We start from the raw sequence: 108757 nt of genomic DNA on the forward strand, positions 1-108757 counted from the left end.
ATAGCAAGAGTGAACCACCTGATCCCTTCCCGAACTCAGAAGTGAAACCTCTTAGCGCTGATGGTAGTGTGGGGTTACCCATGTGAGAGTAAGTCATCGCCAGCTCATTATTCGAAACACCCCCTGACTAGTGCAGGGGGTGTTTTTTTATGTGTGGAGAAAAGGGGAAAAGAAGATAAGCAGAAGCATAAAACAGGGAGATGATAAAAATATTGATAGATTGTGGCTTGAATTATTTAAACATGGATGATTATTAGACAATAAACGCATTTAAAAATCATCAATTGAAGGAATTCTCAGCTTAAAAATGTCGGAAAACCTGAATGTAAGTCAGCTAAAACAACAGTTTAAATGCCTAATTATCGACTTAAGTGATGGCTGATGACTTATGATTTAGAAATCTACGACTTAGATCGTAGAACTGCGATTTTTTTCTATAAAATTTGAGTTTTATTCTGACAATTTTCATATCAAATAATCTATCGTCTGATTGTGGTTTAGCTTCTAATAACACATTGATAATTAATCATTATTAAAACTAGACCCGCAGTCCATCGATTTTTTTATGTATAAATATTTCAAAAATATCTAAGTTTTTATGACATTTTATTCCCAAACAACATGGATATATCTGAAAGGTATGGGTCTATACCTTTGTAATTTTGGACAATTTACAGTCAAAAACGGCATTGTAGCGAAAAATAAAACTCACAATTGGAGGTGAGGTTCAATGTCTACAAGCACAATGAATGTGAATAGCGTTGTCGATAACGCTAAGTTCACAAAATCGCATTTTAGCATCATGATGTGGTGTCTAATTCTTATTTTATTTGATGGTTACGACTTAGCGATCAATGGTGTTGCGCTGCCTTTATTGATGAAAGATTGGGGATTAACAGCTGTTCAGGCAGGTATGCTAGCGAGTACAGCACTTGCAGGGATGATGTTTGGTGCCATGATGTTTGGTACTTTGGCTGATAGGATTGGCCGTAAAAAAGTTATCATGATTTGTGTATTTTTATTCAGTACATTCACATTTTTAGGCGGTTTTGCATCAAATCCAACGGAATTTGGCGCGTTACGTTTTATTGCTGGACTTGGCATTGGTGGGGTATTACCGAACCTTGTGGCATTGACATCTGAATATGCACCTAAGCATCTACGCAGTACTTTAGTGACCACTATGTTCAGTGGTTATGCAATGGGTGGCATCATGGCGGCTCTCTTTGGTTCATGGTTTACTGCGGATTATGGCTGGCAAATCATGTTCTTCATTGCGGGTATTCCACTGTTACTGTTGCCATTTGCTTGGAAATTTTTACCTGAATCGCTCACATTTTTGGTGAAGGTGAATCGTCATGATGAAGCACGTCGTATGATTCAAACCATTGCACCTGAACAAACCGTGACTGCAAATACTCAACTGGAACTGACTGAAGTTGCGGTTCCGGGTGGAACATCTGTTAAAGCGTTGTATAAGCAAGGTCGTGGCGTAAGTACGATGTTGTTTTGGCTGTGTTTCTTTATGTGTCTATTAACGCTTTATGCATTAGGCAGTTGGTTACCAAAACTAATGATGGCCGCAGGTTATTCATTAGGTAGCAGTTTGACCTTCCTATTGGCGATGAATATTGGTGCCGTAATTGGTACGATTGGCGGCGGTATTTTAGCGGACAAATTCCACTTAAAACCGGTGATCATTACATTATGTCTTGCAGGTGCTGTGGCACTATCTTTACTCGGCTTTAATTCACCACAGCCTGTGATCTATCTTTTGGTTGCTGTCGCAGGTGCATCGGCAATTGGTTCGCAAATCTTGCTGTATAGCTATGTTGCACAGTACTATCCGTTGTCTGTACGTTCGACAGGTATTGGATGGGCATCTGCAGTCGGTCGTACAGGTGCGATTGTTGGCCCTATTCTGATAGGCTATTTATTATCACAAGAATTGCCACATCAAATTAATTTTATGGCTGTGGGAATTCCAGTAGTCATCGCAGCGATTGCAGTGTTCTTTATTCGCAAAGCGCAAACGGATGAAGAGGTTGCCGCTTTAGAAAATGTGAATAAGACTTCAGTGAAAACACAGCGTTCGTATAGCTAAAACATAGATTTAAAAAGCCCGTCATTTGATGGGCTTTTTTTATGTTGTACTCATAATTCTTATCATTGAATTTAGGTTGAATGATTTATTAAAAAATTGATAAATAATGAGATTTAATATTTTAAATAGCTTTTCTAATTTAATTTCATCGTTATATAGAGACTCGATCATACGGTTTTCAGTGCAAGCAGAGATCTGAAAATAGGGGATGAAGTTCAGGGCGTATAAGTAATCAAGTTTGAGGCTTGTGGTTCATTTTGTTACTTAAATATAGTGAACTCTGTGCTCAGTCAGCGCATGATAGAGGGCATAGATTTATTCACATTTATCAATAATGTCTCAAGATCATGGAAATATCGTCATGTCCAAAGCCGTACAAGATATAAAAGACTATCCGCTCTATGTTGCAGGTAAAGCATTGACTACCGATCAGTGGTTAGAAGTGGATCAAAAATATACCCAAGACGTATATGCACGCGTTGCACTCGCAGATGCTGCAACCATTGAAAAAGCCATTGATTCAGCGGTTAAATCTAGCGCTGCAATGGCGGCATTGGAACCTTTTCAAAAACAAAAAATCTTACTGCACTGTGTTAAACGTTTTAATGAAATGCGTGCAGAATTGACTGAAATTTTAATTGCGGAAGGTGGAAAACCGTGTAAAGCCGCAGCTGCTGAAGTTGAACGTTTAATTAATACCTTTCAAATTGCTGCCGATGCTGTCACACAGATGGATGATGGTCGCATGATCCCATTGGCGGTTACTGCAGCGGCATCTGGCTATCAAGGCATGGTCAAACATGTGCCGATAGGCCCTGTATCCTTGATCAGCCCGTTTAATTTTCCGATCAATCTGACTGCGCATAAAATTGCACCTGCCATTGCCGCAGGCTGTCCATTTGTTTTGAAGCCTGCAAGTTTGACGCCTATTTCAGCTTTAAAAATTGCGGAAGTTTTGGCAGAAACGGATTTACCTAAAGGTGCTTTTTCAGTTTTACCTTGTCCACGTGAACATGCAGATGTCTTGGTAACAGATGACCGATTTAAACTGCTCAGCTTTACCGGTTCCGATGTTGTCGGCTGGGATATGAAAGCGCGTGCGGGGCGTAAAAAAGTGACTTTGGAACTCGGTGGCAACGCTGCTGTATTGGTTGAGCCTGATACTGAAATTTCAGCGGCATTTATTGAACGCTTAGTCGGTGGGGCGTATAACCATGCAGGGCAGGTGTGTATTAGTGTTCAACGCATCTTGGTGCATGCCGATATCTATGCCGATGTGAAGAAAAAACTCGTGGCGAGAATGAAGCAGCTTAAAGCGGATGATCCACAGTTGGAAAGCACCATGGTCGGTCCAATGATTAAGGAAGCAGAAGCAACACGCGTGCATAAATGGGTCGATAAAGCAGTCAAAAAAGGAGCTAAAGCTTTGGTTCGTGGTGAACATCAGGGGGCTTTGCTCGATCCAATTTTATTAGAAAATGTCGATAAATCGCTAGAAGTGTATAAAGATGAAATCTTTGGCCCTGTAGCGATTTTAGAGAAATACAAAAACTTTGAAAAAGGTATCGCCAAAATTAATAGCAGCCGTTTTGGTTTACAGGCGGGCATCTATACGCAAAATTTGAATAAAATGTTGTATGCGTGGAATCACTTAGAGGTCGGTGGAGTGATTATTAATGACATTCCATCTTTCCGTGTTGATAACATGCCATATGGTGGCGTAAAAGATTCTGGCTTAGGTCGTGAAGGGATTCAGTCTGCCATTCGAGATATGCAAGAAGAACGCGTATTGGCGATAAAACTGTAGCAGTTTAAACTTGGGCTTGGTTCAGTATGGATCTGTTCGAAGCCCAGTTTTTGAATCATTTCAAAAAATCTAAAGTGAATAAGAAAAATGAAACGAATTTTATTATTGGTCAGTTTGATGACCGTGAATATGGCTGTCTTTGCCTTTAACGCCACTCAAATGGTGACGGATGCACGCAGTCAAATTGGGAAAACCTTATATTATGATCCTGCGTATACTGCACTGCGTTATCCAATGGGAGATGTCCCTTTAATCAAGGGTGTTTGTACCGACGTGGTAATTCGTGCATTACGACAGCAAGGGATTGATTTACAAAAAGCCATTCATGAAGATATGAAAGCCAATTTTAAGCAGTATCCACAAAAATGGGGCTTAAAAAGTACTGATAAAAATATTGATCATCGGCGTGTTCCCAATATTCAAACTTGGATGCAACGTCAGGGCTTTGTTGTCAAAGATAAGCAGTATTTGGCAGGAGATATTGTCACTTGGGACTTAGGACGTGGTTTAGTGCATATCGGCGTGGTTTCAGATCGTAAAATGAAAGGTAGCGGGGTTCCGCTGATCATCCATAATATAGGAGAGGGCACACAGGAAGAAGATCTTTTGCATGCCTATCAAATTACCGGACATTATCGAGTGAAATAACTTTAAAAATTTAATTGGAAATAAAATATTCCTAAAAGTTATATTATTAATAACTTAAATTGTATGAAAAATAAGCTGATTAAATGAACATTTAAGCCTAAACACATTATAAAAATGGAATATTTGCCGTAGAAATTACAGAAAAACTTAAAAAAAGTGAGTATTGTTAATTCATACAAAGGGAAAGTTATTTGTGGTGTTTTTAACCAAAATGCGCATGTGATTTTTCTGTTTGCAATTTGGTATAGACGCTCACAAGGTATCTCACCAGATCAAACACCCAGAATTTTATTTTTATGGTTCTTTTTTTGCTCGCGATATAACCATAACAAGCAGCAGTTAAAGATGCCTGAGGTTTAGGTGTTCTATGTCAGATAATCGTGAAATCTGGTCGGCACGATCAGGATTTATCATTGCCGCTATTGGTTCCGCTGTAGGTTTGGGAAACATTTGGCGTTTCCCTTACGTGGCGTATGAAAATGGTGGCGGTGCATTTTTAATTCCCTATTTAATTGCAATTTTTGCAGCGGGTTTGCCTTTATTGTTCTTAGATTATGCAGTGGGGCATAAATTCCGAAAAGCACCGCCAACTGCATATAAAAAACTTATGAACAGTGAGGCATTAGGCTGGTGGCAAGTGATGGTGACACTCATCATCGGGATCTACTATGCCAGCGTATTGTCATGGGCCGGTAGTTACATGTATTACGCCATTGGACAACAATGGGGCTCAGATACGGAAAGCTTTTTCTTTAAAACCTATCTACAAAATGGTGATGGCTTAACATTTGGTTTTGTTCCGACTTTATTTGTTGGTTTAGTCATTGTTTGGGCTGTGGTGATGTTCATTCTCTATGGCGGTGTACGTCGTGGTGTAGAACTTGCCAATAAAATTTTTATGCCGTTATTGATCGTGTTATTTAGCATTTTAGTCATTCAAGCATTGCGTCTACCGGGTGCGGCAGAAGGCTTAAATGCATTCTTTACGCCAAACTGGGAAGCGATGACCGACTATAAAGTATGGTTAGCAGCCTTTGGTCATATCTTCTTCTCGTTATCGATTGGTTTCGGGATCATGTTGACCTATGCGTCTTACTTAAAAGCAAAAACCAACTTAACCGGTTCAGGTGTAGTCGTTGCATTAGCCAACTCATCATTTGAAATCTTAGCGGGTATTGGCGTCTTTGCAGCACTTGGTTTCATGGCACAAAGTTCAGGTGTACCTGTAAAAGAAGTAGTATCTGGTGGTATTGGTTTAGCCTTTATTGCCTTCCCGAAAATCATTTCGAGTATGGGGGCAGGCGGTGATTTGTTTGGCTTCTTGTTCTTTGCTTCGTTGGTGGTTGCAGGGATTACCTCTATGGTGAGTATCTTGCAAGTGCCAATTGCAGCGTTTCAAGACAAATTGGGTTGGTCAAAAAATAAAGCTGTAACGATTGTTGCGGGCGGTTCAGCAATCGTATCTACACTTTTATTCTCTACACAAAGTGCCATTACTTTTGTTGATATCATTGACTACTTTGCCAATAACATTGGGATCGTGGGTGGTGGTTTACTCTCTATTATTTTGGTGTCGTGGTTCCATCGTCCATTGATGAAACAATTACAAGAGCATGCAAATCAATACTCAAGTATCAAGTTGGGTCAAGGTTGGAATTTCTTATTGACCGTGATCACCCCAATTTCATTATTGGTTGCACTTGTATTGACGATTAAGGCTGTCGCAACTGAAGGTTATGGCGGTTATCCTGCAACGACACTTTGGTTGGTGGGTGGTTCGGTATTGGCCTTCTTTGTATTGGGTTCTGTTCTATTAAGCTTGTGTAAAGACAAAGGTCCAGAGGAGAATTAATATGAATACATCTGCAATGATCATGATGATTTTATCAATTGTTTTGCTATGGGGTGGTTTACTTTTAGCGACGATTCATTTGGTGAAAAATCCTGACGAAGCTGAAGATTAAATTTAGAATGACGAAAAAAATGCCCGATGAAATCATCGGGCATTTTTTATGATTGTTTACATCTAAAAAGGTGTTTATTGATTTAGGCCGTTTTTACTATACGGCAATAATAGAAACCATCACCATAACCGACTTTTGGGAAAAGTTGACGGCCATGGATCTGTTCCATACCCCAGTCTGCCTCAATTTTGACTTCTTGAGCATCTGCATGATTAGCAAAAAACTCAACTATTTGCTGTTCATTTTCAGCTTTTAAAATCGAGCAAGTGATGTAAAGCAAGGTGCCGCCGACTTTAAGCTGCTTCCACATGTTTTCCAAAATTTGCTTTTGTAACACTACCGTTTTCGCAATGTCGCCCGATTGACGTAGTAAACGAATGTCAGGATGACGACGCATTACACCCACAGCGGTACATGGCGCATCGAGCACGATGCAATCAGCAAGTTCAGGAGCAGTATAGGTGACGGCATCGGCAGTTTGGATTTCGACATGTTTACCATCGAGATCCAAACGATCAAGGTTTTCAACCACACGTTTCAGACGTTTCTCATCTTGGTCGAGTGCGATGAGTTTCTTTGGTTGGAAGGTCTCTAAAATGTGTGCTGTTTTACCACCCGGCGCAGCACAAGCATCAATCACAAATTTACCGTCAAGATTTGGCAATAGTGTTGCGCAAAGCTGAGCATGTTCATCTTGTACCGAAAAACCACCTGCTTCAAAGCCCGGCAGGCTTGGAATGTGTAGGCTTTCGTCCATCACAATGCCGACATCAGACAGTTCACAGCGATGCGCATCGATACCTTCATCTTCCAAAATATCGAGGTATTCGTCACGGCTGACCTGACGTGTATTGACACGCAAAGTCAGTGGCGCAATTTGTTTAAGCTCATAACTGAGTTCATCAAATTGTTCACCCCAGTCTTTTTTCAGACGTTTGGTTAACCAACTTGGTAAATTGGTCGCTTGTTCAAGTACATCGTAGAACTGTTCTGTTTCACGTGTTGCGCGGCGCAAAATCGCGTTGATTAAGCCACTTAGACTGCCCATACCCAATTGTTTTGCAGCTTCCACCGTTTCAGAAATTGCAGCGTGAGCCGCGACACGGGTACACAACAATTGATACAAACCAAGGTATAAACAGGTTTCAACCACTTGGTTATCTACAGGTTTAGACAGTAATGGTAAAGTCAGTTGTTTCAATGCGTACCATTGACGTAAACAACCAAGCACCAATTCATGGAATAACGCACGGTCTTTATCTGACACGATATTCATTTGCTGCGCGAGTACCGATTGCAGCGATTGACCATTTTGGACAGCCAATAACGTCTTCACTACCTGAGCACGTAAATTAAGGTCTCGGGTCGAGGCGTTGGGAGATTGCTTCATTATAAAATTTGTCCAATAGTCAATTTTTGGGTTTGTAAAATTTGTACAGGGTTGAGTGGTTTAGCACCTGGCCATTGTAAAGAGGTCAAAATAATCACGCTGCCATTGGCACAGGCAACGTGTATGCCTTTTTTGTCGATGGCAATGATTTCACCTGCTTGAGCGTTCGGTGCAGACACAGCAGAAAGTTCAGAATGCCAAACACGTAAGTTGTTTTGTTCATCCAACTGAATAAATGCTACCGGCCACGGATTAAAGGCGCGAATGTTACGATCAATTTGTACAGCATCGATGGACCAATCAATTTTTGCTTCAGCTTTTGATAGCTTATGTGCATAAACTGTTAATGCTTCGTCTTGAACTTCACGGCTGTCTAAATATTGCTGCAATGTTTGTTCAGTGTCTAAAACGGCAGTAATTGCAGTTGCACCTTGCTCTGCAAGTTTGTCATGCAAAGTTGCAGAGGTATCCGTTGCTTCAATCGGGCAGATGGTTTTATACATCATGTCGCCAGTATCTAGTCCGGCTGCCATTTTCATAATGGTGACACCTGTTTCAATATCACCTGTTGCGATGGCACGTTGAATCGGTGCTGCACCACGCCAACGTGGCAGCAATGAACCATGAATATTCAGACAGCCATATTTCGGGGTATCTAGCACCACTTGCGGCAAGATCAAACCATAGGCTGCAACCACCATAACATCGGCATTTAAGGCCTTTAATTCCGCTTGTGCGGCTAAACCTTCTTCAGTCGATGATTTGAAATGAAGGGGTTGGTAAACAGGAATATGGTGCTCTAAAGCCAATTGCTTTACGGCAGAAGCTGTGAGTTTTTGTCCACGTCCAGCTTTGCGGTCAGGTTGAGTGTATACCGCAACAATTTCATGTTGTGTGTTGAGCAAAGCAGCTAGTGCTGTTGCGGCAAATTCTGGCGTACCGGCAAAGATGATTTTCAAAATGAATGAACCGAATCTGTGTTGAATATGTGGATTATAGCAAATGATTAATGCGTAATTTAGAACATTAGAAATTGATTTTTGCAACTTTGAAGCTGTCCAAGCTCAATGATTTCATAACCCAAAATCGCAAATTTGCAATTTTTAAATAAATTATATTTATATAAAATTTAAAAATTATTCATGAAAGTTTTGTATTGTGCAGCCTTTGATGGCGGTATAGTAGATTTCAGTTAAAAGATTTTTGTCGTCAAATCACTCGGTTTTATTTATAGACCCATCTGCCCAAATCTCAGCTTAAAAAGCCATCTTTAAAAACAATGGCTTGGTGTATGATAGGTTTAAAATTCGACTGATTTTACATCATTGTCAGTATGATTTAGCCAGAGTGAATCTGCAGGGTTCATTTCAAGCTCAAACTTTGTTGGAAATATAAAATGCCTGACTATCGTTCAAAAACATCGACACACGGAAGAAATATGGCGGGTGCGCGCGGCTTATGGCGTGCAACTGGTATGAAAGATGAAGACTTCGGTAAACCAATTATTGCTGTCGTGAACTCATTTACCCAATTTGTACCGGGTCACGTTCATCTTAAAGACCTTGGTCAACTTGTGGCGCGTCAAATTGAGCAAGCAGGCGGTGTTGCTAAAGAATTTAACACCATCGCAGTCGATGACGGTATTGCGATGGGCCATGACGGCATGCTGTATTCATTGCCTTCACGTGACTTGATTGCAGACTCAGTAGAATACATGGTGAGCGCGCACTGTGCTGACGCAATGGTCTGTATTTCAAACTGTGACAAAATCACCCCAGGGATGTTGATGGCGGCAATGCGCTTGAACATTCCAGTGGTATTTGTTTCTGGCGGCCCAATGGAAGCGGGTAAAGTCAAAATCCGCGGCAATGACAAAGCGATCGACTTGATTGATGCCATGATTGTGGCTGCAGATGACAACTATACTGATGAAGAAGTAGCAGAATACGAACGCTCTGCATGCCCAACTTGTGGTTCATGCTCAGGTATGTTCACCGCAAACTCAATGAACTGCTTAACAGAAGCATTGGGCCTGTCTTTACCGGGTAACGGTTCTACACTGGCAACACATGCAAACCGTAAAAAATTATTCGAACGCGCAGGCTCTTTAATTGTTGAATTGGCTAAACGTCATTATGAACAAGATGATTACAGCGTATTGCCACGTGAAATGGTGACCAAAGCCTCGTATGAAAATGCCATGACTTTAGACATCGCGATGGGTGGTTCAACCAATACCGTTCTACACTTGTTGGCGGCTGCCAATGAAGCGGGTGTTGATTTCACGATGGATGACATTGACCGTTTATCTCGCAAAGTGCCTGTTCTATGTAAAGTTGCACCTGCGAAAAACGACGTACATATGGAAGATGTACACCGTGCTGGCGGTATCATGTCCATTCTCGGTGAATTAGACCGTGCAGGCTTATTGGACACATCTGTAGGTACTGTTCACGAAGCAAGCTTAAAAGATGCTTTAGATAAATGGGACATTATCCGTACTGAAAATGAAGACGTTTACCAATTCTTCCGTTCAGCGCCGGGCGGTGTACCAACGCAAACTGCATTCTCACAAGATCGATATTACCAACGACTAGATGGTGACCGTGAAAATGGCGTGATCCGTAATGCTGAACATGCGTTCTCGAAAGACGGTGGCTTAGCTGTGCTTTACGGCAACATTGCGCTCGATGGTTGTATCGTAAAAACTGCGGGTGTAGATGATTCAATCTTGAAATTCAACGGTACTGCACGTGTGTTTGAAAGCCAAGATTCAGCAGTAGAGGCGATCTTGGGCAATGAAATCAAAGCCGGTGATGTGGTTGTGATTCGCTATGAAGGCCCACGTGGTGGTCCGGGTATGCAAGAAATGTTGTACCCAACCAGCTACTTAAAATCGAAAGGTCTAGGCAAAGAATGTGCATTATTGACTGACGGTCGTTTCTCGGGCGGTTCGTCAGGCCTGTCTATTGGTCACGTTTCACCTGAAGCAGCAGAAGGTGGTGCAATTGGTTTAGTGGAAGATGGCGATTTAATCGAAATTGATATTCCAAACCGTACCATCAACCTTGCTGTTGATGAAGCAACCATGGCCGCTCGCCGTGCAGCGCAAGAAGCCAAAGGTTGGCATCCAGTTGAAGAGCGTCCACGCAAAATTTCGAAAGCATTGAAAGCGTATGCAATGCATACCACGAGTGCGGCGAAAGGCGCAGTACGTGAAATCTAAACTTTAGATGTTTAATTAAAAAGCACTCCACATGGGGTGCTTTTTTAATTTACATCTACATAACTTGCATTGGATACGAGGAAATGTCATCCGCAACTGTCTGAGGTAAACGGTAATTTAAAAGTGAATGTTTCTGCGATCATTTTTTTAGTTGCAAACAGTTGCCGAGTTTTGCGGATGACAAATGGTTTTGGTTACTTTTGCCGAAACAAAAGTAACATACGAGCTCCGAAAATTAGCTTTTATAGAGGTAAGACTCCGCTGTAATCAGCTTTTAAATGAAATAATGGGACAATAATTCTAAGTTATAGATTTCTTAATCTGATTAAAAATAATGTTTCTTGAAGCAAATAAATAAAATTTAATAATTAGTGGATGTCATTAAAATTCTAAAAAGACAGCCTCGAATAGTAGCTATAATTTATATGGCTTTGTGTAGGCAATCCCTTACTTTTGAAAGATCAAAAGTAACAAAAATCTTTTGTTCTCCTGATATGGCATCCCTGCCATACAGGAAAACAGCGACATCCATGTCGTTTTGTCATGTGATTGAATGGTATTGCATGCGCTAAAAATCTTTTTTGTTGAGATGTAATTTCTTTTACATGCCGAGCGCTTTCTATACAATAAATTTAAAAGAACCCGCCAAAGCTGAAGCCAAAATCAGCCATCGCCAAGGAACAACAATGAGTAAAAATAATATCCGCGAACATTCTGCTCCTGTTTATGAAGGCATAGAGAATGCGCCTGCACGTTCCATGATGCGTGCCACGGGCTTCCAAGATGCAGACTTTAAACGCCCATTTATTGGTATTGCTTCGACTTGGGCCAATGTCACGCCGTGTAATATGCATATTGATGGCTTGGCGCGTGAAGCTGAAAGTGGGGTGAATGCTGCAGGCGGGAAAGGCATTATTTTCAATACCATCACCATTTCTGACGGCATTTCCAACGGTACAGAAGGCATGAAGTATTCATTGCTATCGCGGGAAATCATTGCCGATTCCATTGAAGCTGTGGTGGGCTGTCAGGCCTATGATGGCGTAATTGCCATAGGCGGCTGCGACAAGAACATGCCGGGCTGCATTATGGGTTTGGCGCGCTTAAACCGTCCGGGCCTATTTATTTATGGCGGCACCATTAAACCTGGAGTAGGGCATACCGACATGATCTCGGTATTTGAAGCAGTTGGTCAGCACGCCAAAGGCGAAATCAATGAAATTCAGGTGAAGCAGATTGAAGAAGTCGCGCTGCCGGGGCCAGGTTCGTGCGGCGGCATGTATACGGCCAATTCAATGGCCTCAGCGATTGAAGCACTGGGCATGAGTCTGCCGGGATCTTCAGCACAGGAAGCGGTCTCCGCGGATAAAATTGCCGACTGCCAGCGTGCAGGTGAAGCCGTAATGAACCTGCTGCGTCTCGATATTAAGCCGCGCGACATTATGACCAAAGCTGCTTTTGAAAACTCGATTAAAGTGCTAATTGCCTTAGGTGGGTCAACCAATGGTGTGCTGCATTTGATTGCCATGGCGCATACCGCAGGTGTGGAACTCTCTTTGGATGATTTTGTACGTATTGGCAAAGATATTCCTGTGGTGGCCGATGTGCGCCCATCGGGTAAATATTTAATGTCGGAACTGATTGCCATTGGCGGTATTCAGCCGCTGATGAAGCGCATGCTGGATGCAGGTATGCTCGATGGTTCTTGCCTGACGGTCACTGGCAAAACTTTGGCGGAAAACTTAGCCAAGGTAGAGGATTATCCTGAAGGTCAGCAAATTATTCTGCCGTTTGATGCACCGATCAAAAAGGATTCGCACTTAGTAGTGCTCAAAGGCAATTTATCACCGACAGGTGCTGTGGCTAAAATTACCGGTAAAGAAGGGCTATATTTTGAAGGGCCTGCGCGGGTATTTGAGGGAGAGCAGGGCGCCATGCGCGGTATTTTAGATGGCGAAGTACAAGAAGGTGAAGTGGTGGTGATCCGCGGTGTTGGGCCGAAAGGCGGGCCGGGTATGCCGGAAATGTTAAAACCGACTTCAGCGATTATTGGTAAAGGTCTAGGCCAATCTGTTGCACTGTTGACTGATGGGCGTTTCTCGGGCGGCAGCCATGGTTTTGTGATTGGGCATGTGACACCAGAAGCCTATGAAGGAGGCCCAATTGGCTTGGTTAAAAACGGCGATAAAATATCAATTAACGCTGAAACCCGTGAAATGACTTGGCATGTGGCTGAGGATGAAATTGCTGCACGTCGTGCGGCCTGGGTCAAACCGAAACCGAATTATACCCATGGCGCTTTGGCTAAATTTGCCAAGTTGACCTCTGGTGCGGAAAAAGGTGCGGTGACTGACCTAAATCTAGACGTCTAATCCATTGTTAAACATTGAACATTCAGCCCTGACTTGATATAAGTTTTGCACAAGGCTTATATCTCATTTAAAACAGCTTCATAATAGAAGTTGAATTTTAAGCATGTGCTGGCAGGTTCGGCACAATTCATCATTTTGAGGCAAAAAACGCATGTCACTGTTACGCCGTTGGTTCGATCCAATCCGATCGAGTTGGTTTTATCAGAAACCGACCCGACAAGCGGTGTTACCCACGGAACAAGGTCTGAGTGTTTATCTTCGACTGGATGATGTCTATAGCTATTTGGCTGCGCAGCAACTGCCTCAATTAGAAGAAATTCTCAGTGATGAAATTAAACCACTGAAAGTGATTATTTGTCGTCAGAGTGCAGAACCTCCCAATCAAATGTCATCGATAGAATGGCAACAATATTGTCTGAATGATGCCCAAATTTTAGCGCGGCAGCATCGTTTTAGTTTTCATGAAACACCTGAACAGCCTACCGATGAAGCCTTAGAACAAGCCGAAATTATTCTAAAAAATACCCCATTACGCGGCCAAGACTTTCTCTATTTACTTGAAGATGTATTCCACATGCTCTGGCAAAAACAGTATGGCAAGCTGAGAACACTGTACGCGATGGCCAGCCGTCATCATAAAGCGCAAGATTTTCCAGAACGGATTTTTTCTGACTTAGCAATTTTGACGGGGTATTTTGAGTTTGGTGAACGTAAGTACCATGCTGTAGATGATTTACTGCGTTTAACGCGCCGTTTAAAACAACAAAAACTCCTGACAGATAACCCGATCTTTATGATCAATCATATTGAATGGCGTGAGCACCTGATCAGTGATGCAGAAGAGTTGAATGAAATTCAGGGACTCGATCCTGAGCTTGATCTCTACATCGCGATGGAAGATCCGATTTCATGGTTACTGTTGGCTTATATTCGTGAGGAATTGGCGGACTATTATAATATTCAGCTGAATGTGTATCCATTGTCGTATCACGGTCGTGATCTGTTTGACTGGAGTTTGGCAACACGTCTGTCTAAACGGACCGAAGTTAAGTTCACGCCATTTTGCCGGCCTACAGAAGCTGCGACATTAGCTATGTCACAGCTTTACTACAGTGCGCCCGAAGAGCAGCGTATTGAGGTGATGTATCGCATTTTGGAGGCCGTATGGACCAAAGGGCGTGATTTATCCTTTAAAGCACATTTTCAGGCTTTACAGTATGAGTTAGAGATTTCTGAACTGACTACTGACGATATTGCTGAAAAATTAAAAGAAAATGATATGCACTGTGAGATGAAGTCACAGCCGGATTTTCCCGTCTTGGAATTACGTATTGCAGGTCAAAGCTATGTATTTAATAGCTTATACCGCGTATGGATGATTGAAAGTATTTTCAGTAATGTGTTAGAAGAGAAGTATAAAAGTGAAAACACCGCTGAAAGTGAAGCCAGAGAAGATGAAGAAAGAAAAAGTTGAGTCATTAGAGCAAGCCCGCGCACAGATTGATGTGATTGATCAGGGGATTATTGAGCTCATTGCAGCACGTCAGTTTTATGTCGATCAAGCGGTGCGTTTTAAGCGTTCAGTACAGGATGTTCAATCACCAGAACGTGTCGAAGCGGTGATTAGTAAAATTCGTCTACAAGCCACAGAGCACGGTGTAAATGCAGATATTGTGGAACGTTTATACCGCGATATGATTCAGCATTTTATTCAACGTGAGTTGAAAGAGATTCGACCATAGTTAGGGCGGATTTGAATTGAATTTCGTATAAGAGATTTTATGTTAAATCAGGGCATTTCAATTGCGCTTCTAAAGAAATATAATTTGCTTTAGGTATGGCTTTTATTTGGCTGATGTTAAGATTCATGCCGTTAAAATCAAGTCATTTCATGAGAATTGTGTACATGCAAGCTGTCAAACCAACTTCTTCAACAAAGAAAGTACAAAGTATTGAACCTAATATTGCTGATATGGTTAATGGTTGGTTAAGAAGTTATAAATTAGACTATAAACTTGAACAAGAATCTTTAAATGATGAAATAGATAAAGCTCTTAATGATTATTACACTAAAAATGGTGGAACAGGGGCAAACCGTCCAGATGCTAAATTATTACTAAGAGATAGCGAAACAAATGACTATCCTATTCTTATTGAATATAAAGGATATAAAAATAAATTAGTTAAACTCAATTCTGATGGGCAAGTTGAGAACAGAACTGTAAAAAATGAGCCTCATTTTGCTAATATTAATGGATATGCGGTAAATGGTGCCGTTCATTATGCTAATGCATTACTACATCACACAAATTATAGCGATATTATTTCTATTGGTGTAACTGGCTATAAAGATGTCCGTGGACAAATCCAATATGAAATTGGGGTTTATTTTGTTTCTAAATCAAATTTAGGTATTGGACAAAAAGTAGGAGATTACACTGATCTATCTTTTCTTAAAAAAGAAAATTTTGATGACTTTATAAAACGTGTTAAAGAATTAGAACTAACTCAAGAAGAGTTGGACAAACTTAAAGAACAGCGTGAAAAAGAAATTGATGTTAGCTTATCTAAGCTTAACAATGATATTTATCAGAATGAGAAAGGTTTAGGTGAGAATGATCGTGTCTATTTAGTGGCAGCTTCTATTATTGCAACGATAGGCGTGCCTGATAAAGTTAAGCCATTGGATGTAACTGATTTAAAATCTAGTACAGAGAAAGATAATAAAGATGGAGATATTGTTCTTAGGAAGATTAAAGCTTTCTTAAGCGAAAAAGGTTTGCCTGACGATAAAAAGAATCTAATTATCCGAACATTAGAAAATACGCTCACAACAGAAAATATTAACCGTGTAGAAAATGGCGAGACTCAACTTAAAAGAGTTTTTAAAAAGATCGTTGATGACTTAGGCATTTATTACAAGATAGGTTTATCTACAGACTTCACAGGTAAACTCTTTAATGAAATGTACGGTTGGCTTGGTTTCTCACAAGATAAATTGAATGATGTTGTTTTAACACCATCTTATGTAGCAACTTTATTAACAAAATTAGCACGAGTAGATAGAAATTCTTATGTTTGGGACTTCGCTACAGGATCTGCTGGCCTTTTAGTTGCTGCAATGAATGAGATGTTAGCTGATGCAAAAGCAAATATTGAATCACCTGATGAATTAAGAAAAAAAGAAGTCCAAATTAAAGCTGAACAACTTTTAGGCCTAGAGTTATTATCTAGTGTTTATATGCTTGCTATCTTAAATATGATTTTAATGGGGGATGGCAGTTCTAATATCTTAAATACAGACTCTTTAAAAGACTTTGATGGAAAATATGGTTTTGGTCGAACAGGAGAAGATTTCCCTGCAACGGCATTTATCTTAAATCCACCATACTCAGCTGAAGGGAATGGGATGAATTTTGTGGAAAAAGCCTTAAATATGATGAATAAAGGCTATGCAGCAATCATTATTCAAAATTCTGCTGGATCAGGGAAAGCTGCTGATATAAATAAAAGAATACTAAAAAAGCATACATTAATAGCAAGTATAAAAATGCCAGTAGACATATTTATTGGTAAATCGAGTGTGCAAACTTATATTTATGTTTTTAAAGTGAATGAATCTCATCATCCTGATGAAGTCGTAAAGTTTATAGACTTTAGCAATGATGGATATACAAGAACAAGCCGTAAAAAGGCTGTTACGAATTTGAGAGATACAGATCAAGCCAAAGAGCGTTATGAAGAGTTAGTTAATTTGGTTCGTTTCGGCCGTAGTAAACTTAAAATTTTTACTTCTCAAGAATATTATGAAGGTACGATTGATCCTCAAAGTGGTAAGGACTGGAATCAAAATGCCCCTATAGATAGCAAGCCAACTTTAAAAGACTTTCAAAAGACTGTAGCAGATTATCTCGCTTGGGAAATTTCAACTATCCTTAAATCTGATTTAAGTGATGAGGATTTATTGGGAAAGTAAATTCCCCACTTGCTACGCAACTTGAGAGTATTGAGTGGGGGGAATATAAACTAGGTGATTTATTTGATATTTACCCAACCAAATATTATAGAAAATCTAATGAGGACATCTTAGATCCAGATGGTAAGATTCCTTTAGTTTCAAATTCATCTATCAATAATGGTGTTATGGGTTTTTCTAAGTTAGATGCATTAAATAAAGGAAATGCAATAACTTGTTCCGATACAACATTAGGTGCTGAAACTATGTTCTATCAAGAGAAGGATTTTATTGGATATTCGCATATACAATATTTTTCTCCAAAAATTAAGAATTTCAACAGAGAAATAGCTAGCGCTATAATCACGACGTCTAATATTTCTACATCAAAATTTTATAATTATGGAAATAAATATAATCGTAATGCTATGAATAATACGGTTATAAAATTACCTTCTGAAAATGGTGAAATATCATTTAATTTTATTAACGAATTCGTTAAAAAAATTGAGTGTGATCATGTTGAAAGGGTGAAAAATTATCTATGTGAAAATAATCCTAACTATATGTATCTAAATGATCTTGAAAAAGAGGCATTAGAAAACATACAAAGTGTGAGTTGGGGATTATTTGAAATAGAAGAGATATTAGATTGGCAACAAGGTATTTCGGAACTAAATCCATTAGACTTAGATAAGTTAAGTGTATCGAGCAGTAAAAAATATCCATTTTATGGTCAAGCAACTACAAATAATGGAGTTATTGAATATCGTCAATTAAAGAATGAGGTACTGAATAATAAAGAAGGTAGACCAACTATTTTGATACATTCGAATAATCAAAATACAGTCTATTTAGAGACTCCTTTTTATTTAAAAGATGGTCATGGAGCTACCAGTGTTTTACAGTCAGAAAACCTAAATAAACCCATAGCTAATTTTTTAATTGCTTGTATTGTCAAAGTTATTCACAAAAAATTTCATTATAATGCAAAAGCTACAAAAATTGAGCTTAAACGTACTGAAATTAGTTTACCTGTTAAAGATGGTAGCCCTGACTATGTATTTATGCAGAACTATATTTCTGCAATTCAGAAGCTTACAGTCAAAAAAGTAGTTTCTCATTTAGATGGAAAAATAAAATAATTATCTTATTTTATAACTCCTCTAATCATAGTGCATGAATTGGTTTTTAAATATGTAGAAATCAATTCATTTTTAAATTTTTCTAAAATTAACATAGTACACGTTATACGAAATTCTTGAAATTTTACTATAAGTATCAATATCTTATTGAAAACCGTTCCAGTAAACAGCATATTGGAACGGTTTTTATATTACTATTCAACCAATACGCTTATAACTTATTCAAAATCAGAAGAGTTTGTTTAGCCCATCTACGCTATCTGCTTTAGACGCTATAACCTAGCCTCAACATTTTATTGAGGCTCTATACCAAAAACACTGATTTTTCAAAGTGTCTGAATTGCATAGCATAGAGCCAATTCTTTTGCGAGTTTCGCCATGATTTGGTTCGTCATCACAGTTTTTGCAATCGCAGGTCTAATTAAAGGCACAATTGGGTTAGGCCTGCCTGCGGTATCGATGGGCTTACTCACCATGGTGATCAGTCCATTTCAGGCAGCGACGTTATTGATCATTCCATCTATGGTCACCAACTTTTGGCAATTATTTGCCGAAGGGCAGGTGCTGCGCCTCATTCAACGCTTTTGGCCCTTGTTACTTGGGATTATCGTCGGTTCAATTTGGAGTATTTTCCCAACTTTAGGGCATGGCGAGTTTAAAAGTGAAGCTTTACTGGGGGGCATGTTGGCACTATACGGACTGTATGGGCTTTGTGCCAAAAGCTTGCCGAACTTTGCACCACATGAAAAATGGCTATCTCCAATGATCGGTTATCTCGGTGGAGCGCTGACTGTAGCCACAGGTGTGGTAGTGATCCCTGTGGTGCCATATTTGCAAGGTTTGCAACTGAAACGCGATGACCTCGTACAGTCACTCGGTTTGGCCTTTACCACGTCAACTATTTGTTTGGCGGTGTTCTTACAGCAAAATCCTGTGGAAGATCTCCCGATTGATTATGCCATGTCAGCCATGGCACTGGTTCCTGCGCTCATTGGCATGTGGGCAGGGAAAAAAATCCGTTACCGCATTCCAGAACAAAAATTCCGTAAGGTGTTTTTTATCGGGTTGATTGCCCTCGGTGGCTATATGATGCTGCACCAGTTTGGCGTGATTTGAAGCCTAGACTTAGCCATCTAAAGTAGATTTTTGTGACAGTAGAAACTGACTGAAATGCTGATAATTTAAGGGTAAATCATCAAAATTACGTGCGGTGAGCAGCAATTTTCGATTGGCCCAGTCACCGCTGAGCTCAACTTGGGCAAAGGCATACAAACTGATTAATCGTTGGGCCGCACGTTTTGGCATGATGGCAACGCCCACACCATTCGCTATCACTTGCGCGATCGCGGCAAAATTCGGCAAACGCAGCCGATACTGAATTTCACAGCCGAATAATTTGGCTTGTGCCTCAATCGATTGTTGCAAGGAATGATATTGCATCAAACCGACAAAGGGATAATTTAAAATCTCTGCGGGTTTGACGCTAGATATCGAGGCCAATTCATGAGTTATAGGACAAATCAGCACCAACGGATCATCTGCAAACTCAAGTGTTTGTAACTTTTCGGATTTAAAGAAACCCGAAATTAGACCTAGTTGTGCATTGCCTTGTTCAATCGCTGCAATGATGTCTTTAGACTCGGCTTCATGCAGCTCAATTTGTGTATTGGGATTTTCCAGCAAATAGCGTGGCAGCAAAACCGGCAAATATTCACTTTGTGCAGATGAATTACACCATAAGGTCATATTGGAACTCAGCCCATGGGCAAAGGACAGCATTGCGTGTTCTAATTGTTGCCCCTCATGCAAGATGCGCTGCGCATGTTCAACCAAGGTTTGACCGGCAAGGGTTAGTTTGACCCCTTTGGCATGGCGAGTGAACAGGGTCGTGCGGTAATGCTGTTCGAGTTTTTTAATTCGTTCACTGGCTGCTTGTAGCGAGATGGCAGAACGAGCAGCGCCTTTGGTCAGACTACCGCTGTCAACAATGTGCAGTACCAATTGAAGGTCGAACAAATCCAGTCGCATACGGTGTATTCCTTGGCTAATGCCTTATCTTACCGAAAGAGTAGCTATAAAAAAAAGCGACCTTTCGGCCGCTTTTCAAATGAATGTTGTATTCTTTTTTAAATGTCTTGGGGCTTATTCTGATTTGTCGCCCAAGCTAAAGAACCAGTTCAAAATCAACGCTGCAAATGTAGCAGTACCAATACCACCTAAGTTGAAGTTACCAAATTGAAGTGCAAAGTCACCTGTACCTAAAATAATCGTGACTGCTGCCACCATCAGGTTTTTATTTTTTGAGAAATCGACTTTGTTTTCAATCCAGATTTTCGCACCTGCAATGGTAATTAGACCAAATACAACAATCGATGCACCTGTCAAAATGGCTTGCGGAATAGTATGAATAATCGCACCAAACTTTGGAGAAAGACCAAGGAAGATGGCGAATACACCCGCAAATACAAATACGATGGTCGAGTAAACACGTGTTACCGCCATCACACCAATATTTTCGCCATAGGTTGTCATACCCGGACCGCCGACACCGCCTGAAAGTGTGGTTGCAACACCATCTGCAACGAAGGCTTTACCAATGTGCGGATCGAGATTTTCACCTGTCATCGCACCTACAGCTTTGATGTGACCAAGGTTTTCTGCAACCAAAATCAACGCAATCGGTGCAATGATGAGCATGGCATTGAAGTCAAACACGGGTGAATGGAAGTGCGGAACACCAAACCAAGCCGCTTCTTGTACGGGAACGAAATTGATTGGTGTGCCATGACCCATGACATTGGAAATGATGTAATACACCAAGTAAGCGAGTAGAAGGCCAACTAAGAGTAATAGACGTTGTAATAAACCTTTGGTGAACACAGCAATTGAACCCATACATAGTACGGTTACTAAAGCCATCCACATATTAAAGTTATTACCGGCAACCCCTTTAATGGTCACTGGGGCAAGGTTGAGACCAATGATCATCACCACTGCACCTGTAACGACAGGTGGCATGAGTTTTTCAATCCAACGGGTACCCGTTGCCATCACGATAAAACCAAAAATGGCATATAAAATACCGCAGGCCATAATCCCGCCAGCAGCCATCGCGATATTGGCATTTGGCGCGCCAGTACCTGACGCTGCATAACCTGTTGCGGCAATGACCACACCAATAAAGGCAAAGCTTGAGCCCAGATAACTTGGTACACGACCACCAGTCATAAAGAAGAACAAGATGGTACAGATGCCCGACATTAAAATTGCAAGATTGGCATCAAAACCCATCAAGAATGGTGCAAGAACCGTTGCACCAAACATTGCAAAGGCATGCTGTATCCCCAATACAACACTTTGCACAGGCGGAAGATACTCATTGGTACCGACAGGACGTGCATCAATATTGCCTTCGTATGGGCGCCATTTGGGAAACCAATTGGACATAAAATGAGCACTCAAAAGATAAATTGTGCACATCATACTCTTGTTTTTTAGAAGATTTAATTACTTTTAAAAATATTTTGTTCAAATTAATTACCTGACTTTACATGTATTTTTACCAAGTGGTAAAAGTTTTTTATATGTAAAATTAATGTTAAATCATGTAATTAATCATTGTTGGTTTTTTATCTTAGTTCATAAATTTTTCTTATTTTATATATTCCTAAACAATTTAAAGCTAAAGTGATTGCTTAAAAAAAAAGCACATCCATGGATGTGCTTCGTTTGGGGTTGGAAGTTTTAGCCAGTGTTACGCAAACCTGCCGCAATACCCGCGATGCTAACCATCAACGCATGGTCGACTGGGGTATTTTCAGCTTGACGCTCGGCAAGGTATGCACGGCGGCGTTTCATCAGTTCGGCTTGTAGTAAATGTAGCGGCAATAAATAAGGCTTACGCACCTTCATGGATTGGTCAAGCACATCGTTACTGCTAAGTAATTTCGATTCACCTTTGAGTGCTAATAGCGTTTGTACCGCATCACGTAAACGCTGACGTAACTCTTCGCCCAACTGTTTGAGGTCTGCGTTATCTGTCAGATGAGACTCATAATATAGTGCCACATGGCCATCAGCCTTAGACAAGACCATTTCCAACATATCAATTAACGTTTGGAAATAAGGCCACTGTTGTAGCATTTCTTCTAAGGTTGCTTTTTGACCCTGATCAATCACCTGATTAATCGCAGCACCTGTACCGAGCCAAGCAGGTAGCATTAAACGAATTTGAGTCCATGCGAATACCCACGGAATCGCACGCAATGACTCAATTCCACCGCTGACTTTACGTTTGGCTGGGCGTGATCCGAGCGGTAACATTTGTAGTTCCAGTTCTGGCGTTACAGTCCGTAGGTATTTTACAAAATGCGGATTTTCACGCACGGTTTGACGATACACCTGTACCGACAGATCCGTCATGCTGTGCATGAGCTTGCGCCATTCCTGTTTCGGTTCAGGCGGTGGTAATAAGGTCGCTTCTAAGGTCGCTGCGGTGTAAATTTCCAGGTTTTGTAAGGCAATGCCTTCTAATCCAAACTTGAAGCGAATCATTTCCCCTTGTTCTGTGACACGAATCGCTCCTGAAATCGAACCCGGTGGCTGTGAAAACAGCGCTTGCTGTGTCGGCGCTCCACCACGGCTGATTGAACCGCCACGGCCATGGAATAATGTCAGTTGTACATCATGTTTTTTCGCAACCGCGGTTAATTCTTCCTGCGCACGATACTGTGCCCAGTTTGCCGACATAAAGCCCGCATCTTTGGCAGAGTCTGAATAGCCAATCATCACCTCATGTTTACCCTGAATATGCTGCTTATACCAATGCATATTGAATAGGGTATTCATGGTACGGGCGGCACCATCCAAATCTTTTAAAGTTTCAAACAGTGGCACAACGCGTAGCGCTTGTTTGATGCCCGCTTCTTTTTGCAGTAACAATACGGCCAAGACATCACTCGGATGCTCTGCCATGGAAATAATATAAGCCCCTAAACTTTCAGGTGGTTGCTCTGCCAAAGTCCGCATGGTTGCAAAGATTTCTTGTACATCTGGATGTTCAATCAGGCTTTGTTTTGGCTCATTTAAAAACTTCGGTAGCAATGGACGTTTGCTTTGCAGTTCCTGAATCAAGAAATTTTGACGGGCTTGCTCCGTCCATGTTTCAAAATTGCCTAAACCTAAATATTCAGTAATGGCAGAAATCGCTTGGCGATGACGAGTCGACTCCTGACGAATATCGAGTTTGAGTAATTCGATACCAAAGCAATTCACTCGATGAATAAAGTCGAGTAACTGACCATTGGCAATTTCAGGTAAACCGCTGTCAATCAGTGAACGGTAGCAAACCAATAGTGGATCGAGCAGCTCATGGCGGCTTTTAATGACTTGGCTATCGTCAGCATCTTCACCACGGAGTTTTAGTGCCAACCAGTGACGAGTGGCTTTGAGGCGTTCCCGCGCATCACGTAGATATTCACGATACGGTTCAGGGTGGAAATGGCCCAAAGCATCACTGAGTTCTTTACTGCATTCTTGAATCGAAAGTTCCCAACGTAGGTCTTCGATATCGCGTAAATACAGGTCGGCAGCTTTCCAACGTGAAAGCCAAAGCACTTCTTGAGTAATGTTATGGGTGACGTTTGGGTTGCCATCACGGTCACCGCCCATCCATGATGCAAAGCGCACAGGGGCAACATTTAAAGGCAAGGTCTTGCCACAATGATCTTGAACCATGCCATCCAATTCACGCATGAATTTGGGTACAGCATTCCACAAGGTCTGTTCAATGGTCGTGAAGCCCCATTTAGCTTCGTCGACAGGCGTCGGGCGATGTTGACGAATTTCGTCGGTTTGCCATGCCGAGCAAATCAGTTGTTTTAAATCATCCAGTACGGCTTTGCGTTCGCGTGGCGTAAGTTTTTGTTGATCCATTTTAAACAGGCAATCATTAATCCCATCATATTTTTGGATCAAGGTACGGCGGCTGACTTCAGTTGGATGTGCAGTCAGGACCAGTTCAATTTTTAATTCACAAATTTGTTGGAACAGTTGTTCCGCACTGATGTTATTGCTTTTAAATTTTTCAAATAAATGATCGAGTGGATTCGGTGATGGTGCTTGCTCATCAAACTCACTTTGGCGACGGCTGCGCACCACATTGTATTGTTCGGCAATATTGGCAAAGTTGAGAAAGTGTGTAAATGCACGGGTCAGTGGCAGAATTTCTTCATCTTTTAAATTTAAAAATAATTGTTCTAACTGTTTTTCGGCTTCAACTTGTCCATCGCGCGCGCCTTTAGACAAAGCACGAATTTGCTCTACCTGATTAAACAAATCTTGTCCTGCATGCTGCTTTAGGGTTTCACCCAATAAATTGCCCAGTAAGCGCACGTCTTCACGTAATGGAGCATCAATTTGTTGAATCATTTGTTATTTCTCCGTGTATTCCTGTCTCGACTATACCCCGAAAGTGCTGTGGCAAAAGGGGGTACAGACAAAAGTCGGATGACTTTTCTAGGTAAATGAGCAATAGCTATGCCATTTGTTTCAGTTTAGCGTTGAAATATTTCAGAAAATGCTTAGCTCTGTGTGCCGAGTTGATATTTCAGCATAAAGATGTCGATGGCAGAGTGAATAATGGCCTGTCGCTCTGCTGTTTCAGGTACTGGGCGCATGCCCAATAAGACTTCTTGATGGCGTAGTCCCATCAGTAGCGACACAATCAGTTCAGTTTGTCGGGCAGGGTGATCCTGCTGAATGAAATTTAAAGCTGCTGCGTCTTGAAAGAAATTTTCCCAGACTTGGCGCATTTTCAAATGTGAGGCACGGAAAAACTGTTCCACCAAGGGACTGTGTTCGGCAGCCAACTCCAAAAGTAATAAGTCCAGTTTAATGGCTTCTGGCAAATTCATGATGTTCAGCCCCAACTCACAAATTTCAACGAAAGCCTGCATAAAATGACTTTCGCTGTGCAGATGTCGCGGGCGGGTATTCAAAATATATTCACAGGTGTCTTCAATCGCACTGGTAAATAAGGTGGCTTTGTCCTGAAAATGGTTATAGACCGTCAGTTTGGTGACCCCTGCATGTTGCGCAATCTGATTCATGCTGCAACCGTGATAGCCCATTTCTAAAAATAATTGTTTTGCAGACTCTAAAATCCGTTGTCGTTTTTCTAAGTCTTTTGGGCGGCCGACATTCATTTGCTGAAAAAATTCCAAAAAAGGCGAAAAGGTCATTGATTTAGGATAATTAATCTAATTAATGTACCGCATGGTTTATTAATTAAAAAATAACCAAATTAATTGAATAATATTCTGCCCTAAAAAAGACTTTTTATTAAGAGCGAACTTCATGAGTACGATTAAGATCACAGTTGTCAGCATGATTATCGTTTGCAGTGTGACCTTATGGGGATGCAGCAAGGATAAAGCCCAAACGGAACAGGAAGTGCCATTTGTGATGGTGACTCAGCCAGGCGCCACACATTTTGAACAAAAAAGTTATGCGGGTGATGTACAAGCACGCCAGCAAACAGCTTTAGCGTTTCGGGTTGGCGGTCAAATCACTGAGCGCTATGTCGATGTTGGAGACCAAGTCCGAGTCGGGCAAGTCTTGGCAAAATTAGACGTCAAAGATGCACAGTTGCAACTGAATGCAGCACAAGCGCAGCTTGAAAGTGCGCGTTCCGCTGCACAAATTGCTGAAGATGAACTAAAACGCTTTAAGCAATTATTGCCAGTCAATGCTGTGAGTCGTTCGCAGTACGATGCGGTGGAAAACCAATATAAAGCAGCACAGTCGAATTTAAAGCAAGCGCAATCCAATTATGATGTGAGTCGTAATCAGACCGGTTATAACCAATTAATTGCCAATAAAAATGGGGTCATTACTGAGCGTAATATTGAGATTGGTCAAGTGATTGCAGCAGGACAACCGGCATTTCAATTGGCGATAGCAGGTGAACGTGACGTGGTCATTGGTGTGCCTGAACAAGCGGTTACTGAAATTAAAACAGGGCAGGATGCATGGGTTACCTTGTGGTCGAAACCACAGGAAAAATTTGCAGGCTATGTACGTGAAATTAGTCCTGCTGCCGATCAGTCTCGTACTTATAGTGTCAAAGTGGCATTACGTGAAGGCAATAGCGCCATTCAACTGGGGCAAAGTGCACGGGTATTTTTAACCAAAGCACAGCAGAATGTTTTGCATGTGCCGTTATCGAGTGTGTCTGCGAGTGGTCAGCAGGCGTATGTGATGGTGGTCAATGCAGATAATACGGTACGTAAAGTTCCAGTAAGTTTAGGCGAATATGGACGTGATAGCGTGCCCGTACTCAGTGGTTTGCAAGCAGGGGATTTTGTGGTGGTTGGCGGCGTGCATTTGCTCCGCGAAAAACAAAAAATACAACCTGTTGATCGTGAAAATCGTGCAGTACACATTCAGACAGGAGTTAATTAATGAATTTTAACTTGTCTGAGTGGGCACTGAAAAATAAAGGATTAATCCTTTATTTTATGATTCTGCTGGGCATCGTTGGGATATTTTCTTATTCCAAATTGTCGCAGAGTGAAGACCCGCCATTTACCTTTAAAGTCATGGTGATTCAGACCTATTGGCCTGGTGCAACAGCCAAAGAAGTATCAATGCAGGTCACCGATCGAATTGAAAAAGAACTGATGACCACGGGGCAGTATGAACGCATCATGGCGTATTCACGTCCGGGTGAATCCATGGTGACCTTTGTGGCCAAGGACAGTTTACGTTCGCAGCAAGTCCCCGATGTTTGGTACACCGTGCGTAAAAAGGTCAATGATATTCGCCATCAATTGCCATCTGGGGTGCAAGGTCCTTTCTTTAATGATGAGTTTGGTGACACCTTTGGTAATATCTATGTGCTGACCGGCAAAGACTTTGACTATGCCATCATGAAGGAATATGCCGACCGTTTACAGCTCCAGTTACAACGGGTCAAAGACGTTGCGAAAGTGGATTTAATTGGTCTACAAGATCAAAAAGTTTGGATTGAAATTTCCAACACCAAAGCCACACAAATGGGCATACCCGTGACGGCGATTCAACAAGCCTTGCAGCAGCAAAACACAGTTGCCAGTGCCGGCTTTTTTGAAACCAATTCAGACCGGATTCAAGTGCGTGTCAGCGGCAATTTACAAAACATTGATGAACTGCGTCAGATGCCCTTATTGGTGAATGGTCGAACGATTCAATTGGGTGATGTGGCTGATGTACATCGTGGCTTTAGTGATCCACCACAGCCGCGTATGCGTTTTATGGGCGAAAATGGTTTAGGCATTGCCGTGTCGATGCGTAAAGGTGGCGACATTCTGGCTTTGGGTAAAAACCTAGAAACAGAATTTGCCCGCTTGCAAAAAACTTTGCCCTTGGGTATGGAACTGAAAAAAGTTTCTGATCAGCCTGTAGCCGTGAAGCGCAGCGTCAATGAGTTTATGAAAGTCCTCGCTGAGGCGGTGATTATCGTCCTATTGGTGAGCTTCTTCTCCTTGGGTTTCCGTACGGGATTGGTTGTGGCATTTTCCATTCCATTGGTCTTGGCCATGACTTTTGCTGGCATGCAGATGTTTGATGTTGGGTTGCACAAGATTTCTTTGGGGGCGTTAATTCTCGCACTCGGTTTATTGGTGGATGATGCGATTATTGCCGTCGAAATGATGGCGATCAAAATGGAGCAGGGCTATAGCCGGTTACAAGCCGCCGGACATGCATGGCGGACCACTGCATTTCCAATGCTGACAGGCACACTGATTACTGCGGCTGGCTTTTTGCCGATTGCCACAGCCGCATCGAGCACAGGCGAATATACCCGCTCGATTTTCCAAGTGGTCACCATTGCATTGGTGGTGTCATGGTTTGCAGCAGTACTGTTTGTTCCCTATCTAGGGGATAAATTACTACCCGATTTCAACAAAGACTTAGTACAAAAATCCCCGTGGTATCAGCGCCTGTGGGCACGTTTACGTAAGCAGCCCGAACCTCAGCCGATGGTACATCATGCCGGCGAACATCATGATCCTTATCAGTCTCCGTTTTATCAACGTTTCCGTGGTTGGGTCGACACTTGTGTGACCTATCGCAAGACGGTGATTGCCGCGACGGTTGGCATTTTTGTGTTATCGATTTTAATGTTTAAAACCGTACCACAGCAGTTCTTCCCACCGTCAAACCGTGCTGAAATTTTAGTGGATTTAAAGCTTGAGGAAGGCGCCTCACTGAAGGCCACAGAAGCGGCCGTAAAAAAAGTCGAAGCGTTCTTGTCGAAAAAACAAGGCATTGATAATTTTGTGGCTTATGTGGGGACAGGTTCACCGCGGTTTTATTTACCTCTAGATCAGCAATTACCCCAAGCCAGTTTTGCCCAGTTTGTGGTATTGGCTTCATCTTTAGATGATCGCAATGAAATTCGTCAGTCATTAGCAGAAGAAATTCGTAAGCTTTTACCTGAAGTGCGTACTCGCGTTTCACTTTTAGAAAATGGCCCACCCGTGGGTTATCCATTGCAGTTTCGCGTGTCGGGTGAAGATCTGAGCTTGGTGCGTGAGTGGGCACAACGGGTGTCTGCAAAAGTCAGTGAAAACCCGAACACCACCAATGTGCATTTGGATTGGGGTGAGCCAAGCAAAGTCATTAAATTGGACATCGACCAAGATCGCGCACGTCAAATGGGGGTTTCCAGCTTAGATCTGTCGAATTTCCTGAATAGTTCAATCAGTGGCGCGGTGATTAATCAGTATCGTGAGAAACGAGAGCTGATTGAAATTCGGATGCGTGGTGATCAAGCCGAGCGATTGGATGTCGGTTCTCTCAGCAGTTTGGCTGTACCGACCAGCAATGGTGGTTCAGTGCCATTGGCGCAGATTGCGAAAATTGAGTATAGCTTTGAAGAAGGTTTGATTTGGCATCGTAACCGTTTACCGACCATTACTGTGCGCGCGGATATTCGCAGTAAATTGCAACCTGCAACGGTGGTGGGTGAGTTAAAAGATTCATTTGATCAGTTACGTGCAGAGATGCCGAATGGTTATCTACTCGAAGTAGGCGGCACTGTGGAAGAGTCAGCACGAGGCCAAACTTCTGTAAATGCAGGCATGCCATTATTTCTCGCAGTTGTCATGACTTTGTTGATGATTCAACTACGTAGCATGTCACGGGCGATGATCGTATTTTTAACTGCACCTTTGGGCATTATTGGCGTGGTGTTATTCCTGTTATTGTTCAATAAACCCTTTGGTTTTGTGGCAATGCTCGGCACGATTGCACTGTCAGGAATGATTATGCGCAATTCACTGATTTTGATTGATCAGATTGAACAAGATATTCAGTCCGGGGAGTCGGCTTGGGATGCGATTATCAATGCGACGGTACGTCGTTGCCGTCCCATTGTGTTGACTGCATTGGCCGCTGTATTGGCGATGATTCCACTTTCTCGCAGTATTTTCTTCGGTCCAATGGCCGTGGCGATTATGGGTGGATTGATCGTGGCGACCCTGCTGACCTTGTTCTTTTTACCTGCGCTATATGCACAGTGGTTTAAAGTGAAAAAAACTCAGCAGAATCCTTAAAAGTGTCATAATATTGGGTGCGAAATATTGAATTTTTCTCTATAGTAGCACCTGATCTACAAAGACATTTTTAAAAAGTAAAACTACCACAAGTGCAGCGCGGCATATTGTGGTGTACGGGGTTGAATCACAGATGACAGCAGAGAGTTTAGCTAAGTATCGCCGTTATATTGCGATTTCTTATGTCTTCATGTTTTTCGCTTTATTTACCCTGATTAGTGGTGTATTTGCCTACGGTTTTGCACGCAAAGTGACTCAAATCGATTCTACAGAAGTTTGGCTACAAGCCCAAGCGCTTTGGGTCATGCGCACCGTCGTGATTTATTCCATGATGGCCATTTTTGCCGCACTGTGGTTTATTCCTTTATTTTTCTATTATTGGGACACCTATCTTTGGGTGACTGCATGCACGGTAATTGGTGTGATCTTTTCTTCGATTGCCTTTTTGTATCTATTAAATGCATGGATCCAAGGTCTATCCAAATTCGTTAAAAATAAGGCTGTTTTCTAAGTCGATTTATTTTTTTCCTGCCTACCCCTTGAAAAAATGGTTTGATTCCCCAATTTCAGACCACAGTTAAGTATTAAATTAAATTCCGTGAGGAGCATCGCCAGACATGGCTAAACGTGATTATTATGAGGTTTTAGGTGTATCTAAAACCGCAAGTGATGATGAAATTAAAAAAGCCTACCGTAAGTTGGCGATGAAGTATCACCCTGACCGTAATCCAGATAACCCAGAAGCTGAAGAAAAATTCAAAGAAGCTGCAGAAGCATATGAAGTTTTATCGGACAGCGAAAAACGTAGTATGTATGACCGTATGGGACATCAAGCTTTTGAAGGCGGCATGGGCGGCGGCGGTGGCTTCGGTGGCGGTTTTAGCGCAGAAGATATCTTTAGTCAGTTTGGTGACATATTCGGTGGCGCATTTGGCGGTGGTGGCCGTGGTGGTCAGCAACGTGCACGCCGTGGTTCAGACTTACGCTATGTTATGGAGCTTACCCTTGAGGAAGCTGTGAAGGGCGTGAAAAAAACCATTACCTTTACTGCGCCAGCGCCATGTGATGCCTGTGATGGTAAAGGATCTAAAAATCCAAACGACGTTGAAACCTGTAAAACTTGTCATGGTGCAGGTCAAGTGCGTATGCAACAGGGCTTCTTCTCTGTGCAGCAAACCTGTAGCACCTGTCGTGGTCAAGGTAAAATTATTAAGAACCCATGTAATAAATGTCATGGTTCAGGGGTTTCTGACCGTCAGCAAACTTTAGAAGTGACCATTCCTGCAGGTGTGGATAATGGCGACCGCGTACGTTTAAGTGGCAAAGGCGAGGCGATCCGTGATGGCCAAGCAGGCGACTTATATGTAGAAGTGGTGGTACGTGAACACGAAATCTTCCAACGTGATGGCGCTGACCTGTATATGGATGTGCCTGTAAGCATTGCAGATGCTGCATTGGGTAAAGAAATTCAAATTCCGACTCTCGATGGCCGTGTGAGCTTGAAAGTGCCTGAAGGAACTCAAACTGGCAAATTGTTCCGCTTACGTGGTAAAGGTGTGAAACCTGTACGTACCAGCATGACTGGTGACTTACTCTGCCGTATCGTGGTGGAAACGCCAGTGAATTTAACGGCTCGTCAACGTGAATTGTTAAAAGAGTTACAAGACACGATGGATGGCGATGACAATAAATCATCTCCGAAGAAAAAATCATTCTTCGACCGTTTATTTGATTAATTGATATGATTTGCTTGAGTTCGCTGTGATTTGAACTTAGCTATAAAAAAGCCTGCAAAATTGCAGGCTTTTTTAATGAGCGTTTTAAGGTTTCGGCTGTGCTATAGGTAGTAATAAACTCTCATAGCTCATGTCGAGCCTATAGATATTTTTAAGACGCTGTAGCTGATGACGTGCTTCAGCCTCACGACCATTAAAGGCCAATAAACGTGCATATTTAATGATGTGGTATTTCGCTGGATAGCTGCGAACCAATTTTTCAGTATCCTGAATGGTTTGTTCAGAAACGATGGAGTACGGATTTAAACGAATAATCGCCACCCGATGTCTAAATTCCGTCAGCAAATAGATCGGCTCATGATTAGTGATTTTCTCCGGTGTTTTTTCATATTTTGATGCCTGGCCCAGCTGAATCGCTGCATTAGCATAATCACGATAAATCACCGTAATCAGCACTGCACCAATCACGAAAACAATGCGGATAAACCACGGAGACAGACTCAAAGTAGCCGTCTGTGGCTTCGCTGCTTGAAGAATCCCGATAATAAAACCCGCAGGCAGTAAGAAATATGCGTAGTTTTGCGGAAACTCCAACATGGCATGAATAACGAAGACACCGACCATCAATAGGCCAATGACAGATAATGCAGACTTAGCTAATTTCTGTAATTGGATGCCCCAATAGGCGAAATAGGCCAAGAACGGCACACCAATAATGGCGCCATTCCACAATAAGAAATCCAAAATAAAATTGTGTGAGCTACGAATCCAAACAGGCCCTTGCACCGTGTCAGAGATCGAGACAAAAGCGCTACTGGTTTGATGCCAACCATAGCCAAACCAAGGCTGTGCAGCTACGGCATGCGCCATTTGTTGCCAAATGGCTAAACGAGACATATCTCCACCAGCACGTTCAGCTACGTCACGACTTTCTTGAATATTCATGTCGGATATTTGGCTCATGATTTGACTTAATTTTGGCATCAATACAATCAGTGCCACAAAGCCGATAAACCAGGCCAAGCTGTAAAACCAGCGAAGACGGATATAATCTTTGTACTGTGCATAAGCCAAATAGACTAGGACACAGATACTTGCCACCCAAGAGGTGCGAGATTGGCTGAGCACGACCCCAATTAAAATAGGAATTGCACAAGCGACCAAATAGCGGGTTTTAACTTTTTGCTGTTCATAAACATATAAGCAGGCTAACAAGGACATGAGCAGAAACGTGGCCATGTTATTCGGCTGAGCAAAGTTTGCAAATGGGCGCGTAGTTCCACTAATTTTCATCACAAAAGGAAGAAACGAGTCAAAATCTAGCCACTGACATATTGCGATGAGTCCGGTCATGACCCCCGAAGCAACAAAGGTATAGCTCAGGTATAGGAAGGTTTTTTCGCGTTTTTCCGTACCTTGCGAGAGGCTGAAACCAAGATTGATACATAGCCAGAAGCTGAACACAAACAGCATACAGAGCAAGGCAATACTAAAATAATACACCTGCCCAAAAGCCAATTGGACGAAGGGAATCAGCGCTAAGAGCAACAGGGGCAAGGAAATTTTTGCCACCATGAGCTTTTCTTTAAAGAACGTTGCCGCTAAGGCAAATAGGGCAAAGAAGGTGTAAAGCTCACCGGTATACGTGGCCCAAGGTCGGTAATGAATCGGAATCAGCCATGCCAGTGCAATACAGACTGCCGCACAAAGATACAATAGGGTTTTCATGAATATTCAAGATCAATAGAACGCGCCTATCATACCGTGAAAATGCCTAAACTTGGTGAGGGAATAGTCAGCGTCTGTCGAAGAGCTTGATTTGCAAAAGTCCTTCGGAAAATGCAGGATTTTTTTGTTTGTAACTTAGCCTGCGCATGGAGTTTTGATATAGTAAGACCAATTTCGAATCAACATTAGGAAAATGTTATGTCAGCAGCTCCACGTATTGGTATCTTGGGCGCAGGCGGTCGTATGGGACGCATCTTAATTCAGGCGGTTCAGCAAGCTGGTTATCAATTAGCTGCTGCGGTAGAACGTCCTGAAAGTAGCTTGGTCGGTGCGGATGCCGGTGAACTTGCAGGGATTGGCGCGGTTGGCGTAAAGGTTGTCGGTAACCTAGCTGAGGTTTTAAAAGATTGTGATGTCGTAATCGATTTTACTGCACCTGCAGCAACAGCACAGCATCTTAAACTTTGCCGTGAAGCAGGCGTTGCGATTGTCATTGGTACCACAGGTATGAATGATGAGCAAAAAGCTTATCTCGATGAAACAGCAACAGAAACTCCAGTGGTCTATGCAGCGAACTATTCTGTCGGTGTAAACGTTTCAATTAAACTTCTAGAACTCGCATCAAAAGTGTTTGGCGATACTGTGGATATTGAAGTGATTGAAGCTCATCATCGTCATAAAGTTGATGCACCATCAGGTACAGCGCTCATGTGGGGCGAAGCCATTGCCGGTGCTTTAGGACGTGACTTAAAACAAGATGCTGTGTATTGCCGTGAAGGTCATACGGGTCCACGTGAACGTCAAACCATTGGCTTCCAAACGATTCGTGGTGGTGACATTGTCGGTGAACATACTGCGATGTTTATTGCGGATGGCGAACGTGTTGAAATTACCCATAAAGCGACTAACCGTATGAACTTTGCCTCTGGTGCAGTACGTGCAGCTGCATGGGTAGTTGGTCGTGAAGCACGTAAGTACGATATGAAAGATGTACTGGGTTTTAACGATATTGACGTATAAAAGCGCGTTAAAATCCGTTATAACAACAGCATAAAATTAAAATAAGACGATCAATGGAATGAAAAAAGTCATCTTTATGGCCTGTGCTGTCGCATTCACTGCGGCAGTACAAGCGAAAACTATGGATAATGCCAAACTCACGATTAATAAAAATAATATTAAAGTTTGGACCTACCAAAATGCTCAAAATCCTGTCTTTCAATACAAAGCTGAAACTAGTTTTGATGTGCCCATCGAAAAAGCGGTTTCCCTGATTTTAGATGTGGAAAATGCAGTGAATTGGGTCCCTTATATGGGCAGTGTCAAAGTCTTATCCCGTGATGACCAGAAAGGTGAATTCAGCTTATATATGGTGCTGGATTTCCCTTTTCCCTTGAAAGACCGTGATTTAGTGGTACAAGGCAAAATGCGTAAAGATGCACAAGGCATCATTAGCATCCAAAATAAAGCGGTGAAAAAAGGTTATCCGATCAATCCCAATTATGTACGCCTCACCGACTATGAGGGCGATTGGACCTTCCAGCGTTTAGGCAATCAAAAAGTCAAAGTGTCGACCTATGGCTACGCCAATCCGGAAGGCTCCATTCCGCTCAGTTTCGTGAATATGTTCGTGCAGCAACAGCCTTATCAAATGCTACAAAAAATGAAAGTGCAGTTGGGTAAAAGCAAAACTGTTGCGACCTTTCCCGAAATTTTAAAATAAGCACCAGTAATGATTCAGTTCAATATGAACGATCAATGACTTTGCATCTCAGGCAGGCGAAATGCAGTCAACTGCTGCATGTGCTGTGCCTCAGGGAGTTCGATGCTGAGTAAAGCCTGTTCTGGAAATGGATGCGGATGTAACTTGATTTGAAATTGCCGCGCGATCATTTGTTCACAGGCAAAGCGAAGTTTGGCTTGCTGCGGCATGATATTCATGCCGTTTTCAGATTTGGCTTTATAAATATATAGCTGCTGATGTAACCCGCCGCTAGTGATCGGTTGGATCTGCTCAAGTTCATATTGCGTCAGTTTTTGGGCACTCAAAAAGCCTTGAATTAAAGATTTACAGATAAAATTTTGCTGGCTTTGAGCTTGAGTGTGCTGATCGGGTTGGCACGCCATAAGCGTGAGTGTGCTGAAGATGATTAGACCTGCTCGAAACTGCGTGAAGTCATTCATTTAATTGTCCCCCTATCGTTATTTTTGAGATATCAACCTGATGCATTCAGCTTAAATCTGTTAACTTAATGGGTACAGATACAAAAATGATTAAAAAAAGGGTACAGATGGCTTTTCAATATCAGCAGCTTGCGCAGCAGTTGGCACAGAAAATTTATAGTGGTGAATTGGCCGCAGGGCAGCGTCTTTATGCGCTACGTCAATTTTCACAGCAGCATCAGATCAGTTTAAATACCGCGAAACGCTGCTATGAATTACTTGAAGCCAAAGGCCTCATTTATGTCAAAGAAAAGTCTGGTTATTTTGTACAATCCTCACAGAAAGCCCAGCAAATTGCCGTGCCGAATCATCCTGATTTTGATTCCCGACCTCGTGAAATTTCGAATTTAGAATTGCAAATTCAGATCCATGAAGCATCTGCAAATAGTCGCCTGATTCATTTGGGTTCAATTCAGTTGTCCCCCAATTTTGTTCCTGTTGAAGCAATCAGACGTTCAATCCAAAGGGCATTAAAGCATTGTAAACCAGAAGATTTTTTATATAACAATCGGCAAGGTCATCCACAATTGCGTGAAGCTTTGTCGGCACATTGGGCTGAAGATGGTTTTTACATGCCTAAGGATGATATTTACATCAGCAATGGTTGTATGCCTGCTTTGTCAGTGATGTTGCAAAATCTAAGTGCGGAAGGGGAGAGTGTCATTGTTCCGACGCCGAACTATAACGGGCAATTGCAATTATTGGCTTTATTGAAGCGGAAAATTGTTGAAATTCCTGCCAATACGGAAGGTTTTGATTTAGATCGTTTAGAGCAGGCGATGCGGGATTCAGGCGCGAAAGTATGCTTATTGACTGCAAATTTTCAAAATCCTTTGGGTTTTTGTTTAAGTAATGAAGATAAGGAACGAATTGCACAACTGGCTGAAAAATATCAATGTTATGTGATTGAAGATGATATTTATGCTGAGTGTAGTTTCAATGTAAAGCGACCATTGCCTATCAAATATTGGGATCGGGCGGGCTATGTGATCTATTGTGGGTCGATTTCAAAATCTTTATCGCCTTCTTATCGGGTGGGGTGGTTTTGTCTTCCACCACATTTGCAACATTTGCGTCCGAAATTACTTTTGCAAAATGATTCGGTGAATACGCCTTTGCAGTTAGGACTTGCCGATTTGATTTTTAGTCGTGCGTATCGCCAACATCTTGCTGAATTGCGTCCTAAATTAATGGTGCAAGTCGAGCAGTATCGTCAGTATATTTACGATGCTTTTCAAGGGGTTGATATCCGTCTAAATCGGCCTCAAGGCAGTTATGCTCTGTGGTTGCAGATGCCTGAACAAATAGACAGTTTGGCGCTGTATTACCATGCGCAAAAACATGGCATCAATATTGTGCCAGGTTTAATTTTTGGTGAGGACAATCGTTATAACAATTGTATTCGCCTAAATGCAGGGCATGAGCTGTCGACAGAAATTCAGCAGGCTATTTTATTGCTCGCAGATTGGGTGCGTAAGGAATGCATAAACTCAAATACCGTCTAATTTTGATGAGTGTATAAAGGACACAAAAAAGCCTGCATGCAGCAGGCTTTTTGGGCTTAGATTTTTGCCGTTAAAAATCAGCTTTCAACACGATACGATAACGCACGTTTCCTGAATGCAAACGTTCAATCGCTTCGTTCACCTGAGACATTGGATACATTTCAATTTGTGGAGCAATATTTTGACGTGCAGCGAATCGAAGTAATTCACGCAGTGCTGCAGGAGAGCCAGTTGATGAGCCTGTGACTGATTTAGCACCACTGATCAGCATACCTGCGGGGATTTGCATCGGCTCAAGTGCTAGGCCGAGCATGTGAACGCTTCCATTCGGTGCCAAAGTCGAAAGGTAGGCTTGCCAATCCAACGTCACATTGACCGTGCTTAAAATCAAATTAAACTTCCCACGCTGTGCTTTAATTGCAGCAAGATCACGACTATTCACCACATGGTCAGCTCCCATGGCTTTAAGTTCATCGGTTTTATCTAAGTTTGAACTGAACGCAGTAATTTCACAGCCCCAAGCTTTGAGCAGTTTAATCGCCATATGACCTAAACCACCAATGCCGATCACGGCAACATGGTGAATGGCCTGAATTTGGTGTTGTAATATGGGATCAAATACCGTAATCCCGCCGCAGAGTAGAGGACCAGCACTGGTTGGGTCGAGATCATCTGGAAGCGGAATAACCCATTGCCAGCCCGCACGGACTTTGTTGGCAAAGCCACCCGCATGACCGACGATTGTCGCCGTCTTGGTTCCAGTACATTGCACTTGGCGACCATCGATACACGAGTCACAGTGTTGACAACTTTCTGCTGTCCAGCCAATGCCTACACGTTGTCCGACTTTGAGTCCTTTTGCTTCGCTGCCGAGTTGGGTAATGGTTCCAATCACTTCATGCCCTGGGACCACAGGATATACCGAAGATTTCCAATCATTTTGGATAATAGAAATATCTGAGTGACAAAGACCGCAATACTCGACTTTGACTTCAACCTGATGGGCTTGTAATTCACCTGCATCAAATTGGTAGGGAACAAGGGCTTCACCACTGTTCATTGCTGCATAGGCTTGAATTGTATTGTCACTCATTATTTTATCCTTTCTGTTTTTGAGGTCATTCTGCGTGCGTGTATTTAAAGTCACAGTGATTTTCATGATCATTGACCATGCCGATAGCTTGCATCAGAGCATAGCAAGTCGTTGGGCCGACAAATTTAAAGCCATGCTTTTTTAATGCTTTGGACATGGCCTGACTTTGAGCGGTTTGTGCAGGGGCGCTGCGATATTCAACTACATCATTATTGGCAATGTGACCTTCGACAAAATTCCAAAGAAATTCCACCGGATGAATCCCTTGGGCTTTTAACTGTTGCCATGCTTTGGCATTATCACGAATGGCAGTGAGTTTGCCGATATGGCGAATCAAACCTGAATCTTGTAATTTTTCTTGTAATTGTAGGTCACTCAACGCTGCGATTTCGGCAATGGGATATTGAAAAAAATGCTGCTGATAGCAGGCCCGCTTTTTCAGCACAGTGATCCAAGACAGCCCCGCTTGTTGTCCTTCAAGACATAGCATTTCAAAGAGATGCTGCTCATCAAAACTAGGTTTAGCCCACTCAGTGTCGTGGTAGGCAATATATAAAGGATCTTCGGAGCACCAAGCACAGCGTTGTATCGTCATGTTGAATGCTCCTTTTGACTTAAATTTTAAAGACAGTCCATTGATCGTTTTTATTGTCCCAATACAACAGTTCCGCTTGATCGAGATCGGCAAATTGAATCCATACATCTTTACCCGATTTGTCTGCGTAGCCGGTGCTGATGAGTAATGCTTCTTCAGTGATCTCCATGATCCAGCCCTGATAAGACTGTCCATTGAGGCTGATTTTTTGTTGATTACCAGATTCTGCAAATTCCACCAGACGATTGATCAACGCTTCTGACATGTATGTTTCCTAAAATTAACGTAAATACGGATAGGGGTTAACGGCATTGCGACCTTTACCACCCAAGTAAATGCCATAATGCAAATGTGGTGCAGTATGTCGAGCATTGCCAGTATTCCCTACATAGCCAATGACATCACCTTTTTTGACATAGTCGCCGACATTTAAGCCACGTTTATGACCATCAAGATGCGCATAATAATGCCAAGAACCTGCGGGCCCCATAATCCATATCACTTTACCACCCAAATTGTTATTACGTAAGTCAGCAACTAAACCTTCTGTAGCACTGAGAACTTTTGTTCCACGTGGAACAATAATATCAATGCCTTCGTGGCTTCGTCCTTGGCTACGCGCTGCGCCCCAAGTATCCTTGAGCGCACTTCGTTTGACTTGATGAACAGGAACAGGCAATTGATTGGGTAAACGCATGTTTTGTAATTTTTTCACTTCATGTGCAGGCAATGTACTACCAGATGGTTTGGGGGGAGTTGACGTACAGGCGCTGAGTAAAAGCAACATAAAACCAATACCGCCGAAAAACCCTCTGCGAAGCAAAAACTCTTGAGTCACATTTGTCCCTATACAATTGATGAGCAGTTAAAAACTATGGCATAGAATGGCTTTCGAGTTCTAGCGTAGAAATGAGTTTTTTCATGGCAGTAGGAATACCGAGAGCAGTGGCTTGTATCGGGGTATACCACTGCGCGTTGCATTCAATCGCTAAATGCTCTTTTTGATCGGCAGCAACAGTAAATACAGTAGCCTCTAAAAGCCAAGTGAAGTGAGTAAAGCTATGTGATATCTGCACTTGAGTGGTGGTAGGTTTCAGTCCAAGCTGCTGAGTGTGGGATTGAAACTCATGGGGTTGATCAAAAATAGGTAAACACCACAGACCGCCCCATAGACCGCTATTCGGACGTTGTATCCACAGCCATTCTCCTGCAGATTGAATCAGCATGACTTGGGCCTCTCTCACTGGAACAGGCTTTTTAGGCTTTTTATAAGGTAATTCAGTCTCTAAACCTTGAGCATGTGCTTTGCAGTGCTGTTGCATAGGACAATATAAACAGAGCGGCTTTTTCGGCGTACAAATGGTTGCACCAAGATCCATAATTGCTTGGGTATAATCGTGGTTACGTACCGTGGGGCAAAGCTCACTCGCCAGTTGCCACATGGACCTTTCATGTACAGGTTTCGATAAATCATCTTCTATAGCAAAGAAACGAGACAATACTCGCTTGACGTTGCCGTCCATAATCACGCCATATTGTCTTAAACCCAAAGACATCAGCGCACCTGCGGTAGACGGGCCGATGCCGGGTAGTTCCATCCATTGCTCAAGATTGCTTGGAAAATGTCCCTGACGTGCAACAATACCCGCGGCTTTGTGTAAGTTCCGAGCCCGTGCATAGTAGCCTAAGCCAGCCCAATAGGGCGCCACATCATCCCAAGAGGCATGGCCTAAATCTTCAACAGTCGGAAACCGTTGAATAAATCGATCAAAATATTGTAAGACGGTTTTGACTTGAGTCTGTTGTAGCATAATTTCTGAAACCCATACTTTGTAAGGGTCATCCTTCACTTGCCACGGTAAGTCATGACGACCATGGACATCAAACCAGTCGAGAAGGGCATCAGAAAAGTTAAACATGCAATACAGTCAAAATTGAAAAAACCTGCATAGTATACATCTTTCAATAGGTATTCTTTTTGTTCAAAACGAAATCTGTATATCAGGGGAAATGCAAAAATAGTGGCCATCAAAAAAGGAGCCGAGGCTCCTTAGTGAGTGTAAATTTAAAGTTTAGCTTTTAAAGCCCCAGCGGGTATCGAGCGCCAATGTTTGGTTTTCATAACGTGGAATAATGTGAATATGCACATGTTCAGTGGCTTCGCCAAAAACTTGTCCATCATTAAACCCAATATGAAAGCCAGTAGGTTGATAGCGTAAATTTAATTCATTACGCGCTTGTTCAAGTAAGGACATTAAACTTTTACGTTCTTTATCAGTAATTTCAAAAAATGAACCAACATGACGTAGTGGGACAATGACAGCATGCCCTTTAGACAGTGTATGTGGTTCAGGAAGTACAACACCAAAATCATTTTTTGCAATCACGTCATATTCGTCAAAATTGCAATATGGACAATTGAGTTCTGTCATTGTGCTCTCCTCATTTTTATAAATTAAATATTGGTATTGGTTCTTAGCGCTTTAAGAACTAAGCTGGCGTGCTAACAAAGCATACATGGCCGCTAAGCTTTGTTGTTCTGCAGCAGCGTTATAAGCTAAATCTACGCCGTTTGCTTTGGCGCGTTCATCCGCCATCGGGTTGCTAAAGCCATGTTTTGCACCTTCAAAAATATTGATTTGATACTGCACTTGGGCAGCATCCATTTCATTTCTAAAGGTTGCAACATCATCTAAGCTCACCATCGAGTCGAGCTCACCATGTTGCACTAAAATCTCTGCTTGGACTTGTCCTGTTTGTGCAGGAGTCGCTGTAGCAAGTGTTGCATGGAAGGTCACCACAGCTTTTAATGCAGCACCTGAACGAGCTAAATCCAGCACGACTTTTCCGCCATAGCAAAAGCCTATAGCTGCGAGTTTATCTGCATTTACTTCTTTTTGCTGTGCCAAAGTGTTTAATGCAGCAGACGCACGGGTCACAATGGTGTCGGCATGATCAAAAGTTTGCATCATCCATTCATAAGCTTGCTTGGTATCTGTGGTGACTTTTTTGTCACCATACATATCCAAAGCGAAAGCAGCATAGCCTTGTTCAGCCAATTCGCGCGCACGTTGTTCGGTATATTCATTGCGTCCCCACCATTCAGGGGCAACTAACACACCTGCGACTGCAGTGTCTGACTCTGGTGCGGCAAAATAGCCAAAAAGTTGAGTTCCATCAGCTGCTGTATATTGAATTTCGCGAGTCTTAATTTTAACGGTCATGGTCAAATCCTTATGTGCGGCTACACAGTTGATGGAGATTTAAAATAAAGGGAAATTGGTTTTTGTGAAATAAATATAAGATATCAATGTGAATTTTAAGTCAAATCAATCAAAAAAATTGTAAAAGAAAATAATGGAAAGAAGAAATATTGAGGAGCACCGAGATTTGTCGATGCTCCTGAAGGGAGTAGTTATTTCGGGAGAACTTCAATGAGTTCTACATTAAAAATCAGCGTGCTGTTTGGCTCAATGACGTCTGCTGAACCAATTTGACCATAGCCTAAATTTGCAGGAATGAAGAAGCGATATTTTGCACCTTCTTTCATCAACTGTAGACCTTCCGTCCAACCCTGAATGACTTGGCTCACTTGGAACATCGCAGGTTGGTTGCGTGCAATTGAACTATCAAAAACAGTGCCATCAATTAAGCGACCTTCATAGTGAACTTTCACTGTTGAATTGGCTTTAGGTGACTTACCTTTGCCGGCTTGAATGACTTGATATTGCAGGCCAGATTTCGTGACCTGAATGCCCGGTTTTTTGGCATTTTCAGCAAGGAAAGCTGAACCAATGGTGGCATTCGCATCCGCTTTTTGCTTCAGTTCAATCAGTTGTTTCGCTTCGGTTTGCTTTTTATATTGAGTTAAGGCACGGGTCATTTCTTCATCTGTTAGTGACGAAGCTTGACCTTTAGATGCTGCCTTTAAACCTGCAACAAATGCATCAATATCCAAATCCTTAATGGATTCAGCATTACTGCGTCCCATTAAATAACCAAAACTATAACCCACTTGTTCTGCAGCACTACTTTTATTACTGACATCTTTGGCAAATACAGTGCTTGAGCAGAGTGCCAAACACAACATACTGATCTGTAATTTCATGACCGAGTCTCAAAATAAAGCAGGAGAGCGAAAAGCTCTCCTGTACCGGTTTTATTATTTAACTTCAATGAGTTCTACATCAAAAATTAAAGTACTGTTCGGTGGAATCGTTCCTGGAACACCTTGAGCACCATAACCGAGGTTTGAAGGAATATACAAAGTGGCTTTACCACCTTCCTTCATTAACTGTAGACCTTCAGTCCAACCCGGAATCACTTGGTTCAACGGAAATTCAATTGGCTCGCCGCGCTGTACTGAGCTATCAAATACAGTACCGTCAACAAGCTTACCCGTGTAATGCACTTTTACTACAGAAGTCGCTTGAGGTTGTTTACCTGTACCTTCTTTCGTTGTTAGGTACTGTAAACCAGAAGCAGTGGTTTTAACCCCCGCTTTGCTTTTGTTTTCCGTTAAGAAATTATCACTGCTACTTTGTGCTTGCTTATTGCTTTCAAGCTGCTTGTTTTGCATTTCTTGCTGGAACTCAGCATATGCTTTTTGTAATTCTTCTTCAGTATATGCAGGTTTTGCACGAGCATGGCCTGCACGAACGCCAGTGACAAAGCTATCAATATCTAATTCTGGAGGCGTTTGATGGGCAACTTCATAACCAAGTGCATAACTGATTTTAGCGACAGCAGAAGCATTTGCAGCTGGTTGAGTTGATGTTGCTGATTGCGTAGCAGGTGTTTTAGTTGCATAGTAAACAGGAACAAGTGCGGCACCGCCGAGTAATACAGCGACAGCGATAGGTAGGGCCTTACTCATATATTTTCCCACAATTATTTTATATGTAAAAAGTTGCTGAAATTCTAGCAGACTTTTCCTGTTCAGCGCTTACCTATCTCTATGATCAGGTAAGGTGCAGGAAAGATCATCATAGTCATGTTCTTATTTTTATACTATAACGGTATGAATATATAAAACATTTTTTATACAGAATGATGCATGCAACATAAATTTCGAAAATAAAAAAAGCCACCGTATTCGGTGGCTTTTTTGAATAGGCTTGAATTAGTCTTGGTCTTTTGAAGCTTTATAACCATAAGAATAGTTATAGCCATAACCATAACCAGCTGAGCTACGTTGAATGTCGTTTAGAATAATACCATTGACCTTCACACCCACTTGTTCAAAGCGGTTCACGGTTAACTCTAGTTCTTTCAACTGAGTTTTTGCATAACGAGCAATCACCAAATTCACACCAGCATATTGCGAAATAATGATACCGTCTGTCACCGCAAGTACAGGAGGGGTATCAATGATCACATGATCAAACATCGGTGAAATCAAATCTAAGAATTCTTTGAATTTACCAGAACTTAAAAGCTCAGATGGATTAGAAGGGCTTTTACCACGAGTAATCACACTCAAATTTGGAATTTCAGTGGTTTTAATGATGCTGTCTAGATCACGCTGACCATTTAAATACTCAGAAAGGCCTGGTTGGTTATCATGATTGAAGTATTTGTTTAAATAACCACGACGTAAATCGGCATCAATAATTAAAACACGTTTATCACTTTGCGCAAGAATCGTAGCTAAATTGGTAGAAATAAATGATTTACCGACTTCAGGCGCAGGCCCTGAAATCATGATCAGGTTGTTTTTTGCAGATGTCAGTGCAAAGTGAATGGCTGTACGCATGCTACGCAAACTTTCAATCGCAATATCATCGCTATTTTTAACTGCAAGTACAGGAATGGTCTTTTTCTTCTTGAGTAACTTGATGCGACTTTCTTGAACAAGCGAACGTGGAACGGTGGCATAGACAGGAAGATCCAGAGTGTTTTCAATTTCTGAAGAATCTTTAATTCCCGAACGAAGCATGTTACGTAGTAGTGCAAGTAATGTACCGAGGAAACCACCGAGGAAAATTGAAAGTATCAAGATTTGTAGTTTTTTTGGTGCAATCGGTTGAATTGGCTCTACAGCAGTATCCACAATACGGACATTACCAATTTCACCAGCTTTGGCAATACGAAGCTGTTGGTAAGAATTCAACAACGCTGTATAAAGTTGTTGTTTCACTTCAACTTCACGATAGAGCTGTAAATAACGACGTTGTAAGTCTGGTAATTTTTTTAAGGTGGTATTGAGTTCACCAATTTTGCTATTGATTGCACCTAATTGGGCATTCATTTGTTGCATCACTGGATGTTCACTAGTGTACTTCGCAGAAGCTTCAGCAACTTTTTGCTCTAATTCAGCTTTTTGAGTTTCAAGAGTGACACTTTGAGTTAAATATAGTTCAGATTCTTTAGTGACATCTACCGTATTAAATTCTTGACGGAATTTGTTAAATTCGCGTTCCGCAACATCCAGTTGTTGTTTTAGTTCAGGTAGTTGCTCATCCAAGAACTTTAAGGTCTGTGCACTTTCAGCCGAACGGCGTTCAATATTTTGTTGGCTATAGGCTGCTAAAATTGAATTGAGTACTTGGGTAATATGTTCTTTATCTTGACCCAGATAATTTAATCCAAGGACACCGGTCATTTTCCCTTTTTCAGCAACCGAAAAATTCTCTAAAATATTATCAACTGCAGCAGGTAAAGATTGCTTTTGAATTAGGTAGTGATCTTTTAACTTGTCGCGGGTAAAAATCGAAATATCCCACGATCCATCAGTGGTGCGTAATGAATTCGCTTGATTGAGCTTCGCAGTCAGAATTTTTTCTTCAGTTTCGGTATCTATCAGTGTAATGAGATTATCTTCAAAGCTTAAACTGAGGTCTTTATCACGATATACGTTAGGCACATTAAATTGACGGACTTCAAAACTTTTTTCATTGTCTTTAAAAGTTACTGATTTATTTTTATATTCAGTCACATAGTCATGTGGAGAAAATAGGCGATCAATAAATGAATTCTCTGTACCCGAAACTTTAAGATCAAGATGCAAATTTTGAATCACAGTACCTAGAACTAAGCGTGATTTTAAAATTTCAATTTCTGCTTGAGCCGGTTGCTTTTGATCAATCATGCTTGATAGATCACCCAAGAGTGCTGCTGAAGTTCCTTTACTTTCCTCAACCTGTACCAGTGCATTTACTGCGTAGGTATCAGCTGTAGTTCTTAAATAAAGTAGGGCGCAGACGAGACTTAAAATTACACATAAAGCAATTAACTTCCATTGTGCAATCAGAGAGAAAAATAATTCTTTTAAATCAATTGTATCTTCTGTATTGGTATTTTGGCTCATAATCGTACATCAAAAGTTAAATATGTTTAGTCCAATCCGCAACGCAAGACTGGATCAATTGTGAAGTTTGGTCAAAAAAGGCCTGATCATGCTGGTATGGATCGGGAACATTTTTACCTTGCCAATGACCTAAACGAAAAGTCTTTCCTTTTGCAAATGGCCATGTCTGTTCAATATGCTTTTGTTGATTTGAACTCATGACCAAAATTAAATCTGATTTTTTGATCAGTTCAGCATTTAATTTTTGGGCAATATGTCCACTCATATCTATCCCAATGAGTTGCATACAGTGTTGCGCTTTTTCATCTGCTGCATGTCCAATCATGCCTGAGATTCCAGCTGAATAAATATTCAGGTCGGGATGATCTTTTTTTAGGAGATACTCAGCCATTGGACTACGGCAAATATTACCCACACAAACGACGAGGATATTCTTAAAATGCATTATTGACCCATTCTATCAAAGTTATAAATTATATTTGAGAATGGAATCACCTGATTGATTACACGTTGCCAACGTGCCAACCCAGATGCATCGATATAGACGATATCATTACTACGCATTTTAAATTGATTGGCCAAACCGAAGTCACCAATACTGGTCAAATCTAAATGATAAATTTCAGTCATTGGGCTATTCATGTCACTGCGAACTACATAAATTTTACCTCGACTCGCTGAAAGTGAGTTAATCCCTAGACTTTCCCCGAGGACATCACTTAAGCTCATGCCTTGTTCACGCATGGGTAAAGATTGGTTTTTTCCAGACTCTCCCATCACATAAATTTTTTGGTTTTCACGGGAGTTGACATAAATTGTGTCATTCGGTTTGATGAGTAAGTTGTGTAGAGAATATCCAGCTTTTTCAAGTTCAATACTATTGAGTACATAACTTTGACCATTTCTAACCAAAGTTAATGAGGCATTGTCACCAAATTGACTATTTACACCACCGGCAAGGCCAAGCGCAGTGTAGATGCTTGTAGGCTGATCGGTAAGGTTAAACTGACCGCCTTTCATCACATTACCTTGTACTGAATAACGTTGGCCTTGGTAGGAAAGCACACGAACGATCACATCGGGTGTTTTTAAGTAACGCGAGAGTTGACTGCGCAATTCCTGATTGACTTGAGTGAGTGATTTACCTGCTGCTTTATAGCGACCAATAATCGGAAATTGAATATAACCGCTTTGATCAATTTGATAGCCATTCGACTTGATGGCTTCTTCATTATTAATCGTATTGGTCGGTGGGGTGATTTCAGGATAAGCCCATAAGTAAATGGATAAAATATCACCCGGATTTAAATGATAACTTTTTTGTTGTTGATTGAATAGATGGGCAAAATTTTGTTGATTAATTTGTGCAGGCTGAACCGCTGCTAAATTATCTTGGGATAATTTAATCACATTTACAGTAGACCCGAGCTCAGTCTGATAAGTGCCTTCTTTAGGAAGGTCATATGTTTGAAGACCTGATGTAATTGCACAACCCGTCATACCTAAACTGAGTGCTAACAAGAAGCTATAACGATAGTAACTCACTCGAAATCCTACTTATAAAAATAATTGAATTGTAAAAAAGGCAATCGCCTGATTTTTAAAATATATAACGGAACATTTTATACTATGTAAAGTAAACATCCTAGGATTTGCTGTCAAAATGTGTTGCTACAGTGTAATGATTATAGTGTGAAATAAAACACATAATTTAGGGGTAAGTGAATTATATATTTTTTTAATTGAAGATTTAAATTTATGCGGGAATGCTGTAGACCTCTTGCGAAAGTATTATTTTTGACTATGTTAGACTTTGATATTTATTTAAAAATCAACGTTTATCACTGATTAAATTTTGACTAACGCAAGAGGTCTTGTGTGTAAAAAACAAACAATTACTGCATGCGTATAAATACAGATTACGAAAAATAATAATTACCAAAAAATAAAAGGGTTATTTCTGCTATATTATAAGGCGTTTTCACATGATTAAATCATAAATTATAAGGCACTGGAATGTTGCAACTCTCGGAACTAAAAATTGCAATTATTGGACTAGGTTATGTTGGCTTGCCTTTGGCAGTTGAGTTTGGCAAGAAAGTTCCGGTAGTTGGGTTTGATATTTATCAGCAGCGAATTGATGAACTTAAGAGCGGGAGAGATCATACACTAGAAGTGTCGCCAGAAGAGTTAAGTCAATCTGCTAATGTATGTTATTCATCAAATATCAGTGATTTAGTGGGGTGTAATTTTTTTATTGTCACAGTTCCTACACCCATTGATGATTTTAAACAGCCTGATTTAACGCCACTTATTAAAGCTTCTGAAAGTATTGGTTTTGTATTAAAAAAAGGAGATATCGTAGTTTATGAATCTACGGTTTATCCTGGAGCAACAGAAGAAGCATGTATCCCTGTTTTAGAAAAAAAATCAGGTTTGAAATTTAATCAAGATTTTTATGCGGGCTATAGCCCCGAGCGCATTAACCCAGGCGACAAGAATCGCCGTGTGACTAATATTTTAAAAATCACTTCTGGATCGACTCCAGAAGTAGCCGAATTTATTGATCAAACCTATAAAATGATTATTGAAGCTGGAACATATAAAGCATCAAGTATTAAGGTTGCTGAAGCGGCTAAAGTAATTGAAAACACACAGCGTGATGTCAATATAGCATTGATTAATGAATTAGCGCTGATCTTTAATAAAATGGGTATCGATACGGAAGAGGTATTGCAAGCTGCAGGGACGAAATGGAATTTTTTACCTTTTCGCCCAGGTCTCGTTGGCGGACATTGCATTGGTGTGGATCCATATTATTTAACTCACAAAGCACAATCAATTGGACTTCATCCAGAGATTATTTTAGCGGCTCGTCGCCTAAATGACCGTATGGGGGAATATGTTGCAACTCAATTAATTAAAGAAATGGTGAAACAGCGAATACAAGTTGTTGGCTCTAAAATCCTGATTATGGGGCTGAGTTTTAAAGAAAACTGTCCAGATATCCGAAATACCAAAATTGTAGATATGGTCAATGCGCTGAAAGAATACGAATTGGATTTAGATATTTACGATCCTTGGGTTGATCCTGAAGAAGTGGAGATGGAGTATGGTCTTGCTCCTGTAATGAAATTAATTCCAAATAGCTATGATGCAATTATTTTGGCTGTTTCACATGATCAATTTAAGGCAATGACTGCGCAGGAACTACAGGGCTTAGGAAAGTCAAAGCATGTTCTATATGACTTGAAATATATTTTGGATAAAAAAGATAGTTCACTACGTTTGTAAGGTAAAAATTGTGAAAAGAATATTATTGGTTTTTGGTACACGTCCAGAAGCGATTAAAATGGCGCCTTTGGCGCTCCAGTTGCTGCAGGATTCTAATTTTGAAACTAAAGTATGTGTAACTGGCCAGCACCGTCAAATGCTGGATCAAGTGCTTGAGCTTTTTAATTTAGAACCTGATTTTGATTTGAATTTGATGAAGCCGGGTCAAACGCTTTCAGACGTGACTTCCGGTGTTTTGAAAGGTTTAGAACAAGTTTTTGCAGAGTGGACACCAGATGTGGTGTTAGTGCATGGTGATACTGCCACCACATTCGCCGCCTCTTTAGCCGCATATTATCATAAAATTGCAGTAGGTCATGTAGAAGCAGGATTGCGTACAGGCGATATTTACTCACCTTGGCCAGAAGAAGCCAACCGTAAACTTACAGGCGCGTTAACCACTTATCATTTCGCGCCGACTCAGTCTTCTTATAATAATTTAATTAAAGAAAATATAGACCCGAAAAATATTACCATCACAGGCAATACAGTTATTGATGCTTTGCTTACTGTAAAAGAAAAGGTTGAAACAGATCGGGCGGTTATTGCTCAGTTTGAGCAGCAATTTAACTTTTTAGATTCGACAAAAAAACTAATTTTGGTGACTGGTCACCGCCGAGAAAACTTTGGTCAAGGCTTTTTAAATATTTGTACAGCATTGGCAAATATTGCAAAACAGTACCCTGATGTGCAAATTGTATACCCTGTACACTTAAACCCAAATGTACAAAAGCCTGTGAATGAATTGCTATCGGGTATTTCTAATATTTATTTAATAGCACCGCAAGACTACTTACCTTTTGTGTATTTAATGAACCGCAGTTATTTGATTTTAACCGACTCTGGCGGTATTCAGGAAGAAGCCCCTTCTTTGGGTAAGCCAGTATTGGTGATGAGAGATACAACCGAGCGCCCAGAAGCGGTAGAGGCAGGAACAGTCAAACTTGTAGGCACAGATGCAGCACTTATACAACAGTCTGTGGTTGAGCTGCTAGAAAATACTGAATTATATGAAACAATGGCAGCAGCACATAATCCGTATGGGGATGGACTGGCGAGCGAGAAAATAGCTGATTTCTTGAAAGAGGATTAATGATGAAGTTGCTAGTGCTTGTGCAAAACTATCCTACTAAGGATAATCCTTATGCTATGTCTTATGTGCATTCTAGAAATATAATATATATTGAGAACAATTATCACGTTGATGTATTAAGCTTTAGTGCACATGAATATTATAATTATGAAGGTATTAATATTTTTCCTGAAAGAAGTATCAATTTTGAAAATTATGATGTAATTATTTCCCATGCTCCAAATCTAAAAAATCATTATAGAGTACTAAGAAAATTACATTCAAAAAAAATTTTTTTTATTTTTCATGGACATGAAGTTCTTAAAGGGTATTTAGATTATCCAACACCTTATAGTTGGATAAAACAAAGTTTTGTTAAGTCAAAAATTCAGCAATATTACCAATTTTTTAAATTAAAAATTTTAAAAAATTGGTTAACAGGTCAATTTTCCCAAAAAAATACATTAGGTATGATTTTCGTTAGTGAGTGGATGAGGGAAAAATTTATAAAGAATTTAGGTTTTGAGCCAGAAAGTTATTCAAAAACAGTGGTTATACCGAATGCAGTAAATAATGTATTTGTTAATAAAACTTATAGCCCAAAAAGTGAAAATTTACTGGCAGACTGTGTGACAATTCGACCATTTGATGAGTCTAAATATGCTTTAGATTTAGTGTTAGAGTTGGCAAAATTGAATCCAAATAAGACATTCCATATTTATGGTAAGGGAAGGTATTTTTATTACAATCAATGTCCAGAAAATGTAAAAGTTTTTGATAGATTTATTGAACAAAAAGATATTGCTGATTTATTGAATTGTTATAGGTGTGCTGTTATGCCAACAAGATTTGATTCACAAGGTGTAATGATGTGTGAAATGGCTACTTTTGGCATTCCTTTAATTACAACAAACTTTTCTGTATGTTTAGAAATGTTAAATGAATTTGATAATGTTAAATTTTTTGATTTAAATAGATTTGCTCAAGATATTGGTGAAATTGGTAAAGGTCATACTGTTAATAAAATAAAGTTTAATCCTTATAGATTAATTGATGAAGAGTTAAAGTTTTTTCATGGATTATAAATTTTTAATATTAGTTGTAATTATATGTTTTAGCTGTATTCAATTAATTGAAGTATTGTCATTTATTGCTCGAATATCTGGGGTTAAAGAGAATAAAAAATCTTTAGCTTATAGTCTTCAGAATGCAGTTTTCATGTTAACTCGTTTGTTTACTTTAGCATTAATGCCTTTATTGGGTTTTCTTGTAGATCATGGTATTAATAAGCAGGACTATTTAATAATGGTATCAATGGCCTTAATTTTTGGGTCATTAATGGGTTTTTCTGTTTATTTTTTAAGAAATCGTGTAGTTAATGTTTTTTCCGAAGTTATAAATAAGATTGCGAAGGGCGGAGGGGTTTTTAGGCAAATAGTATTACTTCCCTTTTATTTTATAAAAAGCAAAGGAATTGAGGAAAAATATAAGATAATACTTTATAAGGATATATTTTTAAGCTCTGCTGTTGTTTTTGGCATCTATAGTCTTTCTGTATTTATAGTCTTCTATATAGCTTTGTTTTTCCCAGACTATAGAACAACAATTACTCAAATGTCTGGTGTGACAAATGCTTTTGCAACTATTTTTTTAACATTTTTTATTGAACCTAAAATTTCACGAGCAATAGACAGTAATGATGATATTGGGGTGGGTACTAATATGCTATTCTCTTTAATACTTGGAAGAATATTAGGTGTGGGACTCTTGGGTGGTGTGTTGTTGGTTCTGGTGATTTTATAATATGAATATTATTTTGGATAAAAAAAATACCTTATTCTATATTGTTTCAGTTTTTATTTTAACTAGTCCAGGGATATCTTACTCTATTTTTTATCCTTATCATATTCTAATACCTTTTTTGTTAATTTTTTTTCTTTCTTATATATCTAGACAATCTTTTTTTATAAATAAGTTTAATTTATATTTTATTGTTTTTTTTATCTACATCATATCAACAGGGCTTCTTTTAGATTATTATGAGCTTTATTTTAATTATATTTTTTATTCTTTTATTTCTATTACCTGCCTAATGTTTTCTTTTAATTTCCTATTGATAAAAAAAGATGTCGATAGTGTTTTAAAGATGGTTGTTTTATATGTATTTGTAATAATTATTTTGGCATTCTTGGAATCTGTGAATATAGTTCGTTTGCCTTTTTCCCCTTATTCTCAATATTATAGCTATTTTGGTAAAACTATTGATATGTCAGAGTGGACAGAAGAAGTTTTTAATTATAATACACAAAAACCGACAGTTTTTACTGGAAACCCCAATACATTCGGTTTTTTATTGATGGTCTATTTCCCATTTATTTTCTTATTGAAAAATAAAATTATTAAAAGTGTTCTTTTAGCAATGGTTGTTTTTTCTATTTATAAAATCGACTCTAAAATGATATTTATGACCTTTGTATTTATTGTTTTTTTGAAGTTTATAATATTAAATGAGAGAAAATTGATTTCTTTTCTATCTATACTGTTTTTAGGTTTTACTTTATATCCAGCTTTTTTGTATTTGCAGACTCAAGGTTTGCTAGAGGGAAGGATGTTTAATGCAATAAATGAACTTCTTGTTGGTATTGAGTATATATCAGGAAATTCTAATGTATCAGAAATGAATTCGACAGGGCAAAGAGCTTTATTATATTCAATAGGTATAGAGAAATTTACTGAAAACTTTTTTTTGGGAATGGGTTGGTCAGGAATTGAGGGGTATTTAACGCATGTGATGGGAGAGAAGGTAGCATTTCATAATTTTTTCTTAATGATGCTTGTTGATTTAGGTATATTAGGTTTTTTAGTCTTTTCTCTTTTTTACTTTTATGTACTTAAAGGTCTATATAAGGGAATGAAAGAGTATAGAGATACGAAATTGGGAAAAATTTATGAAGCTTTTTTTATAGGTGTTATAGCCTCTATACTTTGCTCAATAGCACCTAGTGGGATTGTATATTTATTGCCTTATTGGTTTTTTATTGGTATATCTTTATTTATGGCTTATAGATATAAAGAAATATCAGCATATTATAAATGATTTTAGTGTGTAATTTTATCGTTGGTTGAGTTTAATAATGTCTAAGTTAATATGTGTTGTAGGTTTGGGTTATGTTGGTCTTTCTAATGCAATATTACTGTCTCAAAGAAATAATGTTGTTGCCATTGATACTAATGAAAACCGTATAGCTTTAGTAAATCAGAGAAAATCCCCAATTCAAGACATTGAGATTAGTTCATATCTAAAAGAACATAATTTAAATTTAACAGCTACAGCTAATTGGAAGAAGGCTTATAGCCAGTCTGAAATTATTATTATTGCAACACCTACAGATTATGATGAAGAAAAAAATTATTTTAATACTTCATCTGTAGAATCTGTTATTGAAGATATACTTTCTGTTAACTCAAAAGCTTTGATAGTAATAAAGTCAACTATTCCTGTGGGTTTTGTTAATAAAATTAAAAAAGTATTTAATACTGAAAATATTATTTTTTCTCCAGAATTTTTAAGAGAGGGAAAAGCTTTATATGATAACTTGTATCCATCTAGAATTATTGTAGGTGAAAAATCTGAGAGAGCACGTGAATTTGCTAATTTATTATTAGAAGGTGCAGTGAAGAAAGATGTAGAAATACTTCTTACTAACTCTAATGAAGCAGAAGCAATTAAACTGTTTGCAAATACTTATCTAGCGTTAAGAGTTTCTTTTTTTAATGAATTAGATACCTATGCGGAGTTGAAAAATCTTGATACAAAACAAATTATTGAAGGTATTAGTTTAGATCCAAGAATTGGGAACTATTATAATAATCCTTCTTTTGGTTATGGTGGTTATTGTTTGCCTAAAGATACTAAGCAGCTATTGGCTAATTACAAGGATGTCCCTAATGATATAATAACCGCAATTGTAAATGCTAATAGTACAAGAAAAAAATTTATTGTAGACCAAATTTTATCTAAAAACCCTAAAGTAGTAGGAGTTTATAGACTAATTATGAAGCATGGTTCAGATAACTTTAGATATTCAGCAATTCATACTATAATTTCATTACTTCAGAAATCAGGTATTAAAGTTGTTATTTATGAGCCCACCTTAAATTTGAATATATTTAATGATTGTCCTGTAGAGCATAACCTTATTACCTTTAAAAGTAATTCAGATTTGGTGCTAACAAATCGTATGGATGATGACTTGTTGGATATTGCTGAAAAAATTTATACACGCGATATTTTTAATAATAATTGAGTTCAATTATGAAGATTATATATTTTCATCAGTATTTTAATACACCAGAAATGTCTGGTGGTACGCGTTCATATGAAATGGCAAGACGTCTTGTTGCTGCTGGGCATGAAGTTCATATGATTACATCTTGGGTTAATGAAACAGATCAAAAAGATTGGTATATAACGAATGAAGCAGGAATTAATGTTCATTGGTTCCCCAATTATTATAATAATAAAATGTCTTATATAGATCGAATAAAAGCATTTTTTAGATTTGCTTATCATGCGGCTAAAAAGGGAAAGACTTTCAAAGATGCTGACATTGTTTTTGCAACAAGCACGCCTTTAACTATTGCTTTACCTGCTGTGTCTACAGCAAAAAAACTAAATGTACCTATGGTATTTGAGGTGAGGGATTTATGGCCAGAACTTCCAATTGCAATGGGTGCTTTAAAAAATAAATTTACACAAAAGTTGGCATATTTATTGGAAAGTTGGGCTTATAAAAACTCTGATTCTATAATTGCACTTTCACCTGGTATGCGAGAGGGAATAGTTAAAGCGGGTTACCCATATAACAAGATTGCTGTTATTCCTAATAGTTCGGATAATGAGTTGTTTGAAATAGATTTTTCGCTAGTAAATAATTTTAGGTATAAATTTGATTGGCTTGGTGAGCGAAAATTGGTCGTTTATACAGGGACTTTTGGTATTATAAACGGTGTTTCCTATTTGGTTGATTTGGCGGAAGAAGTTTATAAAATAGATTCTGAAATTCGTTTCTTATTAATAGGAGCGGGAGCTGAGTTTGAATTAGTGAAAGAATATGCTAGAAAGAAGGGGGTTTTAAATATTAACTTATTTATTATGGAGAGTATTCCTAAAAAAGAAATTCCTATTGTATTGAAGGCTGCAACTTTAAGTACTGCACTTTTTATTGATAAACCTGAAATGAGGGCAAATTCAGCTAATAAGTTTTTTGATTCTCTGGCTGCTGGTACTCCTATATTAATTAACTATGGTGGCTGGATGGTCGATATTATTGAACATAATAATTGTGGTTTGGTAGTATGGAATAAAACTATAGAGCAAGCTGCTATAGATCTAGTAGATTTTCTTATGGATGAAAGTAAGCTAACTCAAGCTGTAAGTAATGCAAAAAAACTAGCTCAAACACAATTTGATAGAGATAATTTAGCAGTGCAATTTTCTAATGTTTTAGATTTTACATTAGATAAACGGAGTCAATCTGTCTCAAATATTACCGAGCATTACTATCCATAGTCATAACTTTATGAAGATTAATATGTATAAACATGTAACTAAAAACTACATTGATATTATTTTAGGTATATTAATTTTTATTATTTTAATACCTTTTTTAATATTGATCTCAATTCTAGTTTTTTTCTCTATGGGCAGTCCAGTTTTCTTTAAACAAGAAAGAATTGGAAAAAATAATAAACCTTTTATCATGTATAAATTCAGAACTATGCGTGAGCCTAGAGAAGGTGAAAATCGATTGTTGTCCGATGCAAGCCGTGTCACAAAAGTAGGTGCTTTTTTAAGAAAAACAAGTCTAGATGAATTACCAGAAATCATAAATGTGATTAAGGGGGATATGAGTCTAGTTGGACCACGACCATTATTAGATTTACATTTAGAGCTTTTTGATGAACATCAAAAGAGGAGGCATGAGGTTAAACCAGGTATGACAGGTTTAGCACAGGTCATGGGGCGACAGTCGTTAACATTTAAACAAAGAACTGATTTAGATATTGAGTATGTAAAGAATCTAAATTTTTGTTTGGATGTAAAAATTATTTTTAAAACTTTTTTGGTCGTATGTGGGGCCGATGGCATTAAAACTGGTCAAAAAATTGAAGAGGTTGATGACTTGGGTATTTTGGATCTTTTGGAAAAAAAAGATAAAGAAAATACTAAGAAGTAACTTCTTTGTAGCCTCTCTTTTATGTGGATAGATAGATGACTTACAATGTTTATAGGATTAATGAAGCTAATACGTTTTTTGAAAATGAACTTTTAACTAATTTTGATGCTGATATATATCATACGAAAGAGTGGGTCAGCAGTTGTGAGCTTAATGAGGGTGATGAATTATTTTATTTATTAATTGTTTGTCAAGCTGAAAAAGCTTTTTTTCCTTTGATAAAAAGATTAATAAAAGATACTGATTATTTTGATTTTTTTACTCCATATGGTTATGGAGGAGTCGCTTTTAGTTTAAATGCTTCACTTGATTTTAAATTAAATGCTCTAAATTATTTGAAAAATTATTTAATTAAAACTAATTGTGTTAGTGTTTTTCTTAGATTGCATCCGTTGTTAAATGATGGGCTTGATAAGTCGCCTTTTTATTTTGATAATGGTCTGACTTTAAGTGTGGACTTAAATAGGGAGTACTCCGAAATTCAACAAAAATATTCATCAGGTCATAAATATGATTTAAAAAAGTCAAATAAAAACAATAATTTAACTTTGGTTGATGATGAGGGTTTTTTATATTATAAGGAATTTTTAGATATATATATAGAAACAATGAAGTATCTTTCTGCTTCAGAATTCTATTTTTTTAACGAAAACTATTTTTTAGATTTAAAAGAAAAATTAGGAAAAAAGCTTAAGTTGGTAGTCGTTAAATGTGGTAATCAAGTGATAGGAGCATCCTTATTTTTATTACACAATACGATTATACAATATCATTTGTCTGGCACATCTATAGAAGGAAGAAAATATCAACCCTCTAAAATTATACTTGATTATATGATTAAGTGGGGTGTTGAAAATAATTATTCAGTATTACATTTAGGAGGTGGAGTTGGTGGTAATACAGATGCCCTTTACAAATTTAAAAAGGGTTTCTCCGCTACTGATATGAAATTTTCTACTATAAGAATGGTGGTAAATGAAGATGCTTATCAAGAACTTTCATTAAAATCAGGTTTTAGTATCGATGAAATATCGAATTTATCTGATTTTTTTCCTATTTATAGAAAGAGTTAAGATAGTAATGATTAAAGGAAATAAAATTTCTCTGAGACCACTAGAATTGTCAGACGATATTCTATTACAAAGTTTGTTCAACGAACCTGCTGTATCTCAGCATGTTGTTGGTTGGTCATTTCCAGTTTCACTGCATTCACAAAAAAAATGGATTGAGAGTCAAGGGAGTAGTAGTGGCTCTAACTTTAGGTTTGTTATTGTAGATAATGAAAGCGGAAAAAGCATTGGTATTACTGGATTATGGGAAATAGATTTACATAACGGTTCTGCTACTTCTGGAATAAAAATATTGGCTGATTATACTAAGTCTGGTTTAGGTACTGAAACGATTAAACTAGTCACGGCTTGGTCTTTTTATAATGTAGGTTTAAGGCGTTTAGTGGCTCCAATACTAGACTTTAATGGACCAAGCCTTGGTCTTTATATGAAAAAGTGTGGTTGGAGGCTTGAGGGGCGTCAACGTGAAGCAATATTCCGTAAAGGAGAATGGCATGATCTCTATAGCGTAGCTATTCTTAAGCGAGAGTTTGATGCCCAACCAGATGCAATTGAATTTATAAATGTTGTTTGTCCTGTAGATACCACACCTAATATTGATATTAATTGCCAAGATTATATTTAAGGAAAAAAATGCTAAACACTGCCTTTGAACCATGGCCAAGCTTTACTCAACAGGAAGCAGATGCCGTATCTCAAATATTGCTCTCGAACAAAGTAAATTACTGGACCGGGCAGGAATGTCGCGAATTTGAAAAAGAATTTGCCCGCTTTGCAGGAACTCAATATGCAGTGGCACTGGCCAATGGCACAGTTGCACTGGATGTGGCCTTAAAAGCTCTTAATATTGGTGCAGGTGATGATGTCATTGTCACCTCACGGACCTTTTTAGCGTCGGCAAGCTCCATTGTGACTGTCGGGGCCAATCCGGTTTTTGCTGATGTAGAGCTCGACTCACAAAATATTTCTGCTCGCACCATTGAAGCGGTACTGACTCCAAATACCAAAGCCATTATTTGTGTGCATTTGGCAGGCTGGATGTGTGATATGGACCCGATTATGCAACTTGCAAAAGAAAAGGGGCTGTATGTGATTGAAGACTGTGCACAGGCACATGGTGCGATGTACAAAGGTAAATCTGCAGGTTCAATTGGACATATTGGTGCGTGGTCTTTCTGTCAGGACAAAATTATGACCACAGGTGGCGAAGGCGGTATGGTCACCACTAATGATGAAAACCTATGGAAAAAAATGTGGTCGTACAAAGACCACGGTAAAAATTACGACAGCATTTATCACAAACAGCACCCACCGGGTTTCCGTTGGTTACATGACTCATTTGGCACCAACTGGCGCATGATGGAAATGCAAGCAGTGATTGGACGTATTCAATTACAGCGCATGCCAGAATGGACACAAAAACGTACCGAGCATGCACAGCGCATTTTAGCAGCGTTTCAGGACAGTCCATATTTTACTGTGCACTATCCAAACAGTGACTATGTACATGCCAACTACAAGTGCTATGTGCAGGTAAATAGCGAACAGTTACCTGTGGGTTGGTCACGTGATCGTATCATGCAGGAAATCAATGCGCTGAATGTACCTTGTTTTAGCGGCTCATGTTCAGAAGTGTATTTAGAACACGCCTTTGATGGCACCGCATGGCGACCTGCACAGCGTTTGGTCAATGCACAGCAATTGGGCGAAACCAGTTTAATGTTCTTGGTACATCCAAGCTTAAGCGATGACAGTATCACAAAAACCATTGCGGTAATTCAACAGGTGATACAACAGATGGCAGGCTAAGTCATACTTGTGATGCAGCCCTAAAGAGGTGATCTTCATCTTGTCATAGTGCATAAAGGGCTGCGTCAGGTTTTAGTTGGTGCAGCTTTACATAATTAGGCTATTGCAGCGCGATAGAGTCATCTAATCTTTAAACCGAAAACAGAGTAAAATATTGCAAAGTCATATATCTTACTTTTATAAAAATAGTGTGAACTGAGGGTTGTTTTAAGATATCTCATCCAAACCATCCTCAGTAAAAAATTGAGAAGTTTCTTTCCGTGAAATCCATTATCGAACCTGCTGTAGAATCCCCCCGCTTAGTCAAACTTGCATTTTTAATGGTGCTGGACTTTTGTGTATTTCCTGTATTGCTGTGGCTATGTTATGCCATTCGTCAGTTTGATTTGGGGGCAGAAGTTGTACCCAATTTGGCTTTTGGTTCGGTATGGGTGAGTGTGATTGCAGTTATATCGCTGTTTATTTTTGGGGTGTATCGCTTTATTGTGCGCACCTACAGCGAACTGTTTATGGTTAAATTGGGGCTAGGCACCTCTTTGACTGTGGCTGGGTTGTATGCTTTGGCTTATTTTACCGATGCCTTTATTCCCACCTCTATTCCGCTCATGTTCGGATTTCTCATGTTCGCATGGGTTTGGTTTAGCCGTGGCTTTATTCGCTTTATCGTGCGTTCTTATTTACAAGCCGATGTACAAAAAAAACGTGTGGCGATTTATGGCGCAGGCAATGCAGGACAGCAAATTGCAGCAGCACTATACAATTCCGATGAACACTTACCCGTGTTGTTTATTGATGATGATCCGTCACTCACTGGGCAGCAGTTGGGACGTTTAAGAGTTTATGACGCAGACAGCGCATTAAAATTTCTGGCTAAAAAAAATGTCGATGAAATTTTGATTGCACTGCCTTCTGTAGGACGGATGCGTAAAAGTGAGATCGTCAAATTCTTAGAGCCTGCACATATTAAAATTACCGAAATTCCAGGACTGACCAAACTGGTCGATGGTGAAATTCGCGTATCGGATATTCAGGAAGTCGATATTATTGACTTGCTTGGGCGTGATCCTGTGCCGCCAGTCCCCGAACTGTTGGCTAAAAATATTCAAGACAAAATGGTCTTGGTCACAGGCGCGGGTGGTTCTATTGGTTCTGAACTGTGTCGCCAAATTGTCAAAAATAAACCCAAAGCCTTGGTAATTTATGAACTGACCGAATTTGCCTTATATAGTATTGACAAAGAATTACGTTTAAATAGTGATGTCACGATTATCCCGATTTTAGGTTCAGTGCTCGATCAGGCCAAACTAGAGCGAGTGATGGAGCAGTATAGGGTTCAAACTGTGTACCATGCGGCTGCTTACAAACACGTGCCCTTGGTAGAATGCAACCCATTGGCAGGTCTGAAAAACAACGCCATTGGTACGGCATTTAGCTTAAATGCAGCGGTCAAAACAGGTGTAGAAACCTTTGTACTCATTTCTACCGATAAAGCCGTGCGTCCCACCAATGTCATGGGTGCTTCCAAGCGAATGGCGGAGTTGTATTGTCAAGCGATGGCTGAGGCTCAAAACCAAACACAAATTAGTATTGTTCGTTTTGGTAATGTTTTAGGTTCTTCCGGTTCAGTTGTTCCTTTATTTAAGCAACAAATTGCCATAGGTGGTCCAATCACCGTCACCCATCCTGAAGTCACCCGTTACTTTATGACCATTCCAGAAGCCTCGCAATTGGTGATTCAGGCGGGTGCTTTAGGTCAGGGGGGCGATGTATTCCTGCTGGATATGGGGGAACCTGTACGCATTCAGGACTTGGCCCGTCAAATGATTGCACTAAGTGGTTTAAAAGTACGTGAAACAGGCAGTCAGGAAGGTGATATTGAAATTCAATATTCAGGTTTACGCCCAGGCGAAAAACTCTATGAAGAATTGTTGATTGATTCAGACAATACCGAAATTACTCAACATAGCCGTATTTTACGTTCTTTTGAAAAAATGTACCCGTTAGATGAATTGCTGTTGGTATTTGAACGTATGCATGACTTAACTGCAATTCAAAGTGATATCGACTGGGCTTTGGCACAGCTGGAACACTATGTTGATGGTTATGTACGTGGTACAGAAATTAAGGTGAACTAAATTTCAAAAACTAAGTTGAAGTAAGTCAGTTCAACTTGTTGATGAGTAAAATTTAACTAAAAAATTTGTGTGAAATTAGGTATCTGAGATGATTAAAAAAGCCATTTTACCCGTTGCAGGTTTAGGCACCCGTTTTTTACCTGCCAGTAAATCTATCCCTAAAGAAATGGTGACCGTGGTCGATCGTCCTGCGATTGAATATGTAGTGCGCGAGGCAGTTGCAGCAGGGATTGAGCAAATTATTTTGGTGACCCATTCCTCTAAGGCCTCCATTGAAAACTACTTTGACCGTAACTTTGAGTTAGAAACCACTTTAGTACAAAAACAAAAATTGGATTTGCTCAAAGAAATTACCGAAATTTTACCTGCACATGTCAGTGTCGTGAGTGTACGTCAGCCACAACCTTTAGGCTTAGGGCATGCGGTTTTATGTGCTAAATCTGTAGTGGGCAATGACGCCTTTGCAGTGCTGTTACCCGATGTATTGGTTAAAGATGATGCTGCACAAAATGACTTAGCGCGTATGATTCAGCGTTTTGAGCAAAGCAACGCTGCACAGATTATGGTTGAAGCAGTGCCAGATCATTTGGTCGATCAATACGGTATTGTCGATGTAGCCGCAGCACCTGCTGAAGGTGAAAGTACCGTGATGCAGGGCATTGTCGAAAAACCTGCAGTAGGCACGGCACCTTCTAATTTATCGGTGGTGGGGCGTTACGTCTTGCCTGCAGAAATTATGACTTTACTTGAAAACACCCCTAAAGGGGCGGGCAATGAAATTCAATTGACCGATGCGATTGCCATGTTGCAGCAAAATAGTGTGGTGGAAGCTTACCGTATGCAAGGTCAGACTTTTGACTGTGGCAGCAAGTTGGGTTACTTAAAAGCAGTGTTGCATTATGGACTCGATCATCCAAAATTAGGCGATGATTTTAAAGCCTTGATTCAAGAGTTAAAGCTTGAGTCATAAAGGTGATTAAGGGGGGGGAGATTAGAAAATCTCTCCTAGCCTCCCTTCTTACGCAAGAATTTAAAGCAGTGCTTAAACTCTTGCTCAGGGAGGAACCCACGTGAAGTAAACAGCATCAACCAATACACAGGAACACATTTTGAAAGTCGCAGTCTTTGGAAAAACCCTCTATGCAGGCGTGATGTCTGCACTCTTGGCAGAATGTGGGCATCACGTCTATTGGTGCGATATCTTTCAGGATGCTGCTCATCCACTCGAACAGCAACATCTCAGCTTTCAAGACCAAGCTTTGAGCCTGTTATTACAACAACAATGCAGCAAAGGCTTTTTACACTATTGTGATTTTGCTGCGTTGCCTTTAGATGTGGATGTGTATTTACTCAGTTTGAACCCGACTGAAGAAGCACACGCCTTAACCGTTTTGAGGCAGTTGCAACAACGTCCGATTATTCATCCTAAACTGATGATCAATGCCTCGACTTTGGGTTTAAATGGCACACAGCGCCTGCAAAAAATCTTGCCACAAGATGACTGGATGTATTTGCCCGACATGATTCAAGAGGGCAATGCCATTCAAAGTATGACCCGCGCACAGCAACTCACGGTGGGTTGTGAAAATGAACGTGCGCAAGTCAAACTCAAAGAATTACTCCGCCCCTTATTCCCACGTGCGCAGCAATATCTGTTTATGCCTGTGTTGGATGCAGAATTTACCAAACTGAGTATTTCAGGCATGTTGGCGACTCGTATCAGTTATATCAATGACTTGGCGGTGGTGGCAGAAAAACTGGGAATTGATATTGAGCATGTGCGGCAGGGTATGGCGGCAGATAGCCGTATTGGTGCATCATATATGTATCCTGGTGCGGGGTTTGGTGGTGAAAACTTTAGTCATGATATTCAGACTCTGGCCAGTACCGTATCCACCACAGGGGTGAAAAGTCAGCTGTTGGCGCAGGTCTGGGACATTAATGAACAACAAAAAGAACTCTTGTTTAGAAAGCTATGGAATTATTATCAGGGTGATTTAAACGGCAAAACTGTGGCGATTTGGGGCGCGGCCTTTAAAGAAAATACAGCACGGGTGCAACATTCTCCCATTCATGTGATGTTGCCTGCGTTGTGGGCGCAGGGTGTGACGGTAAAACTGCACGATCCACAAGCTTTGCCTGAAATTGTGGCACAGTATGGCCAGCGTGATGATCTGATTTTATGTGCAGACCAATATCAAGCGGTAGAGGGGGCATCGGCATTATGTGTGTTGACTGCGTGGAAACAATATTGGAGTTTAGATTATCCAACTTTGTTGCAGCAGATGCAGCATCCGCTGATTTTGGATGGTCGTAATATTTATGATCCTGAATTTGTGAAGGCACAAGGTTTTGCTTATATGGGAGTAGGTCGCTAATGATTCGTAGCACAATGCCACAGACGCAAACCTCGATATCCCAAAGTGACAATGCTTTGCCGCAGTTACAACAATTACAGCAACAGTTTCAGCAACTGCATTTAAATCAGCTGTTTGCTCAAGATCCACAGCGTTTTCAGCGTTTCTCGGTGGCTTTGGACAGCGTGCTGTTTGACTATAGTAAGCATCGGATTGATGCCAAGGTGTTGCAGACTCTGGTTCAGTTTGCACAGCAGCGTCAGCTTGCTGAGTGGATTGGACGTTTATTTTCAACGGCAACGGGCTCAGAGAAAATCAACTATACCGAACAGCGCGATGCGATGCATTGGGCCTTGCGTTTGCCTGCGACCAGTACAGCAGCATGCGCTTCCGAACAGACCGATGCCTACGCTGCATTGACTGAGCAAGTGCATACCCAGCTTGAGCGTATGTATGCCTTGGTGGAAAAAATCCATGCAGGCCAATACCGTGGTGCCACGGGTGAAGTGATTCAGGATGTGGTCAATATTGGGGTCGGTGGGTCAGACTTAGGACCGCTGATGGTCAGTCATGCTTTATCTGACTTTAAAAAAGCCACGCAAAAACCGCTTAATATGCATTTTGTGTCGACGATAGACGGTAGCCAGCTTTCAGATTTATTGCATCAACTTCGCCCTGAAACCACGCTGTTTATTATTTCCTCTAAATCCTTTGGGACGATTGATACCTTATCCAATGCGCAAACGGTGCGTTTATGGCTTGAAAAAGCACTTGGACAAGAATCACAAATTTTAAAACATCATTTTATTGGCGTATCAACCAAAGCAGATAAAATGACCGAATGGGGCATTGCCGCTGAAAATCAATTTTTGCTTTGGGATTGGGTCGGTGGTCGCTATTCACTCTGGTCATGCATCGGCTTACCGATTGCACTGACGATCGGGGTTCAAGGTTTTAAACAGCTATTGGCAGGTGCTCATGCCATAGATCAGCATTTTCAGACTGCACCCTTTGAACAAAATATTCCTGTATTGATGGGTTTATTGGGGGCTTGGAATAATAATTTTCTTGATATTCAAACCCATGCGGTATTGCCTTATGACGGACGTTTGAAATATTTCGCCTCTTATTTGCAGCAGTTGGAAATGGAGTCGAATGGTAAGTCGATTCAGCGTAATGGTCAAAAAGTTAATTGGGATACCTGTCCGATTATTTGGGGCGAAGTGGGTCCGAATGCACAGCATGCTTTTTACCAATTATTGCATCAGGGCAGTCAGGCCGTCAGTTGTGATTTTATTGCCCCGGTACAGCGTTATAAGGCGCAACAATTTACCTATGTCGATAATGCAGAGGCGCTAGTTGAACAGCATCATTTGGCCTTATCCAATTGCTTGGCGCAATCGCGCTTGCTGGCATTTGGTAATCAAGCATTAGATCAAAATGAAGTGCAAAATTTGCCTGAATATAAAAAATATGAAGGCAATCAACCGAGTTCAACCATTTTATTGCAAGAACTGAATCCTTATAGCTTGGGTATGCTAATCGCGATGTATGAACATAAGGTATTTGTACAATCAGTGCTTTGGAATATCAATCCTTTCGATCAATGGGGCGTAGAAAAAGGTAAGGAAATTGCCAATCAGTTACTACCTATTTTGAATGGGGAACAGAATGATCTTTCTGCGCTAGACGCCTCAACACAAGGTTTATTGCAGATACTATTAGGAAAGAATAATGGCTAAAATTTTAGTAACTGGTGGTGCGGGTTATATTGGTTCACATACCTGTATTGAACTTTTAACCGCAGGGCATGAAGTTGTCGTACTGGATAATTTATCCAACAGTTCTGTCGAGTCATTAGCACGTGTTCAGGCACTGGCAGCTAAAAAATTAGACTTTGTTGAAGGCGATATCCTCGATCAGCAGATTTTAGAGCAAATTTTTCAAGAGCATCAGATTGATGCGGTGATTCATTTTGCAGGTTTAAAAGCCGTGGGTGAAAGTCAGAAAGAGCCGCTAAAATATTTTGAAAACAATATTTCGGGTTCGATTAGTTTGGTCAAAGCCATGGAACGTGCTCAAGTGTTTAAGCTGGTGTTTAGTTCATCTGCGACGGTTTATGATGAAGCCAATGTATCGCCATTAAATGAAGACATGCCTACAGGTATGCCAAGCAACAACTATGGCTACACCAAACTGATTGTTGAGCAGTTGTTGGAAAAACTCTCGGCTGCAGATGAGCGTTGGTCGATTGCCTTGCTACGTTATTTTAACCCGGTGGGCGCACATCAGAGTGGTCAAATTGGCGAAGACCCGCAAGGGATTCCGAATAACTTAATGCCTTATGTCACTCAAGTGGCAGTTGGTCGCCGTGAAAAATTAGCAATCTTTGGCAATGATTATGACACGCTAGATGGTACGGGTGTACGTGATTATATCCATGTGGTGGATTTGGCCAATGCACATTTATGTGCCTTACATAATCGCTTAAATGCACAAGGATGCCGCGCTTGGAATATCGGCACAGGCAATGGAATTTCGGTTAAACAAATTCGAGATACCTTTGAGAAGGTGAATGGTGTTGAGATTCCATTTGAATATGTGCCGCGCCGCGAGGGAGATGTGGCAACGTCATTTGCCGATAATGCCCGTGCAGTCGCAGAATTAGGTTGGCAGCCTGAATATGGGTTAGAAGATATGTTGAAGGATAGCTGGAACTGGCAAAAGTTGAATCCTAATGGGTTTAATCAGAGTTAAATCTCAGCTTTGAGATTCATCTAAGAATGTATGGCTAATGCGATAGAGCTTTAGCCATACAAAACACTGAATATCATGCCCGTTTGAATTTAAGATCAAATTGTGTATGGATTGTGCAAATAATCTAGTACTTATTTTCTTTTATCTAAAAAAAATCGCTATGATATGTGATAGATAAACTAATTTAAAAAATTTATGACATATCAAAACCTTAGAACTCTATCATTTGCAATATTATCTACTTTAGCTTTGCCCGTTGCTGCTCAAGGGATTGTATTAAATAACCAAGATGTACGCACAGATTTAAATTGGTTAAATCAACAAGGCGTGATTCAAATTAGTACATCAACCTGGCCTTTGAGCGGCGATGAAATTCAGCGTGCTCTGTCAAATGCCAAAATTGAAAATCTAGCTCAGCAGAAGGTTTTCAATTCAGTTAAAGCCAGTCTGGAGGCTGAAAATACGTCTGTGAAGTTGGCACTATTCGCTGAAACAGATCCACAAAATATTCCGCAACAATTTGCAGATGAGCAAAAGTCTCAATATCAAGCAGCGCTTGAATTGAATGCTGGCGGCGCGCAGTGGGATGCAAGACTGCGTGTCAATGCTGAAAAAGATCCGATCATTGATCATGGGCAGGATGTCAATGTAGAAGGCTCATATCTTGCGGGTAAATGGTGGAATCAATGGCTCATTGCTGGACAAATCCCGACCTATTGGGGACCAGGACATGATGGCAGTCTAGTTCGAGGTGATGCGAGTCGTCCAGTCTATGGTTTGACCATGCAACGCGCTGAACAAAACGCATTTGAAACAAAATGGTTGTCTTGGATTGGACCTTGGCAATATCAAGCCTTTGCAGGTCAATTGGATGATTACAATGCGATTGCAGATGCAAAATTATTAGGTTTACGCGTCACCGTTCAGCCACTGTCTTATTTGGAGCTAGGCGCTTCTCGGATGCTTCAGTGGGGTGGGGAAGGACGTTCAGAAAGTTGGGATTCTCTTTGGAATGCAATTAAAGGCAATGACAACTTTTATGATGGCAATCTAGATAAGTCTAATCAAATTGCGGGTTTTGATGCACGCCTTAATTTAAACCACTGGAGTGGTGTCCCGATTAGCCTTTATGGGCAATATGTAGGTGAAGATGAAGCTGGGCTTCTTCCTTCAAAAAAAATGTATTTAGCAGGTGTCGATTATTCTTCACAATTAAATAATTTACCTCTGCAGGTGTATGCAGAATGGGCTGATACTCGAACCAATGGAGACGTACAAGGTATTTCCTATAATCATTATATTTATAAAGATGGTTATTACCAACACGGCTTCCCGTTAGGGCATGCCATGGGCGGGGATGGTCAAATGGTAAGTTTCGGTGGAGACATTCGCTTTGATGTTATGAATCGCTTAAATGGGCGAGTAATGGTGGCCAAAGTGAATCAGTCAAATTCGATAAATAATCAGGCATTTACTCAAAAAGATGAAATTAAAGCTTTAGATCTTACTTGGACACATTACTTAAAACCAAATGCGCCATTGAAACTGAATGGATGGGTGAGTGATTCTGATGTCTATGGTCAAGATGCGGGAGTGTCTATCGGAGTCGAAATTCCATTGGATCGTTCATTATTTTAATCAGTTGTCAGCTTAAATAGAATTTCTTTCTAGTTGAGCTAAGAAAAAAACCATTCAACTTAATGAATAAGTTGAATGGTTTTTTTTATTGGAATGCAGAACAATACTAACCTTGAATCAGCTGTGTTAATTCATCCACGTAGGCTTGCATCGGTTTCGGATTTTGGTCTTTACGGCTTTCAATATTGAGACGTAATAAAGGTTCAGTATTGGAAGCACGTACATTTAGACGCCATGCACCAAAATTCAGACTGACACCATCCGTTTCATCAATTGCAGGATTTTGATCGGCAAAGTGATCAAAAATCTTTTGAATGGTGGCTTGAGTATCCGCAACTTTAAAATTGATTTCACCCGAACAAGGGAACTTTTCAATCATACCTTCAACCAGTGAAGACAATGTTTGCTGGGTTTCTGAGAGTACAGAAATTGCCAATAACCAAGGAATCATACCACTGTCACAGTAAGCAAAATCACGGAAGTAATGATGCGCTGACATTTCACCGCCATACACTGCATTGTGCTCACGCATTTTTTCTTTGATGTATGAATGCCCTGATTTAGACTGAATGGCTTCACCTTGGTATTGTTCAATGACATCAAAGGTATTCCATACAAGACGTGGGTCATGCACAATTTTTTCACCAGCTTGCTTGAGTAAAAATGCTTGAGCTAAGAGTCCAACAATATAATAGCCTTCAATAAATTGACCTTTCTCATCAAACAGGAAACAGCGGTCAAAGTCACCATCCCAAGCAATGCCCATATCCGCAGCATGTTCAAGCACTGCATTTTGAGTACTGTCACGATTTTCAACTAAAATTGGGTTGGGAATACCATTCGGGAAAGTACCATCGGCATCATTGTAAATTTTGACAAATTCAACAGGCATATTGAGCTGTTTAAATTTTGCTTCAATGGCATCAACCACATGACCAGCAGCGCCGTTACCCGCATTCATGACCAATTTGAGTGGGCGAATTTTGGCAGGATCAATATAAGACATTAAATGATCAATATATTCAGGAAGAATATTGTATTTTTCAGTTTTGCCTTTAGTGATAACTTCATTAAAGTTGCCTGATTCAGCCAATAAGCGAATTTCTTTTAACCCTGAATCGGCTCCAATCGGACGTGCATTTTCGCGGACCAATTTCATGCCGTTATAGTCCATCGGGTTGTGGCTTGCCGTGATTTCGATCCCACCTTGAACATCTAGATGAAAGGCACCGAAATAGACTTCTTCAGTCCCCGTCATACCTAAATCTAATACATCAACACCCGCATCATTCAGACCTTTGATGGTGGCTTGTTTTAAATCTTCACTGCTGAGACGGATGTCGCAGCCCACAACCACTGTTTTAGGTTGATAAATTTGCCCATAGGCACGGCCAATTTTATAAGCAATCTCTTCATTGAGTTCTGTACCAAGTTTGCCGCGAATGTCATAGGCTTTAAAACAAGTAAGTTGTGTCATCTAAATTCTCGAAATAATTCCTGCGAAGTAAGGAAGGTATGATTATAGAAGGAAAATCGCTCCTATATGCCAAGATACTGTTTAACCTTTATATTGATTTTACCTTTGCTAAGATCCGTTGAGCCCAGTCAACATAATAATTTACATCGTCTAGTTGTTCCTTTTTTGAAGGATGATTAATTGTAGTAAAGGCGGTAATACCTCTTACTTCAGATATAAACTTTTTAGGCCAACTGAGTGATTGAGAAAGTATTGAATTGTTTAATTTTTCGAAATCTATCTCAATTAATAATTGAGTTTTTTCTTCATATCGGAGTAATAGTGTAGAGATGTTCTTTTTTCCATCTGATGTATCAATTTCACATAGATAGAATTGTTCATCATTTTTTGTGTTTATAATTCTATAGACATAAAAGTATCGTAGTTGATTGGCGTTAGAAAACTTGTGGCCTCGGAAACGTTTATATTTTTTAAACGGTGAATTCTTAATTTCTTTGATTTCATATCCTTTTTGTTCAATTTTGTCCAATACCTTAATCAAGTCTTTATGAGTGACTCGCTCTAGTTGAATATCTGATTCTGTTGTAACTCCAGGCAGAGTACCCTCTATATCTCCTTCTCCGCCAGCAAATCCTTCTTCTTGATTTTGGTCTTTATCCATCTGCTTTCGTCTTTGCCGTATGGTAGTTTCGGAAGGGGGCGTCTCTAAAGAAATTTTTAATTCTTCTATCGTATAAATTTTTCCTGGGAGGTTTCTTAGTTTGGCTATTAGTTTATCGATATCTGCATCAGCTTTTTGATTTAATTTTTCTCTAGGTGGACATGTTGGTGTTGACTGCTTGGGATTTTGTCCTTGAGCATTTTTTATTTGTTGTATAATCTTTTTTGAAGTGAAATGAAATTGAATAGGGCGGTTGATAGCTGTATCAAGATTTTTGAAAGACGTGATGCGCTCAATTCTGTAAATACCTGTTTTTTTATTAAAAATACCCTCTACTGTTAGGTTAATATTTTTGATATTAGGAGCTTCCATATCAAAATTAAAGCTTTTAACACCTTTTTGATCAACAATTGTTTTTTGATAAATACTAAGGAAGGCCTTATTTAAGTCCGGCTGTAATAAAATTAAAGCGAGCTTCTTTAAAAAATGAGGATCAGAGATATCAGCTCTCATAATTTTTTTGTTTTGCGCAATATTAATATGTATAGCATTTTCATCATTCATATCCACTAAAATATCTGTTGAATAATTTTCTGCAAAAAGTGCTGCACGTAAAAGATAGGGGTGTGAAAAAAATAGATCCCGAGCAAGAATAAGCTTAGGTAAAAGAATTGTCATATTTTTCTTTAATATGGGTGAATCATAATTAAACTCAAAGTATAACTGACCGTTATGCGTTTTTTGATAATTGTTCTTGGATAAATCTAAAACGTTGAGCGCTGAAAAATCCACTGATTTCAGGGTGTGGTTAAATAATTTCTGTGGATCAGGATTGGCAATTGGAGTTTTATGGTAATAAAGAAGAATACTTTCAATTGGCAATTTAAGATGAATATACCGTTTAATAAGAGGGTTAAATAAACAAGTATCAATATCAAACCGAGTTTGACCATGTCGACTAATTTTTTTCGCAGTATAATAAATCATATCTTTCGGTAAATATTCGATCAGACAATCACTCATTTTTAATTTCACCCCCAAATACTATTAAAAAATCTACGAGCTTCTGGCGTTAATCGTTCAGGGCTTAATCCGGATAGTCGAAGAAAAACACTCGGTGGATAGAACTGATTTTCAGTGTATTGGCGAATAAATGTTCGTGTAAGACGGCGTATTTGATAACAATCTACAGACTCAGCGTAACGCTCTAGAAAGGCGGTGGTGAGTGGTAAAAACCTCCAGTTTTTTTCAATCATACTTACCGAGCCAAGTTGCTTAATAAAAAACTTTTTTGTCCATTGTGGAGAGTCGAGATCTTCTAATAATTGATCCCGGATTTTGATGAGTTGTTTAATCAATTGTTGATCTCGCTTTTTCCAATCTACACGTGGCTTGGGAATGGCTGAAGGTAATACCACAGCAGATTTATTTGTCAGTAATAGCCAGTTCTTATGATTACGATATAACCGAGCGTAAAGTGCAGGATCACATTGACGTGCCTGCTTAACAGAATTTTTCTGAATTAATTTTGTCCATTGTTTTTGATCTTCAGATAATATCATATCTATTTTATTATTAACCCATACAGGGGGAGCTTCGTGCTGCTGATCTAAGTTTGTTTTTTCTATAGATGCTAAGCTAACATATTGCTTATATGTTTCAATTGGTTTTTGCTCTGGAACCAGCGATTTTAATACAATGCAATGCTCAAGATAAGAAAATGCTTTACGATGTTTCCTGCACATATTTTTGAGCCAGCAGTTCTCAGAGCTCAGATCACCTAATTGATAATATTGAAGAAAACTTTCGCCCCAATAATCGACAACAAGCTGACGGACTTTTTCGTAATTGATATTTTTTTGACCTGACAGTAAGTCTCTGTCTTTCAATAGATTGAAGTAGGCATTTGATAAAATCGAAACATCTTGTACTGCATTATGGCTAGATTGAATAAGTAGATCCTCGATTATTTTTGCTAACTCTAGATGACGCTTTAAGTCTTGTGAATTAATAAAAAGTTGTGAGGAGTCAATAAGGACATTTAAATGAGCATTATAAAATCTTCGGTCTAGCCCATTGCAAGGAACAGAGCTGACAAAAAGGGCAGATTCATGCTTTATACAATATTCATATCCTGTAATCTGCCAGCTACGTTTCCAATACACTTCACCATATTGTTCCATCTGTTCTTGCCAACAATGCGGACAGAACCGAAAAAAATTCACAGATTTGATTCGCGACGCATTTTTTCCCAACTTGGTATGTAATGATTGATACTGTTCACCCTGTAATACATGTACAGCATAACGCATCACTGTATCAGGTTGAAATGGTTGATAAATTGGTAATAAGGTGTGCTGGTTGATTAAATGGAGTGCATCATAGCAATCTGGTAGATAACTGGCCAATTTGTCTATGTAAGACGGTAAATCGTAAGTTGGCGTCAAATTTCTATTATTGAATAATTCTTCAGTAAGGTATTTGGGACTTAAAATTCCATTGTGAATAGCATAACGTGCAATCACACTGTAAATTAACTCATCTGGATATGGTATTGGAAAATTTGAAATCATAATACACTTACTCTCTATTTTTTGTTTAATGCAACACAGGAGAGGTGGGATCAAACAAATAGTGAGATGATTTTAATAGCTCATAAACATCTACTTCCTTTTCTTGTGCTTGACTGAAAAAATTCCGTAAGTCATTGGCTTCAGTGCTCTTCCATTCTTCTGCTTTCATGACTTTGCGTGATGTTCTTGGTTTTCTTACCGAAGTTGTGGTCTGAGGCTGGTCCAATTTATCTTTTGCTACAGAGCCGTCTAATACTTCCAGAATATGCTGGAGTAGTACCTGTAAGTTCTCGTTTGGATATTTTTTTAATGCAGAAGTGACATGCAGATCTATTGTAGCAGCGGGGTGACCTAAGGCCGTTAGCATACCTATAAGTGTGGAATAATGTGGTCCTAGATCTTTACGCTGTATTTCCGTTTTTAATGCAGCTTTTAAACGGTGTTGTTCAACATATTCCTCAATTTGAACTTGAGGGATAGTTAAGTCAGAATACCGTGCAATACGTGTGGGGTTGCCTGAGCGGAGTGCATCCAAAATATCGTGGACTGGCTGTAATTGTTCTTCGTAGACTTTTTTAAAAAGTTCAGATGTAATTTTTTCCAGACCAATGGTGATTGCATGAATCTGCACCAAGCAGAACAGTTTAACCACTAAATCTGGAATGCCCTGCGTATAATAATACCAAGTGTTTCTTAATTCATCGGTCAGTTCAGCTGGTTGTTGAACCCATTGATATTGCCACAGCTTGTTGGTGAAAGCATACCATTCAGAAATGATCATTTGATCAGGGGTGCTAGGATCGGGAGTGGGTACTTCATTGCGCATAGGTTCCCAGATTAAAGAGCCTAATCCAGCACTGCGTCTAGCTGATCTCAAGTCTTCTTGTAGAATTTCATTGGCTTTAGGTGTCCCGATCATTACGATTGGAATAGATGCTACATTCACAAGTGTGACAAAGAAGTTAAGAATGATCTCTGCTCCGCCAGATTTTTTTGTATTTAAATGCTGGATTTCATCGATAATTAAAAGTCCAATGGAAAAACTATTTGCGATTATTTTCATCTGCTGCAACATGGCATTCACATTTAAGCGGCTTCTAGTGAAACGATGCTCGAAGTTCGTATCGCCTAATGCTAAATCTACTGCCCTAAAAAAGTTTGAGCATAAGTTTTTTAAAGAGCTGTCATGCGGACAATCAATTTTAAGATAAACAATTTGTTTTAATCCTAGCTCTTTATGTTCAATTACTTGTGGGTAATAACGCAAAATCTTGTTCATTGTTGTTGTTTTACCGCTTCCGGAACAGCCTATGATTGACATGCTCGTTGCAGTCGACTCGGGGGGTGCATAGCGATAAGTGCTTTCTTTTGAAGGTTCTAGTTGCTGAAAAGCAGCGTGTAAATGTCGATGTCTATCCCCATTAGTGATGTTTCTGCTCACGTAACCTTGCCGAATCATAATAGAAATTTTTTGCTCAAGGGATAGATGTTTGGTCAGTGGTTGAAAAAAATCATGAGGCAACTGAGCAATCAGATGGATTCTTTCTGGTTGGGGTAAGAAACGCTGTTCTGGAATAAATTTCAGTTTCCCTCGTAGGTGTTTAATGACCGATTTTGTGTCAAGGATAGGCGGTAATTGAGTAATGAGAGGATTATTCCCATAGATATCTTCTATCGATGTGTTGACCGCGAGTTCATTATTATTCATTCTTCATCGTCCTCTTCAAATAATTGTCTCATTAAGTCTGGTTGACTGGTCAAATCCAGATTGCTGCTGTGAGATGGGGGTGTTGGAGTATTGTCTTGGTTGGAATGGATAGTCCGGATAGAATTGACGGACCTATTTTGGAGATGTTCCTCACGTTCCACCTGAATTGCTTCTTGTTTGTTCTGACGAATATCCCGAGTACGTTGTGCTTTAGAAAGTTGGTGAACTCCTGCTTGAGCCTGCCGGCTCTGTGCTGTGTGGATGATTTTGTCAGTAAAATCCTGTAATTCACTAATGGCTACAGACTTTAGTTGTGAATGTTGTTTTTCAACAGTTTTGATTGCTTTTTGAATTTGTTCAGCTTCCCACCAGGTCAGATGCTGATATTGACGTGAGGCATCACTTAAGTGGGCTTCCCAGTATTCCAATTTATTTTCATCAAAGAAAACATAAATGGTATTTACTGAGTATGGGTCAAAACCAATCCGCAACTTTTTCGGGCGGGATTTGGTCGTGTTACGAATAAACCAGCCTTGTTGATGCATTTCCAAACATTGATAGACTAATCCTTTGACTTTAAGTCCTTTATCACTTAAGGATGCATCGATCCTAGGTAGCAAGCCAACATATAGTGATTTGTTATCCACTTGTCTCAACATCCCAGTACGGTGCTGTAGGCCCCACTGCCAGAGCTTAAGAGGGATAGAAGGCAGGTCAGTTGGCATATCGGCACTGCGATCATATTTTGTCAAAACGTCAAAATTATTGCGTAATAAGACGCAGCTTAATATGATTTTTCTGAACTCTTCTAGAGTCAGACAAGCTTCTAGGCGATAATCATGTCCGCCTTTCTTTTTTTCCTTGAATCCAGAAACAACACCGATATTCTCGTAGGATTTAAAGCGTGACTGAATGATTCCGAAAGCCCTCTCCACAATACCTTTGGCATCGCTTCGATATGGTGGAGCATTTTCAATTCGAACAGAAAAGTTTTTTTCAAGAAGTTTAATTTGATATCCAATTAGTTCACCGCGGTCTGCAAGTATGGCACTAGGTAAACCATAAATAGGCCAGTCTTCCGATTGTATTTGCAAGCCGTAACTCTGACAGAATGTCACTTTATCTTGGATTGCAACGCTGAGGCATTGTATGGCTGTGTTAAATGAACTGTTTTCCATACCGACATAAAGCCCAGTAATCATTCGGCTGAATACATCGATAACAATATATACGGTAGGTCTGCCAATAATCTGTGATGGATCTCGTGATGATACAAGGTAGATATCAGCAATTGTTGAATCTATCTCATAACGCGCACCAGGACCATTTGCTTGCTTGGTTGCTGTTGAAGTCAGAGGTTTGTGATCTTTCAGGGTTTTCTGATTCGTCAGAATTTCCTTGGAATTGTTCTTATTTCTGTATCGCGTATTATAAAAATAATAGAATTGAGCATACGTTGGAATATCTGCAGCTTGCACTTGATGAAAGTGCTTAGAAAATGAATTTTTAAACCGAAGATAAGTTTCGTTAATGGATTGTTTTTTGATAGGAATTAAATACTCTTCGATGGCTTTCTTAAAATACAATTCAACCTGTTCAGTGACATTCTTACCTTCACTTGATTCATAGATTCGTGGTCTGCCAATCTTTTTATTACCTATAACTCTTTTTTGGCCTTTTCCACCTGAGTTTTCATAGTCAGGTACCAAAGCATTTATAGTTTGCCCACGTTGCCAGTAACGTCTTAGTAGTCGTAGAATTTTATTAATTGATACCTCTTTTTCCAGATGTATCATTTTAACTTTTGCTGTTCTTATTTTTGCATTGATAAGAACTTGTTCATCATTAATTAGCTCTTGAATAATTGAAAAGTTTTCCTCTCTTTTTTTGAGTTGAATAGAATCTTCACTCAAGTTTAATCGTTTTAAGTATTCATAAGGATCTTGTGCTGGTATCAGGCTTTGATCATCTGAGAGAGTTTGAAGCTCCTTGGACAAAATGAGTTCAGGGAATGCATTTTTATTATCAATAGAAATCCATACCGTATGCTGCGGTAGGAATTTGAGTATTCGGTATTGTGTTGAATTCAAGATGTAAACTGAATTAATTAGTTGCATGGACTGTATTCTCATTCTGGAGCAAATTACTTGCATGAATATCAGAGAGTTTAAGCTCCAAGTACGAAATTTCTAGATTAAATTGCAGTATTCGCAGTGCAAATAGTTTTCTGAACAATGCGAGCGTCGTTCCGATACCCAGTTTTTGAGTTTGGTCAATATGCTTGCAGAAGGTGATTAAGGAGCTTTGAGGATACTGGCTAATTTCTTCCATAAGATAAACTGCTTGATCAATCATGTGATTCGTTATTTCAAGATCATTTTTTTCTACATACAGCCATTTAATATTCTCTAGTACCGTCGCAGGAATGTCTTTTTCAGTAATCAGCTTGAACGGCGTATTGTGCTCTTCTTCCCAGTAGCGACGTTTAATTTCTAATGACTCAATAACATGAGCTTTATTCAGATCTTTGCTGTAAAGAGTGTCAAGGGCTATAGAAAACTTACCAAAATCAACTAAAAAATCTGAAGATAGGGTAAAAGGTATATAGTCAATCGACACTTTTTTCATTCGGAAACGAGAACAGATGGAGTTAAGATCATAGATATCCAAAGGATAATGCTCGCGAATATCTGTAACGTTCTGATTCCAGTCAAGCAGTAAAAAGGTAGATAGCTCTAGATCAGAAAATAAGTGATGAAGACGTTTACTGACACGGCCTTGTACTCTGTGAGAGCGACCAATTGAACTGAAGTTTTGAACAGTTTTACAAGCTTTATAATCGCGTCCATGGCCCTGGCCATACCCTTCTGTTACTAGTTCTTCATAGTTTTTTATAATTTTTGCCATACAGAAGACCTGTGGGTTTTGGTGGATAATTAATCATATCTGAAGCGGGTTGATTTTGTATTTAGCAAAAACATACAAACTTAAATATATTTATATACAAACAAAATTTTATAATTTTTATTTAATTATTTATTTAATTCAGCAACTTAATAATTAATATGGTATTTTAATACTCAATTAATGAGTTTAAAAAAACGTTGATGATAGGCAAAAGTATTCAAATTACATCTTAGTAAACATCGTTGCATATTCTTATGTAAACCAATTGCATATTCAGACTCAAACCCGACCATTCATTTTGGTTCATAGTAAAATGCTTATTTTCTATTCCAAATATTTTAGAACAAAATATGTAAATTTGGATCTTAAAGTACTACCTTAATCTGCTATAATTTGTACATCATTATGATGTACAAATTGGTGGAAAATATGGCTAACTTAGCAACAGAACGAATCAATGTTCGTTCAACCGTAGATGCAAAGAATGTAATTGAGCAAGCTGCGAATTTATTGGGTCTTAGTGTGAGTTCCTTTATGATCCAATCCTCATTTGAACGAGCAAAAGAATTACTTAAATCTAATCACGAGTTAAAAGTAAATAATGCTGATCGTGATATGTTAATGAATTTGCTTGAAAATCCACGCCCTGCAAATGATGAGATGAAAAATTTAATGAGTTTATTGGATGAAAATTGAGGTTTTACAAGCCCATCATCAGAAAAAATCATTTAATTGTGGGCAAGATGATTTAAATAAGTTCATAAAACAATACGCATCCCAACATCAGAAATCAGGAACAAGTAAAACCTATGTTGCTATTGATGATGCACAGGTGAGGGGATTTTATTGTCTATCAAGTACCTCTATAGGATTTGATGGGGTTGATGCTGTTCTCACTAAACGATTACCTCGTTATCCCTTACCTTGTGTGGTTGTGGGTCGCTTTGCCGTTGATCAAGCAGCACAGGGGCAAGGAGTTGGAAAAGTACTTTTAGCACATGCTCTTAAACAAGTTTCAAAAGTTGCTCAAATTATTGGCGTAAATTTTGTTGTAATACATGCTAAGGATCAAAAAGCTATGGAGTTTTATCAGCGGTTTGGCTTTATCTCATTAACATCAAATCCATTAACATTAATATATCCAGTGAATGAAATACCTCATTTTAAATAAGGTGGGCTGCTAGTAACAGGAATAGCTAATAGACTTATTCAGAGTTTGCACATAGTTCCTTATCCCTTATTTTGCTTTATGACCAAATACTGCGTCTAATTATGGTAATTTAATTAAGTTTGTTTTATTTTTTTATCTTAAGTTGTTGATATATCTTATTCATTGTTTTTTATTTTTAAAATTAAGTTTGTATTAATATTTACTATCTTTAATTCTAGATGAAATTAAGTTTGCATAATATTCTTCCGCATTTAAAATGCGAATTCTTGCGCAGAAAGGCGAAGCATACTTTAAATAAAAATGAAATTTTTTCAAGGTGAGGTCAAAAAGGAATGCTTTTTGAATCTAGGGTGAGATTTTTATATATTTATCTAATTGAATATATTAGTAATAATTTTATATTTCTGGTTTGACTCTAATTTGAATTTAATTATATTAAAAACCCTGTAGACTTGGTGAAGAATCACTGGTTCTACAGGGTGGGGGGTTATTCGTTTACTTCATTAATATCCAAACTTAAATAATTAAATCTAAACTTAATTATTTGGTACAAACTTAATTATACGAACACAATTCCAGCCCTTGATCAAAAATTATTATTCCACCGTCACTGACTTCGCCAAATTACGTGGCTGATCGACATCTGTTCCACGCAGCACTGCAACATGGTATGAGAGTAATTGCACGGGTACGCTGTATACGATTGGTGACAAGATTTCATTCACACTTGGCACATAAACCACGTGTTGACGATCTTTCGCTTTGATGCCGCTGTTTTCATCTGCAAAAACAAACAATTCACCACCACGCGCTTGCACTTCTTCCATATTCGATTTGAGTTTATCCAACATGTCATCTTGTGGCGCAAGAATCACCACAGGCATATCATTATCAACCAGTGCCAATGGACCATGTTTTAATTCACCAGCCGCATAACCTTCTGCGTGGATATATGAAATCTCTTTAAGTTTCAAAGCACCTTCAAGGGCGATAGGGAACTCAGTTCCACGACCCAAGAATAGGCAGTGATTTTTTTCAACAAATAATTCTGATAGACGTAGAATCTCAGCATTATTTTGTAAAGTATCTAAAATCACTTTTGGTGTATGCCAAAGCGCTGCAATAATTTCAGAGACACGGTCAGTTGAAATGCTTTGCTTAATTTGACCAATTTTCAATACCAATAGCATCAATGCCGCAAGCTGTGTGGTAAATGCTTTGGTCGAAGCAACACCAATTTCAGGGCCTGCAAGTGTCAACAAACTATAGTTGGTTTCACGTACCATCGACGAGGTTGCCACGTTGCAAATGGTCATGGTGGTGATATTCAAGCTTTTCGCTGCTGCACGCTTTTGCGTATCACGCAGTGCAGCTAAAGTATCGGCTGTTTCACCTGATTGAGAAATACAAACATACAGTGTGTTATTCACAATCACAGGCGAGCGATAACGGAATTCACTGGCAATTTCGACTTGGCAAGGTACGTCAATCAGTTGTTCAAACCAATATTTGGCAATCATGCCGGCATGGTAGCTGGTACCACATGCGATGATTTGCACTTGTTGAATTTGGCTGAAATCTTGAGCTGCATTGGCAAGGAAATCATCACGAAGCGCATTACCATTTAATGCTTGTGAAATCGTTTGCTTAATCGCTTCAGGCTGCTCATAAATTTCTTTGAGCATATAGTGTTTATATTCACCTTTTGAAGCATTGCTTACAGTCGCATCAAGCTCTTTGATTGGTCGATTCACTAATTTACCATCGACGAATACTTCAATGGTATTACGTGTCAAACGTGCAATATCACCTTCTTCAAGGTAGATAAAACGGTTGGTAATCGGTAAAAGTGCCAATTGATCCGAGCTAATAAAGTTCTCGCCAATACCGACACCAATCACAAGAGGTGAACCTTCACGCACCGTGATTAATTCATCAGGATGGTCGGTATGTACGATACCTAGTGCATAAGCACCTTTGAGTTGAGGCACGACACTTTTAACTGCTTCTAAAAGACTCGGAGTGCTTTTTAAAGCATCATTGACTAAATGCGCGACAACTTCTGTATCTGTTTGTGAGGTAAAGACATAACCAAGTGCTTCAAGATCATCTTTAAGCTCTTGATAGTTTTCAATAATGCCGTTATGAACTACAGCAACATTGCCTGAAATATGCGGATGGGCATTATTTTCAGTCGGTTTACCATGGGTTGCCCAGCGCGTATGAGCAATACCGACTGAACCTGCGATATCTGCTTCTTCAACGGCTTGTTCAAGATTTGCAACTTTACCTACGCGACGTTCACGTAGAACATGGCCTTTATTAATCAGCGCTAAACCCGCAGAGTCATAGCCACGATATTCAAGACGCTTTAAGCCTTCAATTAAAATATTGGTAATACTACGTTCTGCAACGCCACCGACAATACCGCACATAATTTAATCCTCTTATTTCTTCAATTTTTGGGGACGTTGATAGTTTTCTTTGGCAAATTGCTTCGAACGTTCTACCGCAAGGCTATTGTCTGCCACGTCACGTGTAATGGTTGAGCCAGCACCCACTGTTGCACCATGACCAATGGTGACAGGAGCGACTAATGAGCTATTTGAGCCGATGAAGGCTGAGTCACCGATAATGGTTTTAAATTTGTTTGCGCCATCATAGTTGCAGGTAATGGTGCCTGCACCAATGTTTGAACCTGCACCGACTTCGGCATCGCCTAAATAGGTAAAATGGTTGGCTTTAGAGCCGACGCCAATGCTTGAATTTTTGACTTCAACAAAGTTTCCAATATGTACTTCATTGGCCAAGTTTGCGCCTGGGCGTAAACGTGCAAATGGACCGATTTGAGCTTCTTCACCAACAATGGCGCTGTCAAAAACGCTATATGGTTGAACTTTAGTGCCTGCTGCAATCTTGGTGTTTTTAATCACACAACCTGCACCAATTTCAACGTTATCACCGAGTTCAACATCACCTTCAATAATTACGTTGATATCGATACGGACATCTTGACCGACAGTCAGTGTGCCACGTAAATCAAAACGAGCAGGATCAATCAGGTGAACGCCTTGTTGCATCAGTTGTTTTGCTTGGAAACTTTGAAATTCACGTTCAAGGGCTGCCAATTGTACGCGGTCATTGACACCTTCCACTTCGAAAGCGCGTTCTGGTTCAACAGATGCAACTTCAAGACCGTCAGCAATCGCCATGGCAACGATATCGGTCAGGTAATATTCACCTTGCGCATTATTATTGCTTAATTTTGGCAACCATTCGTGCAATTTAGCATTACTTACGGCATAAATACCGGTATTAAATTCTTTGATTTTACGTTGTTCTTCAGAGGCATCTTTGTGTTCAATAATGGCTTGAATTTTGCCATTTTCACGTACAATACGACCATAACCTGTCGCATCATTAACCGTTAAAGTTACTAAGCCAATACCTGTTTGAGTAGATGCATCTAATAGTTTTTGTAATGTTGCTTCAGTGATACAAGGCACATCACCTGAGAGAATCAAAGAAATCCCGGTTTTTGCGAGAACAGGCAGAGTCACTTTGACTGCATGGCCTGTACCCAATTGTTCTGCTTGTTCAACCCATTTGACATTTTCATGTGCAAACGCGTTTTGAACCAATTCACCGCCATGCCCATAGATGGTAATTATTTCTTCTGCATTTAATTTTTTCGCAGTGTTGATGACATGGCCAAGTAGGGGTTGTCCTGCGAGTGGTTGTAATACTTTGGGTAAACGAGAACGCATACGTGTCCCTTTACCTGCAGCAAGAATAATAACGCTAGTAGACATGTTTAATCCTAGGTGTTTCTATTACATAGACAAAATATAAAAATAAATACAGATGCAAAGCGCGGCCCAAAGACCTGCAATGATGTCGTCGAACATGATGCCAAAGCCACCACCGACTTGACGGTCAATGACACGAATAGGCCACGGTTTCCAGACATCAAGTAAACGGAATAACGCAAAACCAATCAATGCCCAAGTCCAGCTCATTTGCCCAAGATATAAAATTGGGAGGAAGGTAATGGACTGACCGGCAAATTCATCCCATACGATGCGACCATCGTCATGAACACCCATGACTTTGGCGGTTTGACCACAAATATAGATACCAATAATCGACATGATGATCATGACTATAATGGAGTTGAAAAAGCCGATTGCAAGCCAACCTGGAATAAACAACAAAGCAAAAGCAGAGCCAAAGGTGCCCGGTGCTTTGGGTGCAAGACCCGAACCAAATCCCACGCCACAAAAGGCGATGACTCGGTTAAACCAAGACATGGATTTAAAGTTAATGGCTGGCTTATGCAAAATGCTGGTATCCCTTAAATTTTATGACTTGGTCAACACCGTGGTTGTTATAACGGATTCCCAAATTAGGGGTGATTTGACCGATTTTACTAATGTTTACATCTAATTCTAGTTGCAGAAGTTTTTTATAATTCTGCGGACTTATTGTAAAGCATAACTCGTAGTCATCTCCACCCGCGAGGGCGTATTGCCACTGCTTTTCTTGTTGTAATTGTTTTACATCGTGATCGATAGGAAGTTGATCTAATTCAATTTCTGCACCGACGTTTGAAGCGGCGAGGATATGTCCTAAATCTTGTGCGAGCCCATCAGAGACATCAATCATACTGTTGGCTAAGCCTTTGAGCTGTTGGCCTAGTAAGCAACGTGGTGTGGGATAATCTAAACGGTGCTGTAAGCGATGACCTAAATGGTTTAAGCCAAATGCGGCATCACCGACTTGTCCGCTGACGCAGATATAATCACCAATTTTGGCACCTGAACGTGGGACAGCTTGTCCTGATTCTACCCAGCCGAGGGCTGTAACTGAAATCGTTAAATGTGGACTTTGAGTGGTATCACCACCAATTAAACTCACACCAAATTGATCGCAACAATCATATAAACCCTGACTAAAGCCTTTGAGCCAGTCATGATCAATTTGGGGTAGGCTCAATGCCAATAAAATACTGTGTGGTTTGGCACCCATTGCAGCAATGTCAGAGAGATTGACGGCAACAGATTTCCAGCCGATGGCATGTGAGTTTGTGTCGAGGGGAAAATGACGTCCAGCAACGAGAGTATCGGTACAGATGACCAATTGTTGCTGTGGAGGAGGGGTGAGCAAGGCTGAGTCATCACCAACTCCTAAATCGACAGCACTACTGCTGTGACGATTAAAATAGGTATCAATGATCGAGAACTCAGCCATACAACGTACTACTTAATAAATTAATTAGCTTGTTGCTTTTCTGCTGCACGCAATGTAGTCGCTAAACGATCCAATACACCATTGATGTACTTATGGCTGTCTGCACCGCCAAAATGTTTAGCTAACTCGATCGCTTCATCGAGTACGACACGGTAAGGAATCTCAAGATGTTCTTTGAGTTCATACGCGCCTAAACGAAGGGTTGCAAGTTCAACGCCATCTAAGGCTTCAATTTCGCGATCGAGTACAGGGATTAAAAGCGCATCCAATGCTTCATGATTGGCAACAACCTCGGTCAATAACTCGTGGTAATAGCCGAGATCTACCTTGTGCATGGCATTTTCCACACGCGTACGTGCTTCAATCTCATGCACAGGATTGCGGCTCATTTGCCATTCATAAATTCCTTGTACAGCAAAGCGACGTGCTTTACGTTTTGCTGCATAAGTTGCTTGAAGTGTTTGCGACATAGCGTTAAATAGCCTTTAACAAGTTAACCATTTCAATAGCAGTCAAGGCAGCTTCACTACCTTTATTGCCTGCTTTTGTACCTGAGCGTTCAATCGCTTGTTCAATACTATCCGTAGTCAATACACCATTAATTACTGGTAAGCCAGTGTCTAGACCAACAACGCCTAAACCTTTGGCACATTCGCCAGCAACAAAATCGAAGTGAGGCGTGCTACCACGAATCACTGCGCCAAGCGCGATGATGGCATCGAAACGATCTGAAGCTGCAAGTTTCTTCGCAACCACAGGAAGTTCCCAAGCACCCGGTGCATGAACAACAGTGATATTATCCTCTGATACGCCATGACGTTTCAATGTATCAACGGCACCTTCTAGCAAATGTTCAACAACAAAGCTATTAAAACGACCAACTAAAATCGCATAACGGTCTTCGTTCGCGAGATGTAACATACCTTCAATACGGCGAACAGCCATAGCAACCTCGATTATTTCTCTGATGTTTGATTTGCGGTGATGTATTCCACCACTTCTAAGTTAAAACCTGATAGTGCATTAAAGCGTAGTGGAGAGCTGAGTAGCTTCATTTTTTCCACGCCTAAATCACGTAAAATTTGTGCACCCACACCAATGGTTTGATACTGCTGAGACAGTGCCGCATTGGATTTAACATTTTTCGGTGCAGTTAAATTTTCTAAAGCAGGGCCTAAGTCCTGTAAATGACGCTGACCAATCCATACTAAAACACCACGATCGCTGGATGCGATTTCTTTCAGTGCTTTATCGAGATTCCACGCCGGAGCACCATCTTGTTTATTGAGTTTTAATAAGTCACGAACCGGGCTGAAACCATGTACACGGACTGTGGTTATGCCTTGTTTTGGTTCGCCTTTAACCAGTGCCAAATGAATGTCTGGGTTACCAATTTCACGGTAACGGAACAATTCAAAAGTACCATATTCAGTATCTAAAGTTTGTTGATCAATGCGCTCAACGGTTTGCTCATTGGTCATGCGGTAGTGAATTAAGTCCGCAATCGTGCCCATTTTTAAGCCATGCTTTTCAGCAAAGACTTCAAGATCAGGGCGACGTGCCATGGTGCCGTCTTCATTGATGATTTCACAAATCACCGAAGCTGGTTCAAGACCTGCTAAACGCGATAAATCACAACCGGCTTCTGTATGACCTGCACGGTGAAGGACACCACCAGGCTGCGCCATCAGCGGGAAAATATGGCCTGGCTGTACGATATCAGCCGGTTTAGCATGTGCAGCCACCGCTGTTTGAATGGTGTGCGCACGTTCAGCAGGAGAAATACCTGTTGAAATGCCATTTGCTGCTTCAATCGACAATGTGAAGTTTGTACCGTGCTGTGCACCGTTTGCATCGACCATTAAAGGTAAATTTAACTGCTGGCAACGCTCTTTACTTAAGGTTAAGCATACAAGACCACGCGCATGCGTAATCATGAAGTTGATATCTTCAGGGCGTACGTGGGTCGCAGCGATAACAAGGTCGCCTTCATTTTCACGATCTTCATCATCCATCAGGATGACCATTTTACCTGCACGAATATCAGCTACGAGCTCTTCAACAGTATTAAGCGGCATCAATCTTCACCTTTTTGTTTGTCTCGAATGACATTTACTTGCATTGATTGTTGCATAGTCTAACGTTTTTTTGCGTTCTTTGCCTATGCTTATCATTTTCCTTTAATGGCTCATTGTTATACACAGTCGTCAGAACCTTGAAAAGAGGACTTTATTTGAATTGTGCCATTTATGCCCAATCTTTAAGCGATTGAAAAGCATAAAAATTGGCAACCTTATACGGATATTGAATAATTAAGCCAAAGGAAGCTGACAGTTTGTCGGAAGCGTTTAATCGCATAACTACATGAAGGATCACATAAAATAATTGTCACTTATGCAGCTGAGTGAGCAGCTAAATAATCTTGAATGATCATTTTATTGGCCTGCAAAATGCTTTTTTGTAATTCGGGATCATGCATTGCCCGTGCAATTAAAACCGCACCGACCAATTGGGACATCATGGCCCAAGCTTTTTCTTCACTCGCCAAATGTGCGCTAAATAAAGCATGACCGCGCAGTAATTCCTTTTCATAGGCCTGTTTAATCGTGTCATCTGCACGAGCTACTTCGGTCGCAAGTGTCGGCAAAACACAGCCTTGTTCAGGATGTTCAAGGTGGGAAGGGGTTAAGTAACGGTCTAACTCAAAATTAATCCAGTCGGCTGCATTGTGATGCGGGTTGCTTTGCCACATGTTAAAGCTTTGCTGCAATTCATATTCAACCAATGCTTTGAGTAAATCCTGTTTTGACGAAAAATGTGAATAGAATGCGCCACTAGTGACACCTGCAGCTTTCATTAAGCCGTCAACACCTGTTGCAGCAAAGCCATTTTTTTTCGCAATTTGCCCCGTAATGTTGAGCAATTCTTGTCGTTTTTGTTGTTTGTATTCGGGTTTATAGCGCATGTGCATGACCCTAAAAAATTATGATTGACGATAAATTAATCATAACATAGTATTCGTTATAGTAACGATCGTTATTCAATAAAATTGATCGCACATGGAATATAAAAACTATCCAGCACGAGGAGATCGTCATGGAAAATAATCATATATCTAAGCCTGTCAAAGGTGTGGCATTGATCATTGGTGCAGGAGATGCCACCGGCGGTGAAATTGCCAAACGCTTTGCTCGTGGTGGCTATACTGCGTGTATGACGCGGCGTAATGTCGACAAATTACAGCCCTTAATTGTTGAAATTCAAGCGCAGGGAGGGACTGCTTTTGGCTTTGGTTCGGATGCTCGAAAAGAAGAGCAAGTGATTGAACTCATCGAGCACATTGAATCAAACATTGGCCCGATTGAGGTCATGGTCTTTAATATTGGTGCCAATGTGCCATGTAGTATTTTGGAAGAAACCGCACGTAAATATTTCAAGATTTGGGAAATGGCATGTTTCTCGGCATTTTTAACGGGTCGGGAAGTGGCGAAGCGCATGGTGAGCCGTGAATCTGGCACGATTATTTTTACTGGCGCAACAGCAGGTGTGCGCGGTGCGGCTGGCTTTGCCGCTTTTGCTGGAGCAAAACATGCGCTTCGTGCCTTGGCACAAAGCATGGCACGTGAACTAGGTCCACGTAATATTCATGTTGCGCATGTGGTGGTTGATGGTGCAATTGATACCGATTTTATCAAAGATACTTTTGCCGATTTGTACGCAAAAAAAGAGCAAGATGGTATTTTAAATCCAGTACATATTGCAGAAAATTATTGGCATCTCTCACAGCAACCACGAGATGCATGGACGCATGAATTAGATCTGCGACCGTGGATGGAACGCTGGTAAGCGTAATTTGATTCAAATGAAAGAACGATACGCGGTAAGGTCATCCGCAAGTGTTTGAGACAGGACTACATCTATTCAAAAATGTTTTTGCGATACTTTGAATAATTAGACGCTAGTGAACGAGTTTTGCGGATGACAATGGTTTTGGGTACTTTTGCCGAAACAAAAGTACCTCCAGCCGAAGGCTAATCCCTTTATTTAAACCCTGGATGTAAGACTCCGTCAAATCGGCTTAAAAATCATTTAAAAAATACGATGTTACTTTTACGTGCGTAACATCAGTTAGGAAAATAAGCAAAAAAAGGACGAAAAACATGAAAGTCATTGAATTTTATTTTGATGTCGGCAGCCCATATAGTTATATCGGTTTTCATCGCATTCAACAGATTGCACAGCAGTATCAAGCCGAGCTGATCTGGAAGCCGATGCTTCTTGGTGGAGTGTTTAAAGCTACTGGCAACAGTAGTCCGATGGCTGTGCCTGCCAAGGCACGCTATTCCATGCGGGATCTTAAGCGCTGGTCAGATCTATGGCAGATTCCCGTGCAAATGAATCCGTATTTTCCAATCAATACTTTGCAGTTGATGCGTTTGATTACCGCAGTCCAATTATTTCAGCCTGAAGTATTTCTCAATGTACTGACGGGTATTTTTAACGCGATGTTTGGTCAGCCACGCAATTTAAATGATCTCAATAAATTAATTCAATTGATGCAAGAGCTTGGATTGGATGTAGAGCAAGTTAAATCATGGCTTGAAGATGAAAAAGTAAAGTCTGAGCTTAAAGTTATTACCGAAGAAGCCATTGCACGAGGTGTGTTTGGGGCGCCAAGTTGGTTTGTCGATGATGAGTTATATTGGGGTGTTGATCATTTACATTTTGTTGAGTATGCCTTGTCTGCAAAATGAATGACCCAGCGCGGTAGACCGTTCATTCAATTTAAAAGCAGCACTAATAAAAAAGCGAACCGAAGTTCGCTTTTTGTTTTTTGATACTAAGACTTAGAAGAAGCCCATTGGTTTGGTGTCATAGCTCACCAACAAGTTTTTGGTTTGTTGATAATGATCAAGCATCATTTTGTGGTTTTCCCGGCCGATCCCTGATTTTTTGTAGCCACCGAATGCTGCGTGTGCAGGGTAGATATGATAACAGTTGGTCCATACACGACCTGCCTGAATAGCACGACCCGCACGATATGAAGTATGCGCTGAACGTGACCAAACACCTGCACCTAGACCATAAATGGTGTCATTGGCAATTTTAATCGCATCGTCAAAGTCTTTAAAGGTTGCTACTGAAAGCACAGGGCCGAAGATTTCTTCTTGGAAAATCTTCATGTCATTGGTGCCTTTAAAAATCGTTGGCTCAATATAGAAACCTGTACCGACTTCATTGCGTGGATCACCACCAGTAATCAGCTGTGCACCTTCATTTTTACCTGTAGCGATACAGCCCAAGATTTTATCTTGCTGCTCTTGAGATGCTTGTGCGCCAATCATGGTGTCGGTATCTAAAGGATGACCGGTCTTAATACGTTTGACACGCTCGACAGCCATTTCCAAGAATCGATCTGCAATGCTTTCTTGTACCAAAGCACGTGAAGGACATGTACAAATTTCACCTTGGTTCAGCGCAAACATGGCAAAACCTTCGAGTGTTTTATCTAAGAACTCATCATCTTTGTCCATGATGTCTTCAAAGAAGATATTTGGTGATTTTCCACCAAGTTCTAAAGTCACAGGAATGATATTTTCAGTCGCATATTGCATGATCATTTGACCCACAGCGGTTGAACCGGTGAAGGCGATTTTTGAGATGCGTGGATTGGTCGCCAATGGACGACCGACTTCAACACCATAACCATTCACAATATTCAGCACGCCCGGTGGGAGTAGATCTTGAATGAGTTCAGCCAAGACCAAGATGCTGACAGGCGTTTGCTCCGCAGGTTTCAACACGATGCAGTTACCCGCAGCCAATGCTGGAGCAAGTTTCCAAGCCGCCATCAAGATTGGGAAATTCCACGGAATAATTTGACCGACCACACCAAGTGGTTCATGGAAATGGTAAGCAATAGTATTTTCATCAATTTCAGAAATGCCGCCTTCTTGGGCACGGATACAGCCGGCAAAATAACGGAAGTGATCGATACAAAGTGGAATATCAGCGGCTAAGGTTTCACGAATCGGTTTACCGTTGTCCCATGTTTCTGCAACTGCAAGGAGCTCTAGGTTTTCTTCAAGTCGATCGGCAATTTTTAATAAAATATTTGAGCGTGTTGTTGGGGAAGAGGCGTTCCATTGGGCTTTGGCTTTATGCGCTGCATCCAAAGCCAATTCGATATCTTCAGCAGAAGAACGTGGCACTTTGGTAAAAACTTTACCGTCTACAGGGGAGATATTTTCAAAGTATTCACCTTTCACTGGCGCGACCCATTGGCCACCAATCAGGTTTTCATACTGAGCTTTAAACTGAACTTTTGAACCGGGTTGATTAGGATCGACATAACGCATATGAATTTTCCTTTGCTTGTTTATTATGATCTTGTTGGGCTGCCCATCTGTGGCAATCTACAGCTTTGGTATAAGGTACTTTTGTACATTATTTGATTAGCATAGCCTGTATAAGGTTGGAAAAAGGTTGGAGACAAGAAGGTTTACAATATTTTTTTTCAGTCTTAAAAACAAAAGCCGGGAAACGGATTTTTAGTCATGAATTGTTGTGAGAATAATGAATGATGATACCGAAGGATTTATCTGAAAAACGACAGAATGTCGAACGGTTAAGGCAGGGCATGAGTCTGTCAAAGCAGCAAAGCTCGCAATTGAATGAGAGCATTGTGAGTTCTTGGCAGCGATCGGCGCAGGCGGAAATTCCGGAAAACCGGAGTGCTGCGCCTTTGGTGAATTTAAGTCCTCAGAGTCAACAGCAGTCGGCATTGCATCACGCGTTGCAACATTGTGCCGAAGATTTAAAACACATTGCCGAACAGTCATCGATGGTACTTGCCGTGGGTGATGTAGGTAGCACGATTATTTGGAGTGCGTCGAGTCGGCAAATGCAAAGTGCTGCGGAAAGTGTACATTTTATTGCAGGTGGGCAATGGCGCGAAGAATTGGTCGGCACCAATGCATTAGCTTTGTCTTTAAAAACCCAACAGTCGAGTTGTGTGTTTTCAAATGAACATTACATGCCATCAGTACATGAATGGGTCTGCTATGCAGCACCGATTATCGATCCACATACGCAGCAAATTTTGGGCGTGGTTGATTTATCCACCGTGTGGAAAAACCACAATAGTTTAGGGCTACTTGCGGCTGAACGCTGCGCTTCGATTATTCAATCGGCTTTGCTCGATTTTCAAAAACAGCATTTGTATATTCGGGCCTTTGCTGTGCCGCAAGTGTTATTTAATGGCAAAGTGATGGTGCTGACCCCGCGGCAAATAGAAATTTTGACCATCTTGGCGCTATGTCCGCAAGGCATGACCTTAGATACTTTGCATCAAGCCTTATATGGTGAACGTAAGGTGAGCGTCGGGACTTTAAAAGCAGAAATGTCTCAGCTACGCGATATTTTGGGCGGCATGTTAGGCTCACGTCCTTACCGTCTATTGGCACAAGTCGAAGCCGATTTTTTGCAAGCCGAGCAAGCCTTAGATGCTGGTTATCTCGATTCGGCGTTGAAACTATGTTCAGGGGTTTTCTTGGCTAAAACCGAAAGTCCTTTTTTAGGGGCATGGCGTGATTGTCTTGAGTCACGATTGAGCCAAGCGATTTTTAATGCCAAGGAAACGGATGTTCTACTCAAACATGTCGCGCGTTTCCCTGAAGCTATCGATGCGGTTGAACGCCTGATTGAGCTGATGCCGAGATCGCATCCCGTACATCAGACCTTGTTGAAATTAAAACAGTAAGTCGCAACATCATACAGGCTATTAAAGGCCTTTATTGGCCAGCCATTCAAAGAGCTGGGTATAGACTTGTTCACGCGCGGTTTTTTCCGAAAGCACTAAATCATGCAAGCCATTGTGTATGCTTTGAATGGTGACATCGCCCTGAATTTTCTTGGCATATTTTTGGATGTCTTTTACACCTAAAATCACATCACTGGTCTGCGCTGCTTTACCCCATTTTTTGGGATTTTTAGTTTGATGCGAGTGCATGACCAAGACCGGTACATCTAGGCTGATACCTCGATGAATCTCTTTTTGAGCCTCATAAATTGTCCGCACGAAACTTAAATACACCATTGGATAGCGGGTCTTTTTCCAGTCTAAATTGAAGTCCCATTCACCCTTGAGTTCATGGTGTAAGCTGGCGGTGTACCATTTATTCAGTTCACTCGGAAATTTTAAATTGGGAAAGGTTTTTGCCAATTTACTCAGCTGTGGAATACCCAGTGCGCGTTTCACTGGATTCATGTTGAAATCATAAAATGGGCTGTTAACCCAAAGGGCTTGAATTAAAGGATGATTTTGATGATGTGCCGCATACAAAGTGGTGGTTAATCCACCGGTTGAATGACCACAAAGCAGTAAGGCATCATGACCTTCATCTGCAATGATCGTTAGGGCTTGATCTATTTCGGCATCGTATTCAGACAGTGCATGCACATTATAGTATTTTTGATGCGGGCGGATTGAGCGACCATATTTTCTTAAATCTAAGGCATAAAAGTCGAAACCGTGCTGATTAAAGCGTTCGGCCATTTCAGTTTGGAAAAAATAATCGATAAATCCATGGATATAGAGCACCGCTTTGGAGGTGGGAGCTGTGGCTTTTTTGCGAACCAGTGTGGCAACCACTGGGCCTTCATAATCATCCGGGAAGGTCAGCGTGGCTTGTTCATAGCCTGCGCCCAAAATGTCAGGCTGATACTGAATATGTGAATGGCTCATTATTATACTCATCAATATTATTGGACATTATACTTTATCCTTGATGAGCCATGAGCTTTTGTCAAATGAATAATCGATGCTTTTTTACGGACTAAAAAAGAGTGACCTCAGTATGAAAGCAACCAATCTATGGTCGCTTTCCTGAAATAAAAGGTGAAATGGATTCAGTTGACCTACATCACTAAACTCAAAGGGTAATGTAGGCACTTAGGTCACTTAAACATGAAGACCTTTAAGGGCTTAACTTAAACGGCCGCTTTGAAGTCGACCACAGAGGTATTGGCTTTAAGCGCTGCCTTGAAAATATCAACCACTTGAGCATGAGTCGCTTTACGTGGGTTGGTGAGCATACAGGCATCTTTTTGTGCATTTTCAGACATGATGCTGAGGTCTTGTTCTTTCACACCGAGTTCAGAAAGGCTCGATGGAATGCCAATCGAAGCAGACAGTTCACGGATTGCTGCGATCGCTGCATAAGCTGCTTCAGTCACCGTTAAACCGTCGGTTGGCACACCCATGAGCTGCGCGATACGTGCATAGCGGTCAGGGCAGGCAATCAGGTTAAATTCGCAAACGTGTGGTAACAGTACGGCATTACATACGCCATGTGGCAAGTTGTAGAAGCCGCCGAGTTGGTGCGCCATCGCGTGGACATAACCTAAAGATGCATTGTTAAATGCCATCCCTGCTAAGTACTGTGCATAGCTCATCGCATCACGTGCTTCTAGGTTTTCGCCATTGGCGACGGCAGGGCTGAGCCATTCACTGATCATTGAAATGGCTTTTTCAGCACAAGCATCGGTAATAGGATTGGCTGCTGTAGAAACATAAGCTTCGACCGCATGTGTTAATGCATCCATACCGGTTGCTGCAGTGAGCGCCGCAGGTTTTGCAATCATTAGTTTCGGGTCATCAATGGCGATAAGAGGGGTACAACGCCAATCGACAATCGCCATTTTAACGTGGGTGTCAGTATTGGTAATGATACAGAAACGGGTCATTTCTGATGCCGTACCTGCGGTGGTATTAATCGCAATGAGTGGAGTCATTGGAACTGTGCTTTTATCGATGCCTTCATAGTCACGAATATGACCACCACCTGCAGTGACTAAGCCAATGCCTTTGGCACAGTCATGAGAAGAGCCGCCGCCGAGAGAGACAATAAAGTCACAGCCATTGTCATTGTAGGCATCTACACCGCTATGCACGTTGGTGTCAGTTGGGTTGGGTTCTGCGCCCGGAAAGATGTGACTTTCTACGCCAGCTTCAGTTAAATATGCGGCAATCGTATCTGCTACACCAAATTTGTATAGACCGGCATCGGTCACGATAAGCGCTTTCTTTGCGCCAAGATTTTGTGCCTTTGCACCAATTTCTTTAGCACAGCCGGGGCCAAAAAGTGAAACACAAGGGATGTAAAAACCGTTTGTTTGATCTGCAATATTTTTAAAAGCCATGGTGCGATTCCTTCTACCATTCATTGTCATTTGTTATGGGTGATACTCACCTAAACTGAGTATTGCGAGGGATGTTTTAAATTCACACCTACCAAAGACCTACCAAAATTAAGGCTTTGTTTTGAATTTATTTAATTGATTGAAATTTAATCATTAATTATTTTTGCTATTTTCTAAGATTCGCTAAAAGTCGTATACATTTCAGCCAAAATAGGCGTTGCAATGACTAAATACATGATCGAGTTATCAGATTATAAAATCTAACTAAAACTACTATCAATTTACTAAATGCCCCAAAGCGCTCGAATCAGGATAGGCTATAACAAATAACGAGATAGTCACTTTTGTACATTTCGCTTTTTGCAGTGCGAAACAAAAGATTAATTAAACGAGTTAAATAATGCCTAGTGAAAATTTGAAAACGAAACGTCCTTTATATATTCCTTATGCCGGAAATACACTTTTAGAACTCCCACTTTTAAATAAAGGCTCTGCGTTTAATGAAGATGAACGTAAGAGCTTTAATTTGCACGGTTTAATTCCACACGTCACAGAAAGCATTGAAGAGCAAAGTCAGCGTTCTTATCAGCAATATTGTGCATTTAATAGTGATATCAATAAGCATATTTACCTGCGCAATATTCAAGACACCAATGAAACATTGTTCTATCACTTAATTGAAAACCACCTTAGTGAGATGATGCCGATCATCTATACACCAACAGTGGGTGAAGCTTGTCAGCGCTTTTCAGATATTTACCGTCGTCATCGTGGGATTTTTATTTCATATCCTGATCGTGATCATATCGACCAAATTATTCATAACGTGAATAAAAAGAACGTGAAAGTGATCGTTATTACGGACGGTGAACGTATTCTTGGTCTTGGTGACCAAGGGATTGGGGGGATGGGGATTCCGATTGGTAAGTTGTCGCTGTACACCGCGTGTGGTGGCATCAGTCCAGCTTATACATTGCCGATTACTTTAGATGTCGGAACCAATAACCAACAGCTGTTGAATGACCCGATTTATATGGGTTGGAGTCAGCCTCGTATCAGCGGTGAAGAATATTATCAATTTGTCGATGACGTGATTAAAGCCATACAACAACGTTGGCCTAAAGCGCTGATTCAATTTGAAGACTTTGCACAAAAAAATGCGATGCCTTTATTGGAAAAATATCGCGATAAAATTTGCTGCTTTAATGATGATATTCAAGGAACAGCAGCGGTGTCTGTCGGAAGTTTAATTGCGGCATCACGTGCAGCAGGCAAGCAGCTCAAAGATCAAATCGTCACATTCTTAGGTGCAGGTTCAGCAGGTTGCGGGATTGCAGAGCAGATCATCAAGCAAATGGTGGCGGAAGGTTTAACCGATGCTCAAGCGCGTGCGCGGGTGTTTATGGTCGATCGCTTTGGTTTAATTACTGAAAATCAGCCGAATCTTTTAGATTTCCAACGCAAACTTGCCCAATCTACAGACAATGTTGCACATTGGGCTGATGCCGAATCTATGATTTCACTGTTGGATGTGGTCACACATGCCAAACCGACTGTATTGATTGGGGTTTCGGGACAACCGGGACTGTTTAGCCAAGAGGTCATTGAAACGATGGCTGCGAATTGTGAACAGCCTATTGTGTTGCCATTGTCTAATCCGACATCGCGTGTCGAAGCGGTGCCTGCAGATATTATCGAGTGGACCAAAGGTAAGGCCCTGATTGCGACTGGCAGTCCATTTGCACCAGTGAATTATCATGGCAAGATTCATCAGATTTCACAGTGTAATAATTCCTATATTTTCCCGGGGATTGGTCTCGGTGTGATTGCATCTGGGGCGAAACGTGTGACGGAAAATATGCTGATGGCATCTAGTACGGCGTTGGCAGACTGTTCACCAAAATTGGCAGATCCAAATGCGGATTTATTGCCAAGTTTGGATTATTTACAGGATATTTCGAAGAAAATTGCATTGAAAGTCGCGTTGGCTGCGATTGCTGATGGTGTTGCGCCAAATGTCAGCGTTGAAGTACTAGAACATGCGATTGAAGCGAATTTCTGGAAACCTGAATATCGTGATTATGTCCGTGTGACCTATTAATTCGGTCTAAAGATTCTGTTTAAGCAGAATCAATTTTGCAACTGATCGAAAAAATACCCTAATCCAGATTAGGGTATTTTTTTATGTGTAGCGACACGGTTTTTTTCTAAGAAATACGAAAAATAATCGAGAGGGTCGCTTTAAATTTTGCGTTTATCGAGCTGGTTGGAAATGTGATCTCCGCAAGCTTGAACCAGCATCACGATCGCGACCAACACCACAATCACTGCTAGCATGATTTGCATATCAAAGCGTTGATAACCGTAACGGTAAGCAATATCCCCCAAACCACCTGCACCGATCGCCCCTGCAATAGCAGAAGAATTAATCATGGTCACCAAGGTCACTGTAAAGCCCGCGACGATACCGGGAAGCGCTTCAGGGAGCAGCACATGCCAAATGATTTGTTTGCGATTACAGCCGATGGCTTGAGCGGCCTCAATCAGACCTTGATCGACTTCACGTAAGCTTACTTCTGCAATGCGTGCAAAAAAAGGCGTGGCCGCAAGGGTTAATGGTACGACAGCGGCCCAAACGCCATAACTGGTGCCCACGATAAAGCGCGTGAGCGGAATGAGCGCCACCATTAAAATCAGAAAAGGCACCGAACGGGTAATATTGACCAACCAACCTAGTGTGTGGTTTAGGCTTTTTGAAGGATAAATCCCGTGTTCAGCACTACACACCAATACGACCGCTAAAGGCAGGCCGATCAGAAAGGCCACAAAGGCTGAAACGCCGACCATCAGTAAGGTGTCAATGGTTCCACTAATCAGTAAATCAATGAGTTGGTCGTGCATAGCCGAGTACCTCAATCTGTGCGATATGGTGTTTAAGTTGTTCAGATACGGCGTTGATCTCTAAATGGCTGCTGTCCACTGCAACAATCAACGAACCGATTAAATGCCCTTGAATACTATCGATATGACTTTGATACAGATGTACTGGCGCCTGAAATTGCTCAAAAATAAACTTTAAGTCTGGCGACTGTTGTAGTGTCGATTCATAACGTAATTTTAAAATGATTTGATCATTTGGATCAGACGGTTGTGGCTGAATATCGCTTGGTAAATCAAGCTGTTCAAGGTTGAGCAACTCTTGTGTGATCTGCTGCTGAGGCGTAGAAAACACTTTCCAGACCTGTCCTGCTTCTACAATTTCACCTTGATCGATCACTACAACCTGATCGCAAATCTCTCGAATGACCTGCATTTCATGGGTAATCAAAACAATGGTGATACCGAGCTTTTGATTAATTTCTTTAAGCAAAGACAGCACAACAGAAGTACTTTCAGGATCGAGTGCAGAAGTCGCTTCATCACAGAGTAAAATTTCTGGATGATGAACTAACGCTCGTGCAATCCCAACACGTTGTTTTTGCCCGCCCGAAAGTTGAGAAGGGTAGTGCGCTGCTTTATTTTCAAGACCTACCAACTTCAGCACTTCATTCACTCGCTGAGCGATATCGGCTTGACTGAAATTGGCGATTTTAAGGGGCAGCGCGATATTGTCATACACGGTTTTGGCAGACATCAAATTAAAATGCTGAAAAATCATCCCAATACGCTGACGCAGTGCAATCAACCCTGCGTGAGTTAAGCTTGATAATTCCTGTTGATGGATGTGAATACTGCCATTACTGATTTGTTCTAAGCCATTCAGCGTTCGAATCAGCGAAGATTTACCCGCGCCGCTTTTCCCAATAATGCCGAATATTTTGCCTTGTGGAATATTCAGATTGATATCTTTTAAGGCATGAACCTGCTGTCCTTGCACATCATAAAATTTATTTAAATTTTTGATTTGGATATGGGGGACGGCAAATTCAACCGATGAACCGAAACTCACCATGAGCGACTCCTTATTTCCAACCGGGGAACCACAGTTTTGCACCAAAATCTGCGTCCAATGCTTGTTTAACTTTAGGTGAGTTTTGATAAATATCGACAAATTTACGCAGTTTATCATCATGATCTACATAGTCATCACGTACGGCAAATAAGATGGCAAAACGCTTGTCAGTATTGGAGTCAAACAGTAAGGCATTTTCAGGATCGGCAGTTTTTGCTAGACGTAAATAATGTGGATAGCCAAAAGCCAGATCGACATCATCAATTGCACGTGCCGTTTGAGGGCCTTCAACCTCAATAAATTGAAGCTGTTTAGGATTCGCAGCAATGTCATTTAAAGTCGATAAAAAGTTATCTGGCTGTTTCAGCTCAATGAGCTTGGCTTGCTGTAACAGTTGTAAGGCACGGCCCTGATTGACCGGATCATTCGGAATCACCACTTTGGCTTTATGGGGTAAATCAGCAAAGTTTTTATACTTTTTTGAATACAGTCCGACATGGGTAGCAGCACCGACATCAAAGGCTTTGATTTTAAAATCCGTTTCTTTTTTTGCATTGTCTAGAAACGGCTGATGTTGGAAAAAGTTCGCATCAATATCGCCGTGGTTTAGGGTGATATTCGGGGTATTCCAGTCCGAAAATTCCACCAATTTCACGTTCAGCCCTTGCTGCTTGGCTTCATCTGCAGCGACTTGTAAGGGTTTAGCAAAAGATGGGCTAATCCCAATCACCAATTCACTTTGATGGCTTTTCTTTTGTTGATTCCAAATAACTAAGCCAATCACCAAGATGGCCACGATTACACCAATCAGTGTGAATTTAGATTTTGCTGTTTGTGCCATGGCACACCTCTATATTTCCAAATACCCCAACCTTGGCAATAGTCACCGACATAAAATACCTCGAATTACATAAATTGTATTTTAATAAATCCTATATATAACAATTATATAAAGTCTTTATTTTATGTAGTGTAACTTAAAGTAGGGTGAGGTACTTTGGTTTTTGGTCACTAAAATTATTGTGATAATCAACAATAATAACCGACACATACATACTGAATCTAAGGGGGTTTTACTGATTGGTATAATTTGGTGTTGAGGCTATACGATCTGGAATTACGATTTCTATTTTGCCTTTTGGCGTAAGACGTATAAATATAGCCTTTCTACTTTCTTATCTAAAAATTCATCTTTGTTGCACTTCGACTGATAATCTAAGCCGCTAAACTTTTATTCATCATCTTCCGCAAACATTGTTTCAATTTCATCCCACTGCGGAAATTTATACTTCTTTTTATCCACTTCAAATTGCAGGCCTACTGCATTAAGTACACATTCAAATATGCTAAATGAGCCTGTAAAGTGGCCATTTTCTATCTCTGAAATTGTTGTTTTATTGATGTTCGTTTTTTCTGAAAGATTTTTCTGTGTATAGCCCAGAGCTTTTCTTGCCAAACGTATTTCTTTACCTATTTCTTCTCTTGTAGCCATATCAATTTTAACCTTAGAAATTTGTTTGCTATATAGCGAACTTTTTATAAATTATGGCAAATATTCGCTATATAGCAAACTTTTTTATAGTGATTTTTGAATATTATTGAATTAATAAGGTTCGATTTTGCCTTAAATTATTTGAATGGAGCTCATATGTGTATAGTATTTTCAATACTTTTTAGAATTAGGCTAACCTGTCTCTTGATGCAAAATCAATAATTACTTGGACATCTATTCTTGTTTTATCTGGACATTTTTTTCTGCTTTAGGGTTAAATGAAACTACACAAAGATGTGGAACTTTGATTAAAGAACAGGCGTGGAACGTGAAAAATCACAAAAAAGCCGTTCCAGTGCGCTGAACCCTGGAACGGCTTTGACTAAGATATTGATTCTTATAGGAAAATTTCAAGAATTTCGTATAACGCGTATTATGTTAATTTTAGAATTTCTAAATTTAACAATTTATTAATCATCATATAGATGAATAAAATACAGTAAAAACTACAGCTACATCCCAAAAATATGTTTTATGTTCAAGTCAATTATTTAATATTTTTATTTCAATAGGTTGAGAAGATATAGACAACTACTTTACTAATAATTAAAGTTTTAAAAAATAACATATGAGCTATCACATGAATCAAAATGCTGAAAAAACTTATTTATTAGCTAAAAAAAAGGCTGAAACTATAGGATTTTGCCAAGAAACTATTAATTTATATGAAAAAGCTGCAAATTTAGGAAATTTAGAAGCTCAATATTGGATGGGGCAAATTTATTTTTTTGGGCTATATAGCAATATAGCAAATGAGCATAATTATGAGTTAGCTCTTCATTGGTATCAATTAGCGGCTGAAAATGAACACCCAGAAGCTCAATATAGCCTATCCTATATGTACGATATGGGCTTAGGTACTCCAAAAAATCCACAGGAATTCAAAAAATGGCATTTAAGAGCTCTTTCTAATAATAGCCCAAGTGCCTTAAAGAGAGAGAGAGACGATAATTTATTTAAAAAAGGAGTATCAATGGGAATTCGATCAATATTTGGCAACTTTTTTTAAAAATATCATTTGGCTTTTTTGCAATGAAAAGCCTTATTATTGATAGATAGAGTGAATTTCCAATTTTAAAGAACCTAAATAGCCCTCAGTTGAGAGCTATTTAACATAATGGTGGTTATACGAACTATTCATTCATGTAATGCAAATTGCATTACAATATATCCATGCATTCAACAAATGGGAAAAGTAATGGCTACTGTTAACTTCAGGGTCGACGCAGCCCTAAAAGAGAAATCCTTTTCTGTCCTAAAAGAACAAGGTATTGCACCGACTGAGTTTTTCACCAACATCCTTGAGTATATTGCGACTACAGGAAAACTACCTGTTCAAAAAGCCTTACTCTCAGAAGAAGATGCTGAATTATTAGCGACTGTACGCAAGCGAATTAATGACCCTAAAGAAATGTTCGAGGAAATTACTTTAGATGACTTATAAGCTTTTACGTCATAAGGACTTTACAGCTGAATGGGAAAAACTTCCCAGTGCTATCAGAGATCAATTTAAGAAGAAACTCGCTAAGGTCATAGAGCAGCCACATATTCCCAAGAATATGCTCAGAGGTGATCTTTCAGGCTGCTATAAAATTAAATTATTAAAGGCTGGAGTCAGATTAGTTTATCAAGTCAAAGATGATCAAGTAGTCATCTTGCTCATCTCTGTTGGGAAACGATCTGACAGCATAGTTTATGACGAAGCGAAGAAACACATTAAAGACTAAAAATGGGAGCTATAAGCTCCCATTTTTGACTTCGTGTAAGGTGTGTTATGTTAATTATAGATTTATTTAACGATCTAGAGACAAATTAATAGGGTTATTTTGGATGTGTGATTCAATATCTATTATTCTTCTTTTATACGCCTCAATATTTTCACTAACTTCTTGAATCTCTTCTTGTAATTTTTGAGTCTTTTCTGGCTGACTATCATCTAATTGATTTGATAAATATTCATACCTTTCTAATAAACTTTTTAAACTATCTAAATTAAGTTTCTCATGTGCCAACTTCTTTTGGTCATCATACAAAGTAAAAATATTCTGAAGTGGCTCTTCTAAAAATTGCTGTGCATTTACATCAGACAATTCTTTCAAGCTAATCGTAAGATCTTCTCCAACACCTAAATTTCTATCTGCTTCAGAACTATTAATTTCTAAAACACGATAAACAGAGCCGTATTTTTTATATTCATTCAAGTTAAACATAGCAGATCCTACAGATCTGAATGCACCAGAATCTATCAATGAACTCCAAAATCCCATCTTTTTCTCCTAATTTAAATATTTTCTAAATTCTGTTTCAGATCTTTGGGACTATAGACATAAACTTTATGCTTAGTTTGGAGTAACTCAACTGAAATTTTCAAAATGTTATGAAACTGTTCGAGCGTTAACCCAAGAAGACTAAGAATCAAAAATAAATTTTCGATATGCAACGCTGTTTGTCCAGACTCAATCTTCGATAAAGCAGAATTACTCAAATTAAGTAACTGCGCAAATTTTCCTTGGGGAATTCCCAAGAATTTTCGTCGTTGACTAATCACTAATCCAATAACTTCATGAATTGAAGTTTTAGAAACGTAATATTTCATTACTTTTCCTCACTAAATTTTAAGCTTAACACATTTTTCCTAAAAATCAATTTTTACTAAAAAGAATAATTATTTTAACTTTAAGGAAAAAACTATTGCATTAAAAGAAAAATAAGGTTAGATTTTATTCAAGCAGAGTTGCAAAGTGCTACTCGTAATTAAATTTTTATAGGAGAAGTCCTTATGTGGGATGTATTAATCGATATTGCAGCAGAAGTAATTAAAGAGACTGTTAAAGAAAGTATTAAATAAGAGAGGAAAAAATCATGCAGGACACATTAAAAGGTTTTATTGAGGTTCTTTTACCAAAACCTCCATTTCCACCCATTTTTTTCTAAACGTACATGAGTAAGTTTGAAAGAAAGAGCTTTAGAGCCCTTTCTTTTTAGGGGAATAAAATGAAATTAAAAAGATTAAATGCAAAACAAGTTTTAAAATTTCTGACAACATTAGGTTGGTACTTTGATAGTCAAAAAGGTAGCCATAAACATTTGAAACATAGCTGTATAAAAGGAAAAGTTACTATCCCTTTGCATCGGGAGTTAGACACAGGAACTCTAAAAAGCATATTTTCTCAAGCTGGACTTAGCTGTAGTACAGTAATGAAATTAATAGGGAATATTTAATTCATTACTTATTAAAAAGTACCTCCATTTAACATAATGGCTGTTATACGAAACGAGAGCTGTTAGAACCCATTCAAAATGTCTATATTCTCACCAATAAAAATGTCTAGTTTATGATGCATATCTAAATATTTGTTTAGTCACCATTTTAATATGTTACTGTCACGATAACACTATCAGTATAATCGCCAGGAGTACTACCAATAGTTATACCTGATGCAATTTTCCCATATACAGTACTTGACTGAGCAGAACCTATACCTGTTAGAGAAAGACCACCACTTCCCCCTATGCTAGTAGTTCCACCTGTTTCACTCCAAAGATTACTAAAATTAGAATCCTTATAAAGTTGATAAGGGATATATTCAGTGGCAGACGAATGTTTCATTCGCCGACTGCTACTATAATTATTACCATTACCTAAATATATTGTGTAATTTGTTGCCTTATTACAAGTCGTTGAAATAGCTCCAGATGCGGTATAATTATTTTTTGTTGATCCAATATCAGAGATGCTACCAAAATTTATTACATCTGTAGAATTGAGCTGACATATTTTTGGAACAACATAGTTAGCTGTTAATGTAGTGCCACCAGAATCCCATCCACTACCAGTACTAGAACTAGTCCCTTCACATTGACTGGCAGAGCCACCTTGCATATCCCAATAAAGATTAACTGCTGCAGTATACGTACCGACTGGATAAATATTGGTTGAAGAGGATCTTTTAGGTACAGTTACTGTTACAGAATAATCAATGACATTGTTATTTGATACTGTAGTAACGGGGCCGTACCATGTATTAGAAGTTTGATTAGTTGAAGTTGAACCAGCACCGCCCACAGAAGCTATTACCGTATAAGGTAATGATGTTGAACTATTTGCAGTTGTTGTACCTGTAAAAATTGTTTTCATGCACATATATTTTTCAACTTTATTGGAACTACTTCCTTCAGTACAAGTTATTGTTCCTGTAAAGGTAATTTTAGCAGGACTATCCAAATTTGTAGCATTATAAGTATGGGTAGTTGTAGTTGTGCCAACTGGTTTACATTTAGCATGCGCTTTATTAAAAAACAAGCTTATAAACAGAATAAAAAAACTAATTATCAAAAACTTACACAAATTAGTCGAAATTATATTTTTCATTGTAACTTGATAGTTTGTGCAAATTATTGACATACATATGGCCCTAATTTCTTTAATGAATAATGTTCACTACCATAATCAAAATGAACCTGACATGAACCCTGATCTAGCAAATCAACATCAAGGATGTTTTTAGGTAGTAGACCTTGTACAAAAACCTCACCATCATAACCAATGAGTGCTGTATTTTCGCCATTAATCGTTACGCTATAACCAGGCTGAATAGGGTTATTGTTTTTATCTACTAGTTTTACAACAGCAGATATTACTTGGTGAGCATCAAAGTCAATGTGTGCACCTTGGCGATACCCCACAATTACTTTCTGTGCAGTATTTGGCACTTCCCACTGCAACGGTAAATAGGTTGGATCAAGGAAAATATGATGGGTTTGGTAAGGTAGTAAATTAGAAATTAAGAAACGACCTTGATGATCGGTTTTACCTAAATTAACACCACCATTTAGGATTTGGCTTTTTGGTCCTGCATTTGTAACAACTGCATAACCATCTCCAATTTCATTTGCAGCAAAAACCCTTCCTGCAGCAAAAACGAGTGAACCTGTTGCAGATAACGAAGCCTGATCTATATCATTATATCGACTATAACTAGCTGTGAGATAGGCAGGTCGAGCCCGATAATTTACATATGCTGAAGCATTGTTATTCGAACTTCTTTCATTGTGCTCAACATAGCCACCCCAACCTAATGAGCCAATTTCTGGGCCTGATAAGCCATTAAATTCTTGGCGGTAACTTGTAGTATTATCTGCATCTCTCGACATGCTCGTGATAGCATTAAACTTAAATGATGGGGTATAACGTAAAGCAATATAAGAACCATAATTTTTAGCATCATTAAAATCTTTATAAACCGATGCATATAAATTCCAGTTTTTACCAAGATTTGCATTGAAGTTGGCAGATAAAAGGCTATATTGAGATTCTTGTGATTTTATCTTATTATAACCAGCATAAACCCCATAACCATTATAAAAATTATAGCTTAATCCCGCCCGAAAGAGTTCATCAGCTAAAGCGCCTGATGTTAAAAAATTGTATTCTGCATCTTTTTCATTCTTATTATATCTATTTTCATAACGAACTTTTGAAACACGTGCTAGGTCATAATAATTATCAAAAACTTTTCTAAAGCTTGTATTAAATGAAATATCTTTATTAATCCGACCTTCTAACCCAATAGAACTTAAATAACCATTTTCATCTTTATAGTTACTCAACGAAAAATCTGCATTTACAACGCCCAAACCCCATAAGTTTTGTGCAAAACCGATACCTGCATTAGACAATCCATCAGTTGATGCTTCCATCCCACCACTTAACGTGAGCGATTGTTTAATCCCGTAACGAATCGATCCCGAACCAAAAAGCACCCCATCATCATAATCATTCGAATAAGAACCATAATTGTAACGTGGCATACCAACATCTACAGAAAACTGATTAACACCTTTTGCTAAAACTTTAGGTGAAAAGTAGTATGCCTTTTTAACTAAATTTTGCTTTCCTGTAGCATCGGTTGTTACTAAAGTGACCTCATTTCCAGAAATAAGAGGTAACTGTTTAATATCGAATGGGCCAGAGGGCACTATTCCAGAATATACTTTTTGCTGATTAACATATAAATCAAGCGTTGATGGTAGTGCTGCTGATCCTGAGAATTGAGGTAATGCTGTAGTAATAATGTCTGAGCGTTGAGCATACGCACTTGACCATTGCGCACCACCTAAACGCACACTGTTACCCCAGTCAGTAGTGTTTGATGTAAAATCACCAATGGTATAAAGTCTAATTTTTATCGGATTAATATATTGCCATTTCGATTCTAACCGTACAAATTTATTATGGCTATAATCATTTAGATCATCACCATTATACAAAACACCTGTATAGAAATTGCCTAGCCGAGTGCTATAAAATGCTTCAGCAGATCCAGAAAAAACATTCTGTTCGTCATTAATCGTATTGTAAAGACTATAATTAATGATCGCTGCATTCAATGGTTTTAAGTTTAATAGCTGATTTGGAGTCGCATTGGATCCTTCTAAATCCAGACTAAACCTAGTAAGCATCTCTTGAGGTACAGTTAAGTCTAAATTCTGATTACTTTCATCATATTTAAATTGAATTTTTTTATAATCATTTAAACAAATTAATTGTGTATCAGAAATATTCTCATCTAATATTATTCTTAGTGCTCTTAAATGCTTTGCTAAAATATATAATTTACCATTATTATCTTTTTTAACCGCTGTTAAATCACTTGTATTTTCACTATTAACAGATACATTCAAAAACAAATTGATATTAGATTCTTTGTTAGTAATATTTTGTGGGATAATATCAGGGATAATTGGAGTCGTAGCATGAGTGTCATCCCTTAACATAGCATAAGCAGTTGTATATGGTATACAAATCAAACATGCTGCTAGAACCCTATATTTCATAGCATTAAATGCCTTTTACAATACGATGGTTTTACCATCTACTACTAAAGTTACGCTATATTCATGATTAGCTTGAAATTTAAAATTATTTGCAATCGCATAACTTTTTGTCTGCTTATGTAAAATGTAGCCATTCAGTGTGTTGACAGGTATCAAATAGGTCATTTTAGAAGTTTTATCAATAATAGAGAGACTACTAAGTAAAACGTGTCTGGTTCCAATATTATTTAAAATCAAAAATGATTGATTTTCACTATTTTCAATTTTCCATTTAATTTCATAATAAGCATTTTTGTTCACTACAAAAAGTGGCATCGAAGAGCGAAGTAAAACATTTACACCTTGACTTACCTTACGGCTATCTGCCGGCTTAGGTAATTCATCCACAATAATACGATATGACTTTTCATTTGTAATAGGTGCCGAATTCAATCTTACAACGCGTAAATTATAAGACCCTTCGGAAGCAAGTTTAAATATTGGTGGACTAATGACAATATCATCTGTCGGTATTAGTTGATCTTTTCCTTCTACTTGCGACCATTCAAATGCGCGCACCTGAAAATCACTACTTTCAGTTGATTGATTATAAATATTTAGCGTGGTAGCCGACTGTGTATCTAAGAGTTCTAAACCGATAGGCGATAAACGAATCGATGCAGCATAAATACAAACTGGCATACATAAAGAAATTTTCAGTAATGAGCTAAAAATACTTTTCATTATCAACCTATCATTAAATAAATATTAAGCTAGCAAATAATACCTAGCTTAATACAACGCAACTGTTAATAAGTAACCGTCAATGTCACTGCATCTGTATAATTACCTGCAGTTGGTAAAACACTTCCTGCTGGGATACGACCATAAACGTCAAGTGTCTGTGGAGTACCATCACCTATAATTGAAGCTGTCGTGCCATCAACTGCAAGTGCAGTTGCACGATTTGACATTAAATATAAATTGTATGGAATAAATTCTGATGAACCACCCGCCATACGACGTACGCCACTTAGAGCATTGTTACCAGCACCAAATGCAACTGTATAATCTGTACCTTTGTTACATAATACCTTGATAGAAGTTCCAGAAGAAGTAGTAGTGTCACCATCCACATTGGCTGTCAAAGAAGTGATTGTCCCAAAGTCAAGCACCGCACTTGCTACAGTGCCAGACGCATCGGTATTTACCGAACAACCTTTTGCAACTGTCGCTTTCACAGTTAATGTACCTGTTGTAGTTGCAGCATTTGCGGCTTGAATACCGATTAGCCCAATTACTGCTAACGTAGCATAAGAAATAACCTTTTTCATTTATGAACCCTTTTACATCGAATTGTTAATGCATATATGTGAAAAGAGCACACTAAACCTGTACAACTAAATAGTGATATTCTTTACATTCAATAAATTATATTAAATTAATGTAATACAAGCCACATTTTTTTGTAAAAATGTTAATTTTAATGCAACCAGTCCGAATCATGCTGAATACGCTTCGGACTATTTAACATAATAGAGCTTATACGAAATGAACCGTACCGGGTTTGTCGGAGACTCAGTATTCTGAGAGAATGTTCCGATGACCAAATTAAAATATACCCCTGAAATCAGAGAAAGAGCGGTTCAATTATTGATTGAATCTGAAAAAGACTAT

General features: G+C 39.7%; 93 protein-coding genes and 1 rRNA gene. 47 read left to right on the forward strand and 47 right to left on the reverse strand.

Translation table 11 applies throughout. The features are described from left to right. The 6 genes from rrf to FTT94_RS05525 all read left to right on the forward strand — a co-directional run. Nucleotides 1–105 (forward strand): 5S ribosomal RNA (rrf, locus tag FTT94_RS05500); the annotation flags it as partial. Nucleotides 106–730: 625 nt separating this feature from the next. Next, nucleotides 731–2104, forward strand: coding sequence for an MFS transporter (locus FTT94_RS05505; RefSeq protein ID WP_168379762.1), 1374 nt, complete (start codon nucleotides 731–733; stop codon nucleotides 2102–2104). A gap of 361 nt (nucleotides 2105–2465) precedes the next feature. Next, complete coding sequence (locus FTT94_RS05510; RefSeq protein ID WP_180170365.1) at nucleotides 2466–3911, forward strand: aldehyde dehydrogenase family protein; 1446 nt, start codon at nucleotides 2466–2468, stop codon at nucleotides 3909–3911. Nucleotides 3912–4028: 117 nt separating this feature from the next. Continuing rightward, a complete protein-coding gene (locus FTT94_RS05515; RefSeq protein WP_373683080.1) occupies nucleotides 4029–4559 on the forward strand; it encodes a DUF1287 domain-containing protein in 531 nt (176 codons plus the stop codon). Nucleotides 4560–4926: 367 nt separating this feature from the next. Continuing rightward, the gene (locus tag FTT94_RS05520; protein WP_180005360.1) at nucleotides 4927–6411 is read left to right on the forward strand and encodes a sodium-dependent transporter; all 1485 of its coding nucleotides are present in this window, start codon (nucleotides 4927–4929) and stop codon (nucleotides 6409–6411) included. Between the two features lies 1 nt (nucleotide 6412). Further along, a complete protein-coding gene (locus FTT94_RS05525; protein WP_180005359.1) occupies nucleotides 6413–6523 on the forward strand; it encodes a methionine/alanine import family NSS transporter small subunit in 111 nt (36 codons plus the stop codon). Between the two features lie 82 nt (nucleotides 6524–6605). Here FTT94_RS05525 and rsmB read toward each other — a convergent pair whose 3' ends face one another. Further along, nucleotides 6606–7913 carry a 16S rRNA (cytosine(967)-C(5))-methyltransferase RsmB gene (gene rsmB, locus FTT94_RS05530; RefSeq protein WP_180170366.1) on the reverse strand — a complete coding sequence of 436 codons (1308 nt, stop codon included), beginning with the start codon at nucleotides 7911–7913 and terminating at the stop codon, nucleotides 6606–6608. Then, on the reverse strand, nucleotides 7913–8872 hold the full coding sequence (gene fmt / locus FTT94_RS05535; protein WP_180135686.1) for a methionyl-tRNA formyltransferase: 960 nt from the start codon (nucleotides 8870–8872) through the stop codon (nucleotides 7913–7915). The genes rsmB and fmt overlap by 1 nt, the downstream gene beginning before the upstream one ends. Nucleotides 8873–9309: 437 nt before the next feature. On the opposite strand from fmt, the gene ilvD (FTT94_RS05540) reads away from it, so the two are divergent. The 7 genes from ilvD (FTT94_RS05540) (at nucleotide 9310) to FTT94_RS05575 (ending at nucleotide 19727) form a co-directional block, all read left to right on the forward strand. Then, nucleotides 9310–11139 (forward strand): dihydroxy-acid dehydratase, encoded by a 1830-nt coding sequence (gene ilvD, locus FTT94_RS05540; RefSeq protein ID WP_111885144.1) that lies wholly within the window; start codon nucleotides 9310–9312, stop codon nucleotides 11137–11139. 686 nt (nucleotides 11140–11825) lie between these two features. Continuing rightward, nucleotides 11826–13511 (forward strand): dihydroxy-acid dehydratase, encoded by a 1686-nt coding sequence (gene ilvD, locus FTT94_RS05545; protein ID WP_180170367.1) that lies wholly within the window; start codon nucleotides 11826–11828, stop codon nucleotides 13509–13511. A gap of 151 nt (nucleotides 13512–13662) precedes the next feature. Then, nucleotides 13663–14985, forward strand: a complete 1323-nt coding sequence (locus FTT94_RS05550; RefSeq protein ID WP_180170368.1) for a hypothetical protein — start codon at nucleotides 13663–13665, stop codon at nucleotides 14983–14985. Continuing rightward, nucleotides 14966–15253 (forward strand): chorismate mutase, encoded by a 288-nt coding sequence (locus FTT94_RS05555; protein WP_078191648.1) that lies wholly within the window; start codon nucleotides 14966–14968, stop codon nucleotides 15251–15253. Before FTT94_RS05550 ends, FTT94_RS05555 begins: the two co-directional genes overlap by 20 nt. Nucleotides 15254–15417: 164 nt before the next feature. After that, nucleotides 15418–17487, forward strand: a complete 2070-nt coding sequence (locus FTT94_RS05560) for a class I SAM-dependent DNA methyltransferase (RefSeq protein WP_180170369.1) — start codon at nucleotides 15418–15420, stop codon at nucleotides 17485–17487. A 29-nt stretch (nucleotides 17488–17516) separates the two neighbouring features. After that, nucleotides 17517–18611 (forward strand): restriction endonuclease subunit S, encoded by a 1095-nt coding sequence (locus tag FTT94_RS16905; RefSeq protein WP_373686017.1) that lies wholly within the window; start codon nucleotides 17517–17519, stop codon nucleotides 18609–18611. A 378-nt stretch (nucleotides 18612–18989) separates the two neighbouring features. Next, the gene (locus tag FTT94_RS05575; protein ID WP_168379429.1) at nucleotides 18990–19727 is read left to right on the forward strand and encodes a sulfite exporter TauE/SafE family protein; all 738 of its coding nucleotides are present in this window, start codon (nucleotides 18990–18992) and stop codon (nucleotides 19725–19727) included. 9 nt (nucleotides 19728–19736) lie between these two features. On the opposite strand, the gene FTT94_RS05580 is transcribed toward FTT94_RS05575, so the two are convergent. The 4 genes from FTT94_RS05580 to FTT94_RS05595 form a co-directional block, all read right to left on the reverse strand. Further along, a complete protein-coding gene (locus FTT94_RS05580; RefSeq protein ID WP_180066875.1) occupies nucleotides 19737–20639 on the reverse strand; it encodes a LysR family transcriptional regulator in 903 nt (300 codons plus the stop codon). Nucleotides 20640–20753: 114 nt separating this feature from the next. Beyond that, nucleotides 20754–22058 carry a solute carrier family 23 protein gene (locus FTT94_RS05585; protein ID WP_078191643.1) on the reverse strand — a complete coding sequence of 435 codons (1305 nt, stop codon included), beginning with the start codon at nucleotides 22056–22058 and terminating at the stop codon, nucleotides 20754–20756. Nucleotides 22059–22355: 297 nt separating this feature from the next. After that, entirely contained in the window at nucleotides 22356–25040 is a 2685-nt protein-coding gene (gene ppc, locus FTT94_RS05590; RefSeq protein ID WP_180170370.1) for a phosphoenolpyruvate carboxylase, read from the reverse strand. A 152-nt stretch (nucleotides 25041–25192) separates the two neighbouring features. Next, on the reverse strand, nucleotides 25193–25816 hold the full coding sequence (locus tag FTT94_RS05595; protein WP_180110863.1) for a TetR/AcrR family transcriptional regulator: 624 nt from the start codon (nucleotides 25814–25816) through the stop codon (nucleotides 25193–25195). Between the two features lie 151 nt (nucleotides 25817–25967). Between FTT94_RS05595 and FTT94_RS05600 the strand changes: the two genes are divergently transcribed. The 4 genes from FTT94_RS05600 to dnaJ all read left to right on the forward strand — a co-directional run bounded on the left by FTT94_RS05600 (nucleotide 25968) and on the right by dnaJ (nucleotide 31947). After that, nucleotides 25968–27074 carry an efflux RND transporter periplasmic adaptor subunit gene (locus FTT94_RS05600; protein WP_180065158.1) on the forward strand — a complete coding sequence of 369 codons (1107 nt, stop codon included), beginning with the start codon at nucleotides 25968–25970 and terminating at the stop codon, nucleotides 27072–27074. Continuing rightward, nucleotides 27074–30211: an efflux RND transporter permease subunit gene (locus FTT94_RS05605; RefSeq protein ID WP_180170371.1), complete on the forward strand. Its 3138-nt coding sequence runs from the start codon at nucleotides 27074–27076 to the stop codon at nucleotides 30209–30211. The genes FTT94_RS05600 and FTT94_RS05605 overlap by 1 nt, the downstream gene beginning before the upstream one ends. A gap of 133 nt (nucleotides 30212–30344) precedes the next feature. Then, complete coding sequence (locus tag FTT94_RS05610) at nucleotides 30345–30722, forward strand: hypothetical protein (RefSeq protein WP_180003650.1); 378 nt, start codon at nucleotides 30345–30347, stop codon at nucleotides 30720–30722. A 106-nt stretch (nucleotides 30723–30828) separates the two neighbouring features. Then, entirely contained in the window at nucleotides 30829–31947 is a 1119-nt protein-coding gene (gene dnaJ / locus FTT94_RS05615) for a molecular chaperone DnaJ (protein ID WP_111885156.1), read from the forward strand. Nucleotides 31948–32031: 84 nt separating this feature from the next. Here the strand turns inward: dnaJ and FTT94_RS05620 are convergent, their stop codons facing one another. After that, entirely contained in the window at nucleotides 32032–33675 is a 1644-nt protein-coding gene (locus FTT94_RS05620) for a PglL family O-oligosaccharyltransferase (protein WP_180170372.1), read from the reverse strand. Nucleotides 33676–33873: 198 nt separating this feature from the next. Here FTT94_RS05620 and dapB point away from each other — a divergent pair, with 198 nt between their 5' ends. Both dapB and FTT94_RS05630 read left to right on the forward strand, forming a co-directional pair. After that, a complete protein-coding gene (gene dapB, locus FTT94_RS05625; RefSeq protein WP_078194102.1) occupies nucleotides 33874–34695 on the forward strand; it encodes a 4-hydroxy-tetrahydrodipicolinate reductase in 822 nt (273 codons plus the stop codon). Nucleotides 34696–34753: 58 nt separating this feature from the next. Next, complete coding sequence (locus FTT94_RS05630) at nucleotides 34754–35398, forward strand: START domain-containing protein (protein WP_180066868.1); 645 nt, start codon at nucleotides 34754–34756, stop codon at nucleotides 35396–35398. 32 nt (nucleotides 35399–35430) lie between these two features. Here the strand turns inward: FTT94_RS05630 and FTT94_RS05635 are convergent, their stop codons facing one another. Next, a complete protein-coding gene (locus tag FTT94_RS05635; protein ID WP_257224738.1) occupies nucleotides 35431–35859 on the reverse strand; it encodes a hypothetical protein in 429 nt (142 codons plus the stop codon). 107 nt (nucleotides 35860–35966) lie between these two features. Here FTT94_RS05635 and FTT94_RS05640 point away from each other — a divergent pair, with 107 nt between their 5' ends. Next, nucleotides 35967–37403, forward strand: a complete 1437-nt coding sequence (locus FTT94_RS05640; RefSeq protein ID WP_180170373.1) for a PLP-dependent aminotransferase family protein — start codon at nucleotides 35967–35969, stop codon at nucleotides 37401–37403. A gap of 70 nt (nucleotides 37404–37473) precedes the next feature. Here the strand turns inward: FTT94_RS05640 and FTT94_RS05645 are convergent, their stop codons facing one another. The 12 genes from FTT94_RS05645 to FTT94_RS05700 all read right to left on the reverse strand — a co-directional run bounded on the left by FTT94_RS05645 (nucleotide 37474) and on the right by FTT94_RS05700 (nucleotide 47900). Continuing rightward, on the reverse strand, nucleotides 37474–38496 hold the full coding sequence (locus FTT94_RS05645) for an NAD(P)-dependent alcohol dehydrogenase (protein ID WP_180003640.1): 1023 nt from the start codon (nucleotides 38494–38496) through the stop codon (nucleotides 37474–37476). Nucleotides 38497–38521: 25 nt separating this feature from the next. After that, the gene (locus tag FTT94_RS05650; RefSeq protein WP_180170374.1) at nucleotides 38522–39091 is read right to left on the reverse strand and encodes a DNA-3-methyladenine glycosylase I; all 570 of its coding nucleotides are present in this window, start codon (nucleotides 39089–39091) and stop codon (nucleotides 38522–38524) included. 19 nt (nucleotides 39092–39110) lie between these two features. After that, nucleotides 39111–39356, reverse strand: coding sequence for a hypothetical protein (locus FTT94_RS05655; RefSeq protein ID WP_078191630.1), 246 nt, complete (start codon nucleotides 39354–39356; stop codon nucleotides 39111–39113). 15 nt (nucleotides 39357–39371) lie between these two features. Further along, nucleotides 39372–39878: a M23 family metallopeptidase gene (locus tag FTT94_RS05660; RefSeq protein ID WP_180085982.1), complete on the reverse strand. Its 507-nt coding sequence runs from the start codon at nucleotides 39876–39878 to the stop codon at nucleotides 39372–39374. A gap of 85 nt (nucleotides 39879–39963) precedes the next feature. Then, complete coding sequence (mutY, locus tag FTT94_RS05665; RefSeq protein ID WP_180122099.1) at nucleotides 39964–41010, reverse strand: A/G-specific adenine glycosylase; 1047 nt, start codon at nucleotides 41008–41010, stop codon at nucleotides 39964–39966. Between the two features lie 153 nt (nucleotides 41011–41163). Next, complete coding sequence (locus FTT94_RS05670) at nucleotides 41164–41523, reverse strand: HIT family protein (protein ID WP_078191628.1); 360 nt, start codon at nucleotides 41521–41523, stop codon at nucleotides 41164–41166. 51 nt (nucleotides 41524–41574) lie between these two features. Next, nucleotides 41575–42315, reverse strand: a complete 741-nt coding sequence (locus FTT94_RS05675; protein WP_180170375.1) for a dienelactone hydrolase family protein — start codon at nucleotides 42313–42315, stop codon at nucleotides 41575–41577. A 191-nt stretch (nucleotides 42316–42506) separates the two neighbouring features. Further along, nucleotides 42507–43199, reverse strand: coding sequence for an FKBP-type peptidyl-prolyl cis-trans isomerase (locus tag FTT94_RS05680; RefSeq protein WP_180170376.1), 693 nt, complete (start codon nucleotides 43197–43199; stop codon nucleotides 42507–42509). 54 nt (nucleotides 43200–43253) lie between these two features. Beyond that, nucleotides 43254–43967 carry an FKBP-type peptidyl-prolyl cis-trans isomerase gene (locus tag FTT94_RS05685; protein WP_078191625.1) on the reverse strand — a complete coding sequence of 238 codons (714 nt, stop codon included), beginning with the start codon at nucleotides 43965–43967 and terminating at the stop codon, nucleotides 43254–43256. Nucleotides 43968–44213: 246 nt separating this feature from the next. Next, nucleotides 44214–46400 (reverse strand): polysaccharide biosynthesis tyrosine autokinase, encoded by a 2187-nt coding sequence (locus FTT94_RS05690; RefSeq protein ID WP_218955984.1) that lies wholly within the window; start codon nucleotides 46398–46400, stop codon nucleotides 44214–44216. A 16-nt stretch (nucleotides 46401–46416) separates the two neighbouring features. Beyond that, entirely contained in the window at nucleotides 46417–46845 is a 429-nt protein-coding gene (locus FTT94_RS05695; protein ID WP_180170377.1) for a low molecular weight protein-tyrosine-phosphatase, read from the reverse strand. After that, a complete protein-coding gene (locus FTT94_RS05700) occupies nucleotides 46845–47900 on the reverse strand; it encodes a polysaccharide biosynthesis/export family protein (RefSeq protein WP_180170413.1) in 1056 nt (351 codons plus the stop codon). Before FTT94_RS05700 ends, FTT94_RS05695 begins: the two co-directional genes overlap by 1 nt. A 516-nt stretch (nucleotides 47901–48416) precedes the next feature. Between FTT94_RS05700 and tviB the strand changes: the two genes are divergently transcribed. From tviB to FTT94_RS05785, 17 genes are all read left to right on the forward strand, one after another. Next, nucleotides 48417–49694: a Vi polysaccharide biosynthesis UDP-N-acetylglucosamine C-6 dehydrogenase TviB gene (gene tviB / locus FTT94_RS05705; protein ID WP_180170378.1), complete on the forward strand. Its 1278-nt coding sequence runs from the start codon at nucleotides 48417–48419 to the stop codon at nucleotides 49692–49694. A 10-nt stretch (nucleotides 49695–49704) separates the two neighbouring features. Next, the gene (gene wecB, locus FTT94_RS05710) at nucleotides 49705–50826 is read left to right on the forward strand and encodes a non-hydrolyzing UDP-N-acetylglucosamine 2-epimerase (protein WP_180170379.1); all 1122 of its coding nucleotides are present in this window, start codon (nucleotides 49705–49707) and stop codon (nucleotides 50824–50826) included. Beyond that, entirely contained in the window at nucleotides 50826–51890 is a 1065-nt protein-coding gene (locus FTT94_RS05715; protein WP_180170380.1) for a glycosyltransferase family 4 protein, read from the forward strand. Before wecB ends, FTT94_RS05715 begins: the two co-directional genes overlap by 1 nt. After that, nucleotides 51880–52608: a lipid II flippase family protein gene (locus FTT94_RS05720; protein ID WP_180170381.1), complete on the forward strand. Its 729-nt coding sequence runs from the start codon at nucleotides 51880–51882 to the stop codon at nucleotides 52606–52608. Before FTT94_RS05715 ends, FTT94_RS05720 begins: the two co-directional genes overlap by 11 nt. A 1-nt stretch (nucleotide 52609) precedes the next feature. Next, nucleotides 52610–53902: an O-antigen ligase gene (locus FTT94_RS05725; protein WP_180170382.1), complete on the forward strand. Its 1293-nt coding sequence runs from the start codon at nucleotides 52610–52612 to the stop codon at nucleotides 53900–53902. A gap of 37 nt (nucleotides 53903–53939) precedes the next feature. Then, entirely contained in the window at nucleotides 53940–55112 is a 1173-nt protein-coding gene (locus tag FTT94_RS05730; protein WP_180170383.1) for a nucleotide sugar dehydrogenase, read from the forward strand. Nucleotides 55113–55120: 8 nt separating this feature from the next. Then, a complete protein-coding gene (locus FTT94_RS05735) occupies nucleotides 55121–56377 on the forward strand; it encodes a glycosyltransferase family 4 protein (protein WP_180170384.1) in 1257 nt (418 codons plus the stop codon). Nucleotides 56378–56399: 22 nt separating this feature from the next. Beyond that, nucleotides 56400–57044, forward strand: coding sequence for a sugar transferase (locus tag FTT94_RS05740; protein ID WP_180170385.1), 645 nt, complete (start codon nucleotides 56400–56402; stop codon nucleotides 57042–57044). 35 nt (nucleotides 57045–57079) lie between these two features. Next, nucleotides 57080–58117, forward strand: coding sequence for a GNAT family N-acetyltransferase (locus FTT94_RS05745; protein WP_180170386.1), 1038 nt, complete (start codon nucleotides 57080–57082; stop codon nucleotides 58115–58117). Between the two features lie 7 nt (nucleotides 58118–58124). Next, nucleotides 58125–58739: a GNAT family N-acetyltransferase gene (locus FTT94_RS05750; protein WP_180170387.1), complete on the forward strand. Its 615-nt coding sequence runs from the start codon at nucleotides 58125–58127 to the stop codon at nucleotides 58737–58739. Between the two features lie 8 nt (nucleotides 58740–58747). Further along, nucleotides 58748–59923, forward strand: coding sequence for a DegT/DnrJ/EryC1/StrS aminotransferase family protein (locus FTT94_RS05755; protein ID WP_180170388.1), 1176 nt, complete (start codon nucleotides 58748–58750; stop codon nucleotides 59921–59923). 260 nt (nucleotides 59924–60183) lie between these two features. Beyond that, the gene (locus FTT94_RS05760; protein ID WP_180170389.1) at nucleotides 60184–62058 is read left to right on the forward strand and encodes a nucleoside-diphosphate sugar epimerase/dehydratase; all 1875 of its coding nucleotides are present in this window, start codon (nucleotides 60184–60186) and stop codon (nucleotides 62056–62058) included. Nucleotides 62059–62146: 88 nt separating this feature from the next. Further along, nucleotides 62147–63028: a UTP--glucose-1-phosphate uridylyltransferase GalU gene (gene galU, locus FTT94_RS05765; protein WP_180170390.1), complete on the forward strand. Its 882-nt coding sequence runs from the start codon at nucleotides 62147–62149 to the stop codon at nucleotides 63026–63028. Nucleotides 63029–63167: 139 nt separating this feature from the next. Next, the gene (locus FTT94_RS05770; RefSeq protein WP_180170391.1) at nucleotides 63168–64436 is read left to right on the forward strand and encodes a nucleotide sugar dehydrogenase; all 1269 of its coding nucleotides are present in this window, start codon (nucleotides 63168–63170) and stop codon (nucleotides 64434–64436) included. A 14-nt stretch (nucleotides 64437–64450) separates the two neighbouring features. Next, the gene (gene pgi / locus FTT94_RS05775; RefSeq protein WP_180170414.1) at nucleotides 64451–66157 is read left to right on the forward strand and encodes a glucose-6-phosphate isomerase; all 1707 of its coding nucleotides are present in this window, start codon (nucleotides 64451–64453) and stop codon (nucleotides 66155–66157) included. After that, nucleotides 66150–67172, forward strand: coding sequence for a UDP-glucose 4-epimerase GalE (galE, locus tag FTT94_RS05780; protein WP_180170392.1), 1023 nt, complete (start codon nucleotides 66150–66152; stop codon nucleotides 67170–67172). The genes pgi and galE overlap by 8 nt, the downstream gene beginning before the upstream one ends. Nucleotides 67173–67367: 195 nt before the next feature. Next, nucleotides 67368–68810 carry a capsule assembly Wzi family protein gene (locus tag FTT94_RS05785; RefSeq protein ID WP_180170393.1) on the forward strand — a complete coding sequence of 481 codons (1443 nt, stop codon included), beginning with the start codon at nucleotides 67368–67370 and terminating at the stop codon, nucleotides 68808–68810. 106 nt (nucleotides 68811–68916) lie between these two features. On the opposite strand, the gene FTT94_RS05790 is transcribed toward FTT94_RS05785, so the two are convergent. From FTT94_RS05790 to FTT94_RS05815, 6 genes are all read right to left on the reverse strand, one after another. Next, entirely contained in the window at nucleotides 68917–70287 is a 1371-nt protein-coding gene (locus tag FTT94_RS05790; protein ID WP_180170394.1) for a phosphomannomutase CpsG, read from the reverse strand. Nucleotides 70288–70375: 88 nt separating this feature from the next. Then, nucleotides 70376–71971: a Tn7-like element transposition protein TnsE gene (locus FTT94_RS05795; RefSeq protein WP_180105748.1), complete on the reverse strand. Its 1596-nt coding sequence runs from the start codon at nucleotides 71969–71971 to the stop codon at nucleotides 70376–70378. 8 nt (nucleotides 71972–71979) lie between these two features. Beyond that, on the reverse strand, nucleotides 71980–73521 hold the full coding sequence (locus FTT94_RS05800; RefSeq protein ID WP_180170395.1) for a TnsD family Tn7-like transposition protein: 1542 nt from the start codon (nucleotides 73519–73521) through the stop codon (nucleotides 71980–71982). A gap of 25 nt (nucleotides 73522–73546) precedes the next feature. Next, nucleotides 73547–75229: an AAA family ATPase gene (locus FTT94_RS05805; protein ID WP_180170396.1), complete on the reverse strand. Its 1683-nt coding sequence runs from the start codon at nucleotides 75227–75229 to the stop codon at nucleotides 73547–73549. Continuing rightward, entirely contained in the window at nucleotides 75226–77346 is a 2121-nt protein-coding gene (locus FTT94_RS05810; RefSeq protein ID WP_180170397.1) for a Mu transposase C-terminal domain-containing protein, read from the reverse strand. Before FTT94_RS05810 ends, FTT94_RS05805 begins: the two co-directional genes overlap by 4 nt. Further along, nucleotides 77333–78136, reverse strand: coding sequence for a TnsA endonuclease C-terminal domain-containing protein (locus tag FTT94_RS05815; RefSeq protein ID WP_180170398.1), 804 nt, complete (start codon nucleotides 78134–78136; stop codon nucleotides 77333–77335). The genes FTT94_RS05810 and FTT94_RS05815 overlap by 14 nt, the downstream gene beginning before the upstream one ends. 429 nt (nucleotides 78137–78565) lie before the next feature. Between FTT94_RS05815 and FTT94_RS05820 the strand changes: the two genes are divergently transcribed. Together FTT94_RS05820 and FTT94_RS05825 are read left to right on the forward strand one after the other, a co-directional pair. Continuing rightward, nucleotides 78566–78832: a DUF1778 domain-containing protein gene (locus FTT94_RS05820; RefSeq protein WP_039890759.1), complete on the forward strand. Its 267-nt coding sequence runs from the start codon at nucleotides 78566–78568 to the stop codon at nucleotides 78830–78832. Next, the gene (locus FTT94_RS05825) at nucleotides 78822–79307 is read left to right on the forward strand and encodes a GNAT family N-acetyltransferase (RefSeq protein ID WP_180003567.1); all 486 of its coding nucleotides are present in this window, start codon (nucleotides 78822–78824) and stop codon (nucleotides 79305–79307) included. The genes FTT94_RS05820 and FTT94_RS05825 overlap by 11 nt, the downstream gene beginning before the upstream one ends. 596 nt (nucleotides 79308–79903) lie before the next feature. Here FTT94_RS05825 and glmS read toward each other — a convergent pair. The 8 genes from glmS to FTT94_RS05865 form a co-directional block, all read right to left on the reverse strand. Continuing rightward, nucleotides 79904–81742 (reverse strand): glutamine--fructose-6-phosphate transaminase (isomerizing), encoded by a 1839-nt coding sequence (gene glmS, locus FTT94_RS05830; RefSeq protein ID WP_180170399.1) that lies wholly within the window; start codon nucleotides 81740–81742, stop codon nucleotides 79904–79906. A gap of 12 nt (nucleotides 81743–81754) precedes the next feature. Continuing rightward, nucleotides 81755–83119 carry a bifunctional UDP-N-acetylglucosamine diphosphorylase/glucosamine-1-phosphate N-acetyltransferase GlmU gene (gene glmU, locus FTT94_RS05835; protein ID WP_180170400.1) on the reverse strand — a complete coding sequence of 455 codons (1365 nt, stop codon included), beginning with the start codon at nucleotides 83117–83119 and terminating at the stop codon, nucleotides 81755–81757. A gap of 21 nt (nucleotides 83120–83140) precedes the next feature. Continuing rightward, complete coding sequence (locus FTT94_RS05840) at nucleotides 83141–83617, reverse strand: phosphatidylglycerophosphatase A (RefSeq protein WP_180170415.1); 477 nt, start codon at nucleotides 83615–83617, stop codon at nucleotides 83141–83143. Nucleotides 83618–83639: 22 nt separating this feature from the next. Beyond that, nucleotides 83640–84557: a thiamine-phosphate kinase gene (gene thiL / locus FTT94_RS05845; RefSeq protein ID WP_180170401.1), complete on the reverse strand. Its 918-nt coding sequence runs from the start codon at nucleotides 84555–84557 to the stop codon at nucleotides 83640–83642. Between the two features lie 20 nt (nucleotides 84558–84577). Beyond that, complete coding sequence (gene nusB, locus FTT94_RS05850) at nucleotides 84578–85027, reverse strand: transcription antitermination factor NusB (protein WP_180161485.1); 450 nt, start codon at nucleotides 85025–85027, stop codon at nucleotides 84578–84580. 4 nt (nucleotides 85028–85031) lie between these two features. Continuing rightward, nucleotides 85032–85502: a 6,7-dimethyl-8-ribityllumazine synthase gene (ribE, locus tag FTT94_RS05855; protein WP_067765591.1), complete on the reverse strand. Its 471-nt coding sequence runs from the start codon at nucleotides 85500–85502 to the stop codon at nucleotides 85032–85034. A gap of 11 nt (nucleotides 85503–85513) precedes the next feature. Beyond that, nucleotides 85514–86635 (reverse strand): bifunctional 3,4-dihydroxy-2-butanone-4-phosphate synthase/GTP cyclohydrolase II, encoded by a 1122-nt coding sequence (gene ribBA / locus FTT94_RS05860; RefSeq protein ID WP_180026167.1) that lies wholly within the window; start codon nucleotides 86633–86635, stop codon nucleotides 85514–85516. A 314-nt stretch (nucleotides 86636–86949) separates the two neighbouring features. Continuing rightward, a complete protein-coding gene (locus FTT94_RS05865; RefSeq protein ID WP_180022200.1) occupies nucleotides 86950–87522 on the reverse strand; it encodes a TetR/AcrR family transcriptional regulator in 573 nt (190 codons plus the stop codon). A gap of 131 nt (nucleotides 87523–87653) precedes the next feature. Between FTT94_RS05865 and FTT94_RS05870 the strand changes: the two genes are divergently transcribed. Together FTT94_RS05870 and FTT94_RS05875 are read left to right on the forward strand one after the other, a co-directional pair. Beyond that, nucleotides 87654–88403 carry an SDR family oxidoreductase gene (locus tag FTT94_RS05870; protein ID WP_180170402.1) on the forward strand — a complete coding sequence of 250 codons (750 nt, stop codon included), beginning with the start codon at nucleotides 87654–87656 and terminating at the stop codon, nucleotides 88401–88403. Between the two features lie 314 nt (nucleotides 88404–88717). After that, complete coding sequence (locus tag FTT94_RS05875) at nucleotides 88718–89311, forward strand: 2-hydroxychromene-2-carboxylate isomerase (RefSeq protein WP_180170403.1); 594 nt, start codon at nucleotides 88718–88720, stop codon at nucleotides 89309–89311. A gap of 93 nt (nucleotides 89312–89404) precedes the next feature. On the opposite strand, the gene FTT94_RS05880 is transcribed toward FTT94_RS05875, so the two are convergent. Then, nucleotides 89405–90916: an aldehyde dehydrogenase family protein gene (locus tag FTT94_RS05880; RefSeq protein ID WP_078194071.1), complete on the reverse strand. Its 1512-nt coding sequence runs from the start codon at nucleotides 90914–90916 to the stop codon at nucleotides 89405–89407. A 221-nt stretch (nucleotides 90917–91137) separates the two neighbouring features. On the opposite strand from FTT94_RS05880, the gene FTT94_RS05885 reads away from it, so the two are divergent. Next, entirely contained in the window at nucleotides 91138–92319 is a 1182-nt protein-coding gene (locus FTT94_RS05885) for a transcriptional regulator (RefSeq protein ID WP_168378852.1), read from the forward strand. A 21-nt stretch (nucleotides 92320–92340) separates the two neighbouring features. Here FTT94_RS05885 and FTT94_RS05890 read toward each other — a convergent pair whose 3' ends face one another. Together FTT94_RS05890 and FTT94_RS05895 are read right to left on the reverse strand one after the other, a co-directional pair. Continuing rightward, on the reverse strand, nucleotides 92341–93303 hold the full coding sequence (locus tag FTT94_RS05890; RefSeq protein WP_180010824.1) for an alpha/beta hydrolase: 963 nt from the start codon (nucleotides 93301–93303) through the stop codon (nucleotides 92341–92343). Between the two features lie 245 nt (nucleotides 93304–93548). Next, nucleotides 93549–94760, reverse strand: coding sequence for an iron-containing alcohol dehydrogenase (locus tag FTT94_RS05895; RefSeq protein WP_180107673.1), 1212 nt, complete (start codon nucleotides 94758–94760; stop codon nucleotides 93549–93551). Nucleotides 94761–95160: 400 nt separating this feature from the next. Between FTT94_RS05895 and FTT94_RS05900 the strand changes: the two genes are divergently transcribed. Further along, nucleotides 95161–96861, forward strand: a complete 1701-nt coding sequence (locus FTT94_RS05900) for an NAD-dependent malic enzyme (RefSeq protein ID WP_180170404.1) — start codon at nucleotides 95161–95163, stop codon at nucleotides 96859–96861. Nucleotides 96862–97001: 140 nt separating this feature from the next. On the opposite strand, the gene FTT94_RS05905 is transcribed toward FTT94_RS05900, so the two are convergent. The 4 genes from FTT94_RS05905 to FTT94_RS05920 all read right to left on the reverse strand — a co-directional run bounded on the left by FTT94_RS05905 (nucleotide 97002) and on the right by FTT94_RS05920 (nucleotide 100204). Further along, a complete protein-coding gene (locus tag FTT94_RS05905) occupies nucleotides 97002–97661 on the reverse strand; it encodes a methionine ABC transporter permease (RefSeq protein WP_078191524.1) in 660 nt (219 codons plus the stop codon). Next, entirely contained in the window at nucleotides 97642–98712 is a 1071-nt protein-coding gene (locus tag FTT94_RS05910) for a methionine ABC transporter ATP-binding protein (RefSeq protein ID WP_180170405.1), read from the reverse strand. The genes FTT94_RS05905 and FTT94_RS05910 overlap by 20 nt, the downstream gene beginning before the upstream one ends. A gap of 10 nt (nucleotides 98713–98722) precedes the next feature. Further along, nucleotides 98723–99553: a MetQ/NlpA family ABC transporter substrate-binding protein gene (locus tag FTT94_RS05915; protein WP_078194065.1), complete on the reverse strand. Its 831-nt coding sequence runs from the start codon at nucleotides 99551–99553 to the stop codon at nucleotides 98723–98725. Nucleotides 99554–99943: 390 nt separating this feature from the next. Next, the gene (locus FTT94_RS05920; protein WP_180024772.1) at nucleotides 99944–100204 is read right to left on the reverse strand and encodes a helix-turn-helix domain-containing protein; all 261 of its coding nucleotides are present in this window, start codon (nucleotides 100202–100204) and stop codon (nucleotides 99944–99946) included. 640 nt (nucleotides 100205–100844) lie between these two features. On the opposite strand from FTT94_RS05920, the gene FTT94_RS05925 reads away from it, so the two are divergent. From FTT94_RS05925 to FTT94_RS05935, 3 genes are all read left to right on the forward strand, one after another. After that, a complete protein-coding gene (locus FTT94_RS05925) occupies nucleotides 100845–101273 on the forward strand; it encodes a tetratricopeptide repeat protein (protein ID WP_061519589.1) in 429 nt (142 codons plus the stop codon). Nucleotides 101274–101462: 189 nt separating this feature from the next. Beyond that, on the forward strand, nucleotides 101463–101708 hold the full coding sequence (locus FTT94_RS05930; RefSeq protein ID WP_155861421.1) for a type II toxin-antitoxin system RelB/DinJ family antitoxin: 246 nt from the start codon (nucleotides 101463–101465) through the stop codon (nucleotides 101706–101708). After that, nucleotides 101698–101991, forward strand: a complete 294-nt coding sequence (locus FTT94_RS05935; protein WP_180170406.1) for a type II toxin-antitoxin system RelE/ParE family toxin — start codon at nucleotides 101698–101700, stop codon at nucleotides 101989–101991. The genes FTT94_RS05930 and FTT94_RS05935 overlap by 11 nt, the downstream gene beginning before the upstream one ends. Before the next feature lie 66 nt (nucleotides 101992–102057). On the opposite strand, the gene FTT94_RS05940 is transcribed toward FTT94_RS05935, so the two are convergent. Both FTT94_RS05940 and FTT94_RS05945 read right to left on the reverse strand, forming a co-directional pair. Next, on the reverse strand, nucleotides 102058–102531 hold the full coding sequence (locus FTT94_RS05940; RefSeq protein ID WP_180170407.1) for a hypothetical protein: 474 nt from the start codon (nucleotides 102529–102531) through the stop codon (nucleotides 102058–102060). A 14-nt stretch (nucleotides 102532–102545) separates the two neighbouring features. After that, on the reverse strand, nucleotides 102546–102860 hold the full coding sequence (locus FTT94_RS05945) for a helix-turn-helix domain-containing protein (RefSeq protein WP_180170408.1): 315 nt from the start codon (nucleotides 102858–102860) through the stop codon (nucleotides 102546–102548). A 398-nt stretch (nucleotides 102861–103258) separates the two neighbouring features. Between FTT94_RS05945 and FTT94_RS05950 the strand changes: the two genes are divergently transcribed. Beyond that, nucleotides 103259–103486, forward strand: coding sequence for a type II toxin-antitoxin system HicA family toxin (locus FTT94_RS05950; protein WP_180170409.1), 228 nt, complete (start codon nucleotides 103259–103261; stop codon nucleotides 103484–103486). A 148-nt stretch (nucleotides 103487–103634) separates the two neighbouring features. On the opposite strand, the gene FTT94_RS05955 is transcribed toward FTT94_RS05950, so the two are convergent. The 4 genes from FTT94_RS05955 to FTT94_RS05970 form a co-directional block, all read right to left on the reverse strand. After that, nucleotides 103635–104669 (reverse strand): spore coat U domain-containing protein, encoded by a 1035-nt coding sequence (locus FTT94_RS05955; RefSeq protein WP_180027363.1) that lies wholly within the window; start codon nucleotides 104667–104669, stop codon nucleotides 103635–103637. Then, entirely contained in the window at nucleotides 104660–107101 is a 2442-nt protein-coding gene (locus tag FTT94_RS05960) for a fimbria/pilus outer membrane usher protein (RefSeq protein ID WP_180170410.1), read from the reverse strand. The genes FTT94_RS05955 and FTT94_RS05960 overlap by 10 nt, the downstream gene beginning before the upstream one ends. A 15-nt stretch (nucleotides 107102–107116) precedes the next feature. Further along, entirely contained in the window at nucleotides 107117–107824 is a 708-nt protein-coding gene (locus tag FTT94_RS05965; RefSeq protein ID WP_180027364.1) for a molecular chaperone, read from the reverse strand. A 65-nt stretch (nucleotides 107825–107889) separates the two neighbouring features. Beyond that, the gene (locus FTT94_RS05970) at nucleotides 107890–108414 is read right to left on the reverse strand and encodes a spore coat U domain-containing protein (RefSeq protein WP_180027365.1); all 525 of its coding nucleotides are present in this window, start codon (nucleotides 108412–108414) and stop codon (nucleotides 107890–107892) included. Nucleotides 108415–108757 lie beyond the last annotated feature (343 nt).

It is taken from the genome of Acinetobacter sp. YH12027, from assembly GCF_013420085.1.
GTDB classification, from domain to species: Bacteria; Pseudomonadota; Gammaproteobacteria; order Pseudomonadales; family Moraxellaceae; genus Acinetobacter; species Acinetobacter amyesii.

Excerpts from the sequence above, each read along its gene's own strand:
- FTT94_RS05505 (WP_168379762.1), top strand. The coding sequence starts at position 731 with ATGTCTACAAGCACAATGAATGTGAATAGCGTTGTCGATAACGCTAAG.
- FTT94_RS05510 (WP_180170365.1), top strand. The coding sequence starts at position 2,466 with ATGTCCAAAGCCGTACAAGATATAAAAGACTATCCGCTCTATGTTGCA.
- FTT94_RS05515 (WP_373683080.1), top strand. The coding sequence starts at position 4,029 with ATGACCGTGAATATGGCTGTCTTTGCCTTTAACGCCACTCAAATGGTG.
- FTT94_RS05520 (WP_180005360.1), top strand. The coding sequence starts at position 4,927 with ATGTCAGATAATCGTGAAATCTGGTCGGCACGATCAGGATTTATCATT.
- FTT94_RS05525 (WP_180005359.1), top strand. The coding sequence starts at position 6,413 with ATGAATACATCTGCAATGATCATGATGATTTTATCAATTGTTTTGCTA.
- rsmB (WP_180170366.1), bottom strand. The coding sequence starts at position 7,913 with ATGAAGCAATCTCCCAACGCCTCGACCCGAGACCTTAATTTACGTGCT.
- ilvD (WP_111885144.1), top strand. The coding sequence starts at position 9,310 with ATGCCTGACTATCGTTCAAAAACATCGACACACGGAAGAAATATGGCG.
- ilvD (WP_180170367.1), top strand. The coding sequence starts at position 11,826 with ATGAGTAAAAATAATATCCGCGAACATTCTGCTCCTGTTTATGAAGGC.
- FTT94_RS05550 (WP_180170368.1), top strand. The coding sequence starts at position 13,663 with ATGTCACTGTTACGCCGTTGGTTCGATCCAATCCGATCGAGTTGGTTT.
- FTT94_RS05555 (WP_078191648.1), top strand. The coding sequence starts at position 14,966 with ATGAAGAAAGAAAAAGTTGAGTCATTAGAGCAAGCCCGCGCACAGATT.
- FTT94_RS05560 (WP_180170369.1), top strand. The coding sequence starts at position 15,418 with ATGCAAGCTGTCAAACCAACTTCTTCAACAAAGAAAGTACAAAGTATT.
- FTT94_RS05575 (WP_168379429.1), top strand. The coding sequence starts at position 18,990 with ATGATTTGGTTCGTCATCACAGTTTTTGCAATCGCAGGTCTAATTAAA.
- FTT94_RS05580 (WP_180066875.1), bottom strand. The coding sequence starts at position 20,639 with ATGCGACTGGATTTGTTCGACCTTCAATTGGTACTGCACATTGTTGAC.
- FTT94_RS05585 (WP_078191643.1), bottom strand. The coding sequence starts at position 22,058 with ATGTCCAATTGGTTTCCCAAATGGCGCCCATACGAAGGCAATATTGAT.
- ppc (WP_180170370.1), bottom strand. The coding sequence starts at position 25,040 with ATGATTCAACAAATTGATGCTCCATTACGTGAAGACGTGCGCTTACTG.
- FTT94_RS05595 (WP_180110863.1), bottom strand. The coding sequence starts at position 25,816 with ATGAATGTCGGCCGCCCAAAAGACTTAGAAAAACGACAACGGATTTTA.
- FTT94_RS05600 (WP_180065158.1), top strand. The coding sequence starts at position 25,968 with ATGAGTACGATTAAGATCACAGTTGTCAGCATGATTATCGTTTGCAGT.
- FTT94_RS05605 (WP_180170371.1), top strand. The coding sequence starts at position 27,074 with ATGAATTTTAACTTGTCTGAGTGGGCACTGAAAAATAAAGGATTAATC.
- FTT94_RS05610 (WP_180003650.1), top strand. The coding sequence starts at position 30,345 with ATGACAGCAGAGAGTTTAGCTAAGTATCGCCGTTATATTGCGATTTCT.
- dnaJ (WP_111885156.1), top strand. The coding sequence starts at position 30,829 with ATGGCTAAACGTGATTATTATGAGGTTTTAGGTGTATCTAAAACCGCA.
- FTT94_RS05620 (WP_180170372.1), bottom strand. The coding sequence starts at position 33,675 with ATGAAAACCCTATTGTATCTTTGTGCGGCAGTCTGTATTGCACTGGCA.
- dapB (WP_078194102.1), top strand. The coding sequence starts at position 33,874 with ATGTCAGCAGCTCCACGTATTGGTATCTTGGGCGCAGGCGGTCGTATG.
- FTT94_RS05630 (WP_180066868.1), top strand. The coding sequence starts at position 34,754 with ATGAAAAAAGTCATCTTTATGGCCTGTGCTGTCGCATTCACTGCGGCA.
- FTT94_RS05635 (WP_257224738.1), bottom strand. The coding sequence starts at position 35,859 with ATGAATGACTTCACGCAGTTTCGAGCAGGTCTAATCATCTTCAGCACA.
- FTT94_RS05640 (WP_180170373.1), top strand. The coding sequence starts at position 35,967 with ATGGCTTTTCAATATCAGCAGCTTGCGCAGCAGTTGGCACAGAAAATT.
- FTT94_RS05645 (WP_180003640.1), bottom strand. The coding sequence starts at position 38,496 with ATGAGTGACAATACAATTCAAGCCTATGCAGCAATGAACAGTGGTGAA.
- FTT94_RS05650 (WP_180170374.1), bottom strand. The coding sequence starts at position 39,091 with ATGACGATACAACGCTGTGCTTGGTGCTCCGAAGATCCTTTATATATT.
- FTT94_RS05655 (WP_078191630.1), bottom strand. The coding sequence starts at position 39,356 with ATGTCAGAAGCGTTGATCAATCGTCTGGTGGAATTTGCAGAATCTGGT.
- FTT94_RS05660 (WP_180085982.1), bottom strand. The coding sequence starts at position 39,878 with ATGTTGCTTTTACTCAGCGCCTGTACGTCAACTCCCCCCAAACCATCT.
- mutY (WP_180122099.1), bottom strand. The coding sequence starts at position 41,010 with ATGTTTAACTTTTCTGATGCCCTTCTCGACTGGTTTGATGTCCATGGT.
- FTT94_RS05670 (WP_078191628.1), bottom strand. The coding sequence starts at position 41,523 with ATGACAGAACTCAATTGTCCATATTGCAATTTTGACGAATATGACGTG.
- FTT94_RS05675 (WP_180170375.1), bottom strand. The coding sequence starts at position 42,315 with ATGACCGTTAAAATTAAGACTCGCGAAATTCAATATACAGCAGCTGAT.
- FTT94_RS05680 (WP_180170376.1), bottom strand. The coding sequence starts at position 43,199 with ATGAAATTACAGATCAGTATGTTGTGTTTGGCACTCTGCTCAAGCACT.
- FTT94_RS05685 (WP_078191625.1), bottom strand. The coding sequence starts at position 43,967 with ATGAGTAAGGCCCTACCTATCGCTGTCGCTGTATTACTCGGCGGTGCC.
- FTT94_RS05690 (WP_218955984.1), bottom strand. The coding sequence starts at position 46,400 with ATGAGCCAAAATACCAATACAGAAGATACAATTGATTTAAAAGAATTA.
- FTT94_RS05695 (WP_180170377.1), bottom strand. The coding sequence starts at position 46,845 with ATGCATTTTAAGAATATCCTCGTCGTTTGTGTGGGTAATATTTGCCGT.
- FTT94_RS05700 (WP_180170413.1), bottom strand. The coding sequence starts at position 47,900 with ATGACGGGTTGTGCAATTACATCAGGTCTTCAAACATATGACCTTCCT.
- tviB (WP_180170378.1), top strand. The coding sequence starts at position 48,417 with ATGTTGCAACTCTCGGAACTAAAAATTGCAATTATTGGACTAGGTTAT.
- FTT94_RS05715 (WP_180170380.1), top strand. The coding sequence starts at position 50,826 with ATGATGAAGTTGCTAGTGCTTGTGCAAAACTATCCTACTAAGGATAAT.
- FTT94_RS05720 (WP_180170381.1), top strand. The coding sequence starts at position 51,880 with ATGGATTATAAATTTTTAATATTAGTTGTAATTATATGTTTTAGCTGT.
- FTT94_RS05725 (WP_180170382.1), top strand. The coding sequence starts at position 52,610 with ATGAATATTATTTTGGATAAAAAAAATACCTTATTCTATATTGTTTCA.
- FTT94_RS05730 (WP_180170383.1), top strand. The coding sequence starts at position 53,940 with ATGTCTAAGTTAATATGTGTTGTAGGTTTGGGTTATGTTGGTCTTTCT.
- FTT94_RS05735 (WP_180170384.1), top strand. The coding sequence starts at position 55,121 with ATGAAGATTATATATTTTCATCAGTATTTTAATACACCAGAAATGTCT.
- FTT94_RS05740 (WP_180170385.1), top strand. The coding sequence starts at position 56,400 with ATGTATAAACATGTAACTAAAAACTACATTGATATTATTTTAGGTATA.
- FTT94_RS05745 (WP_180170386.1), top strand. The coding sequence starts at position 57,080 with ATGACTTACAATGTTTATAGGATTAATGAAGCTAATACGTTTTTTGAA.
- FTT94_RS05750 (WP_180170387.1), top strand. The coding sequence starts at position 58,125 with ATGATTAAAGGAAATAAAATTTCTCTGAGACCACTAGAATTGTCAGAC.
- FTT94_RS05755 (WP_180170388.1), top strand. The coding sequence starts at position 58,748 with ATGCTAAACACTGCCTTTGAACCATGGCCAAGCTTTACTCAACAGGAA.
- galU (WP_180170390.1), top strand. The coding sequence starts at position 62,147 with ATGATTAAAAAAGCCATTTTACCCGTTGCAGGTTTAGGCACCCGTTTT.
- pgi (WP_180170414.1), top strand. The coding sequence starts at position 64,451 with ATGCCACAGACGCAAACCTCGATATCCCAAAGTGACAATGCTTTGCCG.
- galE (WP_180170392.1), top strand. The coding sequence starts at position 66,150 with ATGGCTAAAATTTTAGTAACTGGTGGTGCGGGTTATATTGGTTCACAT.
- FTT94_RS05785 (WP_180170393.1), top strand. The coding sequence starts at position 67,368 with ATGACATATCAAAACCTTAGAACTCTATCATTTGCAATATTATCTACT.
- FTT94_RS05790 (WP_180170394.1), bottom strand. The coding sequence starts at position 70,287 with ATGACACAACTTACTTGTTTTAAAGCCTATGACATTCGCGGCAAACTT.
- FTT94_RS05795 (WP_180105748.1), bottom strand. The coding sequence starts at position 71,971 with ATGAGTGATTGTCTGATCGAATATTTACCGAAAGATATGATTTATTAT.
- FTT94_RS05800 (WP_180170395.1), bottom strand. The coding sequence starts at position 73,521 with ATGATTTCAAATTTTCCAATACCATATCCAGATGAGTTAATTTACAGT.
- FTT94_RS05805 (WP_180170396.1), bottom strand. The coding sequence starts at position 75,229 with ATGAATAATAATGAACTCGCGGTCAACACATCGATAGAAGATATCTAT.
- FTT94_RS05810 (WP_180170397.1), bottom strand. The coding sequence starts at position 77,346 with ATGCAACTAATTAATTCAGTTTACATCTTGAATTCAACACAATACCGA.
- FTT94_RS05815 (WP_180170398.1), bottom strand. The coding sequence starts at position 78,136 with ATGGCAAAAATTATAAAAAACTATGAAGAACTAGTAACAGAAGGGTAT.
- FTT94_RS05820 (WP_039890759.1), top strand. The coding sequence starts at position 78,566 with ATGGCTAACTTAGCAACAGAACGAATCAATGTTCGTTCAACCGTAGAT.
- FTT94_RS05825 (WP_180003567.1), top strand. The coding sequence starts at position 78,822 with ATGAAAATTGAGGTTTTACAAGCCCATCATCAGAAAAAATCATTTAAT.
- glmS (WP_180170399.1), bottom strand. The coding sequence starts at position 81,742 with ATGTGCGGTATTGTCGGTGGCGTTGCAGAACGTAGTATTACCAATATT.
- glmU (WP_180170400.1), bottom strand. The coding sequence starts at position 83,119 with ATGTCTACTAGCGTTATTATTCTTGCTGCAGGTAAAGGGACACGTATG.
- FTT94_RS05840 (WP_180170415.1), bottom strand. The coding sequence starts at position 83,617 with ATGTCTTGGTTTAACCGAGTCATCGCCTTTTGTGGCGTGGGATTTGGT.
- thiL (WP_180170401.1), bottom strand. The coding sequence starts at position 84,557 with ATGGCTGAGTTCTCGATCATTGATACCTATTTTAATCGTCACAGCAGT.
- nusB (WP_180161485.1), bottom strand. The coding sequence starts at position 85,027 with ATGTCGCAAACACTTCAAGCAACTTATGCAGCAAAACGTAAAGCACGT.
- ribE (WP_067765591.1), bottom strand. The coding sequence starts at position 85,502 with ATGGCTGTTCGCCGTATTGAAGGTATGTTACATCTCGCGAACGAAGAC.
- ribBA (WP_180026167.1), bottom strand. The coding sequence starts at position 86,635 with ATGCCGCTTAATACTGTTGAAGAGCTCGTAGCTGATATTCGTGCAGGT.
- FTT94_RS05865 (WP_180022200.1), bottom strand. The coding sequence starts at position 87,522 with ATGCGCTATAAACCCGAATACAAACAACAAAAACGACAAGAATTGCTC.
- FTT94_RS05870 (WP_180170402.1), top strand. The coding sequence starts at position 87,654 with ATGGAAAATAATCATATATCTAAGCCTGTCAAAGGTGTGGCATTGATC.
- FTT94_RS05875 (WP_180170403.1), top strand. The coding sequence starts at position 88,718 with ATGAAAGTCATTGAATTTTATTTTGATGTCGGCAGCCCATATAGTTAT.
- FTT94_RS05880 (WP_078194071.1), bottom strand. The coding sequence starts at position 90,916 with ATGCGTTATGTCGATCCTAATCAACCCGGTTCAAAAGTTCAGTTTAAA.
- FTT94_RS05885 (WP_168378852.1), top strand. The coding sequence starts at position 91,138 with ATGATGATACCGAAGGATTTATCTGAAAAACGACAGAATGTCGAACGG.
- FTT94_RS05890 (WP_180010824.1), bottom strand. The coding sequence starts at position 93,303 with ATGAGCCATTCACATATTCAGTATCAGCCTGACATTTTGGGCGCAGGC.
- FTT94_RS05895 (WP_180107673.1), bottom strand. The coding sequence starts at position 94,760 with ATGGCTTTTAAAAATATTGCAGATCAAACAAACGGTTTTTACATCCCT.
- FTT94_RS05900 (WP_180170404.1), top strand. The coding sequence starts at position 95,161 with ATGCCTAGTGAAAATTTGAAAACGAAACGTCCTTTATATATTCCTTAT.
- FTT94_RS05905 (WP_078191524.1), bottom strand. The coding sequence starts at position 97,661 with ATGCACGACCAACTCATTGATTTACTGATTAGTGGAACCATTGACACC.
- FTT94_RS05910 (WP_180170405.1), bottom strand. The coding sequence starts at position 98,712 with ATGGTGAGTTTCGGTTCATCGGTTGAATTTGCCGTCCCCCATATCCAA.
- FTT94_RS05915 (WP_078194065.1), bottom strand. The coding sequence starts at position 99,553 with ATGGCACAAACAGCAAAATCTAAATTCACACTGATTGGTGTAATCGTG.
- FTT94_RS05920 (WP_180024772.1), bottom strand. The coding sequence starts at position 100,204 with ATGGCTACAAGAGAAGAAATAGGTAAAGAAATACGTTTGGCAAGAAAA.
- FTT94_RS05925 (WP_061519589.1), top strand. The coding sequence starts at position 100,845 with ATGAATCAAAATGCTGAAAAAACTTATTTATTAGCTAAAAAAAAGGCT.
- FTT94_RS05930 (WP_155861421.1), top strand. The coding sequence starts at position 101,463 with ATGGCTACTGTTAACTTCAGGGTCGACGCAGCCCTAAAAGAGAAATCC.
- FTT94_RS05935 (WP_180170406.1), top strand. The coding sequence starts at position 101,698 with ATGACTTATAAGCTTTTACGTCATAAGGACTTTACAGCTGAATGGGAA.
- FTT94_RS05940 (WP_180170407.1), bottom strand. The coding sequence starts at position 102,531 with ATGGGATTTTGGAGTTCATTGATAGATTCTGGTGCATTCAGATCTGTA.
- FTT94_RS05945 (WP_180170408.1), bottom strand. The coding sequence starts at position 102,860 with ATGAAATATTACGTTTCTAAAACTTCAATTCATGAAGTTATTGGATTA.
- FTT94_RS05950 (WP_180170409.1), top strand. The coding sequence starts at position 103,259 with ATGAAATTAAAAAGATTAAATGCAAAACAAGTTTTAAAATTTCTGACA.
- FTT94_RS05955 (WP_180027363.1), bottom strand. The coding sequence starts at position 104,669 with ATGTCAATAATTTGCACAAACTATCAAGTTACAATGAAAAATATAATT.
- FTT94_RS05960 (WP_180170410.1), bottom strand. The coding sequence starts at position 107,101 with ATGAAATATAGGGTTCTAGCAGCATGTTTGATTTGTATACCATATACA.
- FTT94_RS05965 (WP_180027364.1), bottom strand. The coding sequence starts at position 107,824 with ATGAAAAGTATTTTTAGCTCATTACTGAAAATTTCTTTATGTATGCCA.
- FTT94_RS05970 (WP_180027365.1), bottom strand. The coding sequence starts at position 108,414 with ATGAAAAAGGTTATTTCTTATGCTACGTTAGCAGTAATTGGGCTAATC.